This window comes from Aquamicrobium sp. LC103 (genome assembly GCF_001014615.2).
Lineage (GTDB): Bacteria > Pseudomonadota > Alphaproteobacteria > Rhizobiales > Rhizobiaceae > LBCQ02.
The window spans coordinates 108,540-217,570 of record NZ_LBCQ02000010.1 but is presented as its reverse complement, the minus strand read 5'-3'; the positions used below and the strand labels follow the sequence as shown (position 1 = coordinate 217,570).

Genomic DNA, 109,031 nt, shown 5'->3' with positions numbered 1-109,031 from the left:
GGTCAGCGCAAGCACCGAGGCCGCCAGCAGCGCGGCGTTGACCGCGCCGGCCCTGCCGATCGCCAGCGTCCCGACGGGAATGCCGGCCGGCATCTGAACGATGGAAAGAAGCGAATCCTGTCCCGAAAGCGCCTTGGATTCGACCGGCACGCCGAAGACGGGAAGCGGCGTCAGGGCGGCCGTCATTCCCGGAAGGTGCGCGGCACCGCCCGCGCCGGCGATGATTACCTTGAAACCGGCCGCCTTGGCGCCCTTCGCGAAGTCGTAGAGGCGGTCGGGCGTGCGGTGGGCGGAGACGATCAGCGCTTCATGGGCAAGGCCGAGCGCATCCAGCGTCTCGGCGGCGTTGCGCATGGTCGCCCAGTCGGACTGACTTCCCATGATAATGGCGATTTCGGCCTTGCTTGCGGCCATGACTGCGCCCTCCATTTATGGATCGCCGCCGCTTATCGGAAATGCGGCGCCGCCGCAAGGCGGGAGCGCTTTCTGCCTCGAAGCATCAGGCGATGATGTCGGGTATGATGCGGTCTTCCAATTGCTTCAGTCGATCCTTCAGCGCCAGCTTCTTCTTCTTCATGCGCTGGATTTGCAGGGGATCGCAGCCGGTTGCGATCATCGCGTTGATCGCAGCGTCGAAATCGGTGTGTTCCTGCTTCAATCTCGCAAACTCGAGACGAATCTCGGCCTGGTCCTGTTCCGACATGCTCACCGTCTGCAGAATCCGGGGCTAAAACGCCCGATCGGGAAGGTTCGGGCGCTTCCGCGACCGGCGGGCCGCCTATTACCACATTTTGCCGCGTCAGGAAATGCTACTACGGCACATTCGACTCATCCGGAAATCGGTGGCACACTGCCATTGCGCTGTCACAACGAGGCGGCCTGCGGTGGACGCCTGCCCGTGCGGCGCGAGTCGAGGAACCACGGAAGGGAGAGCTTATAATGTCTCTTGCATCTCATCTTGCAGAGCTGCAGCGCAAGCATGGCGACATCGAACGCGAGATCGATGAAGTATCGGCCCATCCATCAGCCGACTCTCTTGAAATAGCCAGGCTCAAGCGACGCAAGCTCGCACTCAAGGACGAGATGGAGAAATTGAGACTCCAGCCGACGAAACACTAACGGGCAAGCGCCCACAGATACCGCCTGATCGTAACCGATCATCGCTCCGGCCCTCTTCCCGTTCCCGGAAGATGGCATTGGGAGTTTGGTCTTTTCCGCAGTCGGACGGCGACGCGGCAAAACTGCCTTGGCTTCGGATAAAGCCAAGGCAGGGGGATATGTTGTCTTTTGGATGGTCGTACGCCCGGGCAGACCCGCGAGGCATCTGCTTTTATTGGTCCGATCCTCTATTCCTGCCAGAACTGGTCGAGCCAGATATTGAGCTTCAGAAACCCGTCATCGTTGATCGCGTAAATTCGTTTCGTGCCCTCGGAGCGGGCGCTGACGAGACCGGTGTCGAGAAGCACCTTCAAATGCTGCGAAACGGCGGGACGCGAGACCGGAAGCCCGCTCGCCAACTCGTTGACCGTCTTCGGCCCGCGCCGCAACTCCTCGAGGAGATGGCGGCGATTGCCGTCGGCAATGGCCATGAAGGCGTCGGGCTCGATCATGCTGCAATTTGTAGACCAAGCCCGCCGGAACTCAAGCAGCCTCTTCCTTCGCCTGCTCGCCGCCGTCTTGCTCGTCCTCGGTCTCGCTGCGCGGATCGAGAAGCACCGCCTGCGGCGTGACGGCGCGCTCGGCCGGCAAGGTCTTGAACGCCTCGCGTTCCTCGATCGGTATCGGGGCCCGCGTCCTGACGCGCAGCATCGTATAGCCGGCAAGCAGGAAATGCGCGATCGCCGTGGCAAGGAACAGGCTTTCGGGGCGCATGCGTTCCATGAGCGTGGCGCCGATGATCGGGCCGATCATGGTCCCGAAGCCGTATAGCAGCAACAGCCCTCCCGAGACCTTCACGAACTCCTCGGCGCTCGCATGGTCGTTGGCATGCGCGACGGCGAGCGAATAGAGCGTGTAGGCGAGCGCGCCGTAGCCGGCCGTCAACGCCAGCACGATGGGCGCCGAGCGCGGCGTGAAGACGAAAACCAGCATGGCGAAGAAGGCTGCGCCGAAGGCCGCGCCGGCGAGCACGAAGCGGCGGTCGGTGCGGTCGGAGATGCGTCCGGCCGGCATCTGCGCGACAGCGCCGCCGAGCACCACCAGGCTCATCATCAGCGCGATCTGCGCGGTCGAAATGCCGATACGCGCGCCATAGACCGCGCCGAGCGTGCCCCAGGCGCCGTTGGCGACGCCGATGAGCAGGCAGCCGACGGCCGCGACCGGCGAATTGGCGTAGAGCCGCCTGAGGTCGAGCTTCACGTCGGCCAGCGGCCTCGGGCTTTCCTGCGTGGAGACCGCCGTCGGGATGAGCGAGGCGCAGAAGAAGATGCCCGCCACCATGAACAACGAGGCATTGGAGACGTCGCCGAAGCCGACGATCATCTGCCCGGTCATGATCGAGGCGTAGGTGACGACCATGTAGAGGCCGAAGACGGTGCCGCGGTTCTCGTTGGTCGCGCGCTCGTTGAGCCAGCTTTCGATGACCATGAAGGCGCCGGCCATGACGAAGCCGGTGCAGGCGCGGAGCACGATCCAGATATATTCGTCGATCATCAGCCCCGTCAGCAGGGCGACTATGGCGCCGGAGGCGGCAAAGGCGCCGAAGGCGCGGACATGGCCGACCCTGCGCACGAGGCGCGGGGCGAAATAGCAGCCGGCCACGAAGCCGCCGGCCCATGCCGTTCCGATCAGGCCGAGCGAGGTTGTGGAGAAGCCCTCCGCCTGGCCGCGCAGCGGCAGGAGCAGCCCGTGCAGCCCGGAGGCGGCCAGCAGGAATGCGGTTCCGCGCAAAAGGGAGAAAATCGGCTTGTAGGAGGCAAGCATGCGCGAGTCACCGTGGCAGTTTCAATCGAGCGAAGCGGGAGTGTAGCCGCTTTTCGCAGGGAGTTTCGCCCTTATGCGACGGAAGTGAGGCGTTGTTCTTTTATTCCCGACGGAAAACCGCTTCGGCCGCGAGCTTCGTCGCGTCCTTCGAGGCGAGCTCCTTTTCCAGCCTCGTGATTTCGTCCTGCAGCTGGGTGATTCGTTCGTTCAGTTCGGCAACCGAAAGCAGCGAAAGATCCTGGCCGATCTCGTGCAGACGGGCAGGTTTCTTGGGTTCCTCGTCGAAAAGCGCCATTTCCGCGTCTCCTTTTGCCTCTTTTGCCAACAGGTTACATAAGGGAGGCAGGATGAGGCAAACAGCCAAACGAATCAAAAGGAGCAAAGCATGGCGAGCAGTAAAATTCCCGAAAAGATGACCGTCATCGCCATTCCGGCGCCCGGCGGGCCGCGCGCGCTGAAACAGGAGAAGCGCGACGTGCCGAAGCCGGCGGCCGGCGAGGTCCTGATTCGTGTGCGCGCCGCGGGTGTCAACCGGCCCGACGTCGCCCAGCGCAAGGGCGCCTATCCGCCGCCGCCCGGTGCCTCCGACCTGCCGGGATTGGAAGCCGCGGGCGAGGTGGCCGCGGTTGGCGAGGGTGTCACCCGCTGGCGAGTGGGCGACACGGTCACCGCGCTCACGCCCGGAGGCGGCTATGCCGAATATTGCATCGCCCATGAAACGAACGCGCTGCCGATCCCTCACGGTTTCACCTTCACCGAGGCGGCTGCGTTGCCGGAGACCTTCTTCACCGTCTGGCACAACGTCTTCCAGCGCGGCGGACTGAAGGAGGGCGAGACCTTTCTCGTCCATGGCGGTTCGTCGGGCATCGGCACGACGGCGATCCAGCTTGCCTCGGCCTTCGGCGCCTATGTGCTGACGACCGCTGGCTCGGCGGAGAAGTGCGAGGCCTGTCTGAAGCTCGGCGCCGACCGCGCCATCAACTACCGCGAGGAGGATTTCGTCGCCGTGGTGAAGGATGCGACCGGCGGCAAGGGCGTCAACGTCATCCTCGACATGGTCGGCGGCTCCTATGTCGGCCGCAACTACGATGCCGCGGCCGTCGAGGGGCGCATCGTCCAGATCGCGACGCTCGGCGGCTCGAAGGCCGAAGCGGACTTTTCCAAGGTGATGGTCAAGCGGTTGACGCATACCGGCTCCACGCTGCGGCCGCGCACGGTGGAGTTCAAGGCGCAGATCGCCGCCGAGCTCGAGGCGCAGGTCTGGCCGCTCCTGGCCTCCCGCAAGATCGCGCCGGTCATGGACATGATCTTCCCGCTGCGCGAGGCATGGCGCGCGCATGAGCGCATGGAGGAGGGAGAACATGTCGGCAAGATCGTGCTCGACGTGGCCTGAACCGCCCGCGGGGCAGGCCGGAATGCGTCTCACACGAACTCGATGCAGGGGGTGGCTTCAGCCGCCCCTCATTCGCGGGAGGCCATGTGTCCACTAGGCCGGCGGTGTTCGAAGCGCTCGCCGCCAGGATCGCCGGCATCGAACAATCCCGCCCGATCGTCGCGATCGATGGCGTGGACGGCTCCGGCAAGACGACCTTTGCCGACGAACTGGCCCCGCTTGTCGAGGCAAGAGGACGTCCCGTGGTCCGCGCGAGCGTCGACGGCTTTCACAATCCGAGACGGATCCGCTACGCGCGCGGCAAGGGCGACCCGCTCGGGTTCTTCCTGGATTCCTACAATTACGAAAGCTTCAAGCACGATTTGCTCCTGCCTTTTGGCGGAGGGGCGGATCGTGTGTGCACGAAGCGTTTCGACCACAAGCAGGATCGGGAGGTCGCCGGAGAGCATGCCATTCTCGTCTCCGGCGACGCGATACTGCTGATCGACGGCATCTTCCTGCACCGGGACGAGTTGCGCGACCTGTGGAGCCTGAGCGTCTTTCTCGACGTGCCGTTCGCGGTCTCCTATGCGCGCATGGCCGTGCGGGACGGCTCCGATCCCGACCCGTCGGCTGCGGAAAACCGGCGCTATCTGGAAGGGCAGAAGATCTATCTGCGAAGCTGCCGGCCTCGGGCGCGCGCGACGATCCTGATCGACAATTCCGATCTTCAGGCTCCGCGCATCGTCGCGGATGGGGGCGGGCGATCTATTCCGTAAAGGCTGCGAGGTTCTTCAGCGTCGACGCCATGCCTGCCTGGTGATCGCTTTCGCCAATTCCCGTGGGCACGTCCTCGCAGACGATCGTGACCCTGGTGCCGCCTTCCATCGCGGCGAGGCTCGTCGTGATTTTCATCGGGCCCGCGAAGACGGGGTCGTCGGACTGGAATTCGATCAGCTCGACGACGCGCTCGCCGGGCACCAATTCCAGGAAGCGCCCTTCGAACATGTCGGCGTCGTCGGAGGACTTGCCTCGGGTCCCTTCGCCGGGATCCGCATAGATGAACGACATCCGGAAGGTTCCGCCCACTCGGGGCTCGAAGCTGTGCACCACGGCCTTCATGCCTTCGGGCGGCCGCCAGCGCGCGACGGCGTCGGGATCGATCAGGGCGCGGTAGATGGTCTGGGGTTGCGCCGCGATGTCCCTGGAGGCGGTATCGGTTCGCTTGGCTGGCGACTGCGCCATTCCTTCTCCTTTGCTCTGCTCGGCATGCGATTTCCATGATAGCCTGAATAGAGGGACGAGGACACCGGGAGATCGCATGACGAACGCGCTTTCGCCGCGGCTCGCGGCCATCGTGGATGCGCTGCCGTTGAGGCCGGGCATGCGGGTGCTCGAGATCGGCTGCGGGCCAGGAGCCGCCGCGCATGAGGTCGCGAACCGTATCGGCGACGGGCATGTGCTTGCGATTGATCGATCCGCCAAGGCAATCGCGCAGGCGACCGCGGCGTTGCAGGAGGAGATCGCGGCCGGACGCCTCAGCCTGCGCTGCTCGGCGGCCGAGGATTTCGAGCTCGCGCCGGACGAGGCGCCCTACGACATCGCCTTCGCGGTGCGTGTCGGCGCCCTCGACGGGCGGCATCCCGAAGCGGGACGGCTGGCGAGAAGGCGCATCGCCGCCGCGCTCGTTCCGGACGGCCGCCTGTTCATCGACGGCGGCGATCCGCTGCGGGAGGTTGCGCTAGAAGACTGAAGGCGGCGCGCGGGGCGGGGCGGCTCGCAGGTCGGTCGTCGCGCCTGCGAATCGCCTGCGAAAAGCGCGGCGCGACTGGTTCATCCCCACATCAAACGCGTGTTTTCCGCTTTCCGTTGCGATCCGTCGCAAATGTCGCTATATCCGCGGTTACTTTCCCATATTCGGTGGCTCTGCCCACCGCCCGCGCAAGGGACGCGGGCGAACGAGAGGATTTATCTGATGGCCAATACGCTACTGATGCCCAAGGCGACCGCGGTCTGGCTCGTGGACAACACCGCGCTTTCCTTCGAGCAGATCGCGCAATTCTGCAAGCTGCACCCGCTCGAGGTGAAGGCGATCGCCGACGGTGAGGCCGCGCAGGGCATCAAGGGTCTCGATCCGGTGATGACCGGCCAGCTCTCGCGCGAGGAGATCGCGAAGGGCGAGGCGGACACGAACTACAAGCTGAAGCTGCAGGAGCCGAAGGTGCGCGTGCCGGAATCGAAGCGCCGCGGCCCGCGCTACACCCCGCTCTCCAAGCGGCAGGATCGGCCCAACGCCATCCTGTGGCTGGTGCGCAATCATCCCGAGCTCAAGGACGCGCAGATTTCGCGCCTCGTCGGCACGACCAAGTCGACGATCGAGCAAATCCGCAACCGCACACACTGGAATTCGGCCAATCTTGTGCCGATGGACCCGGTGACGCTCGGCCTCTGCTCGCAGATCGATCTCGACCTCGAAGTCCAGCGCGCGTCGCGTGGCCAGCCGCCGGCAGCCCCCACGGGCGACACGCTGCTTCCGGCTTCCGTCACCGAGAGGCTGGAGGTCGAGGAAGACGATCAGCCGAAGGAAGAGCGGGAACTCGATGCCGACGCGGTCTTCGCCAAGCTCTCCTCGCTGAGGTCGACCAAGAGCGACGAGGACGAAGACGACGATCACTGAAACGCGTCTTCGGCAATTTTTGCGGGGCGTCGAGCGATCGGCGCCCCGTTTTCATTGGGAGCCCGTTTTTATTGGGAGAATGCCTAAGCGCGGTGGCCTTCGATCCGCTCCAGCCGCTGTTCCATATTGGTTTGGCGTATCATCGAAGGCAGCAGGAATAGGTCGACGATCTGGCCAATGCCAAGCAGACCGAGCGTGAACAGCCAGAGCAGGCCTGTCCAGTATCTTCCGAGATAGATGCGATGCAGGCCGCAGACGCCGACAAGGCAGACAAGCCAAAGCACAAAGGCCGCGGGTCCCGATTTCATCCTTGAGCACTCCCTTCGCTGTTGGGCACTCGGCGCAATATGGGGATTGCGCGCGCGGATTGCGAAGAGCGTTTTCCGCTTCAGTAGGGATTCGCGCCGGAGCCCACCCCCTGGCGCACTTCCATGGTGCGATAGAAATCGGCGAGCTGCTTGCCGCGCTCGGGACGGAAGGTGCGGCCGGCGGCGCGCATATCCGCGATGCGGTCGATGCGGAAGGCGCGGAAATCATCGCGCAGCTCGCACCAGGCGACCAGCGTCCATACCTTGCCCCAGAACCACAGGCCGAGGGGCCTGACGTCGCGCTGCGAATTCTTGCCGGCTTCGTCGCTGTAGTCGATGCTGATGACGTCGCGTTTCTCCACCGCCCGCTCGAGCAGGTCGATCGACTTGCGCTCCGCGTCGCCCACAACCCAGTTCGGCATGTGGATTTCAGTGCGGGCGATGCGCGCCTTCTCGCTGTCGGGCAGCACGGCGCCGATCTTGACCAGCGCCTCCTCGGCCGCGCGCGCCATCTCGGCGCCGCCGAAGGCACGAACCATGCGGGCGCCGGCCACCAGCGCCACGATCTCGTCACGCGTGAACATCAGCGGCGGGAGGTCGAACCCCTCCCTCATCAGGTAGCCGACGCCGGCCTCCCCGTCGATCGGCACGCCGGTCGACTGCAGATCCGCAATGTCGCGGTAGATGGTGCGTTCGGAAACCTCCAGCCGCTCCGCCAGCATGCGTGCCGTGACAAGACGGCCGCCCCGCAAATGCTGGACGATCTGAAAGAGACGATCTGCGCGACGCATCGGTGTGAACCCTCAAACGAACAAGCCGAACCCGCCGCCATTCCGGCAGGCGACCGCCGCTTCCTTTCCCAAGGTGGTTTCCAATTCGTCGATTGCAAGGCGAAGCATCACCGTCCGCATCGAAAAAATCATCGCCAGCCTCGTTCCGCGACGGATCGAACCGGGGCGGAATATGGCACTCACCTCCTGACAACCTTGTGTCAGGAGGTGTGTCATGAGACATCTCGCGGATCGCGGTCATGACCGGCCGCTCCACGGATCGAAGACACGGTCCGGCGCAATTTCCGGCCAGCCTATATCCCTTTGAATGCGAAGCGGCAATTTCTCGACGATGCGCCGCGTGCGTCGCCTCGCCAGACGATTCCTCCACAGGGTCGCAGCTTCGCCGATCAGCGTTTCGAATTGTCCGCGCATGGTTCACCTCCTCTGTCCGACAAGGAGATGATCGCACAAGGCTGCGAACAGCCTTGCGTCAGGAGGGTTGAGCTCCCCGGTACTCGCGGGAGAGCAGGCCGCGCATCTCCGCGATCTGCTCCGTCTTGTCGGGATAGAGCGCTCCCAGGAAGGCGAGCGCGAAGGTGCCCGGCGCGGTGCCGGGCGCCGATATGACGTGACCGTCGGCGACCGCGTGCGGCACGTCCTGATAGTGCTTCGAGCCGGCATAGTCGGGCAGGTGGCCCAGGATCCAGTCACGCCCGTTCGAGGTGTGCGCAGCGTCGGCGAAAATGCCCGCTCGCGCCAGCGCCAGCGTGCCCCCGCAAATGCCGCCGACCACGCCGCCGCGCGCGGCCACCGATTGCAGGAGATCGGAAAGGTCTGGCGCGGCCTCGCTCGCCCAGGAATCGGAGCCGATCACGGCTATCGCGTCGAGATCGGCATTTTCGGGAGGCGTTGTCCCGCGCTCGGGCGAAAGCGTGAAGCCGGCGATGGAGCGGACCGCCTTGATGCCCGGCGTCAGCGATACGGCGCGGGCGCCGAACCACTCGACCGCCGAAGCGGCGAGCAGGCCATATTCCCAATCCGCGAAGGGTTCGATGAAGACGAAACCGATCGTTGCAGTCCGTGCCATGACTATCGATGCTCCTTATGCCGAGGGAGCATCGAAAAGACCGGGCAGCGACGTTCCGCCTTCAAATCCCGATGCTCCGGATCAGGTCAGCGGCCGCGGGACGGATAGCTGTCCGGCCAGCCGATATCCTTGCGGATATCCCTCGGCAGTGCCTCGATCGCGCGCGCCATGCGCGCCCGGTTCCTGATGTCGCGCAGCGTATCGAACTGGCGGATAAATGTCTGCAGGATAGTGGGTGCGGGGTTCATCTCGTGATTCCTTCCCTTGGGTAATGGAACCACTGTCGCATGAGCCTGCTGACAGCTCTGTGTCAGCAGGCGCGCGCTATTTTTCGGGCTGCACGGGCACCGTGTAGTTGAGCGGCAGGCGACCGCCGTCGGCATAGATGGTCTGGCCGGTGATGTAGCTCGCGTCGTCGGAGGCGAGGAAGGCTGCGACCGCCGCAATTTCGGAAGGATCGCCGATCCGCCCGAGTGGCGTGCGCGACAATATGCGGGTGCGCGCGGCCGGGTCGGAGTTGACCTCGTTCAGCATGTCGGTCTGGATCGAGCCGGGGCCGATCGCGTTCACCCTGATGCCGTAGGGCGCGAGCGAGAGCGCCATTGTCCTTGTCAGTTGGCCCACCCCGCCCTTCGAGACCGCGTAGGGCAGTTGCGAGGCGATCGTGACCACCGCGTTGATCGAGGACATGTTGATGATCGTGCCCGGCGCGCCGCCGGCCTTGACCTTGTCGACCATGATGCGCGCGACGGTCTGGCCGGCAAGGAAGCTGCCCTTGAGGTTGATCCGCAACACCCGGTCGAAATCCTCTTCCTTGAGATCGAGAAAATCCGCGCCGTGCGAAATGCCGGCATTGTTGACGAGGATGTCGACGTCGCCGAAGGCGTCGAGCGTGGCGGCGACCAGATTGTGGATGTCGAGCTTCCGGCCGACATCGGTCTTTATGAACTGGACGCGCCCGAGGCCCGCCAGCTCCTTCTCCGCCCGCTCGCCCTTCTCCGCGTCGATGTCGGCGATGACGACGCTCGCATGCTCGCGCAGGAACCGTTCCGCGATCGCCCGGCCGATGCCGCCCGCGGCCCCCGTCACGATCGCTGTCTTGCCGTCGAGTGCCATTGCCGCCTCCTGTGCCTGCTGGTTCGGTGAACGGAGAGTGGCGGGCCGGACGGGACCGGTCAACCGTGGCCGTGCCGGTTTTTGACGCGGGCGCTGGCGTCAGCCGAATTTCCGCGCCGCGTCGACCGCGAGGCCCAGGCCGACCGAGCCGAACTGGTCCGATTGTGCGATGCGTGCCCGGGGAAAGCGCGCGGTCGCCGACATCCTGACGGCGGGCACCTGCGCGCCGCCGCCGGTGAGGATCACGGTCTCGATCGCTTCGGCGGGGATGCCGGCTTGCTTCAGCGCCTCGTCGATGGAGCGGTCGATCCGGGCGACGAGCTCCGCGCTCGCGGCCTCGAATTCCGCGCGCGTCACGGACGCTTCGAAGGCGAGGCCCGGCTCCGCCAGCCGGATCGCGGTCCCGGCCATGTCGGTCAGCTCGATCTTCGCCTTTTCCACCTGGGCAGCGAGGCGGTGGCCGGAGCGGTATGTCAGCAGATGCAGGAAACGGTCGAGCTTCTCCGGTTCCGCCGCCTCCCTCGCGAGCGCCTGCACGTCGCGGATGTTCTTCGCCGTGTAGAGCAGGTTGATCTTGTGCCAGGTCGCCATGTCGTTGAAATACCAGACCGGCAGGTGGCGCTTGCCGTCGCGGGTCCGGGAGCCCAGGCCCATATGCGGCATCACCTTGGCGATGTTGAGCTGGCGGTCGAAATCGGTGCCGCCGACATGCACGCCGGACGTGCTGAGGATGTCGTCGCGCCGGTCGATCAGGTGCGCGCGCTCGGGCGACAGCCGCAGCACCGAGAAGTCCGAGGTGCCGCCGCCGATGTCGACGACCAGCACGAGCTCCTCGCGGTTTACCGTTCGCTCGTGGTGGAGCGCCGCCGCCACCGGCTCGAACTGGAACTCGATGTGGCGAAAGCCTTCCGCCCGCGCCGCCGAGGCGAGCTGGTCCTGCGCGGCGCGGTCGGCGGCCTCGTCCTCGTCGACGAAACGGACCGGCCGGCCGAGCACGACCTCCTCGGGCACGCTGCCGCATTCGGCTTCGAGACGAGCGCGCAGATTGCGCAGGAAGCGCGCGATCAGTCCCTCGAAGGTCATCCGGTCGCGGCCTACCTGCGTCGTTTCCTTCATCAGGCTGGTGCCGAGGATCGACTTCAAGGCGCGCATGAAGCGGCCTTCCGCGCCATCCATGTATTCGAAGACCGCGGCGCGCCCGAAATAGGTGCCGCCGTCCTCGAGGCTGAAGAACAGCGCCGAGGGGATCGTCACATGCTCGCCCTCGACGGGAATGAGGCGCGGCATGCCGCCGGGCGCACAGAGGCCGACGGTCGAATTGGTGGTGCCGAAATCGACACCGCAGAAAAGTCCGGACATGGGAAGCGGCTCGCAATGCTGCGCCCCATGCGCGAGCGGCAGCCGCGCGGGCGGGACGACGTTCAAGAGGAAGGGGCCGTCCCTCTACCCGATCGATGCCGCGAAGGGAAGATGCCAATCGGCCATATGCCGCCCGGACGCTTCCGGCCGAGGCATTCGCCGAAGCCGGAAGCCATCGATGTCAGATGCCGATGCCCTTCCGGCCAAGGGCTTCGGTGATCTCGTCGAGGATAGCCGGATCGTCGATCGTCGCCGGCATGTTCCATTCCTCGCGGTCGGCGATCTTCTGCATGGTGCCCCGCAGAATCTTGCCCGAGCGGGTCTTCGGCAGACGCTTGACGACGACGACCGACTTGAAGGCGGCGACCGGGCCGATGCGCTCGCGCACCAGCGCGATGGCCTCCTTTTCTATGTCGCCGGCCTCGCGCATCACGCCGGCGTTGAGCACGACGAAGCCGCATGGGATCTGGCCCTTCATCGCGTCCGCCATGCCGATGACGGCGCATTCGGCAACGTCGGGATGCTCGGCCAGCACCTCCTCCATGCCGCCGGTCGAAAGCCTGTGGCCGGCGACGTTGATGATGTCGTCGGTGCGCGCCATGATGAAGAGATAGCCGTCATCGTCGATGAAGCCGGCGTCCGCCGTCTTGTAGTAGCCCGGAAACTCTTCGAGATAGGCCTGACGGAAGCGCTCGTCGGCGTTCCACAGCGTCGGCAGGCAGCCGGGCGGCAGGGGCAGCTTGACGACGACGTTGCCGAGCGTGCCGGCCTCGAGCGGATGGCCGGCATCGTCGAGGATGCGGATGTCGTAGCCGGGCATCGCCACGCCGGGCGAGCCGTATTTCACCGGCAATTGTCCGAGACCCACCGGGTTCTGGCTCATCGGCCCGCCGCTTTCCGTCTGCCACCAATGGTCGATCACGGGACGGTCGAGTTTCTGCTCGGCCCATTTCACGGTCTCGGGATCGGCCCGCTCGCCGGCGAGGAAGAGGGTGCGGAATTTCGACAGGTCGTATTTCTTGACGTAATCGCCGCAAGGGTCCTGTCCCTTGATGGCGCGGAAGGCGGTCGGCGCGGTGAACAGCGCGACGACGCCGTGTTCGGAAATGACCCGCCAGAACGTGCCGGCGTCGGGCGTGCCGATCGGCTTGCCTTCGAAGAGCACCGAGGTGCAGCCGTGCAGCAGCGGCGCATAGGCGATATAGGAATGGCCGACCACCCAGCCGACATCGGAGGCCGCCCAGAACACCTCGCCCGGCTTCACGCCGTATTCGTTCTCCATCGACCATTTCAGCGCGACCATGTGGCCGCCATTGTCGCGCACCACGCCCTTGGGCTGGCCGGTCGTGCCGGAGGTGTAGAGCACGTAGAGCGGGTCGGTGGCGGCGACCGGCACGCAGGCGACGTCGCGACCGGAAGCTTTCGCCCGCGTGACCGCCACGGCGAAATCCGTGTCGCGGCCGGGAATCAGCTCGCAGGTCTGCTGCTCGCGCTGCAGGATGACGCAATGCTCGACCTTGTGGCGCGCGATCTCGATCGCACCGTCGAGAAGCGGCTTGTAGGCGACGATGCGGCCGGGCTCGAGGCCGCAGGAGGCGGAGAGGATGAGCTTCGGCCTGGCGTCGTCTATGCGGGTGGCGAGCTCCTTGGCCGCGAAGCCGCCGAAGACGACCGAGTGGATCGCCCCCAGCCGGGCGCAGGCGAGCATGGAGAACACCGCTTCGGGCACCATCGGCATGTAGATGATGACGCGGTCGCCCTTGGCGATGCCGTGATCCCGCAGGACCGCCGCGAGCGCGACCACCTCGGCCTTGAGCTCGGCATAGGTGTAGCTCTTCTTCGCACCGGTGATCGGACTGTCGTAGATCAGCGCCGCCTGGTCGGCGCGCCCGCCCTCGACATGGCGGTCGACCGCGTTGAAGCAGGTGTTGCAGATTGCGCCGGTGAACCATCGCCCATAAACGTCCTGGTCGGGATCGAACACCTTCTCCCAGGGCGAGAACCAGTCGATCTCACGCGCCGCGTCCGCCCAGAAGCCTTCCGGGTCGCTTTTCCAGCCCGCATAGATCTCATGATAGTGCGATGTCACGTTCTTCCTCCCTGACATGTCTCTGTTCTTCCTATCCAACATAGGTCCGAAGCTTCCATCTGGCCATCGGCTTGGAGCGATGCTTTGACAGCCGTCGGCCATGCTGCTCAAAGGACGCAGGCGCGCCGCCGAATCGCGAGACCGAATGACCAAGATCCTCTCCCTGCTGATCCTCGGCCTGATGGTGATCCAGATCATCAAGCCGCTCGGACTGCCCGGTCTGCGGCAGCGCCGTGATTTCTGGAAGCTGGCCGTCGGCGCGCTGGCCGCGATCTCGCTCACCGTTCTTCTCAGCCACGCCAGCGGCTAGCCGGTCTCGGCGCCGCGCTCGGCCGGCTCCTCGGCGAGCGCGAACCGGGCGATGTGATCGGCCCAGGCGTCGTAGCCCGCGGCGGAGGCGTGGAAGCCGTCGATGGAGAAGCCGGCATCGGGATCGAGGATCGGCAGGCGCGAGGCTGGAATCGCGCCGCGCTCCAGGCACAACCGCTCGCCCATCCGATTGACGAGCTGGGCGCGGATTTCGAGAACCTTTCCGAGCAGGCTGGGGAGCGCCGGCACCCTGGTCATGTCGACGACGGGCGACCAGACGATGCGCGCCTCCGGCCATTTCGCGCGCAGCGCGTAGATCAGCCCGCCGAACTCCTTCTTGAAACGGCCTATCGTGTGGAAGTTCTTGGCGTCGTTGGTGCCGACCGACAGGACGATGTGATCCCAGGCCTCGGCCTCGAGATTGGGCACGACATGGTCGCGCAACTGTCCGGCGGTCGCCGAGTTGAAGCCGGCGGCGCGCCAGACGATACGGCGCCCGGTCTTTTCGGCGAGATTGGCGGCGAGCCGGGGCGCGAGGCTGCCGTCGGTCTCCTCGATGCCGACGCCGGCGGCGGAGGAATCGCCGAGGACCAGCAGATTGATCGCCGGTTCGGTGCCGGCGATGTGGTGGCGGACGCGACCCCTGGGCGGCAGCATGCGCGGCGTGCGCCGCCGCACGCCTATGCCTTGCCAGACATAGACCGGAAAGGCGAGCCAGGAGAGGAGCGCGCGCCCGATCGACATCGTCGCCCGCTAGATCGCCATGCGTCCGGATGGACGCAAAAGAGGCGATCTATCTCCTTGTTCGAGCATCGGCATGATCCGAAAACCGGCTTCCACTTTTCGCTCCGATACCCTAGCGCGAAAGGGCGTCGACGCCGGGGAGCGGCTTGCCTTCCATCCATTCGAGGAAGGCGCCGCCGGCCGTCGAGACATAGGTGAAGTCGTCGGCGATGCCGGCATGGTTGAGCGCGGCGACGGTGTCGCCGCCGCCGGCGACCGAGACGAGCTTGCCGTCGGCAGTCCGGGCGGCCGCGAATTTCGCCGCCGCGACGGTCGCCATGTCGAAGGGCGCGATCTCGAAGGCGCCGAGCGGTCCGTTCCAGACCAGCGTGGCGGCGCGGTCGATCCACTGGCTTATCGTCTCGACGGTCTTCGGCCCGACGTCGAGGATCATGCCGTCGGCGGGCACCGCATCGACGTCGACGGTTTCGTTTTCCGCGCCGGCCTTGAATTCCCTTGCCACCACGGCGTCCGAGGGCAGGATGATGGCGCAGCCGGCCGTCGCCGCCTCGATCATGATCTGCTTCGCGGTCGGGGCGAGGTCGTGCTCGCACAGCGACTTGCCGACGTCGGTGCCGCGCGCGGCAAGGAAGGTGTTGGCCATGCCGCCGCCGATCACCAGCGCATCGACCTTCTGGACCAGGTTGGTGAGAAGGTCGATCTTGGTGGAGACCTTGGCGCCGCCGACGATGGCGACCACGGGACGCGCCGGATTGCCGAGGCCTTTCTCAAGTGCCTCCAGCTCTTCCTGCATGGTGCGGCCGGCATAGGCCGGCAGGACATGCGCGAGCCCTTCGGTTGAGGCATGGGCGCGGTGGGCGGCGGAAAAGGCGTCGTTGACATAGATATCGCCATTGGTGGCAAGCGCCTTGACGAATTCCGGATCGTTCTTCTCCTCGCCCTTGTGGAAGCGGGTGTTTTCCAGAAGCAGGATGTCGCCGTCGCCAAGCGAGGCGACCGCCTCGGCCGCCTTCGCGCCGACGCAATCCTCGGCGAAGGCCACGGGACGGCCGAGCACTCCCGCCGTCGCCTCGGCGATCGGCTTCAGCGACTGCGCCGGATCGACGGCACCCTTGGGCCGACCGAAATGGGCGAGCAGGACGACCCTGGCGCCCTTGTCGGCCAGTTCGATGATGGTGCCCGCCACACGTTCGATGCGGGTCGCGTCGGCGACCTTTCCGTCCTGTACGGGAACGTTGAGATCGACGCGGACCAAAGCCCTTTTGCCGGAAACATCGACGTCATCGAGGGTGCGAAAGCTGGGCATGGCAGAAATCCTTGAAACGAACCGCGCGGGACAATAGCGCGACCCCGCGAATGCGCAAGGCGCGGGGCTTCACAGTGGGTGAAAGAACAAAACGCCCGGCGACTGGCCGGGCGTTTCGAACGGCTGCAGGGCGCGTCGCGGCCTCAGATGAGCTTGCCGAAGGCGACCGCGGTGTCGACCATGCGGTTGGAGAAGCCCCACTCGTTGTCATACCAGGACATGACGCGCACGAGGTTGCCCTCGATCACCTTGGTCTGGTCCAGCGCGAAGGTGGACGAGGCCGGGTTGTGGTTCAGATCGATCGAAACCAGCGGCTCGTTCGTATAGGCGAGGATGCCCTTGAGGGGGCCGTCGGCCGCCGCCACGAGGACGGCGTTCACCTCCTCGGTGGTGACGGTCTTCCTGGCGACGAACTTGAAGTCGATGACCGAGACGTTCGGGGTGGGAACGCGGATCGAAACGCCGTCGAGCTTGCCCTTGAGCTCGGGCAGCACCAGGCCGACGGCCTTGGCGGCGCCCGTCGAGGTCGGGATCATCGACATCGCGGCGGCACGGGCGCGGTAGAGATCCTTGTGCATCGTGTCCAGCGTCGGCTGGTCGCCGGTATAGGCGTGGATCGTCGTCATGAAGCCCTTTTCGATGCCGAATGCATCGTTCAGCACCTTGGCCACCGGCGCGAGGCAGTTCGTGGTGCAGGAAGCGTTCGAGATGACCAGATGGTCCTTCGAGAGCTTGTCGTGATTGACGCCGTAGACGACCGTGAGATCGGCGCCGTCGGCGGGCGCGGAGACGATCACGCGCTTGGCGCCGGCTTCGAGATGCGCCGAGGCCTTCTCCTTGGAGGTGAAGATGCCGGTGCATTCGAGCGCGATATCGACGGCATCGTCCTTCCAGGGAAGCTCGCTCGGATTGCGCACGGCATGGACCTTGATGGGGCCGCGGCCGAGATCGATGGTGTCGCCCTTCACCGTGACGGTGCCGGGGAATTTGCCGTGAACGGAATCGTAGCGCAGCAGATGCGCGTTGGTCTCGACCGGACCGAGGTCGTTGATGGCGACGACTTCGATGTCGGTGCGGCCCGACTCGTAGATGGCGCGAAGCACGTTGCGGCCGATGCGGCCAAATCCGTTGATGGCAACTCTGACGGTCATGTGGCGATCTCCCAGGGAGCTGAAACAGGGCTGTTATCGCGGCGAACCGCGAAGGCAGTCACGACGACATGGCCGGCGCCGGATTTCCATGCGGCGCGTCCGCGCAGGCCGAGGCAGCCGTGTCATAGCGACGAGATCGGCGAGAATCCAGCGTTTACCGGCACAAATCCGGCCAAAAACGACTCTGGCCCGCGCTAAATCGGTTCATGTGGGAAATGCGCTCCCGCGCGCCTGGTGAAAAAGCGCGCGGGAGGGGAATCGGAACGGTCAACCCGCCTTGGAAAGCCGCGCGGCGGCGGCCTTGGCGGCGGCTTCCGCCGTGATGCCGAAATGCGGATAGAGCTTTTCGATCGGCGCGCTGGCGCCGAAGCCGGTCATGCCGACGAAGATGCCGTCGGAGCCGATGAAGGCATCCCAGCCCTGGCGAATGCCAGCCTCGATGGCGAGCTTGACCGGGGAGTTGCCGATGATCGCCTTGCGATAGCTCTCGTCCTGGGCCTCGAACAGTTCGAAGCAGGGTACCGAGACGACGCGCGTCGGATGGCCCTGCTTCTCCAGGATTTCGCTGGCGGCAAGCGCGATCTCGATCTCCGAGCCGGTGGCAAAGAGGGTGACGGCCGCCTCGTCGCTGGCGGTCTTCAGCTCATATGCGCCGTAAGCGGAGAGGTTTTCGTCGGAATGCTCGGTGCGCACCGTCGGCAGGTTCTGCCGGGTCAGCGCGAGCGTGGTCGGGGTCTTGGTCGTTTCCAGCGCCACCTGCCAGCACTCGGCCGCCTCGACGGCATCCGCCGGGCGCATGACGTAGTGGTTCGGTATGGCCCGCAGCGCCGCCAGATGCTCCACCGGCTGGTGGGTCGGGCCGTCCTCACCGAGGCCGATCGAATCATGCGTCATCACGAAGATGGTCCTGATGCCCATCAGCGAGGCGAGCCTCATCGCCGGACGGGCGTAGTCGGAGAAGGTCAGGAAGGTGCCGCCATAGGGGATGACGCCGCCATGCAGCGTCATGCCGTTCATGGCCGCCGCCATGCCGTGCTCGCGAATGCCGTAATAGACGTAGCGACCCGAATAGTCGGAGGCGCTTATCGGCCTGGTCTGGCTGGTCTTGGTATTGTTGGAGCCGGTCAGGTCGGCCGAGCCGCCGATCGTCTCGGGCACCATCCCGTTGATCACCTCAAGCGCCATCTCGGAGGATTTGCGCGTCGCCACCTTGGGCTTCTCGGTGGAAAGCTTCTTCTTGTACTCGACGATGACGTCATCGAGGCCGACCGGCAGGTCGCCACGCATGCGGCGCTCGAATTCGCTGCGCGTGTCGGCGTCGACGCCTGCCAGCCGCGCTTCCCATTCCTTGCGCTCCTTGGCCGAGCGCAGGCCGGCGAGGCGCCAGGCGTCGAGTATCTCGGAAGGCACCTCGAAGGGCGGATAGTCCCAGCCGAGCGCCTTGCGGGCGCCCGCGATCTCCTCGGCGCCCAGCGGCGAGCCGTGCGCCTTGTTGGTGCCGGCGCGCGTCGGGGCGCCGAAGCCGATCGTGGTCTTTGCGGCGATCATGGTCGGGCGGTCGGAATTGCGCGCCTTCTCGATCGCGCCGGCGATGGCGTCCGGGTCATGGCCGTCGACGCGCAGCGTGTTCCAGCCCGAGGCCTCGAAGCGCTTGCACTGGTCGGTGGAATCGGCGAGCGACACGGCGCCGTCGATGGAGATGCCGTTGTCGTCCCAGAAGACGATGAGCTTGTTGAGCTTCAGGTGGCCGGCAAGCGATATCGCTTCCTGGCTGATGCCCTCCATGAGGCAGCCGTCGCCGGCGAGCACATAGGTGTAGTGGTCGACCAGATCGGCGCCGAAGCGCGCATTCAGGATGCGCTCGGCGAGCGCCATGCCGACGGAGTTGGCAATGCCCTGCCCGAGCGGACCGGTGGTCGTCTCGATGCCGGCGGCATGGCCGTATTCCGGGTGGCCGGCGGTCTTGGAGCCGAGCTGGCGGAAATTCTTGATCTCGTCGATCGTGATGTCTTCGTAGCCGGTCAGGTAGAGCAGCGAGTAGAGCAGCATGGAACCGTGGCCGGCCGAGAGCACGAAGCGGTCGCGGTCCGGCCAGTGCGGGTTCTTCGGATCATGCGTCATGAAACGCGTGAAGAGGACGGTCGCGATGTCGGCCGCGCCCATCGGCAGGCCGGGATGGCCTGAATTCGCCTTCTCGACCGCGTCCATGGAGAGGAAGCGGATCGCATTGGCCATCCGGTCGTGTTTTTCGCGTGAAGTCATGATCGCTCGCTTGTCTTCGAGGGGGCCGGGAATGCCCGCAAAAGCCCGGGAAAAATGGCACGCGACACATAGCAGGCGCGCCGCGCGAGTCAACTTTCGCACGGCCTGCAACGACAAAGTTGATGGGCTCGAGCGGCCGTCGCCGCCGCTTAGAAGGGGATAGCCGCAATCCTAACATTGACGCCTGCTTCGCACGCTGCCTAATGTTTCCTGGGCAACGCATTATGAAAGCGCACGATTCGCGGCGAGGGCGGGCCTGGAACAAGAGAATGACAGGGGAAACGACCCTTAGGGAAGTCATAGCCCGCCTCGGAAAGGCGATAGAGGCGTTGGAAGACGCCGCGGCTGCACGTCTGGAGCACGAGCAGGATTACGGCGAGGCTGAAGCGGAAGTTCAGCGCATGAACGCCGACCGCGCCAGGCTGGCGCAGGAACTCGACAATTCGGAAGCCCGCGCCGAGCGACTCGAAGAGGCGAACAAGGAGGTCTCGCGCCGCCTTGTCGCGGCCATGGAGACGATCCGCGCGGTGCTCGACAGGTAAGGGCTATGTCATGGCGCAGGTAACGGTCACGATCGACGGCAAATCCTATCGCATGGCGTGCGACGAGGGGCAGGAAGAGCATCTCATCGATCTCGCCGAGCGGTTCGACCGTTACGTCATGCATCTGAAGGCGTCCTTCGGCGAGATCGGCGACCAGCGGCTGACCGTCATGGCCGGCATCATGGTCATGGACGAACTGACCGAACTGCAGAAACGCGTGAAGGGCATGGAAACCGAGATCGGCACCTTGCGCAAGACACGCGACGACGCGCTTCTCAAGGCGGACAAGAACGACGCGGCACTGACCGGCGCGCTTTCCAGCCTTGCCGAGCGCATGGAAACGCTGGCGCTGCGGATGAACCAGGAAAGAGGCGCGGCGTAAGCGGCCGAGCCCGCGAATCCGGAGGAAAGGCTTCGGTTTTGGGAGAGCCCGGGTCTTTCGTCAAAAACCCTGAAGGAGCTTGTTGCGGACGTCCGGCGCTTCGCTTCGCATGGCGGTCGCTCCGTGTTCGGCCGCGCATATAATACGTGCAGGTCGGCGTGCAGGCAATTTGGTTGCCGTCACCCCTCGATTTCTTCCCGAAGCATCTCCAACTCCAGCCATTCCTCCTCCATGGAAGACAGCCTGGCGCGAAGCTCCTCGAGCTCGGCGGCGGTTTTCTGGAAGCCGGCCGGATCGCGCCGGTAGAAATCCTGATCCGTCATCTTCGCTTCCAGTCCGGCGATCCCGGCGCCCAGTTCCTCCATCTGCTTCGGCAGGTTCTCCAGCGCGAATTTCTGCTTGTAGGAGAGTTTCCTCGCCGCCGGCTTCGTCTCACCGGCCGTCCTGGGCTTTTCCTGTGCCCGTGCCTGCGGTTTTGCCCGCGCTGCTCTCTCGGCGAGCCGGCCGCCGCCGCGCTGGGCGATCATGTCGGCATAGCCGCCCGCATATTCGAGCCAGCGGCCGTCGCCTTCCGGCGCGATCACGCTGGTGACCGTACGATCGAGGAAATCGCGGTCGTGGCTGACGAGGATGACCGTGCCGGCATAGCCCGCGACCAGTTCCTGCAGCAGGTCGAGCGTTTCCATGTCGAGGTCGTTGGTGGGTTCGTCGAGGACCAGCAGGTTCGCCGGCCGTGACAGGATGCGGGCGAGAACCAGCCTTGCCCGCTCGCCGCCGGAAAGCTCGCGCACCGGCGTGCGCGCCTGCTCCGGTTTGAACAGGAAGTCCTTCATGTAGCTGACGACGTGGCGCTGCTCGCCGTTGACGACGACGCTGTCGCCGCGCCCGTCGGTGAGGTAATGCGCGAGCGTTTCCTGCGGGTCGAGTTCACGCTTCTGGTCGAGATTGGCGATCTCGAGATTTGCGCCGAGCCTGACCGTGCCCTCGTCGGGCGCGAGCTGGCCGGTGAGCATCTTCAGGAGCGTCGTCTTGCCGGCGCCGTTGGGACCGACGAGACCGACGCGGTCGCCGCGCTGGATACGGGTCGAGAAATCCCTCACCACCGCGAGATCGCCGAAGCTCTTCGAAATGCCCTTGGCCTCGATGACGAGCTTGCCGGAGTCGGCGGCATCGCTTGCGCTCATATTCGCAAGGCCTTCCGGGCCTCGCCGGTTGCGGAACTGCTGGCGCATCGACTGCAACTCGCCCAGCCGGCGCATGTTGCGCTTGCGCCTCGCGGTGACGCCGTAACGCAGCCAATGCTCCTCGCGCACGATCTGGCGACCGAGCTTGTGCTGATCGCGCTCCTCCTCCTCGAGGATCTGGTCGCGCCATTCCTCGAAATGAGCAAAGCCCTTCTCGAGCCGTCGGGTCGTGCCGCGGTCGAGCCAGACGGTCGCCCGCGAGACCTGCTCCAGGAAGCGGCGGTCGTGCGAGATCATGACGATCGCGGAAGACGTTCGCTGCAGTTCCCCTTCCAGCCATTCGATGGTGGAGAGGTCGAGATGGTTGGTGGGCTCGTCGAGCAGCAGAATGTCCGGCTCCGGCGCCATGACGCGGGCGAGCGCCGCGCGGCGCGCCTCGCCGCCGGACAGCGTCGCCGGCGCTTCGTCGCCCGTCAGGCCGAGGCTCTCGATGAGATAGGTGGCGCGATAGGGATCGTCGGCCGGTCCGAGCCCCGCCTCGACATAGGCGCGCACATTGGCGAAGCTGTCCATGTCGGGTTCCTGCGGCAGGTAGCGGATCGTCGCGCTCGGCTGGCGGAAGATGTCCCCGTCCTGCGGCTCGACCATCCCGGCCGCGATCTTCAGGAGCGTCGATTTGCCGGAGCCGTTGCGCCCGACAAGCGCGATACGGTCGCCGGCGGAGGCGGAAAGCGAGGCGCCGTCGAGAAGCGGCGTGCCGCCGAAGGTCAGACGGATATCGTCGAGGGTGAGAAGCGGTGGGGCCATGGAAAAGGGTCTGAGCCTACTGCCTGGAAACCGGAAGAATATGGGCGACGAGAAGGGCACGGCCGCTGCCGAGGGAAACGTCCAGTTGCCCGGCCACTTCGTTGGAAAGCGTCAGCGACGAGCCGAAGGGAACGAAGCGGTCGGTGAGCGGCCATTTCGCGCCACGCAAGGTGAGGTCCGTCAGATCGGAGAAGGCGAGGACGCTGAAGAGCGTGCCGCTCGGATAGTCGAAGCCGCGGCTGCCCGGCAGGAACGGCGTTCCTTCCTCATGGCCGCTGGTCAGCAGGCAGCCGATACCGTTTTCGGCAAGGCGGATCGCGGCGGTCAGATGCAGGAAGGCGTGATCGGCGCGCGCGCCGCCGAAGGCGCCGACAAGCACGATCTCGTCGGCGCCGCGCGCAAGGGCGGCTTCGACGGCGATCTCGCCGTCCGTCATGTCCTTTTCGGGCGGAAACGCCTCGACCGGTATCGCCGAATGATGCGCCCGCCATTCATCGGGGACGGAATCGAAGTCGCCGGTCCACAGTTCCGGCCGCAGCCCCAGCGGTTCGGCGTGGCGAATGCCGGAATCGGCGGCGATCACCCGCGTCCCGGCAAGTTGCGCGGCGAGGCGGGGCGTGGCGACGAGGTCGCCGCCCAGAAGAATGGCAAAACGGCTCATGGTTCGGTTCTCATTGCCGCCGCCTCTATCACGCCATCGGGCAAAAGCGAAAGCCGTATGAGGGGCAGGGCGCCAAACTACCGCTTGCGCGGTTCCCGCCGCCGCCCTATGTCTCCGGGTGCTCTAACGGGGTGCCTGGGCGGGATCGCGCAGGCTGAGAGGCAGACGGGCCAGTCCCTGCCAACCCGCCGAACCTGATCCGGCTTGTACCGGCGGAGGGATTAGACGCTCCTTGCAAGGCGCCTCGATTTCCCCTGCGACACCACAAGGAGGCGCGCATGCGCGAAAAGGCCATTCATCTTCTTGCCGCGGCGCTCGCATCGATAGCCTTGCCGGCCGCCGCCCAGGACAAGCTCACCGTCTACACCTACGACAGCTTCACCGCCGAATGGGGTCCCGGTCCTGTGGTGGAAAAGGCCTTCGAAGCCGAATGCGGCTGCGACCTGGAGTTCGTCTCCGTGGCCGACGGCGTGGCGCTGCTCAACCGGCTGAAGCTCGAGGGCAGCGGCACCAATGCCGACATCGTGCTCGGGCTCGATACCAACCTGATCCACGAAGCGCGGGAAAGCGGCTTGTTCGCGCCGCACGGCATCTCGCTCGACAATGTGGAAGTCCCGGGCGGATGGGACGACGACATGTTCGTGCCCTATGATTACGGCTATTTCGCCTTCGTGTACGACACGCAGGCGGTGGAGACGCCGCCTGCAAGCCTGCGCGAGCTGGTCGAGAGCGACGCCGACACGAAGATCGTCATCCAGGATCCGCGCACGTCGACGCCGGGCCTCGGCCTTCTCCTGTGGGTCAAATCCGTCTATGGCGACGAGGCGGCCGACGCCTGGGCGGAGCTCAAGGACAAGGTGTTGACCGTCACGCCGGGCTGGAGCGAGGCCTATGGCCTGTTCACCAGCGGCGAGGCGCCGATGGTGCTTTCCTACACGACCTCGCCCGCCTACCACGAGATCGCCGAGGATTCCGACCGCTACAAGGCCGCTTCCTTCGAGGAAGGTCACTACCTGCAGGTGGAGGTCGCCGGCGCGACGGTAAAGGGAGCGGAAAATCCGCTCACCGAGAAATTCCTCGCCTTCATGGTGAGCCCGGCCTTTCAGGACGCGATTCCGGAGACGAACTGGATGTTTCCGGCGGCGCCGACGTCAAAGCCGCTGAATCCGGCCTTCGACGGGCTGGTGAAGCCGGCGAAGACACTCGAGTTCAGTCCCGAGGAGGTGGCGGCCAACCGCAAGGCGTGGGTCGACGAATGGCTGTCGGTGATGAGCAGGTAGGTGCTTTCGGTACGGACGGATGACGATCTGATGCGTTCAGCCTTATGTCGCCCGCTCTCGTCATTGGTGCTTGCCCTCAGCGATTGGCGGGTCTCAACCCGCACGCCGCAATTCAGGCTCATCGTCAATGCTTCCTCCACCGCCTTCGGCGGTCCCCCTCCCCCGCTTCGCAGGGGAGGAACCGACGGCACGGTCGGTGATCCTCCCACGTTTACCGGCAGGGCGACCGGCTTCCCACCCCTAACCCCTCCCCACAAGGGGGAGGGGGACCTTGCAGGGATTGCGTCAAGGCGCCGCTCATCGGCGAATATGCGCGGCGTTGCAGTCAGGCAGTCCCCCTCCCCCTTGTGGGGAGGGGTTAGGGGTGGGGGTAAATCCACATGCGATTCCCCCACGTTTACGGGGAGGGGGACTATGCGAAGCATGGTGGAGGAGGCATCGCCGACAGGTCCGCCTCTTCAACCCAGGTGGCAGACTGCGTTGCTTTCGCCGGAGCGCCGCGCCGAATGAACGCGCCGCGCGCCACCGACCGCCGTGTCCTAGCCGGCATCCTGGCTCTCGGCGTCGTCGCCATCCTCGTCGGTGGCGCGTTTGCGGGACTGGCGGTGGAGGCGGCGCGCGACTGGTCGGGCGCGGTTTCGGCCTTCGATCCCTACCTCATGCGCGTCGCGCGCTTCACGCTGTGGCAGGCCGTGCTGTCGACGCTGCTTGCGGTCGTACCGGCGCTGTTCGTCGCCCGCGCGCTTGCGCGCCAGGCGCACTTTCCCGGAAGGGCGCTCATCCTGCGCCTCTTTGCGCTGCCTCTCGCCCTGCCGGCGATCGTCGTCGCGCTCGGCGTGCTGGCGCTGCTCGGGCGCGCCGGGATTTTCGCCGACTTCCTTTCGGCGATCGGAGGCGGCCGCTGGCAGGGCATATACGGTCTTTCGGGTATCCTCGTCGCGCACGTGTTCTTCAATCTGCCGCTGGCGGCGAGGCTGTTCCTGCTGGCGCTGGAGACCGTTCCGGCCGACCAGTTGCGGCTCGCGGGCCAACTCGGCATGGGCGCCAGGTCGAGCTTCCGCTTTGTCGAATGGCCGGTGCTGCGCGCCGCACTTCCCGGTGTCGCCGGTCTGGTCTTCATGCTGTGCATCACCTCCTTCACCATCGTGCTGACGCTCGGCGGCGGACCGCGCGCGACGACGCTGGAGGTTGCCATCTATCAGGCGCTGCGCTTCGATTTCGACCCGGCCCGCGCGGTCGCGCTGACCGTTCTGCAGATCGTGCTCACGGCGGTGGTGGTGATCCTGCTGATGCGCGTCGGTGCGAATATGAGCGGCGACGCCAATCTCCAGGTCGCCGCGCGCGTGCCCGTTTCGACCAGCGGGACGGAGAAGGCGTTCAACTTCCTGCTGATCGCCGCCGCGCTCGCCTTCGTTGCCGGGCCGATGGCCGCGACCGTGATCGCCGGCCTCGGGGCCGATCTTGCACGGCTCGCCGCCGATCCCGCGGTTCACCAGGCGATACTTACCAGTCTGGTCCTTGCGGCCCTGTCCGCCTTTCTCTGCGTCGCCCTTTCTACGGCGCTGGTGATGGCGCGGCGCGCGATGGAACTGAAGCGCCCGGCCGGCAAGACGCCGGGCATCGTCGAAAAGGCGCTCGATACCGGCGCGAGCTTCGTGCTCGTCGTTCCGCCGATCGTCGTCGGCGCGGGCTGGTTCATCCTCCTGCGGCAGACCGGGCAGGTCTTCGCGATCGCGCCCGTCATGGTGGTCGCGGTCAATGCGGTGATGGCGATGCCCTTCGCGATCCGCGCTATCCGCCCGGCCCATGACGCCGCCAGCGCGCGGCACGAGAAGCTTTGCGCCGCGCTCGGCATTTCCGGGTTGGCACGCCTGCGCCTGGTGGACTGGCCGACGCTGCGCCGGCCGCTCGGTACGGCCACGGCCTTCGCCATGGCGCTTTCGCTCGGCGACCTGGGGGTGATCGCGCTTTTCGGCAGCGATGCAGTGCAGACCTTGCCCTACCTGCTGCTGGCGCGCATGGGTGCCTATCGCACCGCGGACGCGGCGGGGCTTGCATTGTTCCTCGGCATTCTCTGTCTTGTGCTGATGCTTGTCGCGGATCGAACCGGAAAGGCGCGAGGATGAGAAGCGGTGCGGCGATCGGGCTCGAATCCGTCACCTTCAGCTATGGCGAGACGCCGATGCGGTTCGACTTCGCGCTGCCGGCCTCCTCGATCGCCGCCGTGATGGGACCGAGCGGTTCCGGCAAGTCGACGCTGCTCAATCTCATTGCCGGCTTCGAGAAGCCGGCCTCGGGCCGCATCCGCATCGGTGGCGAGGACGTGACGGAATTGGCGCCGGCACGGCGTCCCGTCTCGATGGTCTTCCAGGAAAACAACCTCTTCGCCCATCTCGACGTTTTCAGCAATGTCGGTCTCGGCCGCTCGCCATCGCTGGCGCTTTCGGGCGACGACCGGGCGGACGTCACCGAGGCGCTGGCGCGGGTCGGGCTCGAAGGCAAGGAAAGGCGCCTGCCGCGCGAGCTTTCCGGCGGCGAGCGCCAGCGCGTCGCGCTTGCCCGGGTGCTGGTTCGCAAGCGACCGGTCCTGCTGCTCGACGAGCCGTTCGCCTCGCTGGGGCCGGCGCTCAGGCAGGAGATGCTCGATCTCCTGAGGGAGCTTCACGCCGAGCAGGGCATGACCGTGCTGATGGTCACGCACCATCCCGAGGACGCGCGCGCGATCGCCGGGAAGGTCGTGTTCCTGGAAGATGGAACCGTTACAGCCGTCGGCGACACCCCCGCCTTCTTTTCGGATGCTGGCCCAAAATCTTTTCGACGTTACATTGGCCGCTAGAAGAGTGCGGCTTTGATTCGCGCAATTGCCCGGAAGCGGACATAATTTCCGGTCAAATGCGGCGCTTGGCTCCAAAGCCGTTCGAGGAAATGCCGTTTCGACGCAACCTTGCCGGTTGCGGAGCGTTGAGGGTCAGACGAAGGAAAGGGGTACAATCCTGGACAAAAGGTGGCCAGACGAGACGACGGTCCGGATAGTCCGGTTGCCGTCGCGCCGGCTTCGGCGCGGCGCGATGTCGGCTGCGCTCCTGCTCGCGCTGGCGGGATGCCAGATGCTGGACGCCACCAACAATCCCGACGCGTTCAGGCCGTCCTCCAATCCCGTCACCATCGACAACGTCACGCGCAACGACCGCATGGCGGCGATCGCGCGCGAGCAGCATCCACGCATCCTGGCGACCTATGGCGGCGAGTATTCCGATGCCAAGCTCGAGCGCATGGTCGCCAAGGTCGTCGGCACGCTGACGCTCGATCCGGAAAATCCGAACCAGACCTACAACATCACCATATTGAATTCGCCGAACATCAACGCGTTCGCGCTGCCGGGCGGCTATCTCTACGTGACGCGCGGGCTTCTGGCGCTCGCCAACGATTCGGCGGAGCTTGCCGCCGTGCTCGCGCACGAGATGGCGCATGTGACGGCCAATCACGGCATCCAGCGCCAGCAGAAGGAGGCGGAGGAGGTGTTGGCTTCGCGCGTCGTCAGCGACGTGCTCGGAAGCGACCCCTCGGCCCAGGTCGCGCTCGTGCGCGGCAAGCTGCGGCTGGCCCAGTTCTCGCGCAACCAGGAGCTGGAAGCCGACGTGATCGGAATCAAGGCGATCGGTCGCGCCGGCTACGATCCCTACGCGGCCTCGCGCTTCCTTCAGTCGATGGCGGCCTACAGCGATTCCCGCAACGTCACCGGCGCGGTCAACCAGAACCTCGATTTCCTCGCCAGCCACCCGACGGCGCCGCAACGCATCGAGCTCGCGCTTCGCCATGCGCGCCAGTTCGGCGCCCCGGGCACCGGCACGCGCGATCGCGATTCCTTCCTTGCCGGCATAGACGGCATGCTCTTCGGGGACACGCCCGACGAGGGCTATGTGAGGGGCCGTACCTTCATCCATCCGAAGCTCGGAATATCCTTCACGGTTCCCGATGGCTTCGTGATCGACAATTCCGCAGCAGCCGTCACCGCCGCCGGCCCCGGCGACCAGGCGATACGCTTCGACGGGGTGACCGTCGATCAACGCGTTTCGCTGGCCGACTATGTGCGCAGCGGCTGGGTGGCGGGGCTGGACGAAACGACCATTCGGCCGATCAACGTCAACGGCAATGAAGGCGTCAGCGCCAAGGCGCGCGCCGAGGGCTGGCAGTTCGACGTGACCGTCATGAGGGCGGGAGGCCAGGTCTACCGCCTGCTCACCGCTGCGCCCGCGTCGAGCAACACGCTCGATGCGACCGCCAGCCAGGTCACCGGCAGCTTCCGCACGCTGAGCGACGCCGAGAAGGCCAATCTGAAGCCGCTGCGCATTCGTGTCGTCACGGTCCAGCCGGGCCAGACCATAGCGACGCTTTCCGCGCAGATGGCGGGGGTCGACCGCAAGCTGGAAATGTTCAGGCTGATCAACGGACTGGCGCCGGGATCGACCGTGTCGGCCGGCAGCAAGGTCAAGATCATCACCGACCGGTGACCGGAAAAAGCCTCAAGCCATCTGGCTGGAAAGCTCGGGATTGACCTCCACGAGCGCGCTGCGCAGCTTTTCCAGCGCGCGGCTTTCGATCTGGCGCACGCGTTCCTTGGAAATGCCGAGCCGCTCGCCGAGCGCTTCCAGCGTCGCGCCTTCGTCGCGGAGCCGTCTTTCGCGGATGATCTTCAGCTCGCGCGCGTTGAGCGTGCGCAGTGCCGTCTGCAGCCATTCCGACTGCCGCTCCTGGTCGATCGTCGCACCGACCACCTCGTCGGGCAGGGGCTCGTCGCTGATCAGGAAATCCATCCGGTCGGACATGCCGTTGCCGTCGTCGCTCAGCGGAGCGTTGAGCGAGGTATCGGGACCGGAAAGGCGGGCGTCCATCAGCGCCACGTCGGATTCGGCCACGCCGAGCGCAAGCGAGATCTCGCGATAGACCTGGGAATCGGAAAGTGCCGCGGAATCCTGTGCCAGCTTGGCGCGCAGTCTGCGCAGATTGAAGAACAGCGCCTTTTGCGCCGAGCTCGTGCCGCCGCGCACGATCGACCAGTTGCGCAGGATGTAGTCCTGCATGGAAGCGCGGATCCACCAGGTCGCGTAGGTGGAGAAGCGCACGTCGCGGTCCGGCTCGAAACGGGCCGCGGCCTCGAGCAGGCCCACATGCCCTTCCTGGATGAGGTCGCTCATCGACAGGCCGAAATTGCGGAACTTCGACGCCATCGCGATGACAAGGCGCATATGAGACACCGTGATCCGGTTAAGGGCGTTCTGGTCGTGCTGTTCCTTCCAGCGCACGGCCAGTTCGTGTTCCTCCTCGCGGCCGAGATAGGGCGCCCGCATGGCTTGCCGGATCAGCGATCGTTTCGCGGAATGTTCCATCGTCGCGCTCCCAAGCTTCCTCCCGGCAAGATGAGCGTCCGCCTTCGTGCCGCTCGATCATGCGGCGGGGCCGACACCCAGTCATGCGTGAACGGGAGCGTTGCCTAATGGAACCAACGCAAAACAACCCTCGCGGTTCCCTGACCTCGACGGTTGAGCGGAAAAAAGATCGCACCTTCGCGAACGGCGCCGAAACGAAGGAGCTTCGACGATTATCTGGAGCGCGGGGCGCTGAAATCCAGAGGGCGTGACAAAAAGAGCCGGCTCAAAAAGCAAAGGCCGCCCGAAGGCGGCCTTGAAAATCATCGGGCCGGCGCGGCTCGCGCCGCGCGCGGGGCTCGTTAGATGCCGAGACCTTCGTAGCGCTTCTTGAACTTGGAGAGACGGCCGCCGCGGTCGATCAGCGTCTGCTGGCCGCCGGTCCATGCCGGGTGCGTGGTCGGGTCGATGTCGAGATTCATCGTGTCGCCTTCCTTGCCCCAGGTGGAACGGGTCATGTATTCGGTGCCGTCAGTCATGACGACCTTGATGGAGTGGTAATCGGGATGAATATCGGCTTTCATCGGTCTTGTCCTGGCGTTGCGTGGTTCTTCGAGCGGCGGAACCTGCGTCGATGCGCCCACTGTCAAAACTAGAAGCCGCAGCTATTGAAGAGCCACGGCTTCAAAAACGGTCGGCTGGCCTATACATCAGCCGCAATTGAAGCACAAGGCCGAGCGGGCGCATTTTGCCCGCGGCAAGAATGCAAGGGAAGGGTGAATGGCGCTCGACGTGCTGGAAAACGACGCGAAGCGGCGCTCGCTGAAGCCCCTGCGCAAGCTCTATCCCTATGTCCTGCGCTATCGCGTCCTCGTTCTCGGCGCAATTTTTTCGCTGGTGCTGGCCGCGGCCACGACGCTGACCCTGCCGATCGCGCTGCGCCGGATGATCGACCACGGTTTCACCAGTTCCGATTCCACCTTCATCTCGAATTATTTCGGCATGATGGTCGTGATCGCGGGCGTGCTCGCGCTGGCGAGCGCCTGCCGCTATTATTTCGTCATCACGCTCGGCGAACGGGTGGTCGCCGACCTGAGGCGCGACGTGTTCGCTCATGTGACGAAGCTTTCGCCCGGCTTCTTCGACACGGTCCAGTCCGGCGAGATCGTCTCGCGGCTCACCGCCGACACGACGCAGATAAAATCCACCGTCGGGGCGACTGCCTCGGTCGCCCTGCGCAACGCCATTCTCGGCCTCGGCGCGCTGGCGATGATGGTGATCACCAGCCCGAAGCTTTCCGGCCTGGTGATCGCGGCGATCCCCGTCATCGTGCTGCCGCTGGTCGCCTTCGGCCGCTCCGTGCGTCGCAAGTCGCGCGCCGCGCAGGACACGCTTGCCGAGGCGAGCGCCTATGCGAGCGAACAGATCGGTGCGGTGCGGACCATGCAGTCCTTCACCAACGAGGCGCTCGTCGTTTCCCGTTTCTCCACGGCGGTGAACGCGGCGTTCGAGGCGGCGCGCTCCTCGGTGCTTGCCAGGTCCGTTCTCACCTTCTTCGCGATCTTCGCGATCTTCTCCTCGGTGGTGGCGGTGCTGTGGTTCGGCTCGAAGGACGTGCTGGCGGGCACGATCTCGCCGGGCACGCTCGGCCAGTTCCTGCTTTATTCGGTCTTCGCCGCCGGCGCGCTCGGCGCGCTTTCGGAGGTGTGGGGCGAGCTCAGCCAGGCGGCCGGAGCGGCTGAAAGGCTGACGGAGCTTCTGGCGGAGGAGCCGGCAATAGCAGCCGCGGCGAGCCCGGTCGCCATGCCGGTCCCGGCCACGGGTTCGGTCGAGTTCCGCGACGTCGTCTTCGCCTATCCCGTACGGCCCGGCCAGGCGGCGCTCGACAATCTCTCCTTTCGCGTCAAGCCGGGCGAGACGGTCGCGATCGTCGGTCCCTCGGGCGCCGGCAAGAGCACGGTCTTCTCGCTCCTGCTGCGCTTCTACGATCCGGACGGCGGCAAGATACTGATCGACGGGGTCGACCTGCGCGACGCCGACCTCGGCGAACTGCGCAGCCGCATCGCAATCGTGCCGCAGGATGTGACGATCTTCGCCGCGACGGCGCGCGACAATATCGGCTTCGGACGGCCGAGGGCGACCGAAGCCGAAATCGTGCAGGCAGCCAGGGACGCCCATGCCGACGAATTCATCGGACGGCTGGAAAAGGGCTACGACACCGAACTCGGCGAACGTGGCGTGACACTTTCCGGCGGGCAGCGCCAGCGCGTGGCGATCGCGCGTGCAATCCTGCGCGACGCTCCGATCCTGCTGCTCGACGAGGCGACCTCGGCGCTCGACGCCGAAAGCGAGACCCTGGTGCAGACCGCGCTGGAAGAGCTGATGGAAGGGCGCACGACGATCGTGATCGCCCACCGGCTGGCGACCGTTCTCAAAGCCGATCGCATCCTCGTCATGGAGGATGGCCGCATCGTCGAGGAAGGCACGCACCGCAGCCTCGTCGCCAAGGGCGGCACCTATGCCCGTCTCGCCGCATTGCAGTTCGACCATGGGAGCGAAGCCTTGCAGAGGGCGGCGGGATGATCGCCGCGCAACCGGCCGTCAGCCGAGCAGGTTGCGGGCCGTGCGCATGAAGATCCTCGCCCCGACCGTGATCAGGTCGTCCGGGAAGTCGTAATCGGGATTGTGCAGGGCAGGGTGGTCGACGCCCGAGCCGAGAAACAGCATCGCCGATCTGGCGCCGTCGCCGAAGCGGCCGAAATCCTCCGAAGCGCGCATGGGCAGGCCGGCCTCGTCGTGCGGAATGCTTTCCGCGTCGAGGGCGGCGCGCAGGTGCCGCACCGCTTCGGCGTCGTTCTCGCAATGGCGGAAGATGTCGTGATAGGAAATCCCGCAGACGAGACCGTCACGCTCCGCGGCCTCGCGGACGAGGGATTCGGCCCGTTCGCAAAGCTTCTCCATGCGCCGGTCGACGAGCGTGCGCAGCGTCGCCCAGATTTCCGCCCGCCCGGGCGCGATGCCGAAAGCCGGCGCGCCCATCGCGGCATGGGTGACCGTCACCAGGGCGAAATCCTCCGAGGAGATATCGCCGCCGCCGAGCGCGGTGAGCTCCGGCATCAACCGGGAAACGGCCTGCATCGGCGAAATGCCGGTTTCCGGCATCGAGGCATGGGCGGTCTTGCCGTCGAGGACGATGAGCATGCCACGCGAGGCGCAGTTGACCACGCCGGTCTTGACGCCCACATGGCCGAGCGGAAGCCCCGGCAAATTATGCAGCGAGAAGGCGTAGTCCGGAGCGACCTCGGCGAATTTCGGATCGGCGATGACGGCGGCCGCACCGGCTCCGGTCTCTTCCGCGGGCTGGAACATCAGCGCCACGCGGCCGCGGCGGGGCCGCTCGCGGCCAAGTTGTCGACCGACGGCGGCGAGGATGGCCGTGTGCCCGTCATGGCCGCACAAATGCCCCTTGCCGGTCACGCGGGAGCGGTGAGGGACATCGCCGAGCTCCTCGATCGGGAGCGCGTCGAGCTCGGCGCGGAAGAGAACGGTCGGTCCCGGCTCGCTGCCCTCATAGACGACCGCCACCCCGTGGCCGCCGAGATTGGAGATGACCCGGTCGGGCCCGCTGGCCGCGAGGAACGAGCGAACCTCGCGGGCGGTTTCCGATTCCTCTCCCGATATTTCCGGGTTCTCGTGGAGCTTGCGACGCCAGGCGACGAGATCGGCGATGTCTTGATTGCTCAGGAACATGGATTCGCTTTCGATTTTACCTGGCTCAGCCGTCGGCCTGTCAGATTTTCCCCGACGCGGCATGCCGCCCGGCATTGCGGCCGGAGAAGATGCAGCCGCCGAGGAAAGTGCCTTCGAGCGCATTGTAGCCGTGATAACCACCACCGCCGAAGCCGGCAACCTCCCCGGCCGCGTAGAGGCCCGGTATCGCCTCGCCGACCGCGTCGAGCACCTGGCTGTTCAGATTGGTGTGGAGGCCGCCCAGCGTCTTGCGTGTGAGCACGTGCAGCTTGACCGCGATCAGCGGGCCGTTGGCGGGGTCGAGGATCTTGTGCGGCTTGGCGGTGCGGATCAGCCGGTCGCCGATATAGCCGCGCGCGCCGCGTATCGCGGTCATCTGCGCGTCCTTGGAGAAGGGATTGTCGATCTCGCGGTCGCGGGCGGCGATCTGGGAGCGCAGCCGCTCGATGTCCATCAGTTCCTCGCCGGTCAGCGCGTTCATCGCCTCGACCAGCTCGGGCAGCGTGTCGCGAACGATGAAATCCTCGCCATGCTTCTTGAACGCCTCGACGGGCGGCGGAGCTCCCGCGCCGCGTCGGCTTCGCAGCACGTTCAGCCATTTCTTCGAGGTGATATCGGGGTTCTGCTCCGAGCCGGACAGCGCGAATTCACGCTTGATGATCGCCTGGGTCAGCACGAACCAGGAATAGTCGTAGCCGGTCGACAGGATGTGCTTGAGCGTGGCAAGCGTGTCGAAACCCGGAAAGCATGGCGCCGGCAGGCGATTTCCGATCGCGTCGAACCACATGGAGGACGGCCCCGGAAGGATGCGGATGCCGTGGTTTGGCCAGATCGGCGCCCAGTTCCTCACGCCCTCCGTGTAGTGCCACATGCGGTCGGCATTGATGACCGCCGCGCCCGCCTCCTGCGCGATCGCGACCATGCGGCCGTCGACATGGTGCGGTACGCCGGCCACCATCGTTGCCGGCGGCGGGCCGAGGCGCTTGACCGGCCAGTTCTTGCGCACCAGCTCGAAATTGCCGCCGATGCCGCCTGACGAGACGACCACCGCACCGGCCGCCAGCTCGAAATTGCCGGCGACCTCGCGGCTCGACCGTTGGCCCCGCTCCACGGTCGACGGCTCGAGTATCTCGCCGGCGACCCCGGTGACCGCGCCATTTGTGCGCACGAGCCGGCTGGCGCGATATCTGAACCTGAATTGCAGCCGGCCGGAATCGACATGCTCGAGGGCGCGGCGCACGAAAGGCTCGACCACGCCCGGACCGGTGCCCCAGGTCAGATGGAAGCGGGGGACGGAATTGCCGTGCCCATGCGCGAGCGCTCCGCCGCGCTCAGCCCAGCCGACGACGGGAAACCAGCGCATGCCCATCGCCCGCAGCCACGGCTGCATATCGCCGGCGGCGAAGTCGATGAAAGCCTCCGCTACGCGGTGCGGCCAGAAATCCTCCTCGCGGTCGAAGCGCGCCGAGCCGAGCCAGTCCTGCCAGGCGAGCTCGGCGCTGTCGCGGATGCGCATGCGCCGCTGCTCCGGGCTGTTGACGAAGAACAGGCCACCGAGCGACCAGAAGGCCTGGCCGCCGAGTGAATTCTGGCCTTCCTGCTCCAGGACGATGATGCGCTTGCCCGCGTCGCCGAGCTCGCATGCCGCTACAAGGCCGGCCAATCCCGCGCCGATGACGATGGCATCCGCTTCCTCCATGCGCTTCCCCTCCCGGACCGTTCGATGCGGCTCTCATTTCCCGCAATGTCGAACGGTTTGGAGACCTCGGCAAGAGGGAAGTGAAGCAATCCACGCACGAGGCGGACAGCCTATCCGCCGTACCGCGCCTCGAGATGCCGGCGGAAGTGATCGACGTTCAGCGGCTCGCCGGTGGCGCGCTCGATGAGCTCGGGCGTGGACCAGCGCGAGGCCTGCGACCAGATCCAAGCGCGGCGCCATTCGTTGACCGTCTCGAACCGGCCCTCGGCGATCTCGTCGTCTATTCCGGGATGCTCGCGCTCGATCGCCGCCCATTGCTGTGCCGCGATCATCGCGCCGAGCGTGTAGGATGGGAAGTAGCCGAAGGCGCCGCTCGGCCAATGGACGTCCTGCATCGGTCCGTCGGCCGGATTGTCGAGCGTCGAAAGGCCGAGATAGTCGCGCATCTTGGCATCCCAGGCCTCCGGCAGGTCGCGGACCTCGAGCCGCCCGGCGATCAGCTCCTGTTCGAGCTCGAAGCGCAGGATGACGTGGAGCGGGTAGGTGACCTCGTCGGCGTCGACCCGGATCAATCCGCGCTCCACCCGGTGGACGTAGGCGAGGATATCCTCTTTCGACCAGCTTTCGCCGAGATGACGCTCCACCACCGGCAGCGCCCAATCCCAGAATGCCGGGTTGCGGCCGATCTGCTTTTCCACGAACAGGCTCTGGCTTTCGTGGATGGCCATGCCGCGCGCCTTGCCGAGCGGCCAGTGCGCCCATTCGCGGGGCAGGCCCTGCTCGTAGAGCGCATGGCCGGTCTCGTGCAGCACGCCCATCAGCGAGGAGAGGAATTCGGAGGTCTTGTAGCGGGTGGTGATGCGGACGTCGGTAGGCACCCCGCCGCAGAAAGGATGGTGGGAGACCGAAAGGCTGCCGCGGGTGAGGTCGAAACCGACGGCGTTCATCATCGCAAGTCCGAGCTCGCGCTGCTTCTCGATCGGGTAGGCGCCGGCAAGCGGACGCAAGGGACGGTCCGCGAGCCGGCGTTCCTGCACGTCGAGCGCCTTCGGCACGAAGTCGACCAGGAAGTGCTTCAGCTCGGAGAAGACCTCTCCGATTTCGGCGGCGCGGTTGCCGGGATCGTATTGCTCCATCAGCGCGTCGTAGGGATCGAGCCCGAGCACGTCGGCGCGCATGGCGGCCTCCTCGCGCACGAGTTCGACGATGCCTTCCAGCGCCGGCAGGAAGCCGGCCCAGTCGTTCTTGGCCCGCAGGTCGCGCCAAAGCTGCTCGCAGCGCATGCGCGCCCGGGTCTGGCGCTCCACGAACTCGGCCGGCAGGCAGGTCAGGTTGACGTAGCGCCTGTGGAATTCGGTGATCGCGGCGGCCTGCTCCTCGTTCAGCGCTTCCTTCTCGGCGGCAGCGAGCCAGTCTTCGATCTCGGGCGCCGTCGCCTGACGGTGATACATGCCGGACAGTGTCGACATGGCTTCCGCGCGCGCTTCGCCGCCGCCGACCGCCATGTGGGTCGCCTCGTCCGCGCCGAGGATGGCCAGCGCGTGTTCGAGCGCGTCAAGGCGGCGGCAGAGATCATCGAGCTTTGCGAAGGACATGGAACATTCCTGATTTGCTGTGGGAAGAAGGGATATAGAGCGTCCTGCCTGGTGACGGAAGCGCCCGAAATTGCGCCTGACAAGGTAGCGTGGGGTCCGACAAGTGATTATGGCATTCTTCGTTTTGTGGCATTATATGGATACTGCCATGAGGTCAGATCGGGATGGAAGATGGTTGAACTTGTCACCGATGTGAAGATAGCCGCCAACGGGCGGATGGTGTTGCCCCGGTCAGTGCGCGAGGCGCTCGGGATCGAGGGAGAGAGCCGGCTGATCCTCACCGTGCAAGACGGAGAGCTTCGGTTGTCGCCGCTGTCGAGCAGCATTGCCCGCGCTCAGGCGCTTTATCGCGCGCATGCCAGGCCGGGCAGGAGCTCCGACGAGTTCCTGGCCGATCGCGAGCGCGACTGACCCATGGCGAAGGTCGTGCTCGACGCTTCGGCCGTCATCGCGTTGCTGCGGGACGAGCCTGGCGCGGACATCATAGGAAAGCAGGTCGACGATGCGGCGATCTCGGCTGTCAATCTGCACGAGGTCGTAAAGGAGCTGCTTGCGAACGGCATAGATATGCCCATCGCGAGGGAGATAATCGCGGAGCTGCATCTCGATGTGCAGCCGCACACGGCGGAGGATGCGTTCGAGGCAGCACAACTCGCGACCGCGACGCGAGAGCACGGCAGCGGGCTCGGCGATCGTTCCTGCATGGCATTGGCCATCAAGCTCGGTGTGCCTGCGCTGACGACCGATCAGGCGTGGCTCGATATAGCGGGCCTCGACGTTCGGCTCGTGCGATGAACTACCGCTCCGTCAGCTTCAGCTCTATGCGGCGGTTGCGGGTGCGCGCGTCGGCCGTGTCGGTCCCGTCGAGCGGCTGGAACTCTCCGAACCCGGCGGCGACCAGCCGGTTGGCGGGAACGCCGTTCTCAATCAGGAACTTGACGACCGAGGTCGCGCGCGCGGAGGAAAGCTCCCAATTGTCCCGGTAGCGCCCGGTGCCCGACAGCGGCACCGTGTCGGTGTGGCCGTCGACGCGCAGCACCCAGTTGATCTCCGGCGGGATCTCGCGCTGGAGGTCCAGGATGGCGCCGGCGAGCTTGCGCATCTCCTCGCGCCCCTGTTCGTTGATCACCTCGGAACCGGAGGGAAACAGCACCTCCGACTGGAAGACGAAGCGGTCGCCGACGATGCGGATGTTCTCGCGGTCGGAAAGGATCTCGCGCAGGCGGCCGAAGAAGTCCGACCGGTAGCGGTTGAGCTCCTGCACCCTCTGGGCGAGCGCCACGTTGAGCCGGCGGCCGAGATCGGCGATCTTGGCGTTCGATTCGCGGTCCTTGGTCTCGGAGGCGTCCAGCGCCGCCTCCAGCGCTCCGATCTGGCTGCGCAGCGCGGCGATCTGCTGGTTGAGAAGCTCGACCTGGCTCAGCGCGCGCTGGCTCAGCTGCCGTTCCTGATCGAGTTCGCCGGTGAGATTGCCGATGCGTGATTCGGCCGCTGCGCCGGCGCCCTGGCCGGCGGTGAGAAGCTGTTCCAGCCGGCTGCGCTCGCTTTCGGCCTCCGAGAGCGAGGCGCGCAAGCTCGACAGCGAATCCTCCATGTCCTGGGAATTGGAACGTTCCAGCGCAAGCAGCTGCGTCAGCTCGTTGATCTGCGAATTGAGCCTGGTGAGGACCTGGTCGCGGCCGCTGATCTCCTGGCTCAGCAGGAACTGCGCCAGCACGAAGACCGAAAGCAGGAACATGATCGCCAGAAGCAGCGTCGACAGCGCGTCGACGAAGCCAGGCCAGTAGTCGATTCCGCGCTCGCGGCGACGGCTGCGCGCCAGCGCCATCTCAGGTCTTCTCCCGTTGCGTCAGCGCTTCGGCGAGCTTGTCCAGCGTCCTGCGCATCTCCCTCTGTTCGTTCGACTGCGCCTCGACCCAATCGCGCATCATCTGCTGCTCGGAGCGCATGCTCTTGACCAGTCCGGTGATGCCGTCGGCGAGATTGGCCATGGATGCCGCCACGCGCGGATTGCCGGCGCCGCCTGCTTCCTGAACGGCGCGCAGCCTTTCGGAGAGAATCTTTATCTCCTCGGTCGAGGTGACCTTGGTCGGATCGACCGCCAGGTCGGAGCCGAGGTCGGTGACGGTCGAAAGCCAGTTTTCGAGCTCGGTGTAGAACCGCGTCTGCGCGCGGCCGGCCTGGAGATCGAGGAAGCCGAGGATCAGCGAGCCGGAAAGGCCGAACAGCGACGACGAGAAAGCCGTCCCCATGCCGGAAAGCGGCGCGGAAAGGCCGGCCTTCAAGGCATTGAGTACGTCATTGGTGTCGCCCGTGCCGGGGTCGAGCGACTGGATCGTCTCGCCGATGGAGCCGATCGTCTGCAGCAGGCCCCAGAACGTGCCGAGCAGGCCGAGGAAGACGAGCAGTCCGATCAGGTAGCGCGAGGTGTCGCGGCTTTCGTCGAGACGGGTCGCGATGGAATCGAGGATCGAACGCATCGAGTTGGTCGACAGCGCCATCGCCGAGGATCGGCTCAGAAGCGCTTTCATCGGCGCGAGCAGCACCGGTTCCGTGGCTTCCGTGCCGGCACGGAAGGAATTGACCCAGCGCACCTCGCGGAACAGGCGGATGACCTGGGCGAAGACGAGAAGGATGCCGACGGCGAGCACGCCGAAGATCAGCCCGTTCAGTCCCGGATTGGTCTGGAAAGCCGAGGCGATCTGGCGATAGAGGATCGCCGCGACGAAGCCTGAGATCGCCAGGAAGACGAGCATGGACAAAAGAAAGACCTGAGGGCTCGACAATTTGCGCGGATCATATTCCGCGCCATCCGTCAAACCTTCCGCTCCCAGCGTTCTGAGAAATGCCATTGAGACGCCCCTGAATGGATTTCGGCACTGCCGGCGATTATCAGCCTTTAAGGTGACCGTGAGTCTAAACGGAATTGTGACAAAATTGAAAGGCGTGTAAGAGGCCGGTCAAGAACTTTCGTAAGCTTTTGACCGGGGGGTATCAGCGAACGAATGACGTCGCTTTTGTCATCGGCTTCCGCTCGCGCGGAAACAGAGAAATCAATATCGGCGCCCGCCGCCAGGATAGTCGTAACCGGAGCCACCGGCTTCATCGGCCGCAGGCTCGTCGTCGTGCTGCGCGAGCGCGGCCATGCCGTGGTCGAGGCCGGCCGCAGGCCGGGGGGCGGCGACCCATCCTCGGTCCACGTCGGCGAGATCGGCGCCGCGACCGACTGGCGCGAAGCCCTCTCGGGCGCGGACGCGGTCGTGCATCTGGCCGGGCTCGCGCATCGCGACACGGGCGCCGGCGATGACGACGCCTATTTCGAGATCAACGACCGCGGCACGGAACGATTGACGAAGGCGGCCGAGGAGGCCGGCATTCGCGCGATGGTGCTGGTGAGCTCGATCTTCGCCAAGCTGGCCGAGGTGCGGCCTTCCGCCTACGCCCGTTCGAAACTGCTGAGCGAGGCGCATGTTCTTCGCCTCAATGAACATTCCGGACAGACGGGGATCGTGCTGCGGCCGTCGCTCGTCTACGCCCACAACGCCGCGGCCAACTGGCGGCGGCTGCAGCGCCTCGCCGCGACCGGGCTGCCGCTGCCGTTCGGCGCGATAAGGAACAGGCGCTCGCTGTGCGCGGTGGAAAATCTTTGCAGCGCGATCGTCGCCTCCGTCGAGGCGGGGCTGCGCGGCGAAGGCGGCGGCAGCTACGAAATCGCGGACGAGGAGATCGTTTCGCTCGCCGACATCATCGCGTATCTGCGCGAGGGCATGGGAATGTCGAAGCGGCTGGTTCCGGTCGCGCCGTCGGCTCTGGAATTCGTCGCCCGGCTCGCCGGCAAATCGCATGTCGCCGCGACGCTCTTCAGCGACATCGTCGTCGATCCCGCCGATTTCATCAAGACGTTCGACTGGCGGCCGCCGGTCACCACTCCGGAGGGCGTCGCCCGGTCGGGCCGCGAATTCATCGCCGCGAGGCGGGCAGGCGCGTGAGGCGTCAGCCCTTGCGCTGCTGCAAGGTTTTGAGCAGCGATTTGTGCATCTGCTCGTTGCCGGCGACGATCGTGCCGTTGTCGAACATCTCCTGACCGCCGTCGCGGTCGGAGGCGAAGCCGCCGGCTTCCCGCACCATCAGGATGCCCGCCGCCATGTCCCAGGGCGCGAGCGCGTCCTCGAAGAAGCCGTCCATGCGGCCGGCCGCGACATAGGCGAGGTCGAGGGCGGCCGAACCCAGCCGCCGGATGCCCGCTACCTCGCCCATCACGTTGCGCAGGTCGATGAGCGCGTGGCCGTGATGGCCGCGCCCGAGATGCGGAATCCCGGTGCCGATGACGGCGTCGGAAAGCTTCGCCCGTCCGGCGACGCGCAGGCGGCGGTCGTTCATGAAGGCACCGCCGCCGCGTTCGGCGGTGTAGAGTTCGTCCATCGCCGGATTGTAGATGACGCCGGCGACGATCTGTCCCTGACGCTCCAGCGCGATCGAGATCGAGAAGATCGGAATTCCGTGCAGGAAATTGGTGGTGCCGTCGAGCGGGTCGACGATCCAGCGATGCTGGTCGTCATCGCCGGGGACCGTGCCGCGCTCCTCCATCAGGAAGGAATAGCCGGGGCGGGCGCGGGAGAGCTCCTGATAGATGATCTCCTCGGCCTTGCGGTCGGCCTGGCTGACATAGTCGCCCGGTCCCTTCAGCGAAACCTGCAGGTTCTGCACCTCGCCGAAATCGCGCGCCAGCGACCGGCCGGCCTTCATGGCCGTCTGCACCATGACATTGATGATCGCCGAGCGCGCCATGAGGATCGGTCTCCTGAATGGGTCTCCGGCGCGCCTTAGTCGGCGCGGCGGATATAGGTGATTTCGTTGGTGTCGACGATGATCTTCTCGCCTGACGAGATGAAGGGCGGCACCAGAACGCGCACGCCGTTTTCGAGGACGGCGGGCTTGTAGGAGGACGCCGCCGTCTGGCCCTTCACGACCGGATCGGCCTCGGCAATGGTCAGCGTGACCTGGTCGGGCAGGGAAACGCCGATCGGGCGTTCCTCGTGGAGTTCCACGGTGACCGTCATGCCGTCCTGCAGGAAGGCGGCGCGCTCGCCGACGAAATCCTTGTCGAGTTCGAGCTGCTCATAGCTCTCGGTGTCCATGAAGACCAGCGCTTCGCCCTGCTCGTAGAGGAAGGTGAAGTCCTTCTGCTCGAGCCGCACCTTCTCGACCGTCTCGGCGGCGCGGAAACGCTCGTTGAGCTTGGTGCCGTTGATGAGGTTCTTCAATTCGACCTGGTTGTAGGCGCCGCCCTTGCCGGGCTTAACCGCGTTGGTCTTGACCGCAACCCAGAGGCCGCCGTCATGCTCGATGACGTTGCCGGGACGGATTTCGTTGCCGTTGATTTTCATTGCTCGACTTTCGGAAAGAGATTGTCCGCGCCGCGAGGGGCCGTTTCGCGGCTTCCAAGACCATAAATCACGCCTGGAGGCAAGAGAGGCGGCCGGAACGAGGCGGAACTTTTGGAGGGAGCGCCGTTTCGCCGCCGGCAGGGTCAGCCGCCGCGAAGCCTGTCCACGCGCTCCGTTGCCTGCTGGGTCTGCTCCTCGCTGAGCCCGGCGAGGTAATCCTCCATGACCGGATCGACGAGGCCCGCGTGGCGGGCAATCATGTACCATGCGGCGGCTGCGACCTGGTCCGCGTCGGTTCCGACGCCGGCGCGATAGAGTTTGGCCAGGCGATTCTGCGCGGCGACGTTGCCGCCCGCGGCGGCGCGCATGAGCCATCCGAAACCGGTCTTGTGGTCGGCGTCGCCGCCCACGCCCTCGACGAGCCAGGTGCCGAGGTCGAGCTGGGCCGTGTCGAAATTCTGCCGCGCCGCCTTGAGCAGCCAGTCCCGCGCCTGCGCCATGTCCACGGGCTTGCCGCCGACGCCCTGCTCATAGACCTGTGCCATGGCATATTGCGCTTCGGGCACGCCCGCCTGGGCGGCGCGCTCGTAATAACGCACGGCCTTGGCCATGCCCTGTGCCGTCGGCTCGCGAGCCGTCACCAATTGCGCGAAGTTGAACTGCGCGAGCCGGTGGCCGGCATCCGCGGCCGCTTCCATCATCCCGTAGGCGCGATCGGTGTCGCGTTGGATGCCTCGCCCATCGTAAAGCAGCATCGAATACTGGAATTGCGCCTCCATGACGCCCTGCTCGGCCGCCTTGCCGTACCATTCCGCTGCCTTCGCATCGTCGCGGCGCACGCCGAGGCCGCGCGAATAGATCTCGGCGATCAACGTCTGGGCGGCCGCGTCGCCGGCTTCCGCACGCGGCGTGGCGAAGTGGAGCGCCGTCAGATAGAGGCCGCGCTGGAATGCGCCATACGCATCGTCGCCCTTTCTGCCGCCGAAACGATCCGGATCGATGCCCTCGGTCTCGGGAGTGCTCACCCGATCGCCATCCGCCGCAAGCGCCGTCGGGATCGCCGGCGCGATCCCCGTCAGGACGAATGCGAGCATTGCGATCGACAGGGCTTTCATGACTCAATCCTCAAAGCGCGGAGCCTTTTCGTCAAGAATCGCGTTGGCGCGCCGGATGGCCGCGGCCGGATCGGCATCGCCGCCGAACACGGCCGAGGAAAGCGCCACGAAATCGGCACCGGTCGCGGCCACCGCCTCGACGGAGGCGAGGTCGGAGCCGGCGAGCACGATACAGGGGATCTGCACCATCTCCGACCACCATCCGCCGAGCGTGAGATTTCTGGAGTGCGGCTCGGGCTTGGTATCGTAGCCGAAGCGTCCGAAGAAAATGTAGTCGGGCCTAGCCTCGCCAAGTTCCAGGGCATCGTCGCGGGTCTTCGCTCCGCCAGTGCCGATCATCAGCTTTGCCTGGTGTTTCTCGATAGCCTCTTCCAGCTCTTTCCTGCGGGCTTCGAGATGAACCCCGTCGGCGCCGGTGCGCATCGCCACGCGAAAATCTCCGGCGATCATCACCGCCACGCCCTTCTCCTGCACGAGCGGCACGATGCGCTCGGCCCGGCGCTGGAAGGCGGCTTCGTCCATTCCGTAGTCGGGCAGGATCAACGAGGCGACATCGCCTCCCGCCAGCGCGCTCGAAAGTTTCGTGGCGAGCGTTTCGGTGTCGAAACCGTCGGGAGCGATCAGGACGATGCGGCAGCGGTCGGGCGCGGGAGTGGCAATCATTGGGAACCTGCTGGAATATTCGCCTTATCGCGGGCGATCTTGGTTGCAATGGGGCATAGAGCAAAGCCCCGCTCTTGAACAGTATGCGCGAACGGGGCTCGCCAACTCGCAGCCATGCCGCTATTGGTCGGGCACCAAAGAAGCCCGCCTGATGAACGCCTTGCTTTCCGATCCCTGGTTCTACGCCGCCGCCATCCCGTCGGTCATACTCGTCGGCCTGTCGAAAGGCGGCCTTGGCGGCGCAATGGCGCTGATCGGCGTGCCGCTGATGTCGCTGGTCGTGCCCCCGGTGCAGGCGGCTGCGATCATGCTGCCGATCCTCATCGCGATGGACATGGTTTCGCTGTGGACATGGCGCGGGGAGCGCGATCCGGTCACGCTCAGGCTGATGCTGCCGGGCGCAATGCTCGGCATCGGCATAGGCTGGCTGACGGCGGCGGTCGTGACGGCGGGCGCGGTGCGCCTCATCGTCGGCATCGTCGCGCTCGCCTTCTTCCTGCGCTGGCTGAGCCAGCGCTGGGCCAAAAGTCCCGTCATGACCAGCCACAGCGCGCCGAAAGCCTGGTTCTGGAGCACGATCAGCGGCTTCACCAGCTTCGTCGCCCATGCCGGAGGCCCGCCCTACCAGGTCTACGCGCTGCCGCTCAGGCAGCGGCCCGCGCTCTATGTCGGCACCAGCGTGATCTTCTTCGCCGTGGTCAACGCGGTGAAGCTCGTCCCCTATTTCGCGCTCGGGCAGTTCGACGCGACGAATCTGACCGCGTCGGCCGTGCTGCTGCCGCTTGCGCCCTTCGCCACGCTGACGGGCGCATGGCTCGTGCGGCGGATGAAGCCGGACGTCTTCTATCCCTTCATGTACTGGATGATCTTCATCGTCTCGGCGAAGCTCATATGGGACGGCATGTTCGACCTCTGGGGCTGATGACGACCGGTCCGCGCTGTGCTTAATCTCCGCTCCACGGAGGACCCGATGAGCAATCCATACGAGCAGAATCTCGACAAGAACCCGGCGAACCACCAGCCGCTGACGCCGCTGTCCTATCTGGAGCGCGCGGCGAAGGTGTTTCCCGATCAAACCGCCATCATCCACGGCGAGATGCGCGTGAGCTACGGCGAGTTCTGGCGCCGCTCGCTGCGCCTTGCCTCGGCGCTTGCCGTGCGCGGCATCGGCAAGGGCGACACCGTCACCGTGATGCTGTCGAACACGCCGCCGATGTTGGAGGCGCATTTCGGGGTGCCGATGGTCAAGGCGGTGCTGCATTCGCTCAACACCAGGCTCGATGCGGCGATCGTCGCCTTCCAGCTCGACCACGCCGAGACCAAGGTGCTGATCGTCGACCGCGAATTTTCCGGCGTCGTCGCCGAGGCTCTCCGCATCGCCACGGTGAAGCCGCTGGTGATCGACTATGACGATCCGGAATATCCCGAGGACGCGCCCTATCGGAAGGGTTCCCGCATCGGCTCGCTCGACTACGAGGAGCTTGTCGCCTCAGGCGATCCGGAATTCACCTGGTCGATGCCGGACGACGAATGGGATGCGATCTCGCTCAACTATACGTCCGGAACGACCGGCAACCCGAAAGGTGTCGTCTATCATCATCGCGGCGCGGCGCTGATGGCCTACAGCAACACCATCCATGCCGGCATGGGCCGCAATCCCGTCTATCTGTGGACGCTGCCGATGTTCCACTGCAACGGCTGGTGCTTTCCGTGGACGCTCGCCGTGCAGGCGGGAACGCATGTCTGCCTGCGCTGGGTGAGGGCGAAGGCGATGTACGACGCGATCGCCGACCACGGCGTCTCCCATCTCTGCGGGGCGCCGATCGTCATGGCGACGCTGATCAACGCCGCCGACGAGGAAAAGCGGGAATTTGCGCAGACCGTCACCTTCAACACGGCCGCGGCGCCGCCTCCCGAAGCCGTGCTTGCCGGCATGGCCGACGCCGGCTTCGTGGTCAACCATCTCTATGGGCTGACGGAGACCTACGGTCCCGCCGTGGTCAATGAATGGCATGGCGGCTGGGACGCGCTCGAGGGACCGGCCCAGGCCGCGCGGAAGGCGCGGCAGGGCGTGCGCTATGCCGCACTCGAGGGGCTCAGCGTGAGGAACCCCGAGACGATGGACGAGGTCCCCGCCGACGGCGAGACGATGGGGGAGGTGATGTTCCGCGGCAACATCGTCATGAAGGGTTATCTGAAGAACCGGACGGCAACCGACGACGCCTTTGCCGGCGGCTGGTTCCATTCGGGCGATCTCGGCGTGATGCATCCGGACGGCTACATCCAGCTCAAGGACCGCTCCAAGGACATCATCATCTCGGGCGGCGAGAACATTTCCTCCATCGAGGTGGAGGACGCGCTCTACAAGCATCCGGCCGTCGCCTTCTGCGCCGTCGTGGCGCGGTCCGACGAGAAATGGGGCGAGGCGCCGATCGCCTATGTCGAGCTGAAGCCTGGCCGGCAGGCCACCGAAGCGCAGATGCTGGACCATTGTCGCGGCCTCCTGGCGCGCTTCAAATGCCCGAAGGCGGTGATCTTCGCCGAAATCCCGAAAACCTCGACCGGAAAGATCCAGAAATATGTTCTGCGGGAGCGGGCGAGATCGTCCTGATGCCTGCAGGTGCTGTCCCTTTGCGGGACAGTTTTGCGACAATTACAGGCAGCGTTAACGCTTCATTAAGCTTTATGGGTGTTTACTGTGTTCATCCAGTGATCTGGATTCTTACCGAGTGGCTGGGCCACTCCGTTTGACGCCTCCCTGTTTAACTCCTGAGAGCCGCTTTCCAGTGGCTCTTTTTTTTGCCTTCGCCCGTGCCGGACCGCCCTGTGAACGAAGGTGTGGATGTTAACCCTTCGTTAAACATAAGCTTGCCTTCCCTGATTGGAAGGACCATCCTCGGCTGCCATAAGGTTGGAAAATTCCCGGGCGGCATGATGCCTCTGGGAGTGCGTCGCATGAGGCGGCGCGAAATGGGCATGACGGGGATAGCGCGCGATGAACGAGCCTGGCCGCGACGGGAGCAACATGATCAAGCTCGCCGAAAGGCGCATATTTTCCAACTCGTTCAAGCCGCTTTACGATCAGGGGATGGGTCTGGTCGAGCGCGCCGCGGAATATCTCGATGGAGACGGCCGCGTGGACGCCAGGGAGCTTTCCAGGACCGCCGCGACGCTCTATGCAGCCGAATCCATGCGCCTGACGACGCGACTGATGCAGGTGGCCTCCTGGCTGCTCCTGCAGCGCGCCGCCAATTCGGGCGAGATGAGCCGTGAACAGGTGATCGCCGAAAAGTCGAAGGTGCGCCTCGACACGGCCTCGGCCAAGGAAGCGGCCGATTGGAGCGCGCTGCCCGAGAATTTCAGAGACATCGTCGAGCGGTCGCTGAGGCTGCAGGCGCTTGTGCGCCGCATGGACGAGGAAATCTACGGGGCTTCCGCGCAGGGCGTCGCCCGCGCATCGCGCATCGGCAATCCGGTTTCCGACCAGATCACGTTGCTGCACACGGCGTTCGCGCGCTGAGCCTCAGCCGAGGGCGGCGCCGAGCATCGCGAAGACCCTGTCGAAGAGCGGCATGGCAAGAAGCGCCGCCAGCGCGATCAGCCCGAAGGTGACGAGGCGGTAGGTGCGCTCGCTCGCCAGGCCGAAAAGCTGCCAGCCGGCCAGAATTCCCGCAAAATAGAACGGCGTTGCCAAAAGGCCGATCATGACGATGTCGCGCTCGAACAGGCCGGCGAACCAAAGATTGCCGATCGAGACGAATTCTCCGAGAAAGAACAGCGCCAGGAGGTTGGCGCGCACGATCGCGGCGGGAAGGCCGGCCGCCATCCAATAGGCGATGACGGGCGGCCCCGGAATGGAGGCGATGCCGGAAAGAACGCCGGCCACGCTGCCGACGCCGAACGAGGTCCCGAGGTTGCGCGGTCCCCGATAGGTCCAGCCCGTGTAGAGGATCGCCACGCAGGCGAGAATCGCGAGGCAGATGAGCCAGCGCAGCATGTTCTGGTCGCCGGTCGTCAGCAGATAGACGCCCGCGGGAAAAAGCAGGAAAAGGCCAAGCGTGACCGGCAGCACCTCGCGCCATTTCGCCAGCTTCAGCGCCGGTATGGTGACCGGAATTGCCGGCAGCGAATCGGCGATCACCACGATCACCAGCGCCGCCTTCGGCCCGTAGAGCGCGCCGGCGACCGGCGCGACGATCATCCCGGTGCCGAAGCCGGAAAGCCCCTTGGCGACGCCCGCGACGGTTATGACGAGGAGAAGGATGACGAGCGCGATATCGAAGGCTGGAAATGTCATCTGCCGATTTTCTGGATGGAATTTCGAGCGCCCCTCTTAGGAGCTTCGCGAGCGGTTCGAAAGAAGAAGCGTAGGAATATGGCTATGCCAGACGTGTTTCCGTTTCGTTCACATTTCGATGGCATTCAGTCGCGCAAGGAGTAGTTTCATCCAATGGATCAGGCGATTCGCATAGTAGGCATCGATCCGGGCCTTCGCCGCACCGGCTGGGGGGTCGTCGAGACCTTGGGCAATTCGCTGCGCTTCGTTGCCTCGGGCACGGTGCGCCCGGACGAGAAGGCCGACCTCGCCTCGCGCCTCCGGCAGATCCATGACGGGCTTTCGGCCATCCTCCATGGCCACATGCCGCATGAGGCGGCGGTGGAGGCGACATTCGTCAACAAGGACGCCACCGCCACGCTGAAGCTCGGTCAGGCGCGCGGCGTGGCCATGCTGGTACCGGCGCTGGCGGGGCTGCGGGTTTCCGAATATGCGCCGAACGCGGTCAAGAAGGCGGTGATCGGCGTCGGCCACGGCGACAAGAAGCAGATCCACATGATGGTGAAAGTGCTTATGCCGAAGGCCGCCTTCGACAGCGACGACGCGGCCGACGCGCTCGCCATCGCCATCTGCCACGCTCATCATCGGCAGAGCGCCACCGGCCGAATCGCGGCCGCGATGCTGGCGTGAAGGCGAATCCCGCGACGGATGTTCTTGACTTGTTCCAGTTCGTGGCGTAAGTAATACCGACGAGGTATTACCATGCGAGTGACGGAAAAAGGCCAGGTGACGATTCCGAAGCCCATTCGGGATCGATTGGGCATCGAGCCCGGGTCCGAAGTGGAATTTGTGGAACGCAATTCGGTTGTCGTTCTTCAAAAGCGGCCGACAGATATCGGCGAGTCGCCGGCCAGCTTCGATGAGTGGGCGGAGAGCGTTGCCGACACGTTCGATACGAAGGGCATGGACGGCATGGAATTCATCGACTGGCTTCGGGGACCTCGTGACGACATCGACTCTCGTTGATTCGAACGTTCTGATCGACATTCTGGGACCTGCGGGACTGCCGGCCCGGGCATGGTCGCTGTCGGCCCTCAGGGATGGCTTTGAAAGCGGACCTATTGTCCTAAGCGCAATCGTCTGGGCTGAGCTGTCTCATCCGGAACTGCCCGAAAGACGGCTTCTTCGCGCATTCGAGTGGCTGAAGCCGCGGCGGGAGGATTTTCCATTTTCGGCGGCAAGCCTGGCTGGCACCGCACACCGTCTTTACCGCGCGCGAGGCGGAACGCGTGACCGCACCTTGCCCGACTTTCTGATTGGCGCTCACGCTTCAGTTGCCGGGCATCGCCTGCTGACCCGAGACGCGGGTCGATATCGGGCGTATTTCCCTGATCTGGAGATCATTGCACCGGATATGCATTCATGATCGGAAAATCGGCATGATCGGAAAACTCAAGGGAACCATCGACGAGATCGGCGAGGACCATTGCGTGGTGGACGTCCACGGCGTCGGCTATGTCGCCTATTGCTCGGCCCGCACGCTTTCCGCCCTCGGCGGGGCGGGGGAGGCAGCGGTCCTCTTCATCGAGACCTATGTGCGCGAGGACATGATCCGGCTCTACGGCTTCCACACCGCGCTGGAGCGCGAATGGTTCCGCCTGCTGCAGAACAACGTGCAAGGTGTGGGCGCCAAGGTCGCGCTGGCGGTGCTTTCCACCCTTTCGCCTTCCGATCTCGCCAATGCGATCGCGCTGCGGGACATTTCGATGGTGGCGCGCGCGCCGGGTGTCGGCAAGAAGGTCGCCGAGCGCATCGTCACGGAGCTGAAGAACAAGGCGCCGGCCTTTGCCGGCGAGGCGACCGGGACGATCGGGTTGAAGCAGGAGCTGGGCGAAGGCGTCGCGCCGGCGCCGGTCTCGGATGCGGTGTCGGCGCTGACCAATCTCGGTTATTCTCGCGACATCGCCGCGAACGCCGTCGCCGCGGCCATGAAATCCGCCGGCGAGGACGCCGATTCGGCGAAGCTCATCAGGCTGGGACTGAAGGAGCTGGCGCGCTGATTCCTTGTTTTGACGTGGATTCCTTGTTATTCTTTAAAAGTAAGGAATGCTGAAGGATATACGATGGGTTATCAGTCCAAGGTCACCTCGAAGGGACAGACGACGATCCCGGTCGAGGTGCGCGAATATCTCGGTCTGAAACCGGGAGATCAGCTCGTCTATTCGGTGCGCGACGGAAAGGTTGAGCTGCGCGCGCGCAATCTGCGGGCGATAGACCTTGTTGGGATGCTCGGCAAGCCGCCGAACGGGCCCAAGACCCTCGAGGAAATCGAGGAAGGTATCGGCGAGGCAATGGCGGAACATGCAATGCGCGGATTGAGATGATCGGCGTCGACACCAACGTCCTGCTTCGATTGTATGTCGCCGACGATGACAAACAGCACCAGGCCGCGGTTGCCTTCTTTTCGGAGCGGACGGAAAACGATCCCGCCTATATCTGCCTGATCGTGCTTATCGAGTTCGTATGGTCGCTGAGGCGGACCTATAAATATCCGCGAGACGAGGTAACCGCTCTGGCAGCCCGGTTGCTGGAGGCGCGAGATATCTACGTTGAACGCGCCGACTTGATTGCTGAAGCCCTGGATATCACCGGAAAATCCCGTATTGGACTGGCAGATGCTATCATCGCGATCGCAAATCTGGCAGATGGTTGCACCCATACCGTGACATTCGACAATAAGGCCGCGCGGGAACTGAACGGCGTGGAACTTCTGACATGAACACCGCTCCCCGCCTCATTTCCGCCGAGCAGCGCGGTGAAGACGCCGACGCGACGCTGCGGCCGCAATCGCTAGATGAATTCGTCGGCCAGGCGGCGGCGCGCGCCAACCTGAAAGTCTTCATCGAGGCGGCGAAAGGGCGCGGCGAGGCGCTCGACCACGTTCTGTTCGTCGGCCCGCCCGGCCTCGGCAAGACGACGCTGGCGCAGATCATGGCGCGCGAGCTCGGCGTCAATTTCCGCTCCACCTCGGGACCGGTGATCGCCAAGGCCGGCGATCTCGCCGCCCTGCTCACCAATCTGGAGGACCGCGACGTCCTGTTCATCGACGAGATCCACCGGCTCAATCCGGCCGTGGAGGAGATCCTCTATCCGGCGATGGAGGATTTCCAGCTCGACCTGATCATCGGCGAAGGGCCTGCGGCGCGCTCGGTGAAGATCGACCTCGCCCGCTTCACGCTGGTGGCGGCGACGACGCGCCTCGGTCTCATCACCAATCCCTTGCGGGACCGTTTCGGCATTCCGGTGCGGCTGAACTTCTATACGGTCGAGGAGCTGGAGCTGATCGTGCGGCGCGGCGCGCGCATCCTGTCCCTGCCGATGAGCGACGACGGCGCGCTGGAGATCGCGCGGCGCGCGCGCGGCACGCCGCGTATCGCCGGCCGGCTCCTGCGCCGGGTGCGCGACTTCGCTTCCGTCGCGGGCGCGGCCGAAGTGAACCGCAAGATCGCCGACGAGGCTCTGTCGCGGCTCGAAGTGGACGCGCTCGGCCTCGACAATCTCGACCGGCGCTACCTCTCGATGATCGCGTCGAATTTCGGCGGCGGGCCGGTCGGCATCGAAACGATCGCGGCCGGGCTTTCGGAGCCGCGCGACGCGATCGAGGACATCATCGAGCCCTATCTCATCCAGCAGGGCTTCATCCAGCGCACGCCGCGCGGGCGTGTGCTGACCGCCAATGCCTGGCGCCATCTCGGGCTGGAAGCGCCCCGCGAACTGGCCGCCGGCCAGATCAACCTGTTTCAGGAAGAGCCGTGAGCACGCCTGCTTATTGGCCCGGCCTGGTTGGCGACATCGTGCGGCTTCATGCCGACTATTACGCACGCAACTGGGGGTTCGGCCTCGCTTTCGAGGCGAAGGTTGCGGCTGAGCTTGGCCAATTCCTCTCCGGGTTTCGCGCAGGCCATGATTATTTCGCCGCCGAGGCAGATGCGGACGGCGCGCTTTTGGGAACGATCAGCCTCGAAGCTCCTCGCGCGGACGAGCCGCTCGCTCACCTGCGCTGGTACATCACCAGCGAGGGCGCGCGTGGAACGGGCCTCGGGCGGCGGCTCCTGCAACAGGCGATCGAACATGCCGACTCGCTTTCCTTTCCCGGCATCTACCTGACCACCTTCGATGGGCTTGGGGCAGCGCGTCATCTCTATGAAAAGCACGGCTTTTCGCTCGTCAGCGAGAGCGCGACAGATCAATGGTCGGGCGGTGTGCGGGAGCAGCGCTTCGAACGCGCGCGGAGCAAAAAGGTCATTCAATGACGCAGCGGCAAGACGACCGGACCGCGGCGGCCGATGCCGCTCTGTCGGGTATGCTCACTCCGTTCGGGCACCGGCTTCTCGCCCGCGTTTACTATGCCGACACGGATTTTTCCGGCGTCGTCTATCATGCGCGCTATCTCGAATTCCTCGAGCGCGGCCGCTCCGACTTCCTGCGGCTCGCGGGCGTGCACCACACCGAACTGGCCGACGGCAAGCACGGCGAGAAAATCGCCTGGGTGGTGCGCCGCATGGAGATCGACTTCGTCGCGCCGGCGCGCATCGACGATATCCTCACCATCGACACCAGGACGGAGAAGGTGTCCGGCGCGCGCATCTTCATGGCGCAGGAAATCAGGCGCGGCGAGGATGTCCTGATCCGCGCGGGCGTCGAGGCGGCGATCATCTCGGAGAATGGTCGGCCACGCAGGTTTCCCAAGGAATGGCTTACCGCTTTCCTCCCCGGCGGCGGGTGAACAGCCGCGGGATCGAGACGCCGAAAATCCGTCGTAAGGGACGCAGGACGAAAGCTCCGCCTGTTCTCTCCGCGCGCGTCCTAACACATCCTTAACCTTAACAGGCCATGAAGATCATGGTGAAAATGGCGCGGATTCCGCACGCCTTCGTTTCACCAAATTTGACCGGGAAAAGGCCGCGATAGCGCATTGAGGGCGAGCTCGCGGCTCCTGGGAGACGGGAATCGATATGGGAAGATGCGCAGGTGGCTGGCCGATGGCTGTTGCCCGGTTTCTTAAGGACTGAAGTTTCATGGATGAGTTGACTCTTGCTGCCCCCGGCAGCGATGTCTCGATTTGGGCGCTGTTCTGGCAGGCGGGCTGGGTCGTCAAGCTGGTGATGATCGGCCTTTTGGCGGCTTCCGTCTGGACCTGGGCTATCATCGTCGACAAGATCATCTCCTACAACCGCATGCGCGCCGCGCTCAACCGCTTCGAGCAGGTGTTCTGGTCCGGCCAGTCGCTGGAAGAGCTCTACCGCACGCTTTCCGAGCGCAAGACCAGCGGCATGGGCGCGATCTTCGTCGCCGCCATGCGAGAGTGGAAGAAGAGTTTCGAAAAGGGCGTCAAGTCGCCGCTCAGCCTGCAGACGCGGATCGACAAGGCGATGGACCTCGCGCTGACGCGCGAGATGGAGCGGCTGGAAAGCAGGCTCGGCTTCCTCGCCTCGGTCGGCTCGTCGGCTCCCTTCATCGGCCTGTTCGGCACGGTCGTCGGCATCATGACGTCGTTCCAGGCGATCGCCGGCTCGAAATCCACCAATCTGGCGGTCGTCGCACCCGGTATCGCCGAGGCGCTGCTCGCCACCGCGCTTGGCCTTCTCGCCGCGATTCCGGCTGTCATCGCCTACAACAAACTGTCGTCCGACGCCGGCAAGATAGGGCTGAGAATGGAAGGATTCGCCGACGAATTCTCCGCCATACTCTCGCGGCAAATCGATGAAAAGGTCGCCCAGAAGGCGGCTTGAGGAGCACGACGAATGGGAATGTCCGTAGGGCAGACGGGTGGACGGGGCGGCCGCGGCCACAGGCGGCGCGGACGCCATCACAGCCTCGTATCCGAAATCAACGTCACGCCTTTCGTCGACGTGATGCTCGTGCTCCTGATCATCTTCATGGTCGCCGCGCCGATGCTCACCGTCGGTGTTCCGATCGACCTGCCGGAGACGCAGGCGCGCGCGATGAATTCCGAGACGCAGCCGATCACCATCTCGGTCAACCAGGGCGGCCAGATCTACCTGCAGGAGACCGAGATCGGCATCGACGAGGTGGTGCCGAAGCTCGAGGCGATATCGACCACCGGCTATGACGAGCGCATCTATGTGCGCGGCGACCGTACCGCCGACTACGGCACGGTGATGAAGGTCATGGCGCGTGTTTCCGCCGCCGGCTACCGAAATCTCGGCCTGGTGACGCTCCAGGAACAGGAAAACTGATCCAAGATGAAGGTCGGCCTGACATCATCGCTGGTATTGCACGTGGCCGCACTCGGCTTCGGCCTGGTCTCGCTGTCGTCGCCGCGGTCGATGGAGGCCGCCAACGTGGAATCCTTCCCCGTGGACATCGTGCCGGTGGAGGAGTTCTCGCAAAGCGTGGCCGGCGACCGTCAGGCGCCGGTGGCCGAGAAGCCTGCTCCGCAGCCCACGAGCAAGCCTGAAACGGTGGAGGATGCGCGCAATATCGGCGACAACACCGTTGACCTGGACAACGCGCCGACGCCTAATCCGCGGCCGCGTCCGGTGGAGACCGCCGCGGCCCCTCCGCCCGCGCCCGAACCCGAGCCGACGCCTCCCGTCGAGCAGCCGAAGAACGAACCGCAGCCGCCGTCCGAGCCAGCACCGGTGCCGGCCACGGAGGTGACGCCCGAGCCGGAGCCCAAGCAGGAAGTGAAGCCTGATCCGGCGCCGGAAACCACGGTCGCGAGCAAGCCCGAAGGCGAGGCCATGCAGCTGCCGGATTCGGCGCCTTCGCCGCAGGCGAGGCCGCAGCCGCCTCAGGCGCAGACCGCGAAGGCACCGGAACGGAAGAATTCCGAGCAGCCCGCCAAACCCAGGCAGACCGCCCAGAGCAGCACCGAGGACAAGCAGCTCGAGGACGAGATTTCCGCCCTTCTCAATCGCGACAAGCCTTCGGGAGGGGGCGCCAGGCGCTCGACCGAGCAGGCTGCCCTCGGCGGACGCCAGACGACCGGCGCCAAGCTCGCCCAGAGCGAGATCGACGCGCTGCGCAGCCAGGTGCAGCGTTGCTGGAACCCGCCCGTGGGCGCGGCGGAGGCCGACAGCCTCGTCGTGTCGATACGCCTGAAGCTGAAACCCAATGGCGAACTCGACGGCACTCCGGAAATCGTTTCCGGCGGCGGCTCGTCGATGGCCGAGCGTGCCGCCGCCGACGCGGCGCGGCGCGCGGTCATGCGCTGCGCGCCCTTCAATGCGCCGGCGGACAAGTATGAAGCCTGGGCGGACGTGCAGTTCAACTTCGATCCCCGCGATATGTTCTGACAAGTCGAGCCCCGAAACGGATTTTGTGAGGCCTGCTGAATGATGAAGACCTTGAAGACGATTCTTGCGATCGGCATGATCGCCGCCGGCGCCGGCATGGCCGCGATGCTGCCGGCGCGCGCGCAATTGCAGATCGACGTGACGCAAGGCGTCGTCGAGCCGCTGCCGATAGCGATCACCGACTTCCTCTCCGGCGACCAGGTGGGCGCCGACATCGCCTCCGTGGTCGTGGCGGATCTGAGGCGTTCGGGCCTGTTCGCTCCGATCGACAAGGGCGCCTTCATCGAGAAGATCTCCAACCCCGACGTCGCGCCGCGTTTCGACGACTGGAAGGTGATCAACGCGCAGGCTCTCGTCACCGGCCGCGTGACCAAGGAGCCGGATGGCCGCCTGCGCGCCGAGTTCCGTCTCTGGGACACGTTCGCCGGCCAGCAGCTCGTGGGCGAGCAGTTCTTCGCCAATCCGCAGAACTGGCGGCGGGTGGCGCATATCATCGCCGACACGATCTATGAGCGTCTCACCGGCGAGAAGGGCTATTTCGATACGCGCATCGTCTATGTCGACGAGTCGGGCGCCAAGAACCAGCGCGTCAAGCGGTTGGCCATCATGGACCAGGACGGCGCGGGCCACCGCTATCTCTCCGACGGTCGCTCGATCGTGCTGACGCCGCGCTTTTCGCCGAGCCGCCAGGAAATCACCTACATGTCCTACGAGAGCGGTCAGCCGCAGGTCTATCTGCTGCAGATCGAGACCGGCCAGCGCGAGCTCGTCGGCAATTTCCCCGGCATGACGTTCGCGCCGCGCTTCTCGCCGGATGGTCAGAAGGTGATCATGAGCCTGCTGCGCGACGACGGCAACAGCAACATCTTCACCATGGACCTGCGCAGCCGCACCACCACCCGGCTCACCAATTCCAACGCGATCGACACCTCGCCCTCCTATTCGCCGAACGGCAGCCAGATCGCCTTCACCTCGGATCGCGGCGGTCGTCCCCACATCTACGTCATGGGCGCCGACGGCTCCAATCCGAAGCGCGTCTCGTTCGGCGACGGCATCTACTCCACGCCCGTCTGGTCGCCGCGCGGCGATCTCATCGCCTTCACCAAGCAATCGGGCGGCGAATTCCAGATCGGCGTGATGCGCACCGACGGTTCGGGCGAGCGCATCCTGACCAGCGGATTCCTCCAGGAGGGACCGACCTGGGCGCCGAACGGCCGCGTGCTGATGTTCTTCCGCCAGCCTTCCGGATCGGGCGGCCCGCAGCTCTTCTCGATCGACCTGACGGGGCGCAACGAGCAACGCATCCAGACGCCGAACTACGGTTCCGACCCGGCCTGGTCGCCGCTGCTCGAGTAGCGAAATGGCGCAAATGCCGCGTTTCCGCCGTATTTGCGCCTAGTGTCGCGGCAGGAAGGGGGCTTCATCGCGAATCGCGTCTGGTGCTTCCAAAAAAGGTGTCACGATCCGTTAACCACGTTTCTTGAGGGATGATTTACCGAAACGTGGTTACTGGTCGATCAACGAAATCAATCAGATGCGAAGGAGAGGCGGCCATGCGCCGTATCGCAGCCATTACCCGGAGTCCCGTAGCCATCGTTCTGGTCGCCATGCTGGCGGTCGCCGGTTGCGCCAACAAGAAAACGCCGAATTCAGCCGCCGATCTCGGCCTTGGTGGCGCCGGCGGCGCCGCCACGCCGGGCTCGTCGCAGGATTTCACGGTGAATGTCGGCGACCGCATCTTCTTCGATACCGACTCATCGGTGATCCGCGCCGACGCACAGCAGACGCTGTCGCGCCAGGCTCAGTGGCTCAGCCAGTACTCGCAATATGCGGTGACGGTCGAAGGTCACGCCGACGAGCGCGGCACGCGCGAGTACAACCTTGCGCTCGGCGCGCGCCGCGCCGCCGCCGCCCGCGATTTCCTCGTGGCTCGCGGCGTGCCGGCCAACCGCGTCCGCACCATCTCCTACGGCAAGGAGCGTCCGGTCGCGGTCTGCGACGACATTTCCTGCTGGTCGCAGAACCGTCGCGCGGTGACAGTGCTCAACGGCGCGGGAAGCTGACCCGCGCAGATCAGGCGAAATTTCCAAAAGGCGGCCGCTGGCCGCCTTTTGCGTTTCAACGGCCTTGAAACAAAATTTGGCCGAAGTCTCGGGTGCTGATAGAAGAGAGGCACATCAGAGGGGTCTGGTGGACCAAAGCGTTTTCACGGTGATTAGAGAAATGAAACTGCGAACCCTTATCGGCGGCATCATTGCCTTGCCGCTCATGTTCGGCGGGGCCTCGCTCGCCGGCGAGGGCGGGGGAGGTGCCGTGCCCATGTCCGGGCTTCCCGGCGTGAATGTGCCCTTGCCGCAAGCGCAACTGCCCGGCGCCCCGCGCGCCTCGGGCGAAGCCTCCTATCTCGTCGCGCAGGCGGGTGACCCGCGCGTCAGCCAGCTCGAAGAGCAGGTGCGCCAGCTCACCGGCACTCTGGAGGAGCTGAATTTCCAGATCCTGCAGATGCAGGAGCAGCTTCGCCGCATGCAGGAGGACAACGAGTTCCGCTTCCAGGAGCTCGAGCAGAAGCGCTCTGACGCCGGCGGCGCGCCGGCCAGGCGCGACACCGCGCAGGCGCCGTCGAGCGAGCCTCCGGCAGCCTCCGGCGGACAGCAGACGGCGGCGTCAACCGGGGGGCAACAGCCTGCGGCTTCGCAGCCGCCGCGCGTGGAGGGCGCCCCCACGCTGGGCGCCCCGTCGCGGGATTTCGGCACGATCACCTTCGACGCCGACGGCAATGTGAGCGGCGCAGGCGTCACGCAGCCGCAGCAGCCGTCGGGCACGGACCAGACGGCGGTAGCCGCCCTGCCGCGCACCGACGATGCCGGCGAGCTCTACCGCAGCTCCTACGAGCTCATCCTTTCCGGCGACTATTCCATGGCCGAAAGCGGCTTTCGCGACCTGATCGAACGCTTCCCGGGCAACGAGAACGAACCGGACGCGCATTTCTGGCTCGGCGAGGCGCTGCTGGCGCAGGACAAGCCGCGCGACGCTGCCGAAGTCTTCCTCGCCGCCAGCAAGGATTTCCCGCAGTCGCGCAAGGCACCCGAAATGCTCTTCAAGCTCGGCGTGTCGCTCTCGCGGATGAAACAGCGCGACGTGGCCTGCGCCACCTTCACGGAAGTCGGCCAGCGTTATCCGCAGGCCTCCGATGCACTCAAGGAACGGGTGCGGCAGGAACAGGCGCTCGCCTCCTGCTGATCGGGTCGATGCGCCCCGATCCCGCCCGGCTCTTCCCGGGCATCGATTTTTCCTCACGCAACAGCGTTCTGGCAGCGGTTTCCGGCGGCAGCGATTCGCTCGGTCTTCTGGTGCTGCTCAAGGATTTCCTGGATCGGCATCACCCCGGCATCCGGCTGACGGCGGTGACCGTCGACCATCGCCTGCGTCCCGAATCCGGCGAGGAAGCGCGCGGCGTCGGTGAAATCTGCAGCAGGCTCGGCGTAGAACACGGCATCCGGACATGGCGGGACGAAAAGCCGTCAAGCGCGCTTTCGGCCGCCGCGCGCGATGCCCGCTACAACCTGCTTGCCGAGGCCGCGCACGACGCCGGCGCGGATATCGTCTTCACTGGTCATACCATGGACGACCAGGCCGAGACGGTCGGCATGCGCTCGGCACGCGCCAAGGCGGGTTCGGGCAGGGGGGCGGCCGGAATGGCCGTCGAGACGCTGTTCGACGATCGGGTCTGGATAGTGCGTCCGCTGCTTTCGACACGTCGCGTCGAATTGCGCGAGCTTCTGGTCGAGCGCGGTATCTCGTGGTTCGACGACCCAAGCAATCGCGACCGGAAATATGAGCGCGTGCGCATGCGCGAAGAGCTGGAGCATGCCTCGGTCGAAGACATCGCAGGCGAGGCCGCCGCCGCCGGCGAGCGCCGGCGCGATCTGGGAGAGCGGGTGGCACTGCTTGTCGACAAGTACGCGCGTCGCATCTCGCCCGGGCTCTTCAGGCTGGAACGGGGATTTGCGGCGGGCGACAATCGCGAAGCTACCCGCTACGCGCTCAGAATCCTGCTCGCCGTCACGGGTGGAACGGAATACCTGCCGGACGAGGCGCGCGCCGCCGGCCTGCTCGATGCGATGGTCGGGCTTCCGATGCGCGCCACATTGTCGCGCGCCGTGATCGACGGGCGCAAGGACGCGATCTATTTGCGCCGCGAGGCACGCGGCCTTCCCGCCCGTGAGATCGGGCCGGCACCCATGCTGTGGGACGGCAGATACCGCATCTCGGGGAGCGGGACCGGTGCCGACCTGCATGTCGCCGCCATCGGCAATGAGACGGTGCCGGACATGGAGCAGATGCCGCCGGGCGTGCCGGAAAACCTTGCAAGAACGGCATTTTCCGTTCAGCCGGGGCTCTGGCGCGGTGGCGTTTTCCTGGGGCCGGCGACGGCGGAAACCGCCGCGCGACACGGCGTTTCGGCCGCCGCCACGACCGGACCCTGGGCGCGTTTTCTGCCCGGCTTCGACCTCGCCGCGGTGCAAGCGGCGCGCCGGCTGGTCGGCGCGGCGGAGCTGCCGTGTTCGCCATTGCGTAAACACATTGCCGTATAAGCTTAACCGAGAAGCGCGGTTCTGCTTGGCAAGGTCGCGAGCTCTACCTATGTTAGATGAAACTCTCTTTCGGGACCTTGTGCCTGGGATCAGGCACCAACGGGATGCACGATGAATCCGAACTACCGCAATCTCGCGCTGTGGGCGATTATCGCCGTACTGCTTATCGCCCTTTTCAATCTGTTCCAGACGCCGCAGCAGCGAGGCGCGACGCGTGAAATTCCGTATTCGGAATTCCTGCAGCAGGTCGCCGACGGCCGCGTGAACAGCGTGACCATTTCAGGCAGCCGCATCTCCGGCACCTATGGCGATTCAAGCACGGGCTTCCAGACCTATTCGCCGGGCGACCAGTCGCTGGTCGAGCGGCTGGAAACCCGCGGCGTGACGATCAATGCGCGCCCGGAGAGCGACGGCTCGAACTCGATCCTCGGCTACTTCATCTCCTGGCTGCCGATGATCCTCATCCTCGGCGTGTGGATATTCTTCATGCGCCAGATGCAGTCCGGCTCGGGCCGGGCGATGGGCTTCGGCAAGTCCAAGGCCAAGCTTCTGACCGAGGCGCATGGCCGCGTCACCTTCCAGGACGTGGCGGGCGTGGACGAAGCCAAGCAGGACCTCGAGGAGATCGTCGAATTCCTGCGCGACCCGCAGAAGTTCCAGCGCCTCGGCGGCAAGATCCCGCGCGGCGTTCTGCTCGTCGGCCCTCCCGGAACGGGTAAGACGCTGCTCGCGCGTTCGGTCGCGGGCGAGGCGAACGTCCCCTTCTTTACCATTTCGGGCTCCGACTTCGTCGAGATGTTCGTCGGCGTCGGCGCATCCCGCGTCCGCGACATGTTCGAGCAGGCCAAGAAGAACGCGCCCTGCATCATCTTCATCGACGAGATCGACGCGGTCGGCCGCCATCGCGGCGCCGGCCTCGGCGGCGGCAATGACGAGCGCGAGCAGACGCTGAACCAGCTCCTCGTCGAGATGGACGGCTTCGAGGCGAACGAAGGCATCATCCTGATCGCCGCGACCAACCGTCCCGACGTGCTTGACCCGGCGTTGCTGCGTCCCGGCCGCTTCGACCGCCAGGTCGTCGTGCCGAATCCGGACATCACCGGCCGCGAGAAGATCCTCAAGGTGCATGTGCGCAACGTGCCGCTGGCGCCCAATGTCGACCTCAAGGTGCTGGCGCGCGGCACGCCCGGCTTCTCCGGCGCCGACCTCATGAACCTCGTCAACGAGTCCGCGCTGATGGCGGCGCGCCGCAACAAGCGGCTCGTCACCATGCAGGAGTTCGAGGACGCCAAAGACAAGATCATGATGGGCGCGGAACGCCGCTCGTCCGCCATGACCCAGGCCGAGAAGGAACTCACCGCCTATCACGAGGCCGGACACGCCATCGTCGCGCTCGAAGTCCCGTCGGCAGACCCCCTGCACAAGGCGACCATCATCCCGCGCGGCCGCGCGCTCGGCATGGTCATGCAGCTTCCCGAGGGCGACCGCTATTCGATGAGCTACAAGTGGATGGTCTCGCGGCTGGCGATCATGATGGGTGGCCGCGTCGCCGAGGAACTGAAGTTCGGCAAGGAGAACATCACCTCCGGCGCTTCGTCCGACATCGACCAGGCGACCAAGCTGGCCCGTGCGATGGTCACGCGCTGGGGCTTCTCCGACAAGCTCGGCCACGTCGCCTATGGCGAAAACCAGGAAGAGGTTTTCCTCGGCCATTCGGTTGCCCGCCAGCAGAACGTCTCGGAAGAGACCGCGCAGATCATCGACGCCGAAGTGCGCAGGCTGATCGACGAGGCTTATTCGAAGGCGAAGTCCATCCTGACCAAGAAAAAGAAGGAATGGATCGCCATCGCCGAAGGGCTGCTGGAATACGAGACGCTCACGGGCGACGAAATCCGCCAGATCATGAAGGGCGAGAAGCCGTCCCGCGATCTCGGCGACGACACCCCGCCCTCGCGTGGAACCGCGGTGCCCAAGGCCGGCCCGCGCAAGGAAGGCAAGAAGAAGGGCGGCGAGCCCGAGGGCGGCATGGAGCCGCAGCCGCAGGGCTGACAGCTTTCCGAAACGAGAAGACAAGGCAACGCCGCGGGGAAACCCGCGGCGTTTCTGTTCGAGGCGTGCCCGTCTCCGAGCAACGCAAGACAGGTTTCGGACGCTCCGTGGAAGCGTTCCAGGACAACCGCGCCCTCAGAATATCTCCGCCGTCGGCAGGCCGAAGGCCGTGGCGCCCGCATAGCGTGCCTGCGGGCCCTGCTGGAGCGGATGGTAGCGCGCGCCCTGGATGTCGCGGAGGCGCCGCTCGAGCCCGTTGCGGCGGTAGAAGCCGGCGCCGCCGGCGAGTTCCATCGCCAGTTCCACCGTCTCGATCCCATGCCTGGCGACGAGGGCGCGGCCGATCATGACCTCGTTGACCGTGTCGGCGGACGGCGCGTTGCGGGCGACGGTCTCCAGCATCCAGCGATGCGCGAGCTGCGCCGCGCGCAGCGAGGTGTCCATGCGGCCGGCAAGGTCGAGGCTGTAGGCATTCGGCTCCCGTTTCCCTGCAAGCTCGATCGCGATGTCGCGGGCGCTTTCGGCGACGCCAAGATAGGCGGCGTAGATGAGCGGAAACGCCGTCGTCGCGATGATCTGGAAGACCGGGTGCCATTCGCCCGCCTTGCGCGAGAAGGCGACCGCGGCATCGGGAATGAAGAGGTCCTCGATCACCACGTCGTTCGAACCCGTCCCGCGCATGCCGAGCGTGCGCCAGGTGTCGACGACCTTCACCTCGGGAGCCTTCATCGGCGCGCCGAAATGGATGACGGTCGGCGTCCCGTCGTCGGCCTGCGTAATCGCGCCGGTCATCAGGATGTTGCCGGCCTCGGCGCCGGAGGTGAAAGCCTTGCGGGCCGAGATGCGATATCCGCCCTCGACCTTGACCGCCTTGCCCGAGCCGCCGATCCAGTCCGAGCCGCCGCTCGAAAGCAGGATCAGCTTCTCGGCCGCGACGCGCTTGAGCAAGGGCTCCACCGCCGCGACCTTCTGGTGGCGCCAGCGCCAGGCGGGGATGGCGACCTGATGCGTGTGCATGGAAAAGGCAAGCGCGGTGGAGCCGCAGGCATGCGCCATCACGCGCAGCATCTCGGCAAGTTCGGCGACCTCCGCGCCTCCGCCGCCAAGCTCTTCCGGTACGCCGGCTTCCACCAGCCCGGCCTCCTTGAGCAAGGCGTAGTTGTCGGCGACAAAGGCATCGTCCTCGTCCGCCTTTGTGGCCCGTTCCGCGAAGACGGGAAGCAATTCATGCACGGCTTTCATCAGCTTCGAGCCGTGCGCGCCGGATTCTTCCGGTCGTGTTGTTATGGCTGCAACCGACATGGCCTTTATCCTCCTATAGGTCCATTGACGTCAGGATGCACAGGATCGGCGCGGGACTTGTTTGCGTCCAGTTCACGAACTGTACTGGCGAGACCCGCATACGGGCCCTTTTCGTAGGAGGAAGGGCTGATCCTTGCCCGAAAGGTTCCACCTTTAGGGCGGTTGCGCAGCCGATACGGCCGGTTCATTTCGTGGTATAATGGGTGTGGGCGATTTCGGGATGAGGGTCCCATGGAAGATCGCGGTGGCTACGGCCAGTTCTGTCCTGTTTCGATGGCCGCGGAGAGGCTTTGTTCCCGCTGGACGCTGCTGGTGATCCGCGAGATGCTGTGCGGCACCACGCGCTTCAACGATCTGCGGCGCGGTGTTCCGCGCATGTCGCCAGCCTTGCTTTCCAAGCGACTCAAGGAGCTCGAGCGCTTCGGCGTCGTCTACGCCACGCGCAAGCAAGGCGGCGCCACCGAGTACCATCTGACGGATGCGGGCGAGGATCTGCGCCCCATCGTGCTGGGCATGGGGTTCTGGGGCCAGCGCTGGGTGGAATCGCAGCTTACGCTGAGGAATCTCGATCCGTCGCTGCTGATGTGGGACATGCGGCGCCACCTCAATCCGGAGCCGCTGCCGCGCCGCCGCTGCACGATACAGTTTTTATATCCCGAGCTGCCGCAAGCCCGGCGAAACTGGTGGCTCGTCATCGATGCCGGCGATGTCGACCTGTGCGGATTCGATCCCGGTTTCGAGGTCGATCTGCTGGTGACCAGCTCGCTTCGCAGCATGACGTCGATCTGGATGGGGCTCACGGTCGTGCGCCGGGAGATCGAGGCGGGACGGCTCGAGCTGGACGGAGATCCGGCGGTCGCCAAGGCCATGCAGCAATGGCTCGGACTGAGCCCGTTCGCACCGGAGCCCAGGCGCGTCGCCTGAAGTTCAAGCTCATGACGGAATGACGACCGACACGAAGCGGTTCAGGTGATCCTCGACGAAGCCCTGCAGGCTTTGCCTGGGGTCGAAGCTCCACCAGAGCAGCGCGCCCTGCCACTGGGTGGCCATGATCAGCCCGATTTCCGCAGGCGCGGCGGACGTTTCCGAGAAGCAGTCGTCCAAGGCTTTGGAAAGAGCGGCCTTCCAGGCCGCACCGCGGGCCCGAAGTGCCGGATCGCGCAGATCCTCGCGCAGCACGAGCAGGCCTTCGGCATAGGCCTCGATCCCTCCATAGTCGCCGGAAAGTCCGACAAGCAGCTCCACGGCGCCGACCGGCGTCCTCGGGACGCTTGCCGCCAGGCTCGCCGTCTTCTCGTCCAGGCTATCCCATGCATGCAGAAGGGCGGCCTGCTTGATGCCGGCCATGTTCCGGAAACGCTGCACAAGGGTGGCGGGCGAAAGACCGCAACGCTCCGAAAGGCTGGCGAAGGTCAACGCTTCAGGGCCGTTCCGGTGGACGATCGCGAGGGCGGCGTCGAGCACGTCCTTGTCGGAGAGGGTTTTCGGGCGAGGCATCTTGACCTTTATTTATAAATGAATATTCATTTATATATCAAATCCTATCGAGCATGGCTAGCCTGCCGACCGGACCGATGCAATTCAAGGAGAAGAGAAATGAGCCTGCCTCTCGAAGGAAAGATCGCGCTCGTCGCCGGCGCGACGCGCGGTGCCGGCCGAGGCATCGCCGTGGAGCTGGGCGCGGCCGGTGCCACCGTCTATGCGAGCGGTCGGACGACGCGCAGTCGGCAATCCGAATACAAGCGCCCCGAGACGATCGAGGAAACGGCGGAACTGATCAGCGCCGCGGGCGGCAAGGGCATCGCCGTGCAGGCGGACCATCTCGTTCCCGCCGAGGTCGAGGCGTTGGCCCGGCGCATCCGCGCGGAACAGGGCCGCCTCGACATTCTCGTCAACGATATCTGGGGCGGGGAGAACCTCGTCGAATGGCATAAGCCGGTTTGGGAGCACGATCTCGAAAACGGCCTGCGCATGTTGCGGCTTGCCATCGACACCCATCTCGTTACCGCGCATCACGCGTTGCCGCTGCTGATCGAGCGGCCGGGCGGGCTGTTGGTGGAGGTGACGGACGGTACGGCGGCCTACAATGCGGATCATTACCGCCTCTCGCCCTTCTACGATCTCGCCAAGGTGGCGGTGACGCGGATGGCGTGGGCGCACGCCAAGGATCTCGCTCCGCACGGCGCGACCTCGGTCTCGATCACGCCAGGCTGGCTCCGTTCGGAGATAATGCTGGAGACGTTCGGCGTAAGCGAGGAGAACTGGCGGGACGCGACCGACAAGGTACCGCATTTCGTGATTTCGGAAACGCCCCGCTTCGTCGGCCGCGCCGTTGCGGCACTTGCCGCCGATCCCGATCGCGCGCGCTGGAACGGACAGTCCTTGTCGAGCGGCGAGCTCGCGCAGGTCTACGGTTTCGATGATCTCGACGGTTCACGCCCCGACGCGTGGCGCTACATCAGGGAAGTCGAGGAACCCGGCAAGCCGGCCGACGCGACCGGCTATCGGTAGAACGCGGCGCCTATCCCTCCAGGAATTCCTGCACGATGTGGTCGTTTGCGTGAATGCAGACGATCTCGAGGCGGCTCGAGCCGACATTCCTGAATTTGTGCGGGATGCCGGCGCCGGCCACGACGATGTCCCCGGCAAATGCGCGAGTCTTTTCAGTGCCGACGGTGAACTCGGCCTCGCCCGACTGCACGATCCAGGTTTCCGTATAAGGGTGGACGTGCAGGCGGGGACCCTGGCCCGGCTCGTTGTCGACGAGGAAGAACGACACGCCCGAACCGTGGTCGCGGCCCTCGAAGCGGACGGTTCGGTTGGCGGCTGGGTTCTGCTCAGCCTTGCGGACGACCTGATACATCTTCCTTCTCCTCCGATGAAAAACTATCTTCGTGAGAAGATAAATAGGCCCAATTTATCTTCTCGTCAAGACATATTCCTGCTATGCCCGCTCGCATGGAGGACGGGATGACGAAGGAAACCGCCAGGGAAGACCACGTGGACCGCTTGCGGGCGCAATGGGCGCGCGAGCTTCCCGACCTTGACACCGAGGCGATGGCGATCCTCGGACGCGCCTACCGACTGTCGAACTTGGTGCGGCCGAGCATCGAGGCGACCTTTGCCGGCTTCGGGCTCGACAGGGGCGAGTTCGACGTGATCGCCACGTTGCGCCGCTCCGGCCCGCCTTACAGGTTGACCCCGACCGAGCTCTACACCTTGCTGATGATCTCGTCCGGAGGGCTGACCCACCGCCTGGACAGGCTGGAGAAGGCCGGCCTCGTCCGCCGGGAGAAATCGCCGCATGACGGCAGGAGCTTCCTCGTCGGCCTGACCGAGGAGGGACAAAAGCGGGCGGAGGAGGCGTTTCGCCTCGACATGGCAAGTGAAAGAAAATTTCTCGCCGGCCTCGACGGGGAGGACCGCAAGGAACTGGCCCGGCTGTTGCGGAAACTGATCCTCTCGGCGGAGAAGGAGATCGCCGCCTCTTTCGTCAGCCCATCCGAGGCTCGTTGATCGCGCGATCGACCATCAGCAGCACATGCGCTTCGATCTCCGCGCGAAGGAGCGCGCGGCCGGCCGGCTCGGCGGTCAGCAGATAGAGATCGACCATCGTGCCGAGCAGCGTGCTCATGAGGTGCAGCCGCAGCGGCTCGGAGGACGCGGCGGGCGCGAAGCGCGCGAAGAAGGGCGCGACGATCTCGGCGATGATGCGATCCTCGCCTGCCCCTTCGGCCTCGATCGGACGCAGGCGGCGCATGGCGACGAGCAGGCCGGAATGCGCCGGGATGGCCTCCGCCGACGAAAGATAGACGCCGAGCAGATGGCCCGCCGCCTCGTCCATCCGCGCATCGACCGGCAGTTTCTCCAGCGCGTCGTGACAGGTCTCGACGATGCGGCCGACGGTTGCGTCGTAGGCGGCGAGCAGCAGCGCGTCGCGATCGGTGAAATAGCGGTAGATCGTGCCGACGGCGACGCCGGTCTCGGCTGCGATGCGGGTGGTGGTGACTGCGTCGGCGCCCTCGGCCGCGACCAGCGTCTCCACCGCTTCCAGCAACCGCGCGCGCGTCTTCTTCGCCCGCTTCTGGCGGGGAGCTCTCGGCTTCCGCGGCTCGACTGCATCCATAAGTGAAACACTTTCATCTTTCTTGACATGGCGCAAGAGCGGGCGCATCGTGATCCCGAGGAGAGGGAGGAGACGACTATGGGATGCAGATCGACGATCGCGGATGACATGGGTGGACATGTTGGCCTTCCACCCTTCCCCGGCCTGACGGCCGGAAAGAAAAGCGGGCGGACCACCGTCCTGCTTTCCGGCTTGGCCTTCCTGCTTTCGATGACCGCCCTCCACGCGGCCGATCATCGCGTCGAGCCGGGCAGCGATGCCAATGAAAGACTGATCGAGGCGCTCATCATGGCCGAGCCCGGCGACACGATCACCATTGCCGCCGGTCGCTACGAGCTGACCGACGGCCTCTCGCTCGACGTCGACGACGTCACGGTGCGCGGGGAGGGGCCGGATTCGACGGTGCTCTCCTTCAAGGGGCAGCAAGGCTCGGGCGAGGGACTTCTCGTCACGTCGAATCGCGTCGTCCTAGAGGATTTCGGGGTCGAGGACACCAAGGGCGACGGTGTTAAGTCCAAGGGCTCGGACCAGATCACCTTCCGCAACCTTCGCGTCGAATGGACCGGCGGACCGAAGGCGGAGAACGGCGCCTACGGCGTCTATCCGGTTTCGTCGAAGAACATCCTGATCGACGGGGTCACCGTGCGCGGCGCGTCGGATGCCGGCATCTATGTCGGCCAGAGCGAGGACATCGTCGTGCGCAACAGCCGCGCCGAGTTCAACGTCGCCGGCATCGAGATCGAGAATTCCTATCGCGCTGACGTCTACGGCAACGTCGCGACCCGCAACACCGGCGGCATCCTGATCTTCGACCTGCCGAACCTGCCGGTGCAAGGCGGCCACGACATCCGCGTCTTCGACAACGACGTGGTCGACAACGACACGCCGAACTTCGCGCCGGAAGGCAACATCGTCGGCATCGTGCCCAAGGGGATGGGCGTCATGGTCATGGCCAACCGCAACGTCCACGTCTTCAACAACCGCTTCGATCGGAACGGCACCACGCATGTGCTGATCAACGCATACCCGAACGAGTATGACGACGACGAGTACATGTTCGTGCCGCGCGGCGTCTACGTTCACAATAATACCTACGGCGACGGCGGCGCGGAGCCGGACGGCGAGGTCGGCAAGATCATCTCGGACGTTTCGGGCATTCCGGTCCCCGACATCGTCTGGGACGGCGTCACGCGCATTCCGGAATATTTTTCCTGGGTGGCGCAGGGCGACCGCATCTATGTCGACGAGGCGGAGGGAACCACCTTCGTCAACCTCAAGATGATCTCGCAGACATTGCTTCCCTGGGGCTGGTGGCCGGACAAGAACATCGCCGCCTACAAGGGCAGCCTGCCGGAGCCGTCGCCGGTGAAGCTGCCGCAGGAAGAGGGCGTGTAGTCTGGAGACGGTGGAAATGCCTATCGCCGATCGGCAAAGCCGGCACTCTATGTTGCTTGCCTTTGTCCTGCCCGCCGCGCTTTTCCTGCTTCTCGCGGCCTGTCTTCCGGCACGGGCGGTCTCCGCCGACGCGGTCCTGGCGGACCGGCCGCCGAAGCTTCTCTCCGAATTCGGTTTCTTCGACGATATGCGGACGCAGAAACCGGCCGCGGGCGTCGTTCCGTTCGCGCCGCACACCGCGCTCTTTTCGGACGGCGCGCTGAAATACCGCTTCGTTCATGTGCCCGAGGGAAAGGCCGCGACATTCGTCGCCGACGAGGCGTTCGAGTTTCCGGCCGGCAGTGCGCTCGTCAAGACTTTCGCCTTTCCGTCCGACTACCGCGCGCCCGGGAAAGACGTGCGTCTCATCGAGACCCGTGTGATGCTCAGGCACGAGGACGGCTGGCACGCCTGGGCCTATCTATGGAACGAGGAGCAGACGGACGCCGAGTTGAAGATCGCCGGCGCGCGGGTGGATATCTCCACCATCGACGAGGAGGGAGAGCCGCTCGCTTTCTCCTACTCGGTGCCCAACAAGAACCAGTGCAAGGGCTGCCACGCGTTCTCGGGGGAGATCGTCCCGCTCGGGCCCAAGGCGCGCAACCTGAATTTCGACTTCGACTATCCGGGCGGCACCCGCAATCAGCTCGAACACTGGAAGGAAGCCGGAATTCTCGAAGGGCTCCCCGATCCCTCGACCGTCGCTTTCGTACCGGATTGGCAGGACGAGGGCGCAGACATCGACGCCCGCGCCCGCGCCTGGCTCGACGTCAATTGCGCCCATTGTCATCGCCGCGAGGGGCCGGCAAGCAATTCCGGCCTGTTCCTCACCTGGGGCGAGAAGAGCGCGACGGCGCTCGGCATCCGCAAGCGTCCTGTCGCCGCCGGGCGCGGCTCTGGCGGCCGGCAATTCGACATCAAGCCCGGCGATCCCGACGGTTCGATCCTCAACTACCGCGTCGAAAGCACCGAGCCCGGCATAATGATGCCCGAGCTGGGACGTGGCCTGGAGGATCGCAAGGCCGCCGAAATGCTCCGCCAATGGGTGTCCCAACTTCGGTGAGATCTACCCGCTGAAGGGGGTGGATTCACCAATTTGGTGGGGGAATCGTAACATTTTCTCACATATTGTGATATCGAAGACGCGCTCTATTGTGGCAAATCTGATCGTTGGGAGAGATTTGGCCGGGGAAAGTAAGAGTAAGTATGAGCAGAAGATATTTCGGTACAGACGGGATCCGGGGGCGGGCCAACAGATTTCCGATGACGCCAGAGGTCGCCATGAAGGTTGGCATGGCCGCCGGCATGTCGTTTCAGCGTGGCAATCACCGTCATCGCGTCGTCCTCGGCAAGGACACGCGCCTTTCCGGCTACATGATCGAGAACGCGATGGTATCCGGCTTCTGCGCCGCCGGCATGGACGTGTTCCTGCTCGGACCGATACCGACGCCGGCTGTCGCCATGCTGGTGCGCTCGCTGCGCGCCGACATCGGCGTGATGATCTCGGCCTCGCACAATCCCTACTACGACAACGGCATCAAGCTCTTCGGTCCCGACGGTTACAAGCTCTCCGACGAGATCGAGATGCGCATCGAGCAGCTTCTCGACCATGACGTCGACATCGTGGCCGCCGATGCGGACGCGCTCGGTCGCGCCAAGCGTGTCGACGGCGTGCACGATCGCTACATCGAATTCGCCAAGCGCACCCTGCCGCGCTCCATGTCCTTGTCCGGGCTGCGGATCGTGGTCGATTGTGCGAACGGCGCCGGCTACAAGGTGGCGCCCGCCGCGCTCTGGGAACTTGGCGCCGAGGTCATCGCCATCAATACCGAGCCGAACGGCCTGAACATCAATCAGGATTGCGGTTCAACGCATCCGCTCGGCCTCTCCAAGAAGGTGCACGAAGTGCGCGCCGACATCGGCATCGCGCTCGACGGCGATGCCGATCGCGTGGTTCTCGTCGACGAGAACGGCACGGTCATCGACGGTGACCAGATGATGGCCGTCATCGCCGAGGCCTGGCTGCAGAACGGCAGGCTCGCCGGCGGCGGCGTGGTTGCCACGATCATGTCCAATCTCGGCCTGGAACGGTTCCTCGGCGGAATGGGACTCGGCCTGCACCGCACCAAGGTCGGCGACCGCTACGTCGTCGAGCACATGCGCGCCCACGGCTTCAATGTCGGCGGCGAGCAGTCCGGCCATGTCGTCCTGTCCGATTTCTCGACGACGGGCGACGGCCTCGTCTCCGCCCTGCAGGTGCTTGCCTGCATCAAGCGCGCGGGCAAGCCCGCCAGCGAGGTCTGCCGCAAGTTCGAGCCGGTCCCGCAGGTTCTCAAGAACGTCCGCTTCTCCGGCCGCATGCCGCTGGAATCGCAGATCGTCAAGACGGCGATCGAGGATGCGCGCGCGCGCCTCGGCGAGGCGGGGCGCTTGGTGATCCGCCCGTCGGGCACCGAACCGCTGATCCGCGTGATGGCGGAGGCCGACGACAAGGGGCTGGTCGAGCAGGTCGTCGACGATATCATCGGCGTCATTGCGGACACCAAGGACGCGGCCTGACGGAAAGCCTTCATGCGTTTTCAAGGCCCGCGCCTCGCTCGGGCCTTTTTGCTTTCCGTTGGTGTGCAAGCAGTGGCAAGCAACGCGGCAAGAAGAGCCGCAGCGATGCTTCGAGGCGGCGGTCGGACCCGGCCGAAACCGGGCCGGGCCTTGCAAACTTGCGCTTCGTCTTCACAAATTATGGTTAAGCGGCACGGTTAAGCACAACTTAACCTTTACCCATCATTATCCACCCGAATTCAGCTTTTTTTAAAGCGGGTTGCGCGTCGCATCCGTGTCCGCGAGGGGTGGGAAGTCATGATGAAATTTGTCAGGCCGCTGCTTGGCGGCGTCGCATTGCTTGCCGGTTCGGCCATGCCTGTCTTGGCCGCCGATCTTTACGAACCGCCGGTCATCGAATATGAGCCCGAGCCCGTCGCTTTCGGCGGCTGGTATCTGCGCGGCCACATCGGCATGAGCAACCAGAGGGTCGACAGCCTCTACAATGTCCTTTTCGACGATATTCCCGGTCTCGCCGTGGTCGACAAGAACTTCGAGGCCGGTCCGATCGGCGGCATCGGCGCCGGCTATCAGTTCAACAAATGGCTGCGTGTCGACGGCGTCGTCGAATATCGCGGCGAGGTGGGCTTCCACGGGCTGGACCTCTGGAACGACGGTGTCGACGACCGCTTCAACAAATATTCCGCGAAGAAGTCGGAATGGCTGCTGATGGCGAATGCCTATGCCGATCTCGGCGAGTTCCGCGGCATCACGCCCTATATCGGCGCCGGCATCGGCGCGAGCCGCAACACCATCCATTCCTTCCGGGACGAAGGTATAGACCCGTTCGGCTCGCCGACGCTCGCCTATGCGGATTCGGCCTCGAAATGGAACTTCGCCTGGGCGCTTCACGCCGGCGTCGGCATCAAGGCCACCGAGCGGATGACGATCGATCTCGGCTACAGCTTCCTCAATCTGGGAGATGCCAAGTCGGGCGACATCGTTGCCTATGACGGCACCAACAACGTCGACAACCCGATGCATTTCCGCGACATCACCTCGCACGACTTCAAGCTCGGCGTGCGCTATTCCTTCTACTGATCCAGTCTCGGCAATCGATACAGGCGGGCCCGGCGAAAGTCGGGCCTGATCTGTTTTGCGGCCCGCCCGCCGCCACGATAACCTTCTGTTATCCTTAACCGCGACTTAACCACTATGGTTAATACTGGCTTCAGGCAACAGGGCGATGCGCTTGCGCGTCGTCAATTCCGGAGTCCGGTCATGAACCTTCGTTCCAGCATGCTCCTTTCGGCGGCCGCGGCCGCCTTCATGCCCGCCGTGCAGGCGGGCGCAGCCGACTACGATCCGCCGATCGTCCTGCAGGAAGCACCGGAATATGTTCCGGTGGAGATCGGATCGGGTTGGTACCTGCGGGGGGACGTCAGCTACAACGTCAACGACCCGGTCTATGATTTCGAGCTGTTCGGCGAGGACACCGACAATCTGCGCATCGGCGGCGGCATCGGCGCGGGCTATCATTTCACGGACTATTTGCGGGGCGACCTCACGCTCGGTTTCATCGGCAGGGACAAGTATCGCTACGATGACGGGATCGATGCGATCTCCGCTTCCAGCAGCTTCTGGAACGGCATGGCCAACGCCTATCTCGATCTCGGCACCTATGCGGGCGTGACCCCTTATGTCGGCGGTGGCGTCGGCGTGATGTATGGCCGAGGCAAGCTTTCGATCGATTCTCAGTCGCTGGGCATCGAGGAGTCGTTCTCCGACGACCAGTACCGCTTCGCCTACGCGTTGAATGCCGGCGTGGCCTACAAGGTGACGGAGAACGCCTCCATCGACCTCGGCTATCAATATCTTAGCTCGCCGGATCTCGAATATATCGACAGCGATTCGCTCGACGTGCGCAAAGGCGTCGACTTCCACCAGATCCGCGTCGGCCTGCGCTACGATCTCTGGTAAGCGCGCCAACACTTTCATCCTTGCAGCGGCGGGCCGGAGGTCCGCCGTTTCGCTTTGGGCCGAGCGGGTGTTCCGAAAGCGACGTCAACATTCCGCTTGACGCCGCGCCCGCGAAAGAATATCGCCGTCCGTGGGCCACCCCTCCCCAACGAGGGGCGTGCTATCTGAAAGGGTAGAACCACGATGACGACACTTACGAAACCGGACCTGCGTCCGGCCAATCCCAATTTCTCCTCAGGTCCCTGCGCAAAACGTCCCGGCTGGTCGCTGGAGGCGCTGAAGGCTGCTCCTCTCGGCCGCTCGCATCGCGCCAAGATCGGCAAGAGCAAGCTCGAACAGGCGATCGACCTCACCCGCGAAGTGCTGCAGGTGCCGGCGGATTACCGCATCGGCATCGTTCCGGCATCCGATACCGGCGCCGTCGAGATGGCGCTGTGGTCGCTGCTCGGCGAGCGCGGCGTGGACATGGTCGCCTGGGAATCCTTCGGCTCGGGCTGGGTGACCGACGTCGTCAAGCAGCTCAAGCTTGCCGACGCGCGCAAGGTCGAGGCGCCTTACGGCGAACTGCCGGATCTGAACCAGATCGATTTCGACCGCGACGTCGTCTTCACCTGGAACGGCACCACCTCGGGCGTGCGCGTGCCGAATGCCGACTTCATCCCTGCCGACCGTAAGGGGCTGACTATCTGCGACGCGACGTCCGCGGCCTTCGCGCAGCGCCTCGACTTCGCCAAGCTCGACGTCGTCACCTTCTCCTGGCAGAAAGTGCTGGGCGGCGAGGCCGCGCACGGCGTGCTCATCCTTTCGCCGCGCGCCGTCGAGCGCCTCGAAAGCTACATGCCCGCCTGGCCGCTGCCGAAGATCTTCCGCATGACCAAGGGCGGCAAGCTCATCGAGGGCATCTTCAAGGGCGAGACGATCAACACGCCGTCCATGCTGTGCGTGGAGGACTATATCGACGCGCTTCTGTGGGCGAAGTCGATCGGCGGGCTCGACGGGCTGGTCGCCCGCGCCGACGCCAACTTCGCCGTGCTCGACGCCTTCGTGGAAGGCTCGACCTGGGCCGGCCATCTGGCGGTCGCGCCCGAGACCCGGTCGAACACCTCCGTCTGCCTGTCCATCGTCGATCCCGATTTCACGGCGCTCGACAAGGATGCGCAGGCGGCTTTCGCCAAGGCCATGGTCTCGGCGCTCGACAAGGAGGGCGTCGCCTACGACATCGGCGCCTATCGCGACGCGCCTTCCGGACTTCGCATCTGGGCCGGCGCAACGGTCGAGACGTCGGACCTCGAGGCATTGCTGCCCTGGCTCGACTGGGCTTTCGCAAACCAGAAGGCGGCGCTGAAGGCCGCTGCTTAATTCAGCAAACGCTAATACCCCTTATCCGGCCGCTGCGCGGCCACCTTCTCCCAAGCGGAGAAGAAGTCGGCGAAAACGTCGACGATCTCCTCTCCCCAATGGTGAGAGGTCGGCCGAGCGAGGCGGAGCCGGGTGAGGGGCGGATTCCAGGAAAAGGAACAAACCCATGCCCCGCGTTCTCGTTTCAGACAAGCTTTCGCCGACCGCGGTCCAAATCTTCAAGGATCGCGGCGTCGAGGTCGACTACCTGCCCGACCTCGGCAAGGACAAGGAAAAGCTCCTCGAGGTCATCGGCCAATATGACGGCCTGGCGATCCGCTCGGCCACCAAGGTCACCGAGAAGCTGATCAACGCCGCCACGAACCTGAAGGTGATCGGCCGCGCCGGCATCGGCGTCGACAATGTCGACATTCCGGCCGCGTCGCGCCGCGGCATTATCGTCATGAACACGCCCTTCGGCAATTCCATCACGACGGCCGAGCATGCGATCGGCCTGATGTTCGCCGTGGCGCGGGAACTTCCGGAAGCCAACGCCTCGACCCATGCGGGCAAGTGGGAGAAGAACCGCTTCATGGGCGTCGAGATCACCGGCAAGACGCTGGGCGTCATCGGCTGCGGCAATATCGGCTCGATCGTGGCGACGCGCGGCGTCGGCCTCAAGATGCACGTGATCGCCTATGATCCGTTCCTTTCCGAGGGACGCGCTTCCGAACTCGGCGTCGAGAAGGTCGAGCTGGACGACATCTTCGCCCGCTCCGACTTCATCACGCTGCACACGCCGATGACCGACAAGACCCGCGGCATCATCAATGCGGAGGCGATCGCCAAGATGAAGGACGGTGTGCGCATCATCAATTGCGCGCGCGGCGGCCTGATCGTCGAAGCCGATCTCATCGAGGGCCTGAAAAGCGGCAAGGTCGCCGGTGCCGGCATCGACGTGTTCGAGGTGGAGCCGGCGAATGAAAGCCCGCTTTTCGGCATGCCGAACGTGGTCTGCACGCCGCATCTGGGTGCTGCTACCACCGAAGCTCAGGAGAACGTCGCATTGCAGGTCGCCGAGCAGATGTCGGACTACCTGGTCAAGGGCGCGGTCTCGAACGCGATCAACATGCCGTCGATCACGGCGGAAGAAGCGCCGAGGCTGAAGCCGTTCATCAAGCTGGCCGAGGTGCTGGGGGCCTTTGTCGGCCAGGTCACCGAGGAGCCGATCCAGGAAGTCGAGATTCTCTTCGACGGAGCGACCGCCGGGATGAACACGCGCGCCCTCATCAGCGCGACGCTGGCAGGCCTCATCCGTCCGCAGGTGGCCGACGTCAACATGGTCTCCGCGCCAATCATGGCCAAGGAGCGCGGTGTCATCCTCTCCGAAGTCAAGCGCGACAAATCGGGCGTCTTCGACGGCTATATCAAGCTGACGGTGAAGACCAAGAACAAGACCCGTGCGATCGCCGGAACCTGCTTCTCCGACGGCAAGCCGCGCTTCATCCAGATCAAGGGCATCAATCTCGACGCGGAGGTGGGCGAGCACATGCTCTACACCACCAACGCGGACGCGCCGGGCATCATCGGCCTGCTCGGCACGGTCTGCGGCAAGAACGACGTCAACATCGCCAACTTCCAGCTCGGCCGCAACCGGCCCGGCGGCGACGCCATCGCGCTGCTCTACCTCGACGGCCCGTTCCCCGAAAAGGTGCTCGAGGAAGTGCGCGCGCATCCGGCGATCCGCTCGGCGAAGCCGCTGCATTTCGACGTGGCGTTGTAAGGCCGGGAGCGTTGTAAGGAATCTTCAAAGGCGTGGAGCAATCCACGCCTTTTTCAATCCTGCCAGGGATTGAACAACTCGATATCGAGGTCGTTGAAATCCTTGACGTTGTGCGTGGCAAGCGTCGCATTGCGGGATATGACTATGCCTGCGATTTGGGTGTCGGCCAGATCAATCTGGCGACCTACGGAACGCCTGATAGCCGATATCCGCGCGGATTGCTCGGCCGCCGATCGGTCGAATGGCAGTATCCGGTCGCCTATGGCGCTTGAAAGCAAAAGGTCGAACCTTTCAAGCAATCCCGCCCGCCGTCTGCCGTCGGGAAGCACAAGCAGACCGAACCTGATTTCCAGAATGGTAATGGTGGTAATCCATATCGAAATCCGTGGCTGAGCATCGAGCCATCGCACGACCAGCGGATTTTCTTCCGGACGCATCAAGGACGAGACGACGTTCGTGTCCAGAACGATCATTCGTCAAATTTCTCGGCTCGCACCGACGATTTCGGAAGTCGTTCGAGCGGCTCACCCTCGACACCAATCCCGCGGAAAATGCTGGCGATTTCAGTGCCCAAGCCCTTGAGTTCGCCCTCATCCTGAAGAACCGCTGCCCTCAGGATGGAGCGGACTTCCTCTTCCATACTGGTGCCGTGTTTCGCCGCGCGCTCCTGCAGACGCTGCTTGATGTCGTCGTCGATCTGTCTAACCAGCAACTGAGCCAATCCAGCTCTCCTTTGCTATCATGATAGCAAATATCGAGGCTGTATCCAAATATTCAAGCAGCCCGCTTGCGGCCGCTGTGCTCGGCGAGCCAGATACCGCCGAGCACGAGGACGATGGCGATCGCGTGGTAGAGGTGGAAATCCTCGCCGAGGATCAGGATCGACAGCATCGTGCCGAATATCGGCACGAGATTGATGAAGAGGCCGGCGCGGTTGGCGCCGATCAATTCCACGCCGCGGATGTAGAACACCTGGCTCACGACCGAAGGGAAGATCGCGGTGAAGGCCGCGATCGCCCAGCCCCGCGTATCCGGCAGGATCGCGCTTCCGGCCGAAACCTCCCAGGCGAGAAAGGGAAGCGAGGACAGAAAGGCCGCGATCGACATGACGAGCATCAGGCTTTTCCAATGGATCGCCGGCTTGTAGCGCAGCGCCACCGTATAGCCGCCATAGAGCACGATCGCGATCATCATCAGCGCATCGCCGAAATTGACGTCGAGCTCGGCAAGCCGCGACAGCTCGCCGTGGCTCGCCACAATGGCGATGCCGGCGAGCGAGAGGACGAAGCCGACGATCTGCGCCCATGTGATGCCCATGCGGAACAGGACGAAATTCGCAAGGAAGATCAACATCGGCATCGCCGCCTGCTCAATCGAGACGTTGATGGCGGTGGTGTAGTTCAGCGCGCTGTAGAGCGCGGCATTGAAAAGGGTGAAGCCGGCGGCGCCGAGCACGAACAGGAAAACCAGCCGGTGGCGCACGACCGGCCAGTCGCGCCGCAATTGCGCCGTGCCGATGGCTATCATGATCAGTGCCGCCATCGCCCAGCGCACCGTGGTCAGCATCATCGGCGAGATATGGCCGACGGCGAGCTTGCCCGCAATCGCGTTTCCGCCCCAGAAAAGCATGGTCAGGAGCAGGAGGACATAGGCGTTGCGATGCATGGAGAGGGGCGCTTCCGGAAACGGGGTCGGGATATGGTTTGACGTAACCCGCTCCGGCGGACGGGTAAATGGACCAGGGCCGATTTAATCGAAGACAGCCGGCTTCCAGTTCGAAACGGGGGTCGCGCGCCGCATCGCTTGACGCTATAGAAGCGTTTCAATTCAGGGACGCCGGGCGTCCAGCCGTGCAAAGAGAGGATTTCCCATGGCCAATGTTGTGGTCGTCGGCTCGCAGTGGGGCGACGAAGGCAAGGGCAAGATCGTGGACTGGCTGTCCGAACGCGCCGACGTGGTTGTGCGCTTCCAGGGCGGGCACAATGCCGGGCATACGCTCGTCGTCGATGGCAAGGTCTACAAGCTCTCGCTCCTGCCTTCCGGCGTCGTGCGCGAGGGCAAGCTCTCGATCATCGGCAACGGCGTCGTCTTCGATCCGCACGCTTTCGTCGCCGAACTCGCGCGTCTCAGGGAGCTCGGCGTCGAAATCGGCCCCGATCGCCTGAAAATCGCCGAAAACACGGCCCTTATCCTTTCCCTGCACAGGGAACTCGATGGCATTCGCGAAGACGCAGCCTCCAATTCTGGCACCAAGATCGGCACGACCCGCAGGGGCATCGGCCCGGCCTATGAGGACAAGGTCGGCCGCAGGGCTATCCGCGTGATGGATCTGGCGGACATGGAGACCCTGCCCCTCAAGGTCGACCGGCTCCTCACCCATCATAATGCGCTGCGCCAGGGGCTCGGCCATGACGAGGTCACGCATGAAACGATCATGGAGGAACTGACCTCCATCACCGACAATGTGCTGCCCTACATGGATCGTGTCTGGAAGATCCTCGACGAAGCACGCCGCGGCGGCAAGCGTATCCTCTTCGAGGGCGCGCAGGGCACCTTGCTCGATATCGACCACGGCACCTATCCCTTCGTGACCTCGTCCAACACGGTTGCCGGACAGGCCGCGACCGGGTCGGGTGTCGGCCCCGGCGCGATCGGCTACGTGCTCGGCATCACCAAGGCCTATACGACGCGTGTCGGCGAGGGTCCGTTCCCGACCGAGCAGGACAACGAGGTCGGCGACTTCCTCGGCACGCGCGGTCACGAGTTCGGCACGGTCACCGGCCGCAAGCGCCGCTGCGGCTGGTTCGACGCGGTTCTGGTCCGCCAGGCGGTCGCGGCGAACGGCATCAACGGCATCGCGCTCACCAAGCTCGACGTGCTCGACGGCCTCGACGAGATCAAGGTCTGCACCGCCTATCGCCTCGACGGCGAGGTGATCGACTATCTGCCGGCGAGCCAGGGCGCGCAGGCGCGCGTCGAGCCGATCTACGAGACGCTGGAAGGCTGGAAGGGAACGACCGCCGGAGCGCGAAGCTGGAACGAGCTGCCGGCCCAGGCGGTGAAATATGTACGCCACATAGAAGAGTTGATCGGCGCGCCGGTGGCGCTTCTTTCCACCAGTCCCGAGCGCGAGGACACGATACTTGTTACCGATCCGTTTCAAGACTAGTTTCGGCAGGAACTCGTTCCGGCGGGGTGATTTGTCGATCTCCCGCCGGGACATAAAGGTACAGGGCAGCAACGCATGGCGGATTTCGTAGCGGTACTTAAGAAGACGATCGGCGGTCTGCGGGAGAACACGCCCGAGATGCGCGAGAAAGTCTACGAAAAGGCGCGCGCGACCATCGAAGCCAAGCTGGCCGCGATCAGCCCACCGCCGCCGCAGGCCGTCATCGACAGGCAGAGAAAGGCGATCGATGACGCGATCGCCGTGGTGCGCGCGGAATATGACGCGCCGGAGGAACTGCTGGACGACGACGATCTGGAAGACGTCTTCTCCAGCCTGGAAAAGGGAGAGGTGCCAGCCTCGCCCGTGACCGCACGGGCCGAGCCGGAGACGCCGCACCACGAAACCGGCGACGGGCATCACGAAGACCAATTCGATGCGGCGCGTCCGGACGATGATGACGAGGTGAGATCGGTCGGCTCCGTTTTGCGCGAGGCGAACGACGCTTATCGTAACGACGCATCCCTGGACGATTCAGATCCGGCTTCCATGGCCCCGCCCGTGCGGCGTTCGGAGAAAAAGGCCGCGAGGAACCGCACCGGCCTGATCGCGGCGCTGGCGGCGTTGCTGGTCCTGGCTGGCGCCGGCTATGCGGCCTGGCTCAACAGGAACGATATCTCCGCGCTTCTGGCAAGCTGGACGCAAACCGAGCCGTCCCAGCAAACGCCCGAGACGGCCGGCGAGGAGAGCACCGCCGCCGCGCCGTCGGACGCCGCGCCGGAGGCACAGGCCCAGCAACCGGCACAGCCGGAGGAGCAGCCGAAATTCACCCAGCGGCTGATGCCGGACGGCAACGAGGTCGATGAAGGCCCCGCCGGAGGCACGCCGGCGATAGGTGAAGGATCGTCCGTGGCGCAGGTGTCGCCTGACGCACCGGGACAGGCGGCCGAGACGCCGGCCGCGCCGTCGAACGAGAATGCGACCGAGGATCCGCCCGCGGTGGCGGTCGGCCAGCGCGCGATCTTCTACGAGGAGCGCACGAGTTCGGCCCAGGGCTCCGCCGAGGCCGGATCGATCGTCTGGTCGCTGGTGCAGGAATCGCCCGGCGGCGATCTTCCGCCCGAGCCGGCGGTTCGCGCCGAAGCCACGATACCGGGCAAGAACCTGCAGATGCGCATGACGATACGTCGCAATGCGGACCAGACGCTTCCGGCGAGCCATATCATCGAGATGATTTTCCTCACCCCGGAAGGGTTCGAGGGCGGCGGCATCAGCAATGTGACGCGCATAGCGCTGAAGGAAACCGAGCAGGCCGCCGGCAATCCGCTGGTCGGGATTCCCGCCAAGATCGCCGACGGATTCTTCCTCGTCGCGCTCAGCGATTCGCCCGCCGAGATGGAAGCGAACACCTCGCTTCTGCGTCGACAGAGCTGGATCGACATCCCGCTCGTCTACCAGTCCGGCCGGCGTGCGCTCATCACGCTCGAAAAGGGCATCCCCGGCGAACGCGTATTCGACGAGGCGATGCGGGCCTGGGCGAGCGCGACCAGCGGATAAGAAAAACCCGCCGCGGATGGCGGCGGGTCTGATTTCCGGATAGCCGGGTTTTTCTCTGTCAGTGCGCTTCGGCCTCGATGGTGCGGAGCGCCTGCATCTGCCGCTTGGCGGCATTCTTGACCGCGTCCTGCACCTTCTCGAAAGCACGCACCTCGATCTGACGCACCCGCTCGCGGCTGATATCGAATTCGCCGGAGAGTTCTTCCAGCGTCATCGGCTCCTCCGCGAGCCGGCGGGCTTCGAAGATGCGCCGTTCGCGGTCGTTGAGCACGTCCATCGCATCCGTGAGCATCGAGCGGCGATTTTCGAGTTCGTCCTGCTCGGCGATCATGTCTTCCTGGCTGTCGTGGTCGTCCACGAGCCAGTCCTGCCACTCACCGGATTCGCCCTCGGAAGCGCGGATCGGGGCGTTCAGCGACGCGTCGCCGGAAAGCCGGCGGTTCATCGATACGACTTCTTCCGCGCTCACATTGAGGCGGGTCGCGATCTCCTGAACCTGCTCGGGATTGAGGTCGCCGTCGTCCAGCGCCTGGATCTTGCCCTTCACCTTGCGCAGGTTGAAGAACAGGCGTTTCTGGTTCGCGGTGGTGCCCATCTTCACGAGGCTCCACGACCGCAGGATGTATTCCTGGATCGCCGCCTTGATCCACCACATCGCATAGGTGGCGAGGCGGAAGCCGCGCTCGGGCTCGAATTTCTTGACGGCCTGCATGAGGCCGACATTTCCTTCCGAGATGACCTCGCCGATCGGCAGGCCGTAACCGCGGTATCCCATGGCGATCTTCGCCACGAGGCGAAGATGGCTCGTCACGAGCTTGTGGGCCGCGCTGGTGTCGTCATGCTCCTGGTACCGCTTGGCGAGCATGTACTCTTCCTGCGGCTGAAGCATCGGAAAGCGTCTGATTTCTTCCAGATAACGGGACAGACCCCCTTCTCCGGAAACAATGCTGGGCAATGTCTGGGCCATGTAGCACCCTCCCTCTCTTCTTGGAGTTTTCACCCCCGGATTTCGGCGGGCGTGGGATGCAGCCGCCCGAAGGGCGCACTGCACCTACCGTTATATAGGTACATTTGCGGCGAAAACACGGTCTATGACGGCATGAAACAGTGCGTCACGTTTAAGTGAACATTCCCCCTCAACTTTTCGCCGCTTCAAGCCAAACGGCGAAAGGCGGCGACGAGTTCCGCCATGTCGTCGGGAAGAGCGGCCTGGAAGCGCATCAGCTCGCCGGTTGCCGGGTGGCGGAAGGCGAGGGTGCGGGCGTGAAGTGCCTGGCGCCTGAATGCCCTGACCCGCTCGCGCAGCGCTTCGGGAAGCCGGTTCGCCTTCGTCAGGAACGCCCGGCCATAGTCCTGATCGCCGATCAACGGATGGCCGATATGCGCCATATGGACGCGGATCTGATGGGTGCGGCCGGTTTCGAGCCGGCACTCGACCAGCGATGCGAGCGCGGTCGTGTCGGGATTCTCGCCGAATCGCTCGACGACCTGGAAATGCGTGACCGCGTGGCGCGCGTCCTCGCGTTCGGCGCGTACGACCGTGCGCAGCGTCCTGTCACCGGTCGCCCGGCCCAGTGGCGCGTCGATCGTGCCGGCCATGCGCGCCGGCGTGCCCCAGACCAGCGCCGCGTAGCTGCGTTCGAGGTCGCCTGTGCGGCCATGGTCGGCGAAGGCTTCGGAAAGCACGCGATGGGTGCGGTCGTCCTTGGCGACGACGAGAACGCCGCTCGTATCCTTGTCGAGCCGGTGGACGATGCCCGGCCGGCGCACGCCGCCTATGCCGGAAAGCGACGGCCCGCAATGATGAATGAGCGCGTTGACCAGCGTTCCGGTCCAGTTGCCGGCGCCCGGATGCACCACCAGTCCCGCCGGCTTGTTGATGACGATGAGGTGGTCGTCCTCGTAGAGGATGTCGAGCGGGATGTCCTCGCCCTGTGGCTCGGCCGCCTCCGGCTCGGGCACGACGATCTCGACGCGATCGCCTTCCGCGAGCTTGCGCTTGGGCTCGGCGACAGGCGCGCCGTTGAGCGTCACCGCGCCTTCCCGGATCAGCGACTGTATGCGGTTGCGCGAAAGATCCGGACCGGTTCGGGCGGCGAGCCACTGGTCCAGCCGCTGGCCGGCGGCCTCCGCATCGGCCACGAACCCTTTCAATGCGGCTTCGGCTTCGCTATCAGGGTCGCTCATCGATCAAACTGACTGGAAACGAACATGGCGGGCCCCGCTTTAGACGACGAGGAACAGGAAAAGCCGCTGGACCCGGCCGTGGAAAATGTCCGACGCAAGCTTATCCGCTTCATGGTTATCAATCTCGGGGTGCTTTTCATTGCCCTTATGGCCGTGGTGGCCGCGATTGTCTACCGCACCGCGACGCGAGAGACGCCGAGCGCCGAAGCCGCGTCTCAGGTTCCGTCGCCGGCCGAAAGCCCCGCCGCCGCCGGCGAGATCGCCTTGCCGGCGGGCGCGCGTATCCTGGGCCAGGCGCTTTCCGGCAATCGGCTGAGCCTGCAGGTGGAGCTTGCATCCGGCCGGCAGGCCATCTTCATCTACGACACGGTCGAACGCCGCATCCTCGGCAGGTTCGAGGTCGTGGAGGAATAGCCTGAAATGGCGCGCCATCTCGCGACCGTCGCGGTTCTCGTCGCCGATTACGACGAGGCGATCCGTCACTATACCGAGGTGCTTGGGTTCGTGCTGGTCAAGGATACCGACCTGGGCGGCGGGAAAAGGTGGGTTCTCGTCGCACCGTCGCCTGATGCGCCGACGCGGCTGTTGCTTGCCCAGGCGCGCGGCGAGCGGCAAAGCGCTCGGGTTGGCGATCAGACCGGCGGCCGTGTCGGCTTTTTCGTCGAGACGGACGATTTCTGTCGCGATTACCGGCTGATGCGGGCGCGCGGCGCGGATTTCCGCGAGAAGCCGCGCAAGGAGGAGTACGGTACCGTGGCGGTTTTCGCCGATCTCTACGGCAATCTCTTCGATCTCATCCAGCCTTCGGCGCGCCGGTCCTGAGTTTTCGAGCATTTCGACGAAAATCCACGACTCGCCCGGTTGCATTTCCGGCGATCCGCCGCTATATCCGCGCTCTGGCTAAGCGCCCATCGTCTAGCGGTCAGGACGGCGCCCTCTCACGGCGCAAACAGGGGTTCGATTCCCCTTGGGCGTGCCAGTCTTTCCTCAGATCGTGAAATGAAGCATCCGTTGGATTTGCTTTTCCTCCAGCCTTGTTGGAGGCGGGGTGCGCGCGGCTGTTCAAGCCGCCTCATTGGCCGGGCCCTGGACTTAGGCGAACGTTAAGCTTCGTGGGTCACATTTCCTCCCCTTGGGGAAACTGGTAAGGGGGATACCGGTGGGAACGTGGGGGTTACCGACCGGATCGGAAATCGAGACAGGCAAGGAGATATCTCCCGGCCTCGATGCTAGCCGCGATCCGCGATCCTTGAACGGCCTGATCGAATGCCGGGACCGGCTCTTTTCTGCCGGCGACCTTGTCGCTGTCGTCGAAACCGCCGCCGACTGGCTCTGGGAAACCGACGGGGAGCACCGCTTTACCTGGATATCCGACGGGTTCTTCGTGATCAGCGACGTCGAGCGCTCGAGCGTCATCGGCAAATGGCGACTCGAAACGCTGATGAAGGCGAAAAGCGGCGACCATCCTTCCGTTCAGCTCGCAGACCTGCGGGCTGGCCGGCCTTTTCGCGGCTTCATCCATGAATTCGGCCAGGGCGGCGAAGCCTGCCGCTGGCTGTCGATATCCGGCGCGCCGCGGTTCGACGCCTCGGGTCGCTTTCTCGGATATCGTGGAACGGGCAGCAACGTCACGGCGCTGCTGTCGCTTCGCGAGAGCGCGTTGGCGGAAGCGACGGAACAGGCCGAGCGGCTTCTTTCCGATCTCCAGCGCACGCTCGACATGCTCGATCTCGGCGTCGTCGTGCTCGATCCCGGCCTGAAGGCGGAGATGATCAACAAGGCCTTCTATTCGATATGGAGGGTCGGGCTCGACGAGGTCTCGGTCGGCGATCCGTTCCGGGCGCTGATGGACGTGAACCGCCACAACGGCATCTACGAGGTGGCGGACGAGGATTGGGAAAGCTATGTCGCCTCCCGTCTCGAGGAGATCCGTGCCGGCGATGTGGCGCCGCGCGAGTTCCGGCGGGCAGACGGCTGCACCATGATCTATTCGGTCACTTCGCTTTCGGGCGGCAAGCGGCTCGTCAGCTATTACGACATCACCGAGCAGAAGGAGCGCGAGGCGGAGGCCGAGGCCGCGCGCCGGCACCTGTCGAACGTGCTGGAATCGCTGCCGGCCGGCGTGGTGATATATGACCGCGACGACAAGTTCGTCTTCGCGAACCGCAAGATCAGGGAATGGACGCCGGGACTGAACCCGGTATGGAAATCGGGCTGCACCTTCCGTGATGCTGCCGAGCTCGGCCACAGCCTGGGATACTTCCGCGCCAGCGGCGATCCGACGGTCGATGTGCTCTACGGAACCGACAAGCAGGCCTGGCTCGAAGCCTATATGCGCCGTCATGCCGAACCGCAGAACGTCTATGAGCGGCGGCAGGACGACGGCCGCTGGATACAGGCGTTCGACACGCACACGGAAGACGGCAGCTTCGTCGGCGTGCGCGTCGAGATCACCGAACTGAAGGGCAGGGAGAAGGCGCTGCGCGAGGCCGAGCAGCGCGCGATCCTCGCCGACCGCGCAAAGTCGGAATTCCTGGCCAATATGAGCCACGAAATCCGTACGCCGATGAACGGCGTGCTCGGAATGGCGGAACTGCTGGCCAAGACCGAACTCGACGCAAAGCAGAAGACGTTCACCGACATCATCGTGAAATCGGGCAACGCGCTCCTGACCATCATCAACGATATTTTGGACTTCTCCAAGATCGATGCGGGCCAGCTTGTCCTAGACCCGCAGCCCTTCCAGCTCGCCGAAGCGATCGAGGACGTCGCCACGCTGGTTTCGACACGGGCGAAGGAGAAGGATCTGGAGATGATCGTGCGGGTCGCGCCCGATCTTCACGACAGCTTCGTCGGCGATGTGGGACGGATAAGGCAGATCATCACCAATCTCCTCGGCAATGCCGTCAAATTCACCGATTCCGGACATGTGCTGGTCGACGTGACCGGCGAGAATCTGGGCGAGGAGACGCGGCTCCGGGTGCAGGTCACGGATACCGGCATCGGCATCCCCGCCGACAAGCTGAAGCTGGTCTTCGACAAGTTCAGCCAGGTGGATGCCTCGTCGACGCGCCGGCACGAGGGGACGGGCCTCGGCCTGGCGATCACCTCGCGGCTGGTGGAGATGATGGGCGGCGGGATCGGCGTCGAGAGCGTCGAGGGAGAGGGGTCGACCTTCTGGTTCACCGTCGCCCTGCCCCGTACGGGGCAGGCGGAGAGAGGCAAGGCCACACCGGTCGACGTTTCCGGCGCGCGCGTTCTCGTGATCGACGACAACGCGGTCAACAGGTCGATTCTCCTGGAGCAGATGGCCGTCTGGGGGTTCGACGCGTGCGCCGCGGAGAGCGGCCCGGAGGGGATCGCCGTTCTCCACGCGGTGCTCGAGCGCGGCCTGACGGTGGATTGCATCATTCTCGATTACCAGATGCCGGGCATGACCGGCGCCGACGTCGCGCGGATCGTACGTGCGACGCCGGCGGTCGTGGATACTCCGATCGTCATGCTGACTTCCGTCGACCAGTCGCTGTCGCATGTCAGCTATCGCGACCTTGCGATCGATGCGCAACTCATCAAGCCGGCCCGCTCGGCGGTGCTTCTCCAGACCTTGGTGGGAACCATCCAGAAGCGGCGCTTTCTCGCCGCCGATCATCTCTCGACGCCGGAGGCGACGATGCCGGCCGAGCCGACGGTCGCGTCGGCGGCCGTGCCCGTCCGCGAGCGGGAGCTGCGGCTTGCAGTCCGTCCGGGCTCGCCGTCGGACAGGTCGCGCGTCGACATACTGGTCGCGGAAGACAATGAGGTAAACCAGCTCGTCTTCTCGCAAATCCTGGCCGAGACCGGATGCACTTTCGAGATCGTGGGCAACGGCCGCCTCGCGGTCGAAGTCTTCGAGGCGATGATGCCGCGCATGGTGCTGATGGACGTGTCGATGCCGGAAATGAACGGGCTCGAGGCGACCGGCAGGATACGCGAGCTGGAAAAGCGCACCGGAGGGCATGTGCCGATCATCGGGGTGACCGCGCATGCTCTGAAGGGCGACCGGGAACGCTGCCTGGAAGCCGGCATGGACGATTATCTTTCCAAGCCGATCAGCCCCAAGGCGCTGATGGAAAAAATCGGACGTTGGACGATGGCCGGCCGCGACGAGCGTGCGGCGAGCTAAGTTTGCGGACAATCAATGGCTTGGCGCGGCCGCCGTCCGACGCACCTGCTTCATGCGGCCGTGCGTAATATGGCTGACATGATATTGTCATCTATCTGTAACATAGGATCGGTATTGGCACTCCCGACGCCAGCGCGTCCACGGATTTCCGAACAGGAGTAGGCCAAATGAACAAGCTCTTCCTAACTGCCTCCGCGGCTTCGATTGCAGTCGCGCTTTCGGCAGGCGCCTCGTTCGCGCAGTCGCGCGACACCATTCAGATCGCCGGATCGTCGACCGTCCTTCCCTTCGCCAGCATCGTCGCCGAGGAATTCGGCAACGCGTTCCCCGACTTCAAGACGCCCGTCGTCGGCTCGGGCGGTTCGAGCGGTGGCCTGCGTCAGTTCTGCGGCGGCGTGGGCGAGAACACGATCGACATCGCCAACTCGTCGCGCCGTATCCGCCCGGCCGAGGTCGAAGCCTGCAACGCCGCCGGCGTGAACAAGATCCTTGAAGTGCAGATCGGCTATGACGGCATCGTCTTCGCGACCAGTGCCAACCAGGGCGATTTCCAGCTTCAGCCCGTCCACGTCTTCAAGGCGATCGCCGCCCAGGTCCCGGTCGACGGCGAGCTGGTGAACAACACCTATAAGAACTGGAACGAGATCGATCCGTCGCTGCCGGACCAGGCCATCAACGTCGCCATCCCGGCGTCCAACCACGGCACCCGCGAAGTGTTTGAGGAGAAGGTCCTGCATGCCGGCTGCGAAGAGGCCGGAATGCCGGAGCTCGACAAGGAAGCCCTGCAGAAGGCCTGTACCTCGCTGCGCCAGGACGTCGTGGTGGAGATCGCCGGCGACTACACCGAGACGCTCGCGCGCCTTCAGTCCAACCCGGCGACCGTCGGCGTCTTCGGCCTCTCCTTCTACGACCAGAACCGCGACACACTGAAGGTCGCGTCGGTTTCGGGCGTCACCCCGTCGCTCGAGACGATCGCTTCGGGCGAGTATCCCGTTTCGCGGCCGCTCTATTTCTACGTGAAGGGCGAGCACATCGGCACCGTTCCCGGCATCGAGGAATATGTCGAGTTCTTCCTGTCCGACCAGATGGCGGGCGTCGGCGGCACGCTCGAGGGCGCCGGCCTCATCCCCGCCCCGGCGGAAGAGACCGCCGAGGTCCTTGCCGAGTTCAAGGAAGGCAAGGCGATCGCCGTCGCGGACGTTCAGTAATGCGACGGGCCGGGGCTCGCCACCTGGCGCAGCCCCGGCCGTCCCCTTATTCTGACGTGAAAGTCAACGTTTCCAGCCCGCGTCGAGGACGCTGAAGCACGTGAACTCAGCGATTGTCGCAGTCCTGCTCCTGGTGTTGATGGGACTCGCCTATCAGATCGGCTGGTCGCGCAGCCACGGGGTCGCGCCGACGGGTGGACGGCTCCACTCGCGCCCGAACTATCATGGCGCTCTCACAGCAATCTGGGCGCTGGTGCCCGCCCTTCTGGTGTTCGGGCTGTGGGCGCTATTCGGCGACACCGCTTCGCGCGCCTTCATCATCTCCAATCTGCCGCCGGAAGTTTCCTCGCTCGGCGGGCAGGAGCTCGAAGGGGCGATACGGCGCATTCGCCAGATCGCTTCGGGCTTCGGCGTCGTCGGCGAGACACAACCCTACGAAAACCTCGCCGGCCAGGCGCTGCGCGAGTTCCAGACCTTTTCCTTCGCGCTCGTGATCGCGGCCGCCGCCGGTCTCGGCGCGCTGGCGCTCTTCGCCGCCCGCCGCCGCATCGCGCCGCAACTGCGCGCCCGCAACGAGGTGGAGCGCGTCGTCTTCTTCCTGCTCCTCGCCTGCTCGGCGGTCGCCATCCTGACCACGGTCGGCATCGTCGCCTCGCTGCTGACGGAGGCGATCCGGTTCTTCACCTTCGTCAGCCCGGTGGACTTCTTCTTCGGGACGGTCTGGAACCCGCGCTTCTCCAGCGTGGGTGCCGGCAGCGGCGAATATGGCCTGCTGCCGCTCCTGTGGGGCACGCTGATGGTCGCCACCATCGCCATGCTGGTGGCCCTGCCGATCGGGCTCATGACCGCGATCTACCTGTCGCAATACGCGCCCGCCAAGGTCCGCAACACTGTGAAGCCGGTTGTCGAGATACTCGCCGGCATTCCGACCATCGTCTACGGCTTCTTCGCGCTCGTGACGGTCGGACCGTTCCTGGCGGGCATCGGCCAGTCGCTCGGCCTGCAGATCCGGGCGACCAGCGCGATGACGGCCGGCATCGTCATGGGCATCATGATCATCCCGTTCATCTCGTCGCTTTCGGACGACATCTTGCGGCAGGTGCCGCGCGCCATGCGCGACGGGTCGCTGGGGCTGGGCGCCACGCAGTCGGAAACGATCAAGCGGGTCATCCTTCCCGCGGCTCTTCCCGGCATCGTCGGCGCGTTCCTGCTCGCGGTCAGCCGTGCCATCGGCGAGACGATGATCGTGGTGCTTGCCGCCGGCAACAGCCCATATCTGCGGCTCAATCTGGGCGAGGCCGTTTCCACGGTCACGGTGACGATCGTCAACCAGTTGACCGGCGACACCGATTTCGCCTCGCCGCAATCGCTCGTCGCCTTCGCGCTCGGCCTCACGCTTTTCGCGATGACGCTCGTCCTCAACGTCGTGGCGCTCTACATCGTGCGTCGTTACCGGGAGCAGTATGAATAGCAATGGCTGACGTGATCTCCCCACAACCGTCCCGCGAGACCGACCGCTCCGCCGAGCGGCTGAAGAGGATACGCGACGGCCTTTCCAGCCGCCACGCCCGCGAGAAGCGGTTCCGCGCCTACGGACTGGCCGCCATCGGCGCGGCGCTCGCCTTCGTGGCGATCCTCTTCGTCATGATCCTGTCGAAGGGTCTGCCGGCCTTCACCCAGGCGACGATGACGCTCGACGTCTTCTTCGATCCGGCGATCATCAAGGTCGAGCCGAAACCGGTGCCCCAGCAGGGGCAGTCGCCGGCCGAGTTCCGCCGCGCCACGCTCGACTGGGAGCGGCAGGTCACGATGGTCAACTGGAACCGCGTCGTCGAGACGGCGATCAAGAACGCCGCGCCCGACATGGAGGTGGATACCCGTCAGGCCCTGTCCATCGTCGAGACCAATGAGCGCTTCCTGCTGCGCGACCGCTTCGTCGCCGACCCGGGCCTTCTCGGCAAGACGATCCCCGTGGACATGCTCGGCTCCGCCAATGCCGACAACTGGCTGAAGGGCAATATCGACCGCAGCCTGCCCGATGCCCAGCAGCAGCTTTCCGCACCCGCCCGCGCGCTCGCCGACAAGCTGCTCGAGGAAGGCAAGATGCGCTTCGCCTTCGCGTCGCACATCTTCACCAATGTCGATTCCCGTTCGGCGCCGGCAAGCGCCGGCCTCGCGGGCGCCTTCGTCGGCTCGCTCTACATGATGCTAGTCGTCATCGTGCTCGCCGTGCCGATCGGCGTGGCAAGCGCGGTCTACCTGGAGGAGTTCGCGCCGAAGAACCGGCTGACGGACCTGATCGAGGTCAACATCAACAATCTCGCCGCTGTGCCGTCGATCGTGTTCGGTCTTCTCGGCGCGGCGGTCTTCATCAACTATTTCCGCCTCCCGCTTTCCGCACCTCTGGTGGGCGGCCTTGTGCTGACGCTGATGACGTTGCCGACGATCATCATCGCGACGCGCTCGGCGCTCAGGGCCGTGCCACCCTCGCTGCGCCAGGCCGCGCTCGGCCTCGGCGCGTCGCGAACGCAGACCGTATTCCACCATGTTCTGCCGGTGACCTTTCCGGGCATCCTCACGGCAACCATCATTGGCGTCGCACAGGCGCTGGGCGAGACCGCGCCGCTGCTTCTCATCGGCATGAACGCATTCGTTGCCGCCGTGCCGGCGACGCCCCTCGACCAATCCACCGCACTGCCGGTCCAGATCTATCTCTGGCAGGGCAACGAAAACCGCAATTTCTTCGAAGCGCGTACGTCCGCCGCAATCATAGTGCTGCTCGGCCTGATGATCACGTTGAACGCGATCGCGATCTTCCTCAGGACCAGGCTGGAGCGCCGCAGTTGAACAAGGACACAGTGATGGAGCCCAATGCCATGCAGTTGCCTTCCGAAAGGATCGTGGAACGTTCCGATCTCTATTCGATCAAGTCTTCCACCGTCCGCACGCCCGACGAGACGCCGCTGCCGACGCGCGTGAAGGCGCGCGAGGTCAGCGTCTTCTACGGGGCCAAGCAGGCGCTCTTCGACGTCTCGATCGATGTTCCCGAGCGCGCGGTGACGGCCTTCATCGGCCCTTCTGGCTGCGGCAAGTCCACCTTCCTGCGCTGTCTCAACCGCATGAACGACACGATCGAGGGCTGCCGGGTGACCGGCCGCATCGAGCTCGACGGCGCCGACGTCTACGACCCGCAGCTCGACGTGGTCGAATTGCGCGCCCGCGTCGGCATGGTGTTCCAGAAGCCCAACCCGTTCCCGAAGTCGATCTTCGAGAACGTTGCCTATGGTCCACGCATCCACGGCCTCGCCCGCAACAAGACCGAGCTCGAGGAGATCGTCGTCGGCAGCCTCAAGAAGGCGAGCCTGTTCGAGGAGGTGAAGGACCGGCTGCACGAGCCCGGCACCGGGCTTTCGGGCGGCCAGCAGCAACGTCTGTGCATCGCCCGAGCCATCGCGGTGTCGCCGGAGGTCATCCTCATGGACGAACCCTGCTCGGCGCTCGACCCGATCGCGACCGCCAAGATCGAGGAGCTGATCGACGAGCTTCGCGCGAACTACACGATCGTCATCGTCACCCACTCCATGCAGCAGGCCGCGCGCGTTTCGCAGCGCACCGCCTTCTTCCACCTCGGCATCCTGGTCGAGGAAGGGCCGACGGAGACGATCTTCACCGGTCCGCGCGAGAAGCGGACACAGGACTACATCACCGGCCGGTTCGGCTGAGCCGACAGGAGGCATCGATGGGCGAGCACATAGTCTCTTCGTTTGACGACGAGCTGAAGCAAATAGACCGGCTGATCCGCGACATGGCGGAGCGGGCGAGCGCCATGGTCTCGTCGGCCACGCGCTCGTTGCTCGGCTCGGATGCCGCGCTCGCCCAGCGGGTCATATCCGACGACGCGCTGATGGATGCGAGCCAGCGCGAACTGGACGAGCGCGCGATCACGCTGATCGCCAAGCGGCAGCCGATGGCGCAGGATCTGCGCGCGGTGGTCGCCGCGATCCGCATGGCGGCCGACCTCGAGCGCATCGGCGATCTCGCCAAGAACATCGCCAAGCGCGTCGGCGCGGTGGGCGAGGCGGGCGCTCCGCGCGGCCTCTCGCATTCGATCGACGCCATGGCGCAGATGGTCATCGCGCAGATCGAGGCCGTCATCGAATATTACGTCGCTCGCAACGCCGAGGCGCTCGTCGAACTGCGCGCCGACGACGAGAAGATCGACATCCAATACACCGCGGTGTTTCGCGAACTCCTCACCTATATGATGGAGGATCCGCGCAACATCACGCCCTGCACCCATCTCCTGTTCTGCGCCAAGAACCTCGAGCGGATCGGTGACCATGTGACCAACATCGCCGAGAACGCCTATTATGTCGTGACCGGCGCGCAGCTTCCGCTCAACAGGCCGAAGCTGGACGAGACCGGCATGACCGTTTCCGCCGGAGAAAGCTGAACCGAGGAGCGTCCGGAATGATCGCACCGAAAATCATGGTGGTGGAGGACGAAGAGCCGCTGGGCGTGCTGCTTCGTTACAATCTGGAAGCCGAAGGCTATCGCGTCGAGGTCGTCACGCGCGGTGACGAGGCGGATATCCGCCTGCAGGAAAGCGTTCCCGATCTCCTGGTGCTGGACTGGATGGTGCCCGCGGTCTCCGGCATCGAACTTTGCCGGCGGCTGCGCATGCGCCCCGAGACCGAGCGCCTTCCGATCATCATGCTGACCGCACGCGGCGAGGAGAGCGACCGCGTGCGCGGCCTCTCCACCGGTGCCGACGACTATCTGGTGAAACCATTCTCGACGCCCGAATTCGTGGCGCGGGTGCGCGCGCTTCTGCGCCGCGCCAAACCCGAGGTCCTTTCCAGCGTTCTCAAGGTCGGCGACATCGTGCTCGATCGCGATTCCCACCGGGTCTATCGCGGCAAGGCGGAGGTGAAGCTGGGCCCGACCGAATTCCGTCTGCTGGAATTCATGATGCGGCATCCGGGCCGCGTGTTCTCGCGCGGGCAGCTTCTCGACAATGTCTGGGGAGAGACGATCTATATCGACGAGCGCACGGTCGACGTGCATGTCGGAAGGCTGCGCAAGGCGGTCAACACCGGCCGTCGGCCGGACGTCATCCGCACCATCCGCGGCGCGGGCTACGCGATCAACGAGGAATAGCGGCGGCTTTCTGTTCGCGTATCGGATTATCCCGAAAGCCGGTACCCCGCTTTCGATACGCTACCCGCCGCGCCCGATCAGGAAACGGTGGCCGCCGGAAACGCTCTGCGTCTCGACGAGACGGTGGCCGCTCTCCGTGCAAAAAGCCGGAATGTCGATGACCGCGAGCGGATCGGTCGTCTCCACCCACAAGAGAGCGCCAGGCTCCATCCCGGACAAGCGCTTTCTTGCCCGCAACACCGGCAGAGGGCAGTTGAGCCCTCGCAGATCGTAAGTTTCGACCGTTTCGTTCACGCTGTTCAACTGCCAAAGATGTTCCGCAGCCGGCTGCGCAGGCCGGCCTTCGCCGGCGGTTGTGGTGCCGCCTCGGTCGCGGTGGGCGCCGGAACGCCGCCTGTCACGATCGATTCGGACGCGGCATCGGCAAGCGCCGGCGGAGTCGGTGCCGCTACCGATGGGGCTTCCTGTTGCGGAACCGGCGCCGGCGCTGCAGCCTGCTGTCGAGCGGCGGGAGGCGGGGTCGGCACCGCGGCGACGGTGGCCGGCGTGGCTGCCGGCTGCGCCGGGGCCGAGGCGACCGCCGTTTGCGGTTCGTTCAGCGAGGGCGGCTCGCGCGAGACACGTTCACCGCGCGCGCGGCGGCGCGACCAGTCCGCGACGAGCGCCGCTTCCTGCAGACCGGCGATGGACGGCGCCGGCTTGCCGCTCTTCGAGCTGCCGAGCGCGGCCGAGAACGCGGCTTCATAGGTCGACTGATACGTCTTGTAGGCGGTCTGGAGCGATTCGGGCTGCGTGGTGGCCGGGCAGGCGGCGGTCGGCGAGAACGCCCGGCCGGGTTCGGGAAGCTGGTTGAAGACGTAACGCTTGCCGCAGACGTCTACTTTCGGCGGAACCTTGGTGATCTCGAAATGGTCGTAGCCTTCCTTGAGGTTCTTCCAGAAACCGTAGTTGGGATCGTCGCGGTATCGGGCCATGTTCGCGGCGGTCATGCGGAACGGGAAGGCCTGGATCTGAAAGTCGGTCTGCCCGCCCTTGAAGGCGTCGCGCGCGAAGGCGTAAATCTGTTCGACCTGCTCGTCGGTCATCGAATAGCAGCCGGACGACGAGCAGGCTCCATGCACCATCAGATGCTGACCCGTGCGACCATGCGCGCGGTCAAAATTGTTGGGGAAGCCGATGTTGAAGGCAAGGTGGTAGCTCGACTGCGGATTCATCTGGTGCGGGCGCACCATGTAGAAACCCTCCGGCGCCTGGCGGTCGCCTTCCGTGAATTTGGGCCCGAGCTTGCCCGACCATTTGCAGATTTCGTAGCTGGTCGCGAGGTCGTAGCGGCCGGTGTCCTTCTGTTTCCAGACTTCGAGAACGCCTTCTTCCTTGAAGATGCGGACCATGATCGGCGAGGTCGTCCTCATGCCCTTCGCCTTCATCTCGCTCACCAGCTTCGTCGGAAGCGGCTTGGTGGCCTTGGGCGAGATGTCTTCCAACGTTCCATTACAGCCGGCGAGAGCCAAGGCTGCGATCAACAAACCGGCGCGTGTGAAGCTGGCTTTCATGATTTTCGGCGATCGTTCTCTGGTTTCAAATGTCGGGACGCGCGGCTCAGACCGGCGCCCGTTCCGAAATCCATACTGCTCTGGTTAACCTTGAAAAAACGTTACCGCAACGTTTACGATTCATCCCTCCAGGTAAGACGATAGCGGTACGCCGGTCACATTGAAAGAACGGGCGCGGCAATTTTGTGGCGAAAATCGGCTATCCGTGCAAGCGGAAGGGCAGCTACCTAGAACATGTCTCCCGAAAACGGCAACCGGTTTCGGGGTAAAGACATGCGTAAAAACAACGACCTAAAGCGCGGCGGGCGAATTTTGAAGGATCGCTTCGCGCTTTAGAGGCTGCGCCCCATCGCAAGGAACTTTTCGCGCCGGTGCTCGCGATAATCCATGTTCGCGCTGTCCATCTCGGCGAACCCTTTCGCGATCTGGTCGCCGGTCGCCTTGATCACCGCTTCCTTGCCGCGATGCGCGCCGCCCAGCGGCTCGGCGACGATGCCGTCGATGATCTTTAGGTCGAGCAGGTCCTGCGCGGTGATCTTCATGCTCGTCGCCGCGTCCTTGGAGCGCGTGGTGTCGCGCCAGAGGATCGAGGCCGCGCCCTCCGGCGAGATCACCGAATAGATCGAGTGCTCCAGCATGTAGACCTTGTTGGCGACCGCGATCGCGATCGCGCCGCCGGAGCCGCCTTCGCCGATGATGACGCAGACGTTGGGCACCTTGAGACCCAGGCAGGCGGAGGTCGAGCGCGCTATGGCCTCGGCCTGGCCGCGCGCTTCGGCGTCGACGCCGGGATAGGCGCCGGCCGTATCCACGAGGCTGACGACCGGTACGCCGAACCTGTCGGCGAGTTCCATTATGCGCACGGCCTTGCGATAGCCCTCCGGCCGCGCGCTGCCGAAATTGTGCTTGAGCCGCGTCTGGGTGTCGTTGCCCTTTTCGAGCCCGAGAACCGCGACCGGCGCGCCCCTGAAGCGGGCGAAACCGCCGACGATGGCGTTGTCCTCGCCGAAGCCGCGATCGCCAGCAAGCGGTGTGAATTCGGTGAAGAGCGCCGAAACGTAGTCGAGGGCATGCGGCCTGTCGGGATGACGCGCGACCTGCACCTTCTGCCACGGCGTGAGCTGGCGATAGGCGTCGCGCAGCGCTTCCTTGGAACGCTTTTCGAGCCGCGCGATCTCGTCTCCGACATCGACCGCCTCACCGTTCTCGGCAAGCTTCTTCAGTTCGAGGATCTTGCCTTCCAGATCGGCGACGGGTTTTTCGAAGTCGAGGTAATTGTACATACGCCTTGCTGTATCCAAACGAGAAAAGCGGCAAAACCGCCCGGCAGGCGGCTTTTCGGAGTGAAAACGCCCGCCTCACATAACGATCCGAGGCCTAATCGGCAAGCGGGTGATGCCGGTTCACCAGCTCGAGCAGCCGGTTTTCGAGAACATGGGTGTATATCTGCGTGGTCGAGATGTCCGAATGGCCGAGCAATTGCTGCACGGCGCGCAGGTCGGCGCCGTTCTGCAGCAGGTGGCTGGCGAAGGCGTGGCGAAGCACATGCGGCGACACCTTCGCCGCCGGGATGCCCGCGCGGGCTGCGAGCGCCTTGAGTTCGCGGGCGAAGACCTGGCGGGGCAGGTGGCCGGTTTCCGAGGCCGCGGGGAAGAGCCAGGGGCTATCCGCCATCGAAGGGTGGCGGGAACGCTCGGCGAGCCAGTGCTGCATGGCTTCGCGTGCCTTTCGCGAGAGGGGCACCATGCGCTCCTTGCCGCCCTTGCCGCGCACGAGGAAGAAGCGATCGTCGCGCAATGCCACAGAGACCGGCAGGCTCACCAGCTCGGAAACACGCAGCCCGGTGGCGTAGAGCGTTTCGACCAGTGCCTGAAGGCGGCATGCCGAGACATACGCGGCTTCGTCGCGGGCTTCCTGCTGCTCGATCGCGGCACGATCGAGCAACGCGGAGATGTCGTTTTCACGCATCGTCTTCGGCAGCGGCTTGTCCTTCCTGGGCGCGTCGAGCACGCCGGTCGGGTCGTCCTGGCGTAGGCCTTCGGTATAGAGGAACTTGAAGAACTGGCGCATCGCCGACAATTTGCGCGCCTGCGACGTGGCGGCGAAGCCGCGTGCGGCGATGTCGTCCAGCCACGACCGGATCGCCGTGGAAGAAGCGCCCGGCAAGCCGCCGGCCTCGGAGGAAAGGAATTCCGCCGCGTCTTCGAGGTCCCTGCGGTAGGAGGCGAGCGTGTTTTCGCTTGCTCCGCGCTCCGCGCTCATCATTTCGAGGAAGGCTTCGAGCCTCGCCGTGCCCTTCATGTCACTTGCTCCGGGCCGTCGCACCCACCGCCAAGGGGCGAAGGCTAGGCTCGCAATGGTGTCCAATTGGTGAATCCTCCTGCCCGAAATGCTGGAGGCGAAAGCGGAGAAACCGTCGAATGACCAGATACGGAACAAACGCGCGATGAACGACGTTTATGGCGTGAGGCATCGCCATGGAACAGATAGCGGCTCTTCTTTTGATAATCGGATGCTCCGAGGATTTGACCCAGTGCAAGGAGTTGCCCGCACCGGTGCCCGTATTCGAGTCCTCCGAACAGTGCGACGCAGCGCAAACCGATGCATTTCGCGCGTTCACGCGCGACTATACCCAGCTTTTCGCCAAATGCGTCGAAGTGGATTCCGCGCTGGAGGAAATGGACGCCGAGATCGTTTGGGATATAACGGAAGCGGGTGATTTGGTCGTATCCGTGGAACCAGTTGGCGATTCGAGGATTGTTGTAGCGTCCGAAAAGGCCACAGCGGAGACGACGGGATCGCGCGGCGGTGGGGACTTGATACATGAACCATGACCCGTCATGCTAATGTCGAAGGGTCATCTCCAACGGAGGCAGTTAGATGAAGAAAGTTCTTTTAGCGGTTGCCGCAGCAGGCATGTTGGCAGCGGCCGGTTGCACCACGGCTGAGCAGACGGCGGTCGGTGGCGCGGCGGTTGGTGCCGGCATCGGCGCCCTTGCGACGGGCAAGGCGAGCGGCGCGCTGGCCGGCGCGGCGATCGGCGGCGCGAGCGGCTATCTTATTGGCCGGGTCGCGGACCGCCCGGGCCACTGCCGCTATCGCGACCAGTATGGCCGCGAATACACGGCCCGCTGCTGAGAGCTGACCCTCGATAAAACGAAGAACCCGCCGGCGCGAAGCTCCGGCGGGTTCTTTTTTGCGGGATGCGGGGAAGCAGGCGCGCCTACGCCATCGCCATTGCGCCCGGGCCCGGAATGGCGCCGGGCGGGCACTTGCCGAGGATGATCATGCCGAGCACCTCGTCCTCGGTGACGTCCTCGGTGCGCGCCGTGCCGACCACGCGGCCGTTCTTCATCACGCAGACGCGGTCGGCGAGATCGAACACGTCGTGGATGTCGTGGCTGATGAGGAAGATGCCGATACCGTCTTCCTTGAGCTGCCTGACGAGCTCGCCGACCTGCGCGGTCTCCTGCGGGCCGAGGGCGGCGGTGGGCTCGTCCATGATCAGGATGCGCGCGTTGAAATGGATCGCGCGGGCGATCGCGACCGACTGGCGCTGTCCTCCGGAAAGCTTCACCACCGGCTCCTTGAAGCGCTGGAAGCGCGGGTTGAGCCGGCCCATGACCTTGCGGGTTTCCGATTCCATCGCCACGTCGTCGAGCGTGCCCCAGCGGGTGCGCAACTCACGACCGAGGAAGAGGTTGGCGGCCGCGTCGACATTGTCGGCCAGCGCGAGCGTCTGGTAGATCGTCTCGATGCCGTATTTCTTGGCGTCGCGCGGATTGCCTATCGCCGCTTCCTCGCCATTCACGAAGATGGTGCCCTCATCCCGCTTGTAGGCACCGGAGAGGATCTTGATCAGCGTCGACTTCCCCGCGCCATTGTGGCCGAGAAGCGCGACGACCTCGCCGGCACGCAGGTCGATGGAAGCATCGTCCACGGCATGGATGCCGCCGAAGGAGATGGAGATGTTCTTCATCTCCACGAGAGGCGCTGCGTCTGCCATTGCCTGTCCTCCTACTGGATGCGCTTGCGATAGAGCGTGTCGAGCCATACGGCCACGACCAGCGCCAGGCCGACGACGATGTTCTGCAGCGGCGTGTCGACGCCGAGCAGGATCATGCCCGACTGCAGCGATTGCATCAGCACGGCGCCGAGCATGGCGCCGGCGATGGTCCCGACGCCGCCCGAAAGCGAGGTGCCGCCGATGACGGCCGCCGCGATCACCAGGAGCTCGTCGAGCGTGCCTTGCGCGTTGGTCGCCGCGTTGAGGCGGGCGGTCGAGATCATCGAGCCGATGGCGGCGAGGCCACCCATCACCATGAAGATCTTCATGGTGACCCAGCGCGTGTTGATGCCGGCGAGTTCGGCTGCTTCCGGATTGCCGCCGATGGCGAAGACGTAACGGCCGAAGCGGGTGCGGGTGGCGATGAAGGTCATGACGATGCCGACGGCCACCGCGATGAGAACCGGGATGGCGATGCCATGGGCGATGAACAGTCCGCCCTCGGGAAGCTCGATGTTGTTCGCCTGGGCATAGCGGCGGACGATGCCGACCGGCCAGGGATAGGAATTGGCGACCCAGACGGCGCCGAGGATCAGGGCGCAGGTCACCGCCCCCATGAAAATCTCCGCCCAGACGGGCCTTAGCGGAAACTTGAAGCGCTTGCGCTGCGTGCGGCCGTTGAAGAGCATCAGCACCACCGCCGCGCAGGCGACCAGCCCGACGATCCAACTCCAGGTCTCGCCGATCGAACCGTCCGGCCCGCCGCCGATCAGGCGGTAGGTGGGGTCCATCGGAGCGACGGTCTGGCCGCTCGTCACCCACCACGCCGCGCCGCGCCAGACGAGCAGGCCGCCGAGCGTGACGATGAACGCCGGCACGCCGAGATAGGCGATGACGTAGCCGTGCAGCGCGCCGATCGCGACGCCGATGACGAGGCCCGCCGCAATGGTGATCAGCCAGATCGAGGGATGGCCGAAGCCGAGGATCTGCGGCAGATACTGCGCCTGCGTCACGCCCATGATCATGCCGACGAAGCCCAGGATCGAGCCCACCGAAAGGTCTATGTTGCGGGTGACGATGACCAGCACCATGCCGGTCGCCATCACGGCGATGGACGACGACTGGACGGAGAGGTTCCAGAGATTGCGCGGGGTCAGGAAGAGGCCGCCGGAAAGCAGATGGAACACGCCCCAGATGACGAGCAGCGCTCCCAGCATGCCCAGCATGCGCGTGTCGATCTCGGTCGCCTTGAGAAAACGCTTCACCGCGCCGAGTTCGCTCGATCGAGCAAGGTCAGCCGGCGCATTCGAAGTCGCATCCGACATGGTTTCCTCCGTCCGGCCGCGCATGCTTCGACGTCTGCGCCGGTCAATCCACCTTAACGAGACGCCGCGGTTCACGTCAAACCGCGGCGTCCCACGATATCCAGGAAGCTCAGTCGCAGGCCGCGACCGAACCGGCCGTCACGCCCTGGCAGACGACCTCCTTCGAAACCCAGCCGGCATCGATGACGACGTCCAGATTGTCCTTGGTGACCGGCACGGGCGACAGGAACACGGCGTTCATCTCGACCTTGCTCGGACCGTCGGCCCATTTGACGACGTTCGGAATGGCGTCCATCGCCGTGCCCTCGGCGAGCTGGTTGGCGATCTCGGCGGCGTTCTTGCCGAGGTCGCGCGAATCCTTCCAAACCGAGACGGTCTGTGTGCCGAGCGCCACGCGGTTGAGCGCGGCGTGGTCGGCGTCCTGGCCGGAAACCGGCACCGAACCCGCCAGGCCCTGCGCGTCGAGCGCCGCGATCGCGCCGCCGGCGGTGCCGTCGTTCGAGGCGACGACCGCGTCCACCTCGTTGTTGTTGGCGGTCAGGAACTGCTCCATGTTCTTCTGCGCATTGGCGGGCAGCCAGCCATCGGTGTAGGCCTCGCCGACATTCTTGATCTTGCCACCGTCGATGGCTTCCTTCAGCACTTCCATCTGGCCGGCAAAGAGGAAATCGGCGTTCGGATCGGCGCCGCTGCCCTTGATGAAGACGTAGTTGCCCTCGGGCTGCACGTCGAACACGGCCTTGGCCTGCATGCGGCCGACTTCCTTGTTGTCGAAAGTCAGGTAGAAGGCGTCCGGATTCTCGATCAACCGATCATAGCCGACGACCGGAATGCCTTCAGCGACCGCTTTCTCCACCGCCGGGCCGATGGCGCTGGCATCCTGCGCCAGGATGATCAGCGCGTTTGCGCCTTGCGAGATGAGGGCTTCGACGTCCGTAAGCTGCTTGGCGGCGGAAGACTGCGCGTCCGCCGAAATATACTTGTTGCCGGCGGCTTCGACCGCGGCCTTGATCGCCGCCTCGTCGGTCTTCCAGCGCTCTTCCTGGAAGTTGGACCAGGAAACGCCGATGATCTTGCCTTCGGCTTGCGCCGCGGCGGACAACGCCAGCGACATCGCGACACCCGCCAGCATGGCGGTAGCAAAGTTCCTCATGATATTCCTCCCTGCGCCATGGGCGCCTGCGGTAAAGACGATTACCAGTGGAAGCTCTTTTTTTCGAGCCTCGAAAAAAATAATGACTCACGCCGACACCTATGTCAATATGCTTTGGCGATGTGCCGAAACGAGCCGGAACGGCCTCGATTGGGCGGCATTGCAGGGAGGATCCGGAACATGACGATCGGCGTGCGCCACGACGATTTGCGCAAGCGCAACCGCGCGATGGTGATTGCGGCGGTGCGCCGCTCCGGCCAGCCCTCGCGCACCGAGATCGCGAGCGCGACGGAGCTGAGCCATTCCACGATCTCCGCGATTTCCTCCGACCTCATCAACGAAGGCATATTGGCGGAAGCCAAGAGCGAGGCGACGGCGACCAAGCGCGGACGGCCGCAGGTCGGTCTTTGCCTCAATCCGGATGCAGGGGTGGTGCTGGCGATCGTGCTGTCGCTCAACTCGCTCTCGGCGACGATGATCGACTATTCAGGCACCGCGATCGCGCAGGACATTTCCCGCCCGGCGACATTGAGCATGGGCAAGGCCGAGCTCATCGAGGTGGTGCTGGCGGCGGCTCGACGGCTCATTGAGCGGCCCGACCTGGCGGAAAAGCGGCTCCTGCGTATCGCGCTCGGCATCCAGGGCATCACCGATTCCGATGCGCGCCGGCTGATGTGGACGCCGATTACGCCGGAAGGCGACATCGACTTCGCGGACGCGCTGGAGGAGGCCTTCGGCATTCCCGTAACCGTGCAGAACGATTGCAACATGATCGCGGTGGCGCTGCGCAACCGCGCGCCGGAACGCTACAGCGACAATTTCATCGCCGTGCTCCTGTCGAACGGCATCGGCATGGGGCTGGTGCTGCGCGGCGAGCTCTTCACCGGGTCGCATTCGTCGGGCGGCGAGTTCGGCCACATGATCCACATGCCGGACGGCGCGCTTTGCCGCTGCGGCAGGCTCGGCTGCATCGAAGCCTATGCCGGCAATTACGCGATCTTCCGACACGCGCGCGGCGAGGGCGAGCGCGCGAAGCCGGCGGCCGACATAGACGACGCCACCATGCTGGCGCTGGCGGCGGCGGCCCGCGACCATGAGGGACGCGAGCGCGATGCCTTCCACAAGGCCGGCGAAGCGATCGGCTTCGGGTTGGGCAGCCTGTTCGCCCTGATCGATCCGGCTCCCGTGGCGATCGTCGGGCTCGGCGCGTCCGCCTTCGACATCATCGAGCCGTCGATCCGCGAGGCGATCGCCAAGACAGCCGGCGGCCAGCACAATGCCGCGATCTCCTTCGATCTGGAGCCGGACGAGGCGCCGCTGATCCGCGAGGGCTGCGCGAGGCAGGCGCTGACTTTCGTCGACCAGGAAATCTTCGCGCCCGGCCAGGCGATGCAGGCGCTGGCCGGGAGGGAAGTGGCGTAGGCGGAGCCCCGGCATTCAGCCCGCGGAGGTTTGAGAACGGCGGCGCTCGACCTTGGCCAGAAGAACGAGACTGGCCGCCAGAAGGAGCGCGCCGTTGGCCGGGTGAAGCGAGAGTGGCACCGGAGCGGCACCTGCGGCCAGAGCGACCTGGACCAGATAGAGAGCCAGGACGATGGTGGTCCACCATCCGAAACCGCGCAGGCGGCGGACCAGAAGCGTCCCCGCGGGAAGCAGGATCGCGGGCAGGGAAAGGGCAATGCCGCTTCCGCCATGCAATCCCAGCAGGTTCGGATCGAGAAAGAGGCCGAGGCCGGCGCTGAGGAACTGCGCGAAAATGCCGATCGGCAGTACCCAGGCCAGCAGCGTGAACCAGACAGGCGTTCCGAGATGCAGGTCGGTCAAGGTGTCGTGTTTCTTTTCCATGGCTGGTGGTCTTCCGTTGGATGCGGGTGGATGCGAGGCGGCGGGTCCGCTCGACGCTGGCTGCGTCAGGCCGTCTGACCCGCGAATGGCTGCGAGGTCGCGCCGAGGCAGTTCAACGAGGCGAGCGTGCTCCTGACCGCGACGCCGAGCGGGGTGCGCGGCTCCTCGCCCAGCAATTCGACGAGACGACAATTGTCGAGCCGGACCGGATGACGCCAATGCTGCGCGATCTCGGCCGCCTCGCGCGGAAAGCCGCCGAACGGTGCCGCAAGGCGCATGAGCCACCACGGAAAGCCGTAGACGCGAAGCTCGCGGCCGGCCACCCCGCGGATCGCCTCGATCATCTTCGTTCCGTCGTCGTCGAACAGGCCTTCGAACTGCACCACCTCGAAAGGCTTCAGGCGTTCCGGCACCTCGACGAGCCGCGCGAAGGTTTCGGCCAGGTCCGGTAGATAGGCCCAGCTATGGCCCGCGCCACGCGCCGGATTGACGATGCGGCGCAGCGGCTTTCCCGGCGAGACCATGGCTTGTGCGAACCAGCTCGCACGCACGCCCGGCCCAAAGAAATCTCCGGCCCGCAGGATCAGCGACGGTACTTCGGGTGCCGCCTGCTCGAGGCGCCGTTCCAGCGCGACGCGGATCGCGCCCTTACGGCTCTTCGGCCGCTGCGGGCTTTCGGCGCCGATGACCGGCGTCGTTGCCGGATCGAAATTGTAGATGGTTCCCGGCAGCACGATCCGCGCGCCGACCTTCCTCGCCGCCGCGATCGTGTTGTCGATCATCGGCAGGACGAGCTTGTCCCAGTTCGCGTAGTTGGGCGGGTTCACCGCATGCACGATGATCGATGCGCCCCGTGCGGCCCGGACGACGTCCGCGCGCTGCATGGCGTCGCCCTCGACCCATTCGATCCGCGCCGGACCCGTGGTCCGGGCCGCGGCGACGTTGCGCGCCATGCCGCGCACCCGCCAGCCACGGCGGAGGAGTGCCGCGGCGATGCTGCTGCCGATGCCGCCCGTTGCTCCGAGCACGAGTGCTGTCTGGTTCCGTTCCATCGCTGTTGCTCCTCATGTGCATTGGTTGCGATGGACGGAGGATGCGGCTCGTTCGGATGAAAAGGAATTACAAACAATCCTACAGGTGATAGAAAGATTTCTATGAGCAAATCCATCTCATGGGACGATCAGCGCATCTTTCTGGCCGTTCTCGAAGAGGGCAGCCTGTCGGCCGCCGCCCGCAGGCTCGGCCTGTCGCATCCCACCGTGCGTGCGCGCATCGAGGCTCTGGAAGATGGATTGGGCACGGTGCTGTTCACCCGCTCGGTCAACGGCCTGACACCCACCGAGACGGCCGAAGCGCTGCGCGGTCCGGCGCGCGCCATGGCGATGGCGTCGGAACTGTTCGTGCGTCACGCATCCGCGCCCAGCGGAGAGGTCGCCGGAACGGTCCGGATCAGCGTTCCCGAATTCATGGGCATCGAGGTCGTGCCGGCGATGCTCGCGCGGCTGCGCGAAGCGAATCCCGCCATCCGCATCGAGCTGTCGCTGAGCAACGCACCGGCGGATCTGCTTGCACAGGAGGTCGATATCGCGGTGAGGACCGTGGCGCCAAAACAAGAGGCGCTGGTCGCGCGCAAGGTCGCTTCGATCCCGCTCGGCCTGTTCGCTTCACGCGCCTATGTCGAGCGGCGCGGAAGTCCGGCGAGCTTCGCCGATATGACCGACCACGACGTCATCGGCCCAGATCGCAACCGCAGCGATCTTGCGCTGGCGGAGAAACTTGGCGGCGCCTTCTCGCGCGACCGCTTCGTCATGCGCACCGACAGCCATCCGGCACAGCTCGCCGCCGCCCGCGCGGGCCTCGGCATCGCCGTCGCGCACGTTCCGGTTGGCGAGAGGGATCCGGACCTGATCCGCATGCTGCCCGACATCGACATCGCCGTGCTGGAAACGTGGATCGTGACGCACGAGAACCTCGCCAGGGTTCCCCGTGTCCGCGCGGTCTTCGATTTCCTCGTGGAATCCTTCAGGAAAATGTCGCGACGTTCCTGACAAATTGACGGTGAATTGGAAGGGGCTGCTCCGCGGGAGACGGGACCACCCGCACCAAGACCCATAGCGAGCCTTCGATCCCCTATCCCTTGAAACCGGCGATCGCCAGCGGGTTTTCCTCCATCGCCGCGCGGTCGGGCGTGTCGACCGCCGGATTGCCCATGAAGGCGGAAAAGAGCCGACGCACGTAATCCTCCGGCATGTCGAAGGTGATAAGCACCAGCCTGGTGCCGCGCGGCCCCTCCGGCCATGCCGGCAGGCGTGCCGGTGGATGCAGCAGCTTCTGCACGCCGTGGATCACCAGAGGGCGCTCCGGGTCCTCGATGAGCTCGATCACGCCCTTCATACGCAACAGCTTCTCGCCCTGCGTGGACTGCAGGAGGTCGAGGAACATCTCGATCGCCGAGAAGGAAACCGGCCGGTCATGAACGAGGGAAAAGGTTCTCACGCGCTCGTCATGATGATGATGATGATGATGGTGGTGATGGTCATCGTGGCCATCATGGTCATGATGATGAAGCTCTTCCTCGCCGAGCCAGCGGCGCACGTCGGCGGACTTGGTGTCGGGATTGTAGAGCCCGCATTCGAACAGCGCGGCCGGTCCGGTTCCCTCCGCCCCGGCGTCGAGGATTTCGGCCGAAGGGTTGAGCGCGTGAAGGCGGCCGCGAAGCTGCTCGATGTCTCCCTTGTCCGCGAGGTCGGCCTTGGTGAGGACGATGCGGTCGGCGACCGCCACCTGCCGCACGGCCTCCTCATGTGCGTCGAGCGTCGCCGCACCGTTGACTGTGTCGACGACCGTGATGACGCCGTCGAGCCGCAGCGCCTGCGCGAGCGCCGGATGGCCCATCACCGATTGCAGCACCGGTACGGGGTCGGCGAGGCCGGTCGTCTCGATGACGATGCGCTTGAGCGGGGCGACGCGACCGGTCTGGACGCGGTCGACCAGGTCGGCGAGCGTATCCACCAGCTCGCCGCGCACGGTGCAGCAGAGGCATCCATCGGAGAGCTCGATCACGCCGTCGGAAGCCTGCTCGACCAGCAGATGGTCGATCGAGACCTCGCCATATTCGTTGATGATGACGGCCGTGTTCTCGAGCGCCGGGTCCTTCAGCAGTCGATTGAGCAGCGTGGTCTTGCCGGCTCCGAGAAAGCCGGTGAGGATCGAGACCGCGATCGGTGCGAACGCCATGTGTCAGCCGCCTTCGGCGACGGCGGATTCGGGCGCGTTGTCCGGGCGCGGGGTGGGGATCGGCACGTCAGCGTAGCGCGGCGCGGTCGATTCCGGCCCCGTCGCGCCGAGCGAGATCGCCATCGTCACCGGCTCGCCCGCGGGCGCCTTGATATGGGGCGAGTGGAAAACCGGCTTGCCTTCGGGGCCCCGGCTTTCGGCAACTGTCTTCCAGGCCTCCTCCGTGCAGATGACCGAGCGCAGATTCACCGGCGCGGAAGGCTCCGCGCCGGTGGGACGCAGCTGACCGATGAAGGGTGCGGAGTCCAGCGGCTGCGAAAAGCCGCGCTCGAGCAGGTCGGCGGCCTTGTCGGCGCGCGTTTCGATCGTGAGCTCGCCGATCACCACCGCCATCAGGGTGCGCCCGTTGCGGGTGGCGGTCGCCACGAGGTTGAAGCCCGACGGGCAGGTGTAGCCCGTCTTCATGCCGTCGGCGCCGTTGAAACGCCTGATGAGGTCGTTGGTGTTCTCCATCACGGTCTTGCCGGTATCCAGCGCCTCGATGGAGTAATATTTCGAATATTCCGGAAATTCGTTGCGCAGGGCCATCGCGAGAATGGCGAGGTCGTGGGCGTTCGAGTGCTGCTCCTCGGCGTGCAGGCCATGCGGGTTCACGAAGCGCGTGCCGCTCATGCCGAGACGCAGCGCCTCGCCGTTCATGCGCGCCACGAAGGCCTGGCGCGTGCCCGCCACGCTTTCGGCGACGGAGGTCGCCACGTCGTTGGCCGACTTCACCATGAGGATCTTTATGGCGTTGTCGACGCTCAGCACCGTGCCCGGCTTGTAGCCCATCTTGCTGGGCGGCTCCTTGGAGGCGCGTTCCGAAATGCGCACCGGCGATTCAAGCGTTATCTCGCCGGCCTTGATCGCGCGGAAGGTGACGTAGGTCGTCATCAGCTTGGTGAGGGAGGCCGGATACCAGGGCCGGAACGCGTCCTCCTGCTCCAGAACCCTGCCCGTGTTCAAATCGACGACGATGGAAGGCCCCGCCTTCGCCGCGGCCGTCGCAGCCACCGTTGCCAGCAGACCTGCCAGAAGACGCCGCGAAATATGCCATTTCCCCATGATCAAATCGAATTCGCCTCTTGCCGTAGTCGCATCGGGATAAGTAAGGTTTCGACAGGAGCGGGAAGTTTCCGCGCCAGGCAACCGAACGAATGAAAACCCGAGAGTCCGTTTCTGCTAATTAGCCTATGTGACGCCAAGATGGCAAAGCCGTCATGCTTCACGATCCTTTGGGCATGTGCGGACCGCGAGAAGCAGAAGGAAGCAAGGCCAAAATGCCGATCCTGAACCGCGCCGCCGAATTGCAGCAAGAGGTCGCCGGATGGCGCCAGCATCTCCATTCGATCCCTGAACTTCTCTACGACGTCCACCAGACGGCGGCTTTCGTGGAGGAGCGCCTCAGGGAATTCGGCTGCGACGAGGTCGTTCCTAGGATCGGCCGCACCGGCGTCGTCGGCATCATCAAGGGCAATCTCGGCGATGGGCCGACGATCGGGCTTCGGGCCGACATGGATGCGTTGCCGCTGAACGAGATCACCGGCAAGCCCTATGCCTCCGCGACGCCGGGCAAGATGCATGCCTGCGGCCATGACGGGCATACGGCGATGCTTCTGGGGGCCGCTAAATACCTCGCCGAATCGCGCAATTTTTCGGGCTCGGTCGCGGTGATCTTCCAGCCGGCCGAGGAGGGCGGCGCTGGCGGTCAGGCGATGGTCAAGGACGGCATGATGGAGCGATTCGGCATCGAGCGGGTCTTCGGCATGCACAACATGCCCGGC

General features: G+C 65.0%; 114 protein-coding genes, 1 tRNA gene and 1 riboswitch (2 of these 116 cut by a window edge). Of the genes, 63 read left to right on the top strand and 52 right to left on the bottom strand.

The features are described from left to right. Together purE and XW59_RS20070 are read right to left on the bottom strand one after the other, a co-directional pair. Window positions 1–414: the 5' portion of a 5-(carboxyamino)imidazole ribonucleotide mutase gene (purE, locus tag XW59_RS20075; RefSeq protein ID WP_047147538.1), read on the bottom strand. It extends 84 nt beyond the left edge of the window; 414 of the gene's 498 nt are visible here — the first part of the coding sequence; the start codon lies at window positions 412–414; its stop codon lies beyond the left edge, outside the window. Window positions 415–499: 85 nt separating this feature from the next. Continuing rightward, window positions 500–703, bottom strand: coding sequence for a YdcH family protein (locus tag XW59_RS20070; RefSeq protein WP_047147436.1), 204 nt, complete (start codon window positions 701–703; stop codon window positions 500–502). A 236-nt stretch (window positions 704–939) separates the two neighbouring features. On the opposite strand from XW59_RS20070, the gene XW59_RS20065 reads away from it, so the two are divergent. Continuing rightward, window positions 940–1,119, top strand: coding sequence for a DUF465 domain-containing protein (locus tag XW59_RS20065; protein ID WP_082137715.1), 180 nt, complete (start codon window positions 940–942; stop codon window positions 1,117–1,119). A gap of 227 nt (window positions 1,120–1,346) precedes the next feature. Here the strand turns inward: XW59_RS20065 and XW59_RS20060 are convergent, their stop codons facing one another. The 3 genes from XW59_RS20060 to XW59_RS20050 form a co-directional block, all read right to left on the bottom strand. Continuing rightward, on the bottom strand, window positions 1,347–1,610 hold the full coding sequence (locus tag XW59_RS20060; RefSeq protein ID WP_047147435.1) for a metalloregulator ArsR/SmtB family transcription factor: 264 nt from the start codon (window positions 1,608–1,610) through the stop codon (window positions 1,347–1,349). Window positions 1,611–1,641: 31 nt separating this feature from the next. Beyond that, window positions 1,642–2,922 (bottom strand): MFS transporter, encoded by a 1,281-nt coding sequence (locus XW59_RS20055; RefSeq protein ID WP_047147434.1) that lies wholly within the window; start codon window positions 2,920–2,922, stop codon window positions 1,642–1,644. Between the two features lie 100 nt (window positions 2,923–3,022). After that, window positions 3,023–3,217 carry a DUF1192 family protein gene (locus XW59_RS20050; RefSeq protein WP_047147433.1) on the bottom strand — a complete coding sequence of 65 codons (195 nt, stop codon included), beginning with the start codon at window positions 3,215–3,217 and terminating at the stop codon, window positions 3,023–3,025. Between the two features lie 90 nt (window positions 3,218–3,307). On the opposite strand from XW59_RS20050, the gene XW59_RS20045 reads away from it, so the two are divergent. Both XW59_RS20045 and XW59_RS20040 read left to right on the top strand, forming a co-directional pair. Then, window positions 3,308–4,315 carry an NAD(P)H-quinone oxidoreductase gene (locus tag XW59_RS20045; protein WP_047147432.1) on the top strand — a complete coding sequence of 336 codons (1,008 nt, stop codon included), beginning with the start codon at window positions 3,308–3,310 and terminating at the stop codon, window positions 4,313–4,315. A gap of 86 nt (window positions 4,316–4,401) precedes the next feature. Beyond that, window positions 4,402–5,073, top strand: a complete 672-nt coding sequence (locus XW59_RS20040) for a uridine kinase (protein WP_052958321.1) — start codon at window positions 4,402–4,404, stop codon at window positions 5,071–5,073. Here the strand turns inward: XW59_RS20040 and XW59_RS20035 are convergent. Beyond that, on the bottom strand, window positions 5,063–5,539 hold the full coding sequence (locus XW59_RS20035; RefSeq protein WP_047147430.1) for an SRPBCC family protein: 477 nt from the start codon (window positions 5,537–5,539) through the stop codon (window positions 5,063–5,065). The genes XW59_RS20040 and XW59_RS20035 overlap by 11 nt on opposite strands. Before the next feature lie 76 nt (window positions 5,540–5,615). Between XW59_RS20035 and XW59_RS20030 the strand changes: the two genes are divergently transcribed. Together XW59_RS20030 and XW59_RS20025 are read left to right on the top strand one after the other, a co-directional pair. Next, window positions 5,616–6,047 (top strand): methyltransferase domain-containing protein, encoded by a 432-nt coding sequence (locus XW59_RS20030; RefSeq protein WP_047147429.1) that lies wholly within the window; start codon window positions 5,616–5,618, stop codon window positions 6,045–6,047. Window positions 6,048–6,269: 222 nt separating this feature from the next. Continuing rightward, the gene (locus XW59_RS20025) at window positions 6,270–6,971 is read left to right on the top strand and encodes a DUF1013 domain-containing protein (RefSeq protein WP_047147428.1); all 702 of its coding nucleotides are present in this window, start codon (window positions 6,270–6,272) and stop codon (window positions 6,969–6,971) included. 83 nt (window positions 6,972–7,054) lie between these two features. Here XW59_RS20025 and XW59_RS20020 read toward each other — a convergent pair whose 3' ends face one another. The 8 genes from XW59_RS20020 to XW59_RS19990 all read right to left on the bottom strand — a co-directional run bounded on the left by XW59_RS20020 (window position 7,055) and on the right by XW59_RS19990 (window position 13,703). Next, on the bottom strand, window positions 7,055–7,279 hold the full coding sequence (locus tag XW59_RS20020; protein ID WP_047147427.1) for an NINE protein: 225 nt from the start codon (window positions 7,277–7,279) through the stop codon (window positions 7,055–7,057). A gap of 80 nt (window positions 7,280–7,359) precedes the next feature. Beyond that, window positions 7,360–8,070: a YafY family protein gene (locus XW59_RS20015; RefSeq protein ID WP_047147426.1), complete on the bottom strand. Its 711-nt coding sequence runs from the start codon at window positions 8,068–8,070 to the stop codon at window positions 7,360–7,362. A 12-nt stretch (window positions 8,071–8,082) separates the two neighbouring features. Then, window positions 8,083–8,286, bottom strand: a complete 204-nt coding sequence (locus XW59_RS20010; RefSeq protein WP_136068386.1) for a hypothetical protein — start codon at window positions 8,284–8,286, stop codon at window positions 8,083–8,085. 256 nt (window positions 8,287–8,542) lie between these two features. Next, the gene (locus XW59_RS20005; protein ID WP_047147425.1) at window positions 8,543–9,139 is read right to left on the bottom strand and encodes a DJ-1/PfpI family protein; all 597 of its coding nucleotides are present in this window, start codon (window positions 9,137–9,139) and stop codon (window positions 8,543–8,545) included. An 86-nt stretch (window positions 9,140–9,225) separates the two neighbouring features. Then, on the bottom strand, window positions 9,226–9,387 hold the full coding sequence (locus tag XW59_RS29405) for a hypothetical protein (RefSeq protein WP_170990190.1): 162 nt from the start codon (window positions 9,385–9,387) through the stop codon (window positions 9,226–9,228). 76 nt (window positions 9,388–9,463) lie between these two features. Further along, the gene (locus XW59_RS20000) at window positions 9,464–10,255 is read right to left on the bottom strand and encodes an SDR family oxidoreductase (protein WP_047147424.1); all 792 of its coding nucleotides are present in this window, start codon (window positions 10,253–10,255) and stop codon (window positions 9,464–9,466) included. A 99-nt stretch (window positions 10,256–10,354) separates the two neighbouring features. Continuing rightward, window positions 10,355–11,614, bottom strand: a complete 1,260-nt coding sequence (locus XW59_RS19995) for an Hsp70 family protein (protein WP_047147537.1) — start codon at window positions 11,612–11,614, stop codon at window positions 10,355–10,357. 181 nt (window positions 11,615–11,795) lie between these two features. Beyond that, window positions 11,796–13,703 (bottom strand): propionyl-CoA synthetase, encoded by a 1,908-nt coding sequence (locus tag XW59_RS19990; protein ID WP_047147536.1) that lies wholly within the window; start codon window positions 13,701–13,703, stop codon window positions 11,796–11,798. Window positions 13,704–13,848: 145 nt separating this feature from the next. Here XW59_RS19990 and XW59_RS29400 point away from each other — a divergent pair, with 145 nt between their 5' ends. Further along, on the top strand, window positions 13,849–14,013 hold the full coding sequence (locus tag XW59_RS29400) for a hypothetical protein (RefSeq protein ID WP_170990189.1): 165 nt from the start codon (window positions 13,849–13,851) through the stop codon (window positions 14,011–14,013). Here XW59_RS29400 and XW59_RS19985 read toward each other — a convergent pair. The 4 genes from XW59_RS19985 to tkt form a co-directional block, all read right to left on the bottom strand. Continuing rightward, entirely contained in the window at window positions 14,010–14,756 is a 747-nt protein-coding gene (locus XW59_RS19985) for an SGNH/GDSL hydrolase family protein (RefSeq protein WP_047147422.1), read from the bottom strand. The genes XW59_RS29400 and XW59_RS19985 overlap by 4 nt on opposite strands. A 112-nt stretch (window positions 14,757–14,868) precedes the next feature. Further along, window positions 14,869–16,062 carry a phosphoglycerate kinase gene (locus XW59_RS19980; RefSeq protein WP_047147421.1) on the bottom strand — a complete coding sequence of 398 codons (1,194 nt, stop codon included), beginning with the start codon at window positions 16,060–16,062 and terminating at the stop codon, window positions 14,869–14,871. A 143-nt stretch (window positions 16,063–16,205) separates the two neighbouring features. Beyond that, on the bottom strand, window positions 16,206–17,213 hold the full coding sequence (gap, locus tag XW59_RS19975) for a type I glyceraldehyde-3-phosphate dehydrogenase (protein ID WP_047147420.1): 1,008 nt from the start codon (window positions 17,211–17,213) through the stop codon (window positions 16,206–16,208). Window positions 17,214–17,480: 267 nt separating this feature from the next. Next, window positions 17,481–19,475 carry a transketolase gene (tkt, locus tag XW59_RS19970; protein WP_047147419.1) on the bottom strand — a complete coding sequence of 665 codons (1,995 nt, stop codon included), beginning with the start codon at window positions 19,473–19,475 and terminating at the stop codon, window positions 17,481–17,483. Window positions 19,476–19,744: 269 nt separating this feature from the next. Between tkt and XW59_RS19965 the strand changes: the two genes are divergently transcribed. After that, window positions 19,745–20,017 carry a DUF4164 domain-containing protein gene (locus tag XW59_RS19965; RefSeq protein ID WP_047147535.1) on the top strand — a complete coding sequence of 91 codons (273 nt, stop codon included), beginning with the start codon at window positions 19,745–19,747 and terminating at the stop codon, window positions 20,015–20,017. A gap of 10 nt (window positions 20,018–20,027) precedes the next feature. After that, the gene (locus XW59_RS19960) at window positions 20,028–20,399 is read left to right on the top strand and encodes a cell division protein ZapA (protein ID WP_047147418.1); all 372 of its coding nucleotides are present in this window, start codon (window positions 20,028–20,030) and stop codon (window positions 20,397–20,399) included. 179 nt (window positions 20,400–20,578) lie between these two features. Here the strand turns inward: XW59_RS19960 and XW59_RS19955 are convergent, their stop codons facing one another. Together XW59_RS19955 and XW59_RS19950 are read right to left on the bottom strand one after the other, a co-directional pair. Beyond that, window positions 20,579–22,390 (bottom strand): ATP-binding cassette domain-containing protein, encoded by a 1,812-nt coding sequence (locus XW59_RS19955; RefSeq protein ID WP_047147417.1) that lies wholly within the window; start codon window positions 22,388–22,390, stop codon window positions 20,579–20,581. A 16-nt stretch (window positions 22,391–22,406) separates the two neighbouring features. Continuing rightward, window positions 22,407–23,051, bottom strand: coding sequence for a thiamine diphosphokinase (locus tag XW59_RS19950; protein WP_137327062.1), 645 nt, complete (start codon window positions 23,049–23,051; stop codon window positions 22,407–22,409). Between the two features lie 117 nt (window positions 23,052–23,168). Continuing rightward, window positions 23,169–23,289, top strand: a riboswitch (TPP riboswitch). A 40-nt stretch (window positions 23,290–23,329) separates the two neighbouring features. On the opposite strand from XW59_RS19950, the gene thiB reads away from it, so the two are divergent. The 4 genes from thiB to XW59_RS19930 all read left to right on the top strand — a co-directional run bounded on the left by thiB (window position 23,330) and on the right by XW59_RS19930 (window position 28,842). Beyond that, complete coding sequence (gene thiB, locus XW59_RS19945) at window positions 23,330–24,331, top strand: thiamine ABC transporter substrate binding subunit (RefSeq protein ID WP_047147415.1); 1,002 nt, start codon at window positions 23,330–23,332, stop codon at window positions 24,329–24,331. A 506-nt stretch (window positions 24,332–24,837) separates the two neighbouring features. Then, window positions 24,838–26,457, top strand: coding sequence for a thiamine/thiamine pyrophosphate ABC transporter permease (gene thiP, locus XW59_RS19940; protein WP_047147414.1), 1,620 nt, complete (start codon window positions 24,838–24,840; stop codon window positions 26,455–26,457). Further along, window positions 26,454–27,167 (top strand): thiamine ABC transporter ATP-binding protein, encoded by a 714-nt coding sequence (thiQ, locus tag XW59_RS19935; protein ID WP_047147413.1) that lies wholly within the window; start codon window positions 26,454–26,456, stop codon window positions 27,165–27,167. The genes thiP and thiQ overlap by 4 nt, the downstream gene beginning before the upstream one ends. 271 nt (window positions 27,168–27,438) lie before the next feature. Beyond that, complete coding sequence (locus tag XW59_RS19930) at window positions 27,439–28,842, top strand: M48 family metalloprotease (RefSeq protein WP_246666155.1); 1,404 nt, start codon at window positions 27,439–27,441, stop codon at window positions 28,840–28,842. A gap of 12 nt (window positions 28,843–28,854) precedes the next feature. Here XW59_RS19930 and XW59_RS19925 read toward each other — a convergent pair whose 3' ends face one another. Both XW59_RS19925 and rpmE read right to left on the bottom strand, forming a co-directional pair. Further along, entirely contained in the window at window positions 28,855–29,718 is an 864-nt protein-coding gene (locus XW59_RS19925; protein ID WP_047147412.1) for an RNA polymerase factor sigma-32, read from the bottom strand. A gap of 341 nt (window positions 29,719–30,059) precedes the next feature. Then, a complete protein-coding gene (gene rpmE / locus XW59_RS19920) occupies window positions 30,060–30,281 on the bottom strand; it encodes a 50S ribosomal protein L31 (protein WP_047147533.1) in 222 nt (73 codons plus the stop codon). Window positions 30,282–30,477: 196 nt separating this feature from the next. Between rpmE and XW59_RS19915 the strand changes: the two genes are divergently transcribed. After that, window positions 30,478–32,280 (top strand): ABC transporter transmembrane domain-containing protein, encoded by a 1,803-nt coding sequence (locus tag XW59_RS19915; protein WP_047147411.1) that lies wholly within the window; start codon window positions 30,478–30,480, stop codon window positions 32,278–32,280. An 18-nt stretch (window positions 32,281–32,298) separates the two neighbouring features. Here XW59_RS19915 and XW59_RS19910 read toward each other — a convergent pair whose 3' ends face one another. The 3 genes from XW59_RS19910 to XW59_RS19900 all read right to left on the bottom strand — a co-directional run bounded on the left by XW59_RS19910 (window position 32,299) and on the right by XW59_RS19900 (window position 36,741). Further along, entirely contained in the window at window positions 32,299–33,447 is a 1,149-nt protein-coding gene (locus XW59_RS19910; RefSeq protein ID WP_047147410.1) for an amidohydrolase, read from the bottom strand. A 40-nt stretch (window positions 33,448–33,487) separates the two neighbouring features. Further along, window positions 33,488–35,146: an FAD-binding dehydrogenase gene (locus tag XW59_RS19905; protein ID WP_047147409.1), complete on the bottom strand. Its 1,659-nt coding sequence runs from the start codon at window positions 35,144–35,146 to the stop codon at window positions 33,488–33,490. A gap of 110 nt (window positions 35,147–35,256) precedes the next feature. Beyond that, the gene (locus XW59_RS19900) at window positions 35,257–36,741 is read right to left on the bottom strand and encodes a carboxypeptidase M32 (protein ID WP_047147408.1); all 1,485 of its coding nucleotides are present in this window, start codon (window positions 36,739–36,741) and stop codon (window positions 35,257–35,259) included. A gap of 171 nt (window positions 36,742–36,912) precedes the next feature. On the opposite strand from XW59_RS19900, the gene XW59_RS19895 reads away from it, so the two are divergent. Both XW59_RS19895 and XW59_RS19890 read left to right on the top strand, forming a co-directional pair. Beyond that, on the top strand, window positions 36,913–37,152 hold the full coding sequence (locus XW59_RS19895; protein ID WP_047147407.1) for an AbrB/MazE/SpoVT family DNA-binding domain-containing protein: 240 nt from the start codon (window positions 36,913–36,915) through the stop codon (window positions 37,150–37,152). 3 nt (window positions 37,153–37,155) lie between these two features. After that, window positions 37,156–37,536, top strand: a complete 381-nt coding sequence (locus XW59_RS19890) for a type II toxin-antitoxin system VapC family toxin (protein WP_047147406.1) — start codon at window positions 37,156–37,158, stop codon at window positions 37,534–37,536. Window position 37,537: 1 nt separating this feature from the next. On the opposite strand, the gene XW59_RS19885 is transcribed toward XW59_RS19890, so the two are convergent. Further along, entirely contained in the window at window positions 37,538–38,569 is a 1,032-nt protein-coding gene (locus XW59_RS19885; RefSeq protein WP_047147405.1) for a peptidoglycan -binding protein, read from the bottom strand. A gap of 1 nt (window position 38,570) precedes the next feature. After that, on the bottom strand, window positions 38,571–39,593 hold the full coding sequence (locus XW59_RS19880; protein WP_047147404.1) for a MotA/TolQ/ExbB proton channel family protein: 1,023 nt from the start codon (window positions 39,591–39,593) through the stop codon (window positions 38,571–38,573). Window positions 39,594–39,746: 153 nt separating this feature from the next. On the opposite strand from XW59_RS19880, the gene XW59_RS19875 reads away from it, so the two are divergent. Further along, the gene (locus XW59_RS19875; protein WP_052958319.1) at window positions 39,747–40,730 is read left to right on the top strand and encodes an NAD-dependent epimerase/dehydratase family protein; all 984 of its coding nucleotides are present in this window, start codon (window positions 39,747–39,749) and stop codon (window positions 40,728–40,730) included. Between the two features lie 4 nt (window positions 40,731–40,734). On the opposite strand, the gene XW59_RS19870 is transcribed toward XW59_RS19875, so the two are convergent. From XW59_RS19870 to XW59_RS19855, 4 genes are all read right to left on the bottom strand, one after another. After that, entirely contained in the window at window positions 40,735–41,529 is a 795-nt protein-coding gene (locus XW59_RS19870; protein WP_047147403.1) for an inositol monophosphatase family protein, read from the bottom strand. A 35-nt stretch (window positions 41,530–41,564) separates the two neighbouring features. Next, window positions 41,565–42,128, bottom strand: a complete 564-nt coding sequence (gene efp / locus XW59_RS19865) for an elongation factor P (RefSeq protein ID WP_047147402.1) — start codon at window positions 42,126–42,128, stop codon at window positions 41,565–41,567. A gap of 143 nt (window positions 42,129–42,271) precedes the next feature. Further along, complete coding sequence (locus XW59_RS19860; RefSeq protein ID WP_052958317.1) at window positions 42,272–43,243, bottom strand: tetratricopeptide repeat protein; 972 nt, start codon at window positions 43,241–43,243, stop codon at window positions 42,272–42,274. Between the two features lie 3 nt (window positions 43,244–43,246). Continuing rightward, window positions 43,247–43,906 carry a thiamine phosphate synthase gene (locus tag XW59_RS19855; protein WP_047147401.1) on the bottom strand — a complete coding sequence of 220 codons (660 nt, stop codon included), beginning with the start codon at window positions 43,904–43,906 and terminating at the stop codon, window positions 43,247–43,249. 151 nt (window positions 43,907–44,057) lie between these two features. On the opposite strand from XW59_RS19855, the gene XW59_RS19850 reads away from it, so the two are divergent. From XW59_RS19850 to XW59_RS19840, 3 genes are all read left to right on the top strand, one after another. Next, window positions 44,058–44,828 carry a sulfite exporter TauE/SafE family protein gene (locus tag XW59_RS19850; protein WP_047147400.1) on the top strand — a complete coding sequence of 257 codons (771 nt, stop codon included), beginning with the start codon at window positions 44,058–44,060 and terminating at the stop codon, window positions 44,826–44,828. Window positions 44,829–44,876: 48 nt separating this feature from the next. Next, window positions 44,877–46,517, top strand: a complete 1,641-nt coding sequence (locus XW59_RS19845; protein ID WP_047147399.1) for an acyl-CoA synthetase — start codon at window positions 44,877–44,879, stop codon at window positions 46,515–46,517. A gap of 384 nt (window positions 46,518–46,901) precedes the next feature. Next, window positions 46,902–47,426, top strand: a complete 525-nt coding sequence (locus XW59_RS19840) for a DUF1465 family protein (protein WP_047147398.1) — start codon at window positions 46,902–46,904, stop codon at window positions 47,424–47,426. 3 nt (window positions 47,427–47,429) lie between these two features. Here the strand turns inward: XW59_RS19840 and XW59_RS19835 are convergent, their stop codons facing one another. Continuing rightward, window positions 47,430–48,203, bottom strand: a complete 774-nt coding sequence (locus XW59_RS19835; RefSeq protein WP_047147397.1) for a sulfite exporter TauE/SafE family protein — start codon at window positions 48,201–48,203, stop codon at window positions 47,430–47,432. A gap of 153 nt (window positions 48,204–48,356) precedes the next feature. Here XW59_RS19835 and ruvC point away from each other — a divergent pair, with 153 nt between their 5' ends. The 17 genes from ruvC (at window position 48,357) to ftsH (ending at window position 62,148) form a co-directional block, all read left to right on the top strand. Next, a complete protein-coding gene (ruvC, locus tag XW59_RS19830; RefSeq protein WP_047147396.1) occupies window positions 48,357–48,872 on the top strand; it encodes a crossover junction endodeoxyribonuclease RuvC in 516 nt (171 codons plus the stop codon). Window positions 48,873–48,944: 72 nt separating this feature from the next. Beyond that, window positions 48,945–49,208 (top strand): AbrB/MazE/SpoVT family DNA-binding domain-containing protein, encoded by a 264-nt coding sequence (locus XW59_RS19825; RefSeq protein ID WP_047147395.1) that lies wholly within the window; start codon window positions 48,945–48,947, stop codon window positions 49,206–49,208. Beyond that, complete coding sequence (locus XW59_RS19820; RefSeq protein ID WP_136068384.1) at window positions 49,186–49,608, top strand: type II toxin-antitoxin system VapC family toxin; 423 nt, start codon at window positions 49,186–49,188, stop codon at window positions 49,606–49,608. The genes XW59_RS19825 and XW59_RS19820 overlap by 23 nt, the downstream gene beginning before the upstream one ends. Before the next feature lie 13 nt (window positions 49,609–49,621). Further along, window positions 49,622–50,242: a Holliday junction branch migration protein RuvA gene (ruvA, locus tag XW59_RS19815; protein WP_047147394.1), complete on the top strand. Its 621-nt coding sequence runs from the start codon at window positions 49,622–49,624 to the stop codon at window positions 50,240–50,242. 63 nt (window positions 50,243–50,305) lie between these two features. Continuing rightward, entirely contained in the window at window positions 50,306–50,566 is a 261-nt protein-coding gene (locus XW59_RS19810) for a type II toxin-antitoxin system PrlF family antitoxin (protein WP_047147393.1), read from the top strand. Next, the gene (locus tag XW59_RS19805) at window positions 50,563–50,961 is read left to right on the top strand and encodes a type II toxin-antitoxin system VapC family toxin (RefSeq protein WP_047147392.1); all 399 of its coding nucleotides are present in this window, start codon (window positions 50,563–50,565) and stop codon (window positions 50,959–50,961) included. Before XW59_RS19810 ends, XW59_RS19805 begins: the two co-directional genes overlap by 4 nt. Continuing rightward, complete coding sequence (gene ruvB / locus XW59_RS19800; RefSeq protein WP_047147391.1) at window positions 50,958–51,998, top strand: Holliday junction branch migration DNA helicase RuvB; 1,041 nt, start codon at window positions 50,958–50,960, stop codon at window positions 51,996–51,998. The genes XW59_RS19805 and ruvB overlap by 4 nt, the downstream gene beginning before the upstream one ends. Next, entirely contained in the window at window positions 51,995–52,495 is a 501-nt protein-coding gene (locus XW59_RS19795; RefSeq protein ID WP_047147390.1) for a GNAT family N-acetyltransferase, read from the top strand. Before ruvB ends, XW59_RS19795 begins: the two co-directional genes overlap by 4 nt. Next, window positions 52,492–52,968 (top strand): tol-pal system-associated acyl-CoA thioesterase, encoded by a 477-nt coding sequence (gene ybgC / locus XW59_RS19790; RefSeq protein WP_047147389.1) that lies wholly within the window; start codon window positions 52,492–52,494, stop codon window positions 52,966–52,968. The genes XW59_RS19795 and ybgC overlap by 4 nt, the downstream gene beginning before the upstream one ends. A 292-nt stretch (window positions 52,969–53,260) precedes the next feature. Next, entirely contained in the window at window positions 53,261–53,974 is a 714-nt protein-coding gene (gene tolQ, locus XW59_RS19785; RefSeq protein WP_047147388.1) for a protein TolQ, read from the top strand. Window positions 53,975–53,986: 12 nt separating this feature from the next. Further along, complete coding sequence (tolR, locus tag XW59_RS19780; RefSeq protein WP_047147387.1) at window positions 53,987–54,442, top strand: protein TolR; 456 nt, start codon at window positions 53,987–53,989, stop codon at window positions 54,440–54,442. A gap of 6 nt (window positions 54,443–54,448) precedes the next feature. Beyond that, window positions 54,449–55,504 (top strand): hypothetical protein, encoded by a 1,056-nt coding sequence (locus XW59_RS19775; RefSeq protein ID WP_047147386.1) that lies wholly within the window; start codon window positions 54,449–54,451, stop codon window positions 55,502–55,504. 75 nt (window positions 55,505–55,579) lie between these two features. Next, entirely contained in the window at window positions 55,580–56,860 is a 1,281-nt protein-coding gene (tolB, locus tag XW59_RS19770; RefSeq protein WP_246666154.1) for a Tol-Pal system beta propeller repeat protein TolB, read from the top strand. A 197-nt stretch (window positions 56,861–57,057) separates the two neighbouring features. Next, window positions 57,058–57,567 (top strand): peptidoglycan-associated lipoprotein Pal, encoded by a 510-nt coding sequence (gene pal, locus XW59_RS19765; RefSeq protein WP_047147384.1) that lies wholly within the window; start codon window positions 57,058–57,060, stop codon window positions 57,565–57,567. Window positions 57,568–57,727: 160 nt separating this feature from the next. Further along, window positions 57,728–58,744, top strand: coding sequence for a tol-pal system protein YbgF (gene ybgF, locus XW59_RS19760; RefSeq protein WP_047147383.1), 1,017 nt, complete (start codon window positions 57,728–57,730; stop codon window positions 58,742–58,744). A gap of 8 nt (window positions 58,745–58,752) precedes the next feature. Next, window positions 58,753–60,099 (top strand): tRNA lysidine(34) synthetase TilS, encoded by a 1,347-nt coding sequence (gene tilS / locus XW59_RS19755; protein WP_047147382.1) that lies wholly within the window; start codon window positions 58,753–58,755, stop codon window positions 60,097–60,099. A gap of 111 nt (window positions 60,100–60,210) precedes the next feature. After that, window positions 60,211–62,148 (top strand): ATP-dependent zinc metalloprotease FtsH, encoded by a 1,938-nt coding sequence (ftsH, locus tag XW59_RS19750; protein WP_047147381.1) that lies wholly within the window; start codon window positions 60,211–60,213, stop codon window positions 62,146–62,148. A 135-nt stretch (window positions 62,149–62,283) separates the two neighbouring features. Here ftsH and XW59_RS19745 read toward each other — a convergent pair whose 3' ends face one another. Beyond that, window positions 62,284–63,450 (bottom strand): acyl-CoA dehydrogenase family protein, encoded by a 1,167-nt coding sequence (locus XW59_RS19745; RefSeq protein WP_052958314.1) that lies wholly within the window; start codon window positions 63,448–63,450, stop codon window positions 62,284–62,286. 231 nt (window positions 63,451–63,681) lie between these two features. Here XW59_RS19745 and XW59_RS19740 point away from each other — a divergent pair, with 231 nt between their 5' ends. Then, entirely contained in the window at window positions 63,682–64,374 is a 693-nt protein-coding gene (locus tag XW59_RS19740; RefSeq protein WP_047147379.1) for a helix-turn-helix domain-containing protein, read from the top strand. Between the two features lie 9 nt (window positions 64,375–64,383). Here the strand turns inward: XW59_RS19740 and XW59_RS19735 are convergent, their stop codons facing one another. Next, on the bottom strand, window positions 64,384–64,947 hold the full coding sequence (locus XW59_RS19735; protein ID WP_047147378.1) for a TetR/AcrR family transcriptional regulator: 564 nt from the start codon (window positions 64,945–64,947) through the stop codon (window positions 64,384–64,386). Window positions 64,948–65,052: 105 nt separating this feature from the next. Between XW59_RS19735 and XW59_RS19730 the strand changes: the two genes are divergently transcribed. After that, window positions 65,053–65,961 carry an SDR family oxidoreductase gene (locus tag XW59_RS19730; RefSeq protein WP_047147530.1) on the top strand — a complete coding sequence of 303 codons (909 nt, stop codon included), beginning with the start codon at window positions 65,053–65,055 and terminating at the stop codon, window positions 65,959–65,961. Between the two features lie 10 nt (window positions 65,962–65,971). Here XW59_RS19730 and XW59_RS19725 read toward each other — a convergent pair whose 3' ends face one another. Continuing rightward, window positions 65,972–66,313: a cupin domain-containing protein gene (locus XW59_RS19725; protein WP_047147377.1), complete on the bottom strand. Its 342-nt coding sequence runs from the start codon at window positions 66,311–66,313 to the stop codon at window positions 65,972–65,974. Window positions 66,314–66,420: 107 nt separating this feature from the next. On the opposite strand from XW59_RS19725, the gene XW59_RS19720 reads away from it, so the two are divergent. After that, window positions 66,421–66,966, top strand: a complete 546-nt coding sequence (locus XW59_RS19720; RefSeq protein WP_246666149.1) for a MarR family transcriptional regulator — start codon at window positions 66,421–66,423, stop codon at window positions 66,964–66,966. Here the strand turns inward: XW59_RS19720 and XW59_RS19715 are convergent. Next, on the bottom strand, window positions 66,944–67,576 hold the full coding sequence (locus tag XW59_RS19715; RefSeq protein WP_052958312.1) for a TetR/AcrR family transcriptional regulator: 633 nt from the start codon (window positions 67,574–67,576) through the stop codon (window positions 66,944–66,946). The genes XW59_RS19720 and XW59_RS19715 overlap by 23 nt on opposite strands. Before the next feature lie 78 nt (window positions 67,577–67,654). Between XW59_RS19715 and XW59_RS19710 the strand changes: the two genes are divergently transcribed. The 7 genes from XW59_RS19710 (at window position 67,655) to serA (ending at window position 76,649) form a co-directional block, all read left to right on the top strand. Beyond that, the gene (locus tag XW59_RS19710) at window positions 67,655–68,971 is read left to right on the top strand and encodes a parallel beta-helix domain-containing protein (protein ID WP_206077728.1); all 1,317 of its coding nucleotides are present in this window, start codon (window positions 67,655–67,657) and stop codon (window positions 68,969–68,971) included. Between the two features lie 16 nt (window positions 68,972–68,987). Then, on the top strand, window positions 68,988–70,073 hold the full coding sequence (locus XW59_RS19705; protein ID WP_052958308.1) for an SO2930 family diheme c-type cytochrome: 1,086 nt from the start codon (window positions 68,988–68,990) through the stop codon (window positions 70,071–70,073). Between the two features lie 143 nt (window positions 70,074–70,216). Continuing rightward, window positions 70,217–71,569 carry a phosphoglucosamine mutase gene (gene glmM, locus XW59_RS19700; RefSeq protein ID WP_047147374.1) on the top strand — a complete coding sequence of 451 codons (1,353 nt, stop codon included), beginning with the start codon at window positions 70,217–70,219 and terminating at the stop codon, window positions 71,567–71,569. A gap of 297 nt (window positions 71,570–71,866) precedes the next feature. Continuing rightward, on the top strand, window positions 71,867–72,649 hold the full coding sequence (locus tag XW59_RS19695) for an outer membrane beta-barrel protein (RefSeq protein ID WP_052958305.1): 783 nt from the start codon (window positions 71,867–71,869) through the stop codon (window positions 72,647–72,649). A gap of 180 nt (window positions 72,650–72,829) precedes the next feature. Beyond that, window positions 72,830–73,528 carry an outer membrane beta-barrel protein gene (locus XW59_RS19690; RefSeq protein WP_047147373.1) on the top strand — a complete coding sequence of 233 codons (699 nt, stop codon included), beginning with the start codon at window positions 72,830–72,832 and terminating at the stop codon, window positions 73,526–73,528. A 183-nt stretch (window positions 73,529–73,711) separates the two neighbouring features. Beyond that, a complete protein-coding gene (locus tag XW59_RS19685; protein WP_047147372.1) occupies window positions 73,712–74,887 on the top strand; it encodes a phosphoserine transaminase in 1,176 nt (391 codons plus the stop codon). Between the two features lie 166 nt (window positions 74,888–75,053). After that, window positions 75,054–76,649: a phosphoglycerate dehydrogenase gene (gene serA / locus XW59_RS19680; protein ID WP_047147371.1), complete on the top strand. Its 1,596-nt coding sequence runs from the start codon at window positions 75,054–75,056 to the stop codon at window positions 76,647–76,649. Window positions 76,650–76,702: 53 nt separating this feature from the next. On the opposite strand, the gene XW59_RS19675 is transcribed toward serA, so the two are convergent. From XW59_RS19675 to XW59_RS19665, 3 genes are read right to left on the bottom strand one after another with little or no spacing between them, the layout of a single operon-like run. Then, complete coding sequence (locus XW59_RS19675) at window positions 76,703–77,122, bottom strand: type II toxin-antitoxin system VapC family toxin (RefSeq protein WP_047147370.1); 420 nt, start codon at window positions 77,120–77,122, stop codon at window positions 76,703–76,705. Beyond that, on the bottom strand, window positions 77,119–77,370 hold the full coding sequence (locus XW59_RS19670; RefSeq protein ID WP_047147369.1) for a hypothetical protein: 252 nt from the start codon (window positions 77,368–77,370) through the stop codon (window positions 77,119–77,121). The genes XW59_RS19675 and XW59_RS19670 overlap by 4 nt, the downstream gene beginning before the upstream one ends. 53 nt (window positions 77,371–77,423) lie before the next feature. Next, window positions 77,424–78,314 carry a DMT family transporter gene (locus tag XW59_RS19665; protein ID WP_047147368.1) on the bottom strand — a complete coding sequence of 297 codons (891 nt, stop codon included), beginning with the start codon at window positions 78,312–78,314 and terminating at the stop codon, window positions 77,424–77,426. A 205-nt stretch (window positions 78,315–78,519) separates the two neighbouring features. On the opposite strand from XW59_RS19665, the gene XW59_RS19660 reads away from it, so the two are divergent. Together XW59_RS19660 and XW59_RS19655 are read left to right on the top strand one after the other, a co-directional pair. Continuing rightward, window positions 78,520–79,818, top strand: coding sequence for an adenylosuccinate synthase (locus tag XW59_RS19660; protein ID WP_047147367.1), 1,299 nt, complete (start codon window positions 78,520–78,522; stop codon window positions 79,816–79,818). 75 nt (window positions 79,819–79,893) lie between these two features. Then, window positions 79,894–81,372, top strand: coding sequence for a hypothetical protein (locus XW59_RS19655; RefSeq protein ID WP_047147366.1), 1,479 nt, complete (start codon window positions 79,894–79,896; stop codon window positions 81,370–81,372). Between the two features lie 58 nt (window positions 81,373–81,430). Here XW59_RS19655 and rpoH read toward each other — a convergent pair whose 3' ends face one another. Both rpoH and XW59_RS19645 read right to left on the bottom strand, forming a co-directional pair. After that, window positions 81,431–82,339 carry an RNA polymerase sigma factor RpoH gene (gene rpoH, locus XW59_RS19650; RefSeq protein ID WP_047147365.1) on the bottom strand — a complete coding sequence of 303 codons (909 nt, stop codon included), beginning with the start codon at window positions 82,337–82,339 and terminating at the stop codon, window positions 81,431–81,433. Between the two features lie 185 nt (window positions 82,340–82,524). Continuing rightward, a complete protein-coding gene (locus XW59_RS19645) occupies window positions 82,525–83,559 on the bottom strand; it encodes an RluA family pseudouridine synthase (RefSeq protein ID WP_047147364.1) in 1,035 nt (344 codons plus the stop codon). A gap of 24 nt (window positions 83,560–83,583) precedes the next feature. Between XW59_RS19645 and XW59_RS19640 the strand changes: the two genes are divergently transcribed. The 10 genes from XW59_RS19640 (at window position 83,584) to phoB (ending at window position 94,089) form a co-directional block, all read left to right on the top strand. Beyond that, entirely contained in the window at window positions 83,584–83,973 is a 390-nt protein-coding gene (locus tag XW59_RS19640) for a hypothetical protein (RefSeq protein WP_047147363.1), read from the top strand. A 6-nt stretch (window positions 83,974–83,979) separates the two neighbouring features. Next, window positions 83,980–84,381, top strand: coding sequence for a VOC family protein (locus XW59_RS19635; protein WP_047147362.1), 402 nt, complete (start codon window positions 83,980–83,982; stop codon window positions 84,379–84,381). Between the two features lie 82 nt (window positions 84,382–84,463). Continuing rightward, window positions 84,464–84,538 (top strand) — tRNA-Glu (locus XW59_RS19630). A 270-nt stretch (window positions 84,539–84,808) separates the two neighbouring features. Continuing rightward, window positions 84,809–87,721: a response regulator gene (locus XW59_RS19625; RefSeq protein WP_047147361.1), complete on the top strand. Its 2,913-nt coding sequence runs from the start codon at window positions 84,809–84,811 to the stop codon at window positions 87,719–87,721. Between the two features lie 167 nt (window positions 87,722–87,888). Continuing rightward, window positions 87,889–88,929: a substrate-binding domain-containing protein gene (locus tag XW59_RS19620; protein ID WP_047147360.1), complete on the top strand. Its 1,041-nt coding sequence runs from the start codon at window positions 87,889–87,891 to the stop codon at window positions 88,927–88,929. A gap of 100 nt (window positions 88,930–89,029) precedes the next feature. Beyond that, a complete protein-coding gene (gene pstC / locus XW59_RS19615) occupies window positions 89,030–90,400 on the top strand; it encodes a phosphate ABC transporter permease subunit PstC (protein WP_047147359.1) in 1,371 nt (456 codons plus the stop codon). A gap of 2 nt (window positions 90,401–90,402) precedes the next feature. Continuing rightward, window positions 90,403–91,776: a phosphate ABC transporter permease PstA gene (gene pstA, locus XW59_RS19610; protein WP_082137711.1), complete on the top strand. Its 1,374-nt coding sequence runs from the start codon at window positions 90,403–90,405 to the stop codon at window positions 91,774–91,776. A 29-nt stretch (window positions 91,777–91,805) separates the two neighbouring features. Further along, window positions 91,806–92,651 (top strand): phosphate ABC transporter ATP-binding protein PstB, encoded by an 846-nt coding sequence (pstB, locus tag XW59_RS19605; protein ID WP_047147525.1) that lies wholly within the window; start codon window positions 91,806–91,808, stop codon window positions 92,649–92,651. A 17-nt stretch (window positions 92,652–92,668) separates the two neighbouring features. After that, window positions 92,669–93,382 carry a phosphate signaling complex protein PhoU gene (phoU, locus tag XW59_RS19600; RefSeq protein WP_047147358.1) on the top strand — a complete coding sequence of 238 codons (714 nt, stop codon included), beginning with the start codon at window positions 92,669–92,671 and terminating at the stop codon, window positions 93,380–93,382. A gap of 17 nt (window positions 93,383–93,399) precedes the next feature. Beyond that, entirely contained in the window at window positions 93,400–94,089 is a 690-nt protein-coding gene (gene phoB, locus XW59_RS19595) for a phosphate regulon transcriptional regulator PhoB (protein ID WP_047147357.1), read from the top strand. A 60-nt stretch (window positions 94,090–94,149) separates the two neighbouring features. Here phoB and XW59_RS19590 read toward each other — a convergent pair whose 3' ends face one another. The 4 genes from XW59_RS19590 to XW59_RS19575 all read right to left on the bottom strand — a co-directional run bounded on the left by XW59_RS19590 (window position 94,150) and on the right by XW59_RS19575 (window position 97,943). Then, window positions 94,150–94,383: a sulfurtransferase TusA family protein gene (locus XW59_RS19590; RefSeq protein ID WP_047147524.1), complete on the bottom strand. Its 234-nt coding sequence runs from the start codon at window positions 94,381–94,383 to the stop codon at window positions 94,150–94,152. Window positions 94,384–94,388: 5 nt separating this feature from the next. Beyond that, on the bottom strand, window positions 94,389–95,642 hold the full coding sequence (locus XW59_RS19585) for a murein L,D-transpeptidase family protein (RefSeq protein ID WP_047147356.1): 1,254 nt from the start codon (window positions 95,640–95,642) through the stop codon (window positions 94,389–94,391). A 332-nt stretch (window positions 95,643–95,974) separates the two neighbouring features. Continuing rightward, window positions 95,975–96,925 (bottom strand): acetyl-CoA carboxylase carboxyltransferase subunit alpha, encoded by a 951-nt coding sequence (locus tag XW59_RS19580; protein ID WP_047147355.1) that lies wholly within the window; start codon window positions 96,923–96,925, stop codon window positions 95,975–95,977. Between the two features lie 94 nt (window positions 96,926–97,019). Beyond that, complete coding sequence (locus XW59_RS19575; protein ID WP_047147354.1) at window positions 97,020–97,943, bottom strand: site-specific tyrosine recombinase XerD; 924 nt, start codon at window positions 97,941–97,943, stop codon at window positions 97,020–97,022. A gap of 176 nt (window positions 97,944–98,119) precedes the next feature. Between XW59_RS19575 and XW59_RS19570 the strand changes: the two genes are divergently transcribed. Together XW59_RS19570 and XW59_RS19565 are read left to right on the top strand one after the other, a co-directional pair. After that, a complete protein-coding gene (locus tag XW59_RS19570) occupies window positions 98,120–98,476 on the top strand; it encodes a hypothetical protein (protein WP_047147353.1) in 357 nt (118 codons plus the stop codon). 46 nt (window positions 98,477–98,522) lie between these two features. After that, the gene (locus XW59_RS19565) at window positions 98,523–98,780 is read left to right on the top strand and encodes a glycine zipper domain-containing protein (RefSeq protein ID WP_047147352.1); all 258 of its coding nucleotides are present in this window, start codon (window positions 98,523–98,525) and stop codon (window positions 98,778–98,780) included. A gap of 85 nt (window positions 98,781–98,865) precedes the next feature. Here the strand turns inward: XW59_RS19565 and XW59_RS19560 are convergent, their stop codons facing one another. The 3 genes from XW59_RS19560 to xylF form a co-directional block, all read right to left on the bottom strand. Continuing rightward, window positions 98,866–99,648 (bottom strand): ATP-binding cassette domain-containing protein, encoded by a 783-nt coding sequence (locus XW59_RS19560; RefSeq protein WP_047147351.1) that lies wholly within the window; start codon window positions 99,646–99,648, stop codon window positions 98,866–98,868. An 11-nt stretch (window positions 99,649–99,659) separates the two neighbouring features. Beyond that, a complete protein-coding gene (locus tag XW59_RS19555) occupies window positions 99,660–100,973 on the bottom strand; it encodes a sugar ABC transporter permease (RefSeq protein WP_047147523.1) in 1,314 nt (437 codons plus the stop codon). A 109-nt stretch (window positions 100,974–101,082) separates the two neighbouring features. Further along, window positions 101,083–102,126: a D-xylose ABC transporter substrate-binding protein gene (gene xylF / locus XW59_RS19550; RefSeq protein WP_047147350.1), complete on the bottom strand. Its 1,044-nt coding sequence runs from the start codon at window positions 102,124–102,126 to the stop codon at window positions 101,083–101,085. Window positions 102,127–102,306: 180 nt separating this feature from the next. Between xylF and XW59_RS19545 the strand changes: the two genes are divergently transcribed. Beyond that, a complete protein-coding gene (locus tag XW59_RS19545) occupies window positions 102,307–103,548 on the top strand; it encodes an ROK family protein (RefSeq protein ID WP_047147349.1) in 1,242 nt (413 codons plus the stop codon). Window positions 103,549–103,563: 15 nt separating this feature from the next. Here XW59_RS19545 and XW59_RS19540 read toward each other — a convergent pair whose 3' ends face one another. Then, the gene (locus tag XW59_RS19540) at window positions 103,564–103,971 is read right to left on the bottom strand and encodes a DUF6220 domain-containing protein (protein WP_047147348.1); all 408 of its coding nucleotides are present in this window, start codon (window positions 103,969–103,971) and stop codon (window positions 103,564–103,566) included. Window positions 103,972–104,036: 65 nt separating this feature from the next. Next, entirely contained in the window at window positions 104,037–105,023 is a 987-nt protein-coding gene (locus tag XW59_RS19535) for an NAD(P)H-binding protein (RefSeq protein WP_047147347.1), read from the bottom strand. Between the two features lie 102 nt (window positions 105,024–105,125). On the opposite strand from XW59_RS19535, the gene XW59_RS19530 reads away from it, so the two are divergent. Further along, window positions 105,126–106,019: a LysR family transcriptional regulator gene (locus XW59_RS19530; RefSeq protein ID WP_047147346.1), complete on the top strand. Its 894-nt coding sequence runs from the start codon at window positions 105,126–105,128 to the stop codon at window positions 106,017–106,019. A gap of 82 nt (window positions 106,020–106,101) precedes the next feature. Here XW59_RS19530 and XW59_RS19525 read toward each other — a convergent pair whose 3' ends face one another. Together XW59_RS19525 and XW59_RS19520 are read right to left on the bottom strand one after the other, a co-directional pair. After that, window positions 106,102–107,208 (bottom strand): GTP-binding protein, encoded by a 1,107-nt coding sequence (locus tag XW59_RS19525; protein WP_047147345.1) that lies wholly within the window; start codon window positions 107,206–107,208, stop codon window positions 106,102–106,104. 3 nt (window positions 107,209–107,211) lie between these two features. Next, window positions 107,212–108,312, bottom strand: a complete 1,101-nt coding sequence (locus XW59_RS19520) for a D-alanyl-D-alanine carboxypeptidase family protein (protein WP_047147522.1) — start codon at window positions 108,310–108,312, stop codon at window positions 107,212–107,214. 215 nt (window positions 108,313–108,527) lie between these two features. On the opposite strand from XW59_RS19520, the gene XW59_RS19515 reads away from it, so the two are divergent. Beyond that, on the top strand, window positions 108,528–109,031 hold the 5' end (the start) of the coding sequence (locus XW59_RS19515; protein ID WP_047147521.1) for a M20 aminoacylase family protein. The gene runs 660 nt beyond the window's last position; only the first 504 of its 1,164 coding nucleotides appear in the window; it begins with the start codon at window positions 108,528–108,530; its stop codon lies off the right edge, out of view.

What these genes read in the sequence shown, in the direction of transcription:
- XW59_RS20070 (WP_047147436.1), bottom strand. Translation starts at nt 703, where the DNA reads ATGTCGGAACAGGACCAGGCCGAGATTCGTCTCGAGTTTGCGAGATTG.
- XW59_RS20065 (WP_082137715.1), top strand. Translation starts at nt 940, where the DNA reads ATGTCTCTTGCATCTCATCTTGCAGAGCTGCAGCGCAAGCATGGCGAC.
- XW59_RS20060 (WP_047147435.1), bottom strand. Translation starts at nt 1,610, where the DNA reads ATGATCGAGCCCGACGCCTTCATGGCCATTGCCGACGGCAATCGCCGC.
- XW59_RS20055 (WP_047147434.1), bottom strand. Translation starts at nt 2,922, where the DNA reads ATGCTTGCCTCCTACAAGCCGATTTTCTCCCTTTTGCGCGGAACCGCA.
- XW59_RS20050 (WP_047147433.1), bottom strand. Translation starts at nt 3,217, where the DNA reads ATGGCGCTTTTCGACGAGGAACCCAAGAAACCTGCCCGTCTGCACGAG.
- XW59_RS20045 (WP_047147432.1), top strand. Translation starts at nt 3,308, where the DNA reads ATGGCGAGCAGTAAAATTCCCGAAAAGATGACCGTCATCGCCATTCCG.
- XW59_RS20035 (WP_047147430.1), bottom strand. Translation starts at nt 5,539, where the DNA reads ATGGCGCAGTCGCCAGCCAAGCGAACCGATACCGCCTCCAGGGACATC.
- XW59_RS20030 (WP_047147429.1), top strand. Translation starts at nt 5,616, where the DNA reads ATGACGAACGCGCTTTCGCCGCGGCTCGCGGCCATCGTGGATGCGCTG.
- XW59_RS20025 (WP_047147428.1), top strand. Translation starts at nt 6,270, where the DNA reads ATGGCCAATACGCTACTGATGCCCAAGGCGACCGCGGTCTGGCTCGTG.
- XW59_RS20020 (WP_047147427.1), bottom strand. Translation starts at nt 7,279, where the DNA reads ATGAAATCGGGACCCGCGGCCTTTGTGCTTTGGCTTGTCTGCCTTGTC.
- XW59_RS20015 (WP_047147426.1), bottom strand. Translation starts at nt 8,070, where the DNA reads ATGCGTCGCGCAGATCGTCTCTTTCAGATCGTCCAGCATTTGCGGGGC.
- XW59_RS20010 (WP_136068386.1), bottom strand. Translation starts at nt 8,286, where the DNA reads ATGACACACCTCCTGACACAAGGTTGTCAGGAGGTGAGTGCCATATTC.
- XW59_RS20005 (WP_047147425.1), bottom strand. Translation starts at nt 9,139, where the DNA reads ATGGCACGGACTGCAACGATCGGTTTCGTCTTCATCGAACCCTTCGCG.
- XW59_RS29405 (WP_170990190.1), bottom strand. Translation starts at nt 9,387, where the DNA reads ATGAACCCCGCACCCACTATCCTGCAGACATTTATCCGCCAGTTCGAT.
- XW59_RS20000 (WP_047147424.1), bottom strand. Translation starts at nt 10,255, where the DNA reads ATGGCACTCGACGGCAAGACAGCGATCGTGACGGGGGCCGCGGGCGGC.
- XW59_RS19995 (WP_047147537.1), bottom strand. Translation starts at nt 11,614, where the DNA reads ATGTCCGGACTTTTCTGCGGTGTCGATTTCGGCACCACCAATTCGACC.
- XW59_RS29400 (WP_170990189.1), top strand. Translation starts at nt 13,849, where the DNA reads ATGACCAAGATCCTCTCCCTGCTGATCCTCGGCCTGATGGTGATCCAG.
- XW59_RS19985 (WP_047147422.1), bottom strand. Translation starts at nt 14,756, where the DNA reads ATGTCGATCGGGCGCGCGCTCCTCTCCTGGCTCGCCTTTCCGGTCTAT.
- XW59_RS19980 (WP_047147421.1), bottom strand. Translation starts at nt 16,062, where the DNA reads ATGCCCAGCTTTCGCACCCTCGATGACGTCGATGTTTCCGGCAAAAGG.
- gap (WP_047147420.1), bottom strand. Translation starts at nt 17,213, where the DNA reads ATGACCGTCAGAGTTGCCATCAACGGATTTGGCCGCATCGGCCGCAAC.
- tkt (WP_047147419.1), bottom strand. Translation starts at nt 19,475, where the DNA reads ATGACTTCACGCGAAAAACACGACCGGATGGCCAATGCGATCCGCTTC.
- XW59_RS19965 (WP_047147535.1), top strand. Translation starts at nt 19,745, where the DNA reads ATGACAGGGGAAACGACCCTTAGGGAAGTCATAGCCCGCCTCGGAAAG.
- XW59_RS19960 (WP_047147418.1), top strand. Translation starts at nt 20,028, where the DNA reads ATGGCGCAGGTAACGGTCACGATCGACGGCAAATCCTATCGCATGGCG.
- XW59_RS19955 (WP_047147417.1), bottom strand. Translation starts at nt 22,390, where the DNA reads ATGGCCCCACCGCTTCTCACCCTCGACGATATCCGTCTGACCTTCGGC.
- XW59_RS19950 (WP_137327062.1), bottom strand. Translation starts at nt 23,051, where the DNA reads ATGAGCCGTTTTGCCATTCTTCTGGGCGGCGACCTCGTCGCCACGCCC.
- thiB (WP_047147415.1), top strand. Translation starts at nt 23,330, where the DNA reads ATGCGCGAAAAGGCCATTCATCTTCTTGCCGCGGCGCTCGCATCGATA.
- thiP (WP_047147414.1), top strand. Translation starts at nt 24,838, where the DNA reads ATGAACGCGCCGCGCGCCACCGACCGCCGTGTCCTAGCCGGCATCCTG.
- thiQ (WP_047147413.1), top strand. Translation starts at nt 26,454, where the DNA reads ATGAGAAGCGGTGCGGCGATCGGGCTCGAATCCGTCACCTTCAGCTAT.
- XW59_RS19930 (WP_246666155.1), top strand. Translation starts at nt 27,439, where the DNA reads ATGCTGGACGCCACCAACAATCCCGACGCGTTCAGGCCGTCCTCCAAT.
- XW59_RS19925 (WP_047147412.1), bottom strand. Translation starts at nt 29,718, where the DNA reads ATGGAACATTCCGCGAAACGATCGCTGATCCGGCAAGCCATGCGGGCG.
- rpmE (WP_047147533.1), bottom strand. Translation starts at nt 30,281, where the DNA reads ATGAAAGCCGATATTCATCCCGATTACCACTCCATCAAGGTCGTCATG.
- XW59_RS19915 (WP_047147411.1), top strand. Translation starts at nt 30,478, where the DNA reads ATGGCGCTCGACGTGCTGGAAAACGACGCGAAGCGGCGCTCGCTGAAG.
- XW59_RS19910 (WP_047147410.1), bottom strand. Translation starts at nt 33,447, where the DNA reads ATGTTCCTGAGCAATCAAGACATCGCCGATCTCGTCGCCTGGCGTCGC.
- XW59_RS19905 (WP_047147409.1), bottom strand. Translation starts at nt 35,146, where the DNA reads ATGGAGGAAGCGGATGCCATCGTCATCGGCGCGGGATTGGCCGGCCTT.
- XW59_RS19900 (WP_047147408.1), bottom strand. Translation starts at nt 36,741, where the DNA reads ATGTCCTTCGCAAAGCTCGATGATCTCTGCCGCCGCCTTGACGCGCTC.
- XW59_RS19895 (WP_047147407.1), top strand. Translation starts at nt 36,913, where the DNA reads ATGGTTGAACTTGTCACCGATGTGAAGATAGCCGCCAACGGGCGGATG.
- XW59_RS19890 (WP_047147406.1), top strand. Translation starts at nt 37,156, where the DNA reads ATGGCGAAGGTCGTGCTCGACGCTTCGGCCGTCATCGCGTTGCTGCGG.
- XW59_RS19885 (WP_047147405.1), bottom strand. Translation starts at nt 38,569, where the DNA reads ATGGCGCTGGCGCGCAGCCGTCGCCGCGAGCGCGGAATCGACTACTGG.
- XW59_RS19880 (WP_047147404.1), bottom strand. Translation starts at nt 39,593, where the DNA reads ATGGCATTTCTCAGAACGCTGGGAGCGGAAGGTTTGACGGATGGCGCG.
- XW59_RS19875 (WP_052958319.1), top strand. Translation starts at nt 39,747, where the DNA reads ATGACGTCGCTTTTGTCATCGGCTTCCGCTCGCGCGGAAACAGAGAAA.
- XW59_RS19870 (WP_047147403.1), bottom strand. Translation starts at nt 41,529, where the DNA reads ATGGCGCGCTCGGCGATCATCAATGTCATGGTGCAGACGGCCATGAAG.
- efp (WP_047147402.1), bottom strand. Translation starts at nt 42,128, where the DNA reads ATGAAAATCAACGGCAACGAAATCCGTCCCGGCAACGTCATCGAGCAT.
- XW59_RS19860 (WP_052958317.1), bottom strand. Translation starts at nt 43,243, where the DNA reads ATGAAAGCCCTGTCGATCGCAATGCTCGCATTCGTCCTGACGGGGATC.
- XW59_RS19855 (WP_047147401.1), bottom strand. Translation starts at nt 43,906, where the DNA reads ATGATTGCCACTCCCGCGCCCGACCGCTGCCGCATCGTCCTGATCGCT.
- XW59_RS19850 (WP_047147400.1), top strand. Translation starts at nt 44,058, where the DNA reads ATGAACGCCTTGCTTTCCGATCCCTGGTTCTACGCCGCCGCCATCCCG.
- XW59_RS19845 (WP_047147399.1), top strand. Translation starts at nt 44,877, where the DNA reads ATGAGCAATCCATACGAGCAGAATCTCGACAAGAACCCGGCGAACCAC.
- XW59_RS19840 (WP_047147398.1), top strand. Translation starts at nt 46,902, where the DNA reads ATGAACGAGCCTGGCCGCGACGGGAGCAACATGATCAAGCTCGCCGAA.
- XW59_RS19835 (WP_047147397.1), bottom strand. Translation starts at nt 48,203, where the DNA reads ATGACATTTCCAGCCTTCGATATCGCGCTCGTCATCCTTCTCCTCGTC.
- ruvC (WP_047147396.1), top strand. Translation starts at nt 48,357, where the DNA reads ATGGATCAGGCGATTCGCATAGTAGGCATCGATCCGGGCCTTCGCCGC.
- XW59_RS19825 (WP_047147395.1), top strand. Translation starts at nt 48,945, where the DNA reads ATGCGAGTGACGGAAAAAGGCCAGGTGACGATTCCGAAGCCCATTCGG.
- ruvA (WP_047147394.1), top strand. Translation starts at nt 49,622, where the DNA reads ATGATCGGAAAACTCAAGGGAACCATCGACGAGATCGGCGAGGACCAT.
- XW59_RS19810 (WP_047147393.1), top strand. Translation starts at nt 50,306, where the DNA reads ATGGGTTATCAGTCCAAGGTCACCTCGAAGGGACAGACGACGATCCCG.
- XW59_RS19805 (WP_047147392.1), top strand. Translation starts at nt 50,563, where the DNA reads ATGATCGGCGTCGACACCAACGTCCTGCTTCGATTGTATGTCGCCGAC.
- ruvB (WP_047147391.1), top strand. Translation starts at nt 50,958, where the DNA reads ATGAACACCGCTCCCCGCCTCATTTCCGCCGAGCAGCGCGGTGAAGAC.
- ybgC (WP_047147389.1), top strand. Translation starts at nt 52,492, where the DNA reads ATGACGCAGCGGCAAGACGACCGGACCGCGGCGGCCGATGCCGCTCTG.
- tolQ (WP_047147388.1), top strand. Translation starts at nt 53,261, where the DNA reads ATGGATGAGTTGACTCTTGCTGCCCCCGGCAGCGATGTCTCGATTTGG.
- tolR (WP_047147387.1), top strand. Translation starts at nt 53,987, where the DNA reads ATGGGAATGTCCGTAGGGCAGACGGGTGGACGGGGCGGCCGCGGCCAC.
- XW59_RS19775 (WP_047147386.1), top strand. Translation starts at nt 54,449, where the DNA reads ATGAAGGTCGGCCTGACATCATCGCTGGTATTGCACGTGGCCGCACTC.
- tolB (WP_246666154.1), top strand. Translation starts at nt 55,580, where the DNA reads ATGATCGCCGCCGGCGCCGGCATGGCCGCGATGCTGCCGGCGCGCGCG.
- pal (WP_047147384.1), top strand. Translation starts at nt 57,058, where the DNA reads ATGCGCCGTATCGCAGCCATTACCCGGAGTCCCGTAGCCATCGTTCTG.
- ybgF (WP_047147383.1), top strand. Translation starts at nt 57,728, where the DNA reads ATGAAACTGCGAACCCTTATCGGCGGCATCATTGCCTTGCCGCTCATG.
- tilS (WP_047147382.1), top strand. Translation starts at nt 58,753, where the DNA reads ATGCGCCCCGATCCCGCCCGGCTCTTCCCGGGCATCGATTTTTCCTCA.
- ftsH (WP_047147381.1), top strand. Translation starts at nt 60,211, where the DNA reads ATGAATCCGAACTACCGCAATCTCGCGCTGTGGGCGATTATCGCCGTA.
- XW59_RS19745 (WP_052958314.1), bottom strand. Translation starts at nt 63,450, where the DNA reads ATGTCGGTTGCAGCCATAACAACACGACCGGAAGAATCCGGCGCGCAC.
- XW59_RS19740 (WP_047147379.1), top strand. Translation starts at nt 63,682, where the DNA reads ATGGAAGATCGCGGTGGCTACGGCCAGTTCTGTCCTGTTTCGATGGCC.
- XW59_RS19735 (WP_047147378.1), bottom strand. Translation starts at nt 64,947, where the DNA reads ATGCCTCGCCCGAAAACCCTCTCCGACAAGGACGTGCTCGACGCCGCC.
- XW59_RS19725 (WP_047147377.1), bottom strand. Translation starts at nt 66,313, where the DNA reads ATGTATCAGGTCGTCCGCAAGGCTGAGCAGAACCCAGCCGCCAACCGA.
- XW59_RS19720 (WP_246666149.1), top strand. Translation starts at nt 66,421, where the DNA reads ATGACGAAGGAAACCGCCAGGGAAGACCACGTGGACCGCTTGCGGGCG.
- XW59_RS19715 (WP_052958312.1), bottom strand. Translation starts at nt 67,576, where the DNA reads ATGGATGCAGTCGAGCCGCGGAAGCCGAGAGCTCCCCGCCAGAAGCGG.
- XW59_RS19710 (WP_206077728.1), top strand. Translation starts at nt 67,655, where the DNA reads ATGGGATGCAGATCGACGATCGCGGATGACATGGGTGGACATGTTGGC.
- XW59_RS19705 (WP_052958308.1), top strand. Translation starts at nt 68,988, where the DNA reads ATGCCTATCGCCGATCGGCAAAGCCGGCACTCTATGTTGCTTGCCTTT.
- glmM (WP_047147374.1), top strand. Translation starts at nt 70,217, where the DNA reads ATGAGCAGAAGATATTTCGGTACAGACGGGATCCGGGGGCGGGCCAAC.
- XW59_RS19695 (WP_052958305.1), top strand. Translation starts at nt 71,867, where the DNA reads ATGATGAAATTTGTCAGGCCGCTGCTTGGCGGCGTCGCATTGCTTGCC.
- XW59_RS19690 (WP_047147373.1), top strand. Translation starts at nt 72,830, where the DNA reads ATGAACCTTCGTTCCAGCATGCTCCTTTCGGCGGCCGCGGCCGCCTTC.
- XW59_RS19685 (WP_047147372.1), top strand. Translation starts at nt 73,712, where the DNA reads ATGACGACACTTACGAAACCGGACCTGCGTCCGGCCAATCCCAATTTC.
- serA (WP_047147371.1), top strand. Translation starts at nt 75,054, where the DNA reads ATGCCCCGCGTTCTCGTTTCAGACAAGCTTTCGCCGACCGCGGTCCAA.
- XW59_RS19675 (WP_047147370.1), bottom strand. Translation starts at nt 77,122, where the DNA reads ATGATCGTTCTGGACACGAACGTCGTCTCGTCCTTGATGCGTCCGGAA.
- XW59_RS19665 (WP_047147368.1), bottom strand. Translation starts at nt 78,314, where the DNA reads ATGCATCGCAACGCCTATGTCCTCCTGCTCCTGACCATGCTTTTCTGG.
- XW59_RS19660 (WP_047147367.1), top strand. Translation starts at nt 78,520, where the DNA reads ATGGCCAATGTTGTGGTCGTCGGCTCGCAGTGGGGCGACGAAGGCAAG.
- XW59_RS19655 (WP_047147366.1), top strand. Translation starts at nt 79,894, where the DNA reads ATGGCGGATTTCGTAGCGGTACTTAAGAAGACGATCGGCGGTCTGCGG.
- rpoH (WP_047147365.1), bottom strand. Translation starts at nt 82,339, where the DNA reads ATGGCCCAGACATTGCCCAGCATTGTTTCCGGAGAAGGGGGTCTGTCC.
- XW59_RS19645 (WP_047147364.1), bottom strand. Translation starts at nt 83,559, where the DNA reads ATGAGCGACCCTGATAGCGAAGCCGAAGCCGCATTGAAAGGGTTCGTG.
- XW59_RS19640 (WP_047147363.1), top strand. Translation starts at nt 83,584, where the DNA reads ATGGCGGGCCCCGCTTTAGACGACGAGGAACAGGAAAAGCCGCTGGAC.
- XW59_RS19635 (WP_047147362.1), top strand. Translation starts at nt 83,980, where the DNA reads ATGGCGCGCCATCTCGCGACCGTCGCGGTTCTCGTCGCCGATTACGAC.
- XW59_RS19620 (WP_047147360.1), top strand. Translation starts at nt 87,889, where the DNA reads ATGAACAAGCTCTTCCTAACTGCCTCCGCGGCTTCGATTGCAGTCGCG.
- pstA (WP_082137711.1), top strand. Translation starts at nt 90,403, where the DNA reads ATGGCTGACGTGATCTCCCCACAACCGTCCCGCGAGACCGACCGCTCC.
- pstB (WP_047147525.1), top strand. Translation starts at nt 91,806, where the DNA reads ATGCAGTTGCCTTCCGAAAGGATCGTGGAACGTTCCGATCTCTATTCG.
- phoU (WP_047147358.1), top strand. Translation starts at nt 92,669, where the DNA reads ATGGGCGAGCACATAGTCTCTTCGTTTGACGACGAGCTGAAGCAAATA.
- phoB (WP_047147357.1), top strand. Translation starts at nt 93,400, where the DNA reads ATGATCGCACCGAAAATCATGGTGGTGGAGGACGAAGAGCCGCTGGGC.
- XW59_RS19585 (WP_047147356.1), bottom strand. Translation starts at nt 95,642, where the DNA reads ATGAAAGCCAGCTTCACACGCGCCGGTTTGTTGATCGCAGCCTTGGCT.
- XW59_RS19580 (WP_047147355.1), bottom strand. Translation starts at nt 96,925, where the DNA reads ATGTACAATTACCTCGACTTCGAAAAACCCGTCGCCGATCTGGAAGGC.
- XW59_RS19575 (WP_047147354.1), bottom strand. Translation starts at nt 97,943, where the DNA reads ATGAAGGGCACGGCGAGGCTCGAAGCCTTCCTCGAAATGATGAGCGCG.
- XW59_RS19570 (WP_047147353.1), top strand. Translation starts at nt 98,120, where the DNA reads ATGGAACAGATAGCGGCTCTTCTTTTGATAATCGGATGCTCCGAGGAT.
- XW59_RS19565 (WP_047147352.1), top strand. Translation starts at nt 98,523, where the DNA reads ATGAAGAAAGTTCTTTTAGCGGTTGCCGCAGCAGGCATGTTGGCAGCG.
- XW59_RS19560 (WP_047147351.1), bottom strand. Translation starts at nt 99,648, where the DNA reads ATGGCAGACGCAGCGCCTCTCGTGGAGATGAAGAACATCTCCATCTCC.
- XW59_RS19555 (WP_047147523.1), bottom strand. Translation starts at nt 100,973, where the DNA reads ATGTCGGATGCGACTTCGAATGCGCCGGCTGACCTTGCTCGATCGAGC.
- xylF (WP_047147350.1), bottom strand. Translation starts at nt 102,126, where the DNA reads ATGAGGAACTTTGCTACCGCCATGCTGGCGGGTGTCGCGATGTCGCTG.
- XW59_RS19545 (WP_047147349.1), top strand. Translation starts at nt 102,307, where the DNA reads ATGACGATCGGCGTGCGCCACGACGATTTGCGCAAGCGCAACCGCGCG.
- XW59_RS19540 (WP_047147348.1), bottom strand. Translation starts at nt 103,971, where the DNA reads ATGGAAAAGAAACACGACACCTTGACCGACCTGCATCTCGGAACGCCT.
- XW59_RS19535 (WP_047147347.1), bottom strand. Translation starts at nt 105,023, where the DNA reads ATGGAACGGAACCAGACAGCACTCGTGCTCGGAGCAACGGGCGGCATC.
- XW59_RS19530 (WP_047147346.1), top strand. Translation starts at nt 105,126, where the DNA reads ATGAGCAAATCCATCTCATGGGACGATCAGCGCATCTTTCTGGCCGTT.
- XW59_RS19525 (WP_047147345.1), bottom strand. Translation starts at nt 107,208, where the DNA reads ATGGCGTTCGCACCGATCGCGGTCTCGATCCTCACCGGCTTTCTCGGA.
- XW59_RS19520 (WP_047147522.1), bottom strand. Translation starts at nt 108,312, where the DNA reads ATGGGGAAATGGCATATTTCGCGGCGTCTTCTGGCAGGTCTGCTGGCA.